At 36.5% G+C, this 89,332-nt stretch carries 70 protein-coding genes, 2 rRNA genes and 1 pseudogene; 47 read left to right on the forward strand and 26 right to left on the reverse strand.

Annotation, left to right across the window (positions count from 1 at the left end):
* Positions 1–253 precede the first annotated feature (253 nt).
* Positions 254–1,081, reverse strand: coding sequence for a histidinol-phosphatase (locus tag ACNSTQ_RS15520; RefSeq protein WP_418200730.1), 828 nt, complete (start codon positions 1,079–1,081; stop codon positions 254–256).
* Positions 1,082–1,166: 85 nt separating this feature from the next.
* Positions 1,167–2,702 (reverse strand): glycine betaine uptake BCCT transporter, encoded by a 1,536-nt coding sequence (locus ACNSTQ_RS15525; RefSeq protein WP_418200731.1) that lies wholly within the window; start codon positions 2,700–2,702, stop codon positions 1,167–1,169.
* Between the two features lie 362 nt (positions 2,703–3,064).
* Here ACNSTQ_RS15525 and ACNSTQ_RS15530 point away from each other — a divergent pair, with 362 nt between their 5' ends.
* From ACNSTQ_RS15530 to ACNSTQ_RS15545, 4 genes are all read left to right on the forward strand, one after another.
* Positions 3,065–4,003 carry a manganese-dependent inorganic pyrophosphatase gene (locus tag ACNSTQ_RS15530; protein WP_418200732.1) on the forward strand — a complete coding sequence of 313 codons (939 nt, stop codon included), beginning with the start codon at positions 3,065–3,067 and terminating at the stop codon, positions 4,001–4,003.
* 548 nt (positions 4,004–4,551) lie between these two features.
* Positions 4,552–5,187 carry a hypothetical protein gene (locus tag ACNSTQ_RS15535; RefSeq protein WP_418200733.1) on the forward strand — a complete coding sequence of 212 codons (636 nt, stop codon included), beginning with the start codon at positions 4,552–4,554 and terminating at the stop codon, positions 5,185–5,187.
* 174 nt (positions 5,188–5,361) lie between these two features.
* Positions 5,362–6,528, forward strand: coding sequence for an iron-containing alcohol dehydrogenase (locus ACNSTQ_RS15540; protein WP_418200734.1), 1,167 nt, complete (start codon positions 5,362–5,364; stop codon positions 6,526–6,528).
* 110 nt (positions 6,529–6,638) lie between these two features.
* The gene (locus ACNSTQ_RS15545) at positions 6,639–7,040 is read left to right on the forward strand and encodes an acyl-CoA thioesterase (protein WP_418200735.1); all 402 of its coding nucleotides are present in this window, start codon (positions 6,639–6,641) and stop codon (positions 7,038–7,040) included.
* A 266-nt stretch (positions 7,041–7,306) separates the two neighbouring features.
* Here ACNSTQ_RS15545 and ACNSTQ_RS15550 read toward each other — a convergent pair whose 3' ends face one another.
* Complete coding sequence (locus ACNSTQ_RS15550) at positions 7,307–8,332, reverse strand: AimR family lysis-lysogeny pheromone receptor (RefSeq protein ID WP_418200736.1); 1,026 nt, start codon at positions 8,330–8,332, stop codon at positions 7,307–7,309.
* Between the two features lie 457 nt (positions 8,333–8,789).
* Between ACNSTQ_RS15550 and ACNSTQ_RS15555 the strand changes: the two genes are divergently transcribed.
* On the forward strand, positions 8,790–9,392 hold the full coding sequence (locus ACNSTQ_RS15555; protein WP_418200737.1) for a hypothetical protein: 603 nt from the start codon (positions 8,790–8,792) through the stop codon (positions 9,390–9,392).
* 114 nt (positions 9,393–9,506) lie between these two features.
* On the opposite strand, the gene ACNSTQ_RS15560 is transcribed toward ACNSTQ_RS15555, so the two are convergent.
* The 3 genes from ACNSTQ_RS15560 to ACNSTQ_RS15570 form a co-directional block, all read right to left on the reverse strand.
* The gene (locus ACNSTQ_RS15560) at positions 9,507–9,947 is read right to left on the reverse strand and encodes a cupredoxin domain-containing protein (protein ID WP_418200738.1); all 441 of its coding nucleotides are present in this window, start codon (positions 9,945–9,947) and stop codon (positions 9,507–9,509) included.
* 180 nt (positions 9,948–10,127) lie between these two features.
* On the reverse strand, positions 10,128–11,318 hold the full coding sequence (locus tag ACNSTQ_RS15565; RefSeq protein ID WP_418200739.1) for a DUF2515 domain-containing protein: 1,191 nt from the start codon (positions 11,316–11,318) through the stop codon (positions 10,128–10,130).
* A 68-nt stretch (positions 11,319–11,386) separates the two neighbouring features.
* Positions 11,387–12,349: a multidrug resistance efflux transporter family protein gene (locus ACNSTQ_RS15570; RefSeq protein ID WP_418200740.1), complete on the reverse strand. Its 963-nt coding sequence runs from the start codon at positions 12,347–12,349 to the stop codon at positions 11,387–11,389.
* A 142-nt stretch (positions 12,350–12,491) separates the two neighbouring features.
* On the opposite strand from ACNSTQ_RS15570, the gene ACNSTQ_RS15575 reads away from it, so the two are divergent.
* The 6 genes from ACNSTQ_RS15575 (at position 12,492) to ACNSTQ_RS15600 (ending at position 19,377) form a co-directional block, all read left to right on the forward strand.
* Complete coding sequence (locus tag ACNSTQ_RS15575) at positions 12,492–13,556, forward strand: M42 family metallopeptidase (RefSeq protein ID WP_418200741.1); 1,065 nt, start codon at positions 12,492–12,494, stop codon at positions 13,554–13,556.
* A gap of 180 nt (positions 13,557–13,736) precedes the next feature.
* Positions 13,737–14,576, forward strand: a complete 840-nt coding sequence (locus ACNSTQ_RS15580) for a DUF2935 domain-containing protein (protein ID WP_418200742.1) — start codon at positions 13,737–13,739, stop codon at positions 14,574–14,576.
* 257 nt (positions 14,577–14,833) lie between these two features.
* The gene (locus ACNSTQ_RS15585) at positions 14,834–16,360 is read left to right on the forward strand and encodes a spore germination protein (RefSeq protein ID WP_418200743.1); all 1,527 of its coding nucleotides are present in this window, start codon (positions 14,834–14,836) and stop codon (positions 16,358–16,360) included.
* 1 nt (position 16,361) lies between these two features.
* Positions 16,362–17,459 (forward strand): GerAB/ArcD/ProY family transporter, encoded by a 1,098-nt coding sequence (locus ACNSTQ_RS15590; RefSeq protein WP_418200744.1) that lies wholly within the window; start codon positions 16,362–16,364, stop codon positions 17,457–17,459.
* Positions 17,452–18,690 (forward strand): Ger(x)C family spore germination protein, encoded by a 1,239-nt coding sequence (locus ACNSTQ_RS15595; RefSeq protein WP_418200745.1) that lies wholly within the window; start codon positions 17,452–17,454, stop codon positions 18,688–18,690. Before ACNSTQ_RS15590 ends, ACNSTQ_RS15595 begins: the two co-directional genes overlap by 8 nt.
* A 375-nt stretch (positions 18,691–19,065) precedes the next feature.
* The gene (locus ACNSTQ_RS15600; protein WP_418200746.1) at positions 19,066–19,377 is read left to right on the forward strand and encodes a DUF5634 family protein; all 312 of its coding nucleotides are present in this window, start codon (positions 19,066–19,068) and stop codon (positions 19,375–19,377) included.
* A 120-nt stretch (positions 19,378–19,497) separates the two neighbouring features.
* On the opposite strand, the gene ACNSTQ_RS15605 is transcribed toward ACNSTQ_RS15600, so the two are convergent.
* Entirely contained in the window at positions 19,498–20,013 is a 516-nt protein-coding gene (locus tag ACNSTQ_RS15605; protein ID WP_418200747.1) for a DUF3231 family protein, read from the reverse strand.
* A gap of 328 nt (positions 20,014–20,341) precedes the next feature.
* On the opposite strand from ACNSTQ_RS15605, the gene ACNSTQ_RS15610 reads away from it, so the two are divergent.
* From ACNSTQ_RS15610 to ACNSTQ_RS15630, 5 genes are all read left to right on the forward strand, one after another.
* Entirely contained in the window at positions 20,342–21,127 is a 786-nt protein-coding gene (locus ACNSTQ_RS15610; RefSeq protein WP_418200748.1) for a Cof-type HAD-IIB family hydrolase, read from the forward strand.
* 177 nt (positions 21,128–21,304) lie between these two features.
* A complete protein-coding gene (locus ACNSTQ_RS15615) occupies positions 21,305–22,810 on the forward strand; it encodes a spore germination protein (protein ID WP_418200749.1) in 1,506 nt (501 codons plus the stop codon).
* A gap of 4 nt (positions 22,811–22,814) precedes the next feature.
* Positions 22,815–23,912 (forward strand): GerAB/ArcD/ProY family transporter, encoded by a 1,098-nt coding sequence (locus tag ACNSTQ_RS15620; protein WP_418200750.1) that lies wholly within the window; start codon positions 22,815–22,817, stop codon positions 23,910–23,912.
* Positions 23,909–25,033, forward strand: a complete 1,125-nt coding sequence (locus ACNSTQ_RS15625; protein ID WP_418200751.1) for a Ger(x)C family spore germination protein — start codon at positions 23,909–23,911, stop codon at positions 25,031–25,033. Before ACNSTQ_RS15620 ends, ACNSTQ_RS15625 begins: the two co-directional genes overlap by 4 nt.
* 114 nt (positions 25,034–25,147) lie before the next feature.
* Positions 25,148–25,291 carry a lmo0937 family membrane protein gene (locus ACNSTQ_RS15630; protein WP_418200752.1) on the forward strand — a complete coding sequence of 48 codons (144 nt, stop codon included), beginning with the start codon at positions 25,148–25,150 and terminating at the stop codon, positions 25,289–25,291.
* 72 nt (positions 25,292–25,363) lie between these two features.
* Here the strand turns inward: ACNSTQ_RS15630 and ACNSTQ_RS15635 are convergent, their stop codons facing one another.
* Positions 25,364–27,142: a methyl-accepting chemotaxis protein gene (locus tag ACNSTQ_RS15635; RefSeq protein WP_418200753.1), complete on the reverse strand. Its 1,779-nt coding sequence runs from the start codon at positions 27,140–27,142 to the stop codon at positions 25,364–25,366.
* Between the two features lie 319 nt (positions 27,143–27,461).
* Here ACNSTQ_RS15635 and ACNSTQ_RS15640 point away from each other — a divergent pair, with 319 nt between their 5' ends.
* The 4 genes from ACNSTQ_RS15640 (at position 27,462) to ACNSTQ_RS15655 (ending at position 31,502) form a co-directional block, all read left to right on the forward strand.
* Positions 27,462–28,550, forward strand: coding sequence for a D-alanine--D-alanine ligase family protein (locus tag ACNSTQ_RS15640; protein ID WP_418200754.1), 1,089 nt, complete (start codon positions 27,462–27,464; stop codon positions 28,548–28,550).
* A gap of 550 nt (positions 28,551–29,100) precedes the next feature.
* Positions 29,101–29,313, forward strand: a complete 213-nt coding sequence (locus ACNSTQ_RS15645; RefSeq protein ID WP_418200755.1) for a hypothetical protein — start codon at positions 29,101–29,103, stop codon at positions 29,311–29,313.
* Between the two features lie 79 nt (positions 29,314–29,392).
* Positions 29,393–30,418 carry a potassium channel family protein gene (locus ACNSTQ_RS15650; RefSeq protein ID WP_418200756.1) on the forward strand — a complete coding sequence of 342 codons (1,026 nt, stop codon included), beginning with the start codon at positions 29,393–29,395 and terminating at the stop codon, positions 30,416–30,418.
* Positions 30,419–30,584: 166 nt separating this feature from the next.
* On the forward strand, positions 30,585–31,502 hold the full coding sequence (locus ACNSTQ_RS15655) for a proline dehydrogenase family protein (protein WP_418200757.1): 918 nt from the start codon (positions 30,585–30,587) through the stop codon (positions 31,500–31,502).
* Between the two features lie 250 nt (positions 31,503–31,752).
* Here the strand turns inward: ACNSTQ_RS15655 and ACNSTQ_RS15660 are convergent, their stop codons facing one another.
* On the reverse strand, positions 31,753–33,168 hold the full coding sequence (locus ACNSTQ_RS15660) for a sigma-54 interaction domain-containing protein (RefSeq protein WP_418200758.1): 1,416 nt from the start codon (positions 33,166–33,168) through the stop codon (positions 31,753–31,755).
* A 225-nt stretch (positions 33,169–33,393) separates the two neighbouring features.
* On the opposite strand from ACNSTQ_RS15660, the gene ACNSTQ_RS15665 reads away from it, so the two are divergent.
* Both ACNSTQ_RS15665 and iadA read left to right on the forward strand, forming a co-directional pair.
* Entirely contained in the window at positions 33,394–34,590 is a 1,197-nt protein-coding gene (locus ACNSTQ_RS15665) for an ornithine--oxo-acid transaminase (protein ID WP_418200759.1), read from the forward strand.
* A 262-nt stretch (positions 34,591–34,852) separates the two neighbouring features.
* Positions 34,853–36,022: a beta-aspartyl-peptidase gene (gene iadA / locus ACNSTQ_RS15670; RefSeq protein WP_418200760.1), complete on the forward strand. Its 1,170-nt coding sequence runs from the start codon at positions 34,853–34,855 to the stop codon at positions 36,020–36,022.
* 98 nt (positions 36,023–36,120) lie between these two features.
* On the opposite strand, the gene ACNSTQ_RS15675 is transcribed toward iadA, so the two are convergent.
* The gene (locus ACNSTQ_RS15675) at positions 36,121–37,524 is read right to left on the reverse strand and encodes an LVIVD repeat-containing protein (protein ID WP_418200761.1); all 1,404 of its coding nucleotides are present in this window, start codon (positions 37,522–37,524) and stop codon (positions 36,121–36,123) included.
* A 441-nt stretch (positions 37,525–37,965) separates the two neighbouring features.
* Here ACNSTQ_RS15675 and ACNSTQ_RS15680 point away from each other — a divergent pair, with 441 nt between their 5' ends.
* The 4 genes from ACNSTQ_RS15680 to ACNSTQ_RS15695 all read left to right on the forward strand — a co-directional run bounded on the left by ACNSTQ_RS15680 (position 37,966) and on the right by ACNSTQ_RS15695 (position 42,457).
* The gene (locus ACNSTQ_RS15680) at positions 37,966–39,213 is read left to right on the forward strand and encodes a PucR family transcriptional regulator (protein WP_418200762.1); all 1,248 of its coding nucleotides are present in this window, start codon (positions 37,966–37,968) and stop codon (positions 39,211–39,213) included.
* Positions 39,214–39,327: 114 nt separating this feature from the next.
* Entirely contained in the window at positions 39,328–40,455 is a 1,128-nt protein-coding gene (gene ald, locus ACNSTQ_RS15685; protein WP_418200763.1) for an alanine dehydrogenase, read from the forward strand.
* A 323-nt stretch (positions 40,456–40,778) separates the two neighbouring features.
* Complete coding sequence (locus ACNSTQ_RS15690; protein WP_418200764.1) at positions 40,779–41,597, forward strand: HAD hydrolase-like protein; 819 nt, start codon at positions 40,779–40,781, stop codon at positions 41,595–41,597.
* A 119-nt stretch (positions 41,598–41,716) separates the two neighbouring features.
* Positions 41,717–42,457, forward strand: a complete 741-nt coding sequence (locus ACNSTQ_RS15695; RefSeq protein ID WP_418200765.1) for a glycerophosphodiester phosphodiesterase family protein — start codon at positions 41,717–41,719, stop codon at positions 42,455–42,457.
* Between the two features lie 47 nt (positions 42,458–42,504).
* Here ACNSTQ_RS15695 and ACNSTQ_RS15700 read toward each other — a convergent pair whose 3' ends face one another.
* The 6 genes from ACNSTQ_RS15700 to glgB all read right to left on the reverse strand — a co-directional run bounded on the left by ACNSTQ_RS15700 (position 42,505) and on the right by glgB (position 52,355).
* Positions 42,505–43,437, reverse strand: a complete 933-nt coding sequence (locus tag ACNSTQ_RS15700; RefSeq protein ID WP_418200766.1) for a LysM peptidoglycan-binding domain-containing protein — start codon at positions 43,435–43,437, stop codon at positions 42,505–42,507.
* Positions 43,438–43,846: 409 nt separating this feature from the next.
* Positions 43,847–46,276: a glycogen/starch/alpha-glucan phosphorylase gene (locus ACNSTQ_RS15705; protein ID WP_418200767.1), complete on the reverse strand. Its 2,430-nt coding sequence runs from the start codon at positions 46,274–46,276 to the stop codon at positions 43,847–43,849.
* Between the two features lie 12 nt (positions 46,277–46,288).
* Positions 46,289–47,713: a glycogen synthase GlgA gene (gene glgA, locus ACNSTQ_RS15710; RefSeq protein WP_418200768.1), complete on the reverse strand. Its 1,425-nt coding sequence runs from the start codon at positions 47,711–47,713 to the stop codon at positions 46,289–46,291.
* A 413-nt stretch (positions 47,714–48,126) separates the two neighbouring features.
* Positions 48,127–49,233, reverse strand: a complete 1,107-nt coding sequence (gene glgD, locus ACNSTQ_RS15715; RefSeq protein WP_418200769.1) for a glucose-1-phosphate adenylyltransferase subunit GlgD — start codon at positions 49,231–49,233, stop codon at positions 48,127–48,129.
* A 41-nt stretch (positions 49,234–49,274) separates the two neighbouring features.
* Positions 49,275–50,432 (reverse strand): glucose-1-phosphate adenylyltransferase, encoded by a 1,158-nt coding sequence (locus ACNSTQ_RS15720; protein WP_418200770.1) that lies wholly within the window; start codon positions 50,430–50,432, stop codon positions 49,275–49,277.
* A 9-nt stretch (positions 50,433–50,441) separates the two neighbouring features.
* A complete protein-coding gene (gene glgB, locus ACNSTQ_RS15725) occupies positions 50,442–52,355 on the reverse strand; it encodes a 1,4-alpha-glucan branching protein GlgB (RefSeq protein ID WP_418200771.1) in 1,914 nt (637 codons plus the stop codon).
* A gap of 316 nt (positions 52,356–52,671) precedes the next feature.
* Between glgB and ACNSTQ_RS15730 the strand changes: the two genes are divergently transcribed.
* The 15 genes from ACNSTQ_RS15730 (at position 52,672) to fabG (ending at position 71,063) form a co-directional block, all read left to right on the forward strand.
* A complete protein-coding gene (locus ACNSTQ_RS15730; protein ID WP_418200772.1) occupies positions 52,672–53,373 on the forward strand; it encodes a DUF2225 domain-containing protein in 702 nt (233 codons plus the stop codon).
* Between the two features lie 140 nt (positions 53,374–53,513).
* On the forward strand, positions 53,514–53,972 hold the full coding sequence (locus ACNSTQ_RS15735; protein ID WP_418200773.1) for a chemotaxis protein CheX: 459 nt from the start codon (positions 53,514–53,516) through the stop codon (positions 53,970–53,972).
* A gap of 503 nt (positions 53,973–54,475) precedes the next feature.
* Positions 54,476–56,020 carry a GNAT family N-acetyltransferase gene (locus tag ACNSTQ_RS15740; RefSeq protein ID WP_418200774.1) on the forward strand — a complete coding sequence of 515 codons (1,545 nt, stop codon included), beginning with the start codon at positions 54,476–54,478 and terminating at the stop codon, positions 56,018–56,020.
* Positions 56,021–56,296: 276 nt separating this feature from the next.
* Positions 56,297–56,800 (forward strand): FixH family protein, encoded by a 504-nt coding sequence (locus ACNSTQ_RS15745; RefSeq protein WP_418200775.1) that lies wholly within the window; start codon positions 56,297–56,299, stop codon positions 56,798–56,800.
* Positions 56,801–56,866: 66 nt separating this feature from the next.
* Positions 56,867–57,418: a glycerol-3-phosphate responsive antiterminator gene (locus ACNSTQ_RS15750; protein WP_418200776.1), complete on the forward strand. Its 552-nt coding sequence runs from the start codon at positions 56,867–56,869 to the stop codon at positions 57,416–57,418.
* Positions 57,419–57,728: 310 nt separating this feature from the next.
* Positions 57,729–59,474, forward strand: coding sequence for a phospho-sugar mutase (locus ACNSTQ_RS15755; RefSeq protein WP_418200777.1), 1,746 nt, complete (start codon positions 57,729–57,731; stop codon positions 59,472–59,474).
* A 268-nt stretch (positions 59,475–59,742) separates the two neighbouring features.
* The gene (locus ACNSTQ_RS15760) at positions 59,743–60,057 is read left to right on the forward strand and encodes an ArsR/SmtB family transcription factor (RefSeq protein ID WP_418200778.1); all 315 of its coding nucleotides are present in this window, start codon (positions 59,743–59,745) and stop codon (positions 60,055–60,057) included.
* Between the two features lie 84 nt (positions 60,058–60,141).
* The gene (locus tag ACNSTQ_RS15765) at positions 60,142–60,546 is read left to right on the forward strand and encodes an ArsI/CadI family heavy metal resistance metalloenzyme (RefSeq protein WP_418200779.1); all 405 of its coding nucleotides are present in this window, start codon (positions 60,142–60,144) and stop codon (positions 60,544–60,546) included.
* 209 nt (positions 60,547–60,755) lie between these two features.
* The gene (locus ACNSTQ_RS15770) at positions 60,756–62,165 is read left to right on the forward strand and encodes a SpoVR family protein (RefSeq protein WP_418200780.1); all 1,410 of its coding nucleotides are present in this window, start codon (positions 60,756–60,758) and stop codon (positions 62,163–62,165) included.
* Between the two features lie 260 nt (positions 62,166–62,425).
* On the forward strand, positions 62,426–64,465 hold the full coding sequence (locus ACNSTQ_RS15775; protein ID WP_418200781.1) for a methyl-accepting chemotaxis protein: 2,040 nt from the start codon (positions 62,426–62,428) through the stop codon (positions 64,463–64,465).
* A gap of 743 nt (positions 64,466–65,208) precedes the next feature.
* Positions 65,209–66,351: a TRAP transporter substrate-binding protein DctP gene (gene dctP / locus ACNSTQ_RS15780; protein ID WP_418200782.1), complete on the forward strand. Its 1,143-nt coding sequence runs from the start codon at positions 65,209–65,211 to the stop codon at positions 66,349–66,351.
* 184 nt (positions 66,352–66,535) lie between these two features.
* The gene (locus tag ACNSTQ_RS15785) at positions 66,536–67,054 is read left to right on the forward strand and encodes a TRAP transporter small permease subunit (RefSeq protein WP_418200783.1); all 519 of its coding nucleotides are present in this window, start codon (positions 66,536–66,538) and stop codon (positions 67,052–67,054) included.
* Positions 67,044–68,366: a TRAP transporter large permease gene (locus tag ACNSTQ_RS15790; RefSeq protein WP_418200784.1), complete on the forward strand. Its 1,323-nt coding sequence runs from the start codon at positions 67,044–67,046 to the stop codon at positions 68,364–68,366. Before ACNSTQ_RS15785 ends, ACNSTQ_RS15790 begins: the two co-directional genes overlap by 11 nt.
* A 177-nt stretch (positions 68,367–68,543) precedes the next feature.
* A complete protein-coding gene (locus ACNSTQ_RS15795; RefSeq protein ID WP_418200785.1) occupies positions 68,544–70,088 on the forward strand; it encodes a class I adenylate-forming enzyme family protein in 1,545 nt (514 codons plus the stop codon).
* Between the two features lie 234 nt (positions 70,089–70,322).
* Positions 70,323–71,063 (forward strand): 3-oxoacyl-ACP reductase FabG, encoded by a 741-nt coding sequence (fabG, locus tag ACNSTQ_RS15800; protein WP_418200786.1) that lies wholly within the window; start codon positions 70,323–70,325, stop codon positions 71,061–71,063.
* Positions 71,064–71,473: 410 nt separating this feature from the next.
* Here the strand turns inward: fabG and ACNSTQ_RS15805 are convergent, their stop codons facing one another.
* Positions 71,474–72,085, reverse strand: coding sequence for a TetR/AcrR family transcriptional regulator (locus tag ACNSTQ_RS15805; RefSeq protein ID WP_418200787.1), 612 nt, complete (start codon positions 72,083–72,085; stop codon positions 71,474–71,476).
* Positions 72,086–72,367: 282 nt separating this feature from the next.
* Here ACNSTQ_RS15805 and ACNSTQ_RS15810 point away from each other — a divergent pair, with 282 nt between their 5' ends.
* Both ACNSTQ_RS15810 and ACNSTQ_RS15815 read left to right on the forward strand, forming a co-directional pair.
* Positions 72,368–73,825, forward strand: a complete 1,458-nt coding sequence (locus tag ACNSTQ_RS15810) for a PAS domain S-box protein (protein WP_418200788.1) — start codon at positions 72,368–72,370, stop codon at positions 73,823–73,825.
* A 187-nt stretch (positions 73,826–74,012) separates the two neighbouring features.
* Positions 74,013–75,052: pseudogene (locus ACNSTQ_RS15815) on the forward strand (IS3 family transposase).
* Positions 75,053–75,144: 92 nt separating this feature from the next.
* Here ACNSTQ_RS15815 and ACNSTQ_RS15820 read toward each other — a convergent pair.
* From ACNSTQ_RS15820 to ACNSTQ_RS15830, 3 genes are all read right to left on the reverse strand, one after another.
* Complete coding sequence (locus ACNSTQ_RS15820; RefSeq protein WP_418200789.1) at positions 75,145–75,456, reverse strand: TIGR04104 family putative zinc finger protein; 312 nt, start codon at positions 75,454–75,456, stop codon at positions 75,145–75,147.
* A 484-nt stretch (positions 75,457–75,940) separates the two neighbouring features.
* Positions 75,941–76,258 (reverse strand): hypothetical protein, encoded by a 318-nt coding sequence (locus ACNSTQ_RS15825; protein WP_418200790.1) that lies wholly within the window; start codon positions 76,256–76,258, stop codon positions 75,941–75,943.
* Positions 76,259–76,269: 11 nt separating this feature from the next.
* Positions 76,270–77,277 (reverse strand): NADP-dependent oxidoreductase, encoded by a 1,008-nt coding sequence (locus ACNSTQ_RS15830; protein WP_418200791.1) that lies wholly within the window; start codon positions 77,275–77,277, stop codon positions 76,270–76,272.
* 248 nt (positions 77,278–77,525) lie between these two features.
* On the opposite strand from ACNSTQ_RS15830, the gene ACNSTQ_RS15835 reads away from it, so the two are divergent.
* The gene (locus ACNSTQ_RS15835) at positions 77,526–78,455 is read left to right on the forward strand and encodes an alpha/beta hydrolase (RefSeq protein WP_418200792.1); all 930 of its coding nucleotides are present in this window, start codon (positions 77,526–77,528) and stop codon (positions 78,453–78,455) included.
* A gap of 161 nt (positions 78,456–78,616) precedes the next feature.
* Positions 78,617–79,192 carry a GNAT family N-acetyltransferase gene (locus tag ACNSTQ_RS15840; RefSeq protein WP_418200793.1) on the forward strand — a complete coding sequence of 192 codons (576 nt, stop codon included), beginning with the start codon at positions 78,617–78,619 and terminating at the stop codon, positions 79,190–79,192.
* A 76-nt stretch (positions 79,193–79,268) separates the two neighbouring features.
* On the opposite strand, the gene ACNSTQ_RS15845 is transcribed toward ACNSTQ_RS15840, so the two are convergent.
* The 4 genes from ACNSTQ_RS15845 to ACNSTQ_RS15860 all read right to left on the reverse strand — a co-directional run bounded on the left by ACNSTQ_RS15845 (position 79,269) and on the right by ACNSTQ_RS15860 (position 84,191).
* Positions 79,269–80,198 carry a glycerophosphodiester phosphodiesterase gene (locus ACNSTQ_RS15845; RefSeq protein ID WP_418200794.1) on the reverse strand — a complete coding sequence of 310 codons (930 nt, stop codon included), beginning with the start codon at positions 80,196–80,198 and terminating at the stop codon, positions 79,269–79,271.
* Positions 80,199–80,357: 159 nt separating this feature from the next.
* The gene (locus tag ACNSTQ_RS15850; RefSeq protein ID WP_418200795.1) at positions 80,358–80,612 is read right to left on the reverse strand and encodes a hypothetical protein; all 255 of its coding nucleotides are present in this window, start codon (positions 80,610–80,612) and stop codon (positions 80,358–80,360) included.
* 126 nt (positions 80,613–80,738) lie between these two features.
* A complete protein-coding gene (locus tag ACNSTQ_RS15855; RefSeq protein WP_418200796.1) occupies positions 80,739–82,775 on the reverse strand; it encodes a molybdopterin oxidoreductase family protein in 2,037 nt (678 codons plus the stop codon).
* A gap of 510 nt (positions 82,776–83,285) precedes the next feature.
* A complete protein-coding gene (locus ACNSTQ_RS15860) occupies positions 83,286–84,191 on the reverse strand; it encodes a glycerophosphodiester phosphodiesterase (protein WP_418200797.1) in 906 nt (301 codons plus the stop codon).
* 532 nt (positions 84,192–84,723) lie between these two features.
* On the opposite strand from ACNSTQ_RS15860, the gene ACNSTQ_RS15865 reads away from it, so the two are divergent.
* Both ACNSTQ_RS15865 and ACNSTQ_RS15870 read left to right on the forward strand, forming a co-directional pair.
* Positions 84,724–86,214 (forward strand): S8 family serine peptidase, encoded by a 1,491-nt coding sequence (locus ACNSTQ_RS15865; RefSeq protein WP_418200798.1) that lies wholly within the window; start codon positions 84,724–84,726, stop codon positions 86,212–86,214.
* A 261-nt stretch (positions 86,215–86,475) separates the two neighbouring features.
* Positions 86,476–88,320 (forward strand): SLC13 family permease, encoded by a 1,845-nt coding sequence (locus ACNSTQ_RS15870; protein ID WP_418200799.1) that lies wholly within the window; start codon positions 86,476–86,478, stop codon positions 88,318–88,320.
* 423 nt (positions 88,321–88,743) lie between these two features.
* Here ACNSTQ_RS15870 and rrf read toward each other — a convergent pair.
* Positions 88,744–88,859, reverse strand: a 5S ribosomal RNA gene (gene rrf / locus ACNSTQ_RS15875).
* A 300-nt stretch (positions 88,860–89,159) separates the two neighbouring features.
* Positions 89,160–89,332 (reverse strand): 23S ribosomal RNA (locus tag ACNSTQ_RS15880); the annotation flags it as partial.

Here is an 89,332-nt window from a genome sequence, read left to right on the forward strand (position 1 = left end):
TAGATAATTGTGTAATTTCTTTCTCTGTAAATAGCTTTTTACTCATGATTCTCCATCTCCAAGTTATGTCTCAATTTGTAGTTCTTACATTATACAAAAAAGTACCCTACAGAGAGAGCACTTTTTTAAGTGTCTACTCTATAGGGTACATTTTACTTCGTGCATTGGCAGTTTTTTTGTGCACAAATGAAGAGTGCAGTTACTAGTTGATTAATCATTGTTGATTTGGAGGGTCTTTTGTCGTCAAATCTTATTATAAATTTACACGTTGTCGCTCTTTGCCAACATAATAAACCCATTCTTTAAAGCCTATCTCTTTCAAACGCTGCTTTACAAGATTAAACTCATCACCGACGCGATCAGGAGTGTGAGCATCAGAGCCGAAAGTGACTTGAACGTTATAGTATAGTGCGCGTTCTAATATTTCATCAGATGGATACCAGCCACCGGCGTCTTTTGTTTTTCCAGATGTGTTAATTTCAATAGCTAAATCGGAGGCCGCTAAGATCGGCAGTGTTTTTTCGATCGCATCCGTTTCAATCTGTGAAAATTCAGGGTAAAATCCTTTCATTGCGTCAATATGGCCCAGTACTTGAAACATTCCGCTGCGTGCCGATTGCTCAATCAGCCGGTAGTATTCTTCTTTTGTCTGCCTCTTTTGTTCTACCGTAAGCCCTTCAAAGCGTCCTTTTTTAAAGATACTCAAGTTTTCTACAAAATGAACGGAACCGATGATGTAATCAAAAGGATACTTTTGCAGTTCCTTCTTATAGTTCTCCATTTGTCCAGGGAAGAAATCACATTCAATTCCTAGTAACACTTGAATTTTGTCGCTGAACTTTTCTTTTAGGGAAAGTACTTCATTTACATAGTTTGGAAAATCACTTCTAGCCATTGTGATCCCCGGGCTCGGATGATCTTTGCTTTTATGAAAATAGGGAGCGTGGTCAGCAATACCTATTACTTCTAACCCTTTTTCAATAGCTGCTTGTATATACGCCTCAATAGTACCTTCTGCATGACCACATCGTTCATGGTGAGTATGTAAGTCGAATGTTGTTTTTGTATGGTTATTATTCATTAAGTGCACCTCCATATTAATATATAGTAAACAGTATATATTAGAAGAGACTTAAACCCAAAATATGGTTTAAGCCTCTTTTTTATTAGCTTGCTGATTTCTTAGAAAACAGCTTTTCTTTTTTTGTTGGTTTGTTTGATGAATTTTCCTGTAATTCTTGGTTAAGTGCTTTGACTAAACCGTAACACATGACTAAGATGATGAAGGTTAACGGAAGAGCACTTACAATAATGGCGGTTTGTAATCCTGCCAATCCTCCTGAGGCCATAAGCACAAGCGTGGATGCAACTAAAATAATTCCCCAAGTTACTTTCACACGGCTAGAAGGATTTAATTTTCCACCTGTTGTCAGCATACCTAAAACGAAAGTTGCTGAGTCAGCTGATGTAACGAAGAAGGTCGTAATTAATGCCACTGTTAAAATCGAAAGTAAGATTCCAAATGGCAGTTGTTGATACACATAAAATAAAGCTGTTTCAAGACCTTGACCAGAAACATTTAATCCTTGAGTTAATTCTAAATAAATTCCTGTTCCTCCAAATACGGTAAACCATAGAGCACACACGAGTGTTGGAACTAGAAGAACAGCCACTGTAAACTCACGAATAGTACGCCCTTTCGATACACGAGCAATGAACATTCCGACAAAAGGTGTCCAAGAAATCCACCATGCCCAATAGAAAATGGTCCACCCTTGAGTCCAAGCCGCTTCATTGGACTCAAAAGGAGAAATTCGTAAGCCCATTAGCGCTACATTCTGTACATATGTTCCTAAGGTTGTCGTAAACATGTTCAATAAAAACAAAGTAGGACCTAGAATTAACATGGCAACCAATAATAAAGTGGCAATTGTCATATTTGTGTTACTTAAATATTTAATTCCACGTGAAATTCCTGTGTTTGCTGAGATGATGAAAAGAATAGTGATGATCGCCATGATCACCATCTGAACCATAAAGTTGTTAGGAATACCGATTAGATATTCTAATCCAGCATTGATTTGTTGTGAGCCTAATCCAAGTGAGGCTGCTACACCAAATAATGTGGCGAATACGGCTACGACATCAATCGTACGCCCGATCGGACCTTTCACCTTTTCACCAAGCACAGGGTAAAGTGTTGCACTCATTAATCCAGGAGCACCTTTGTTAAACTTCTGATAAGCTAGAGCTAATGCGACAATGGCATAGATAGCCCATGCGTGTAGGCCCCAGTGAAGCCAAGTATAACGCATTCCTAACATGGCAGATTGTTCTGTACTTCCGTCTCCTAGTGGAGGGCTTGCAAAATGAGCAATTGGTTCTGAAACGCCATAGAATAAAAGACCAATTCCCATCCCGGCAGAAAACAACATCGCAAACCAAGTCGGTCGACTATATTCCGGTTTTGCATCTTGCTTTCCAAGCTTAATTTTTCCGTACTTACTAAAGATCATAAAAATAGCAAAGCCGAGGAAAAACGTTGCAACTAACTGATAATACCACCCGAACGACTCGAGTACAAAACTTTGTGCTACTCCCATTGCAGCACTTAATTGATTAGGAATAAGCACACCTATTAAAACAAAAATGGCGGCTATCCCTACAGAAATTTTGAAAATTGACCTATCACTACTATCCAAATTCATACACTTCCTTTACTTCTACGTTGTCTTTTTCAAGCATAAAATCACACATTACTAGTAAACCATATTCTAGTAAATTATTAAAAAAGGATACAGTGGAGTATTTTTAGAAATTGACTTGATAATAAGAGAAGCCTTCGATTATCTTTTAATCATATAGAAATACTGCAAAATAAGACGTAATTCTCCATGATGCTCCAATTACTCGACAATAGGAGAGACGCAGTACTCGGAATCCGTAAAGATTTGAAATTTGTGAGTGAAAGATGCCATGGATATGATAAACTATATTTTGGGTAATCATAAAGATATTAAAGTTGATTTCCATCAATTTCTACTAACGGCTAGGAGGAGTAAAAATGGAGAAAGTATTTGTCTTTGGACATAAGAATCCAGACACTGATTCAATTTGTTCTGCTATTGTTTACGCTAACTTAAAAAATAAACTTGGAATGAACGCCGAGCCTATTCGTTTAGGTCAACTTAATGGGGAAACACAATATGTGTTAGACCATTTTCAAGTAGCGGTCCCTCGTTTAGTGGAAAAAGTTTCAGAAGAAGTAAAAAGTGTTATCTTAGTGGACCATAATGAGCGTCAACAAAGTGCAAATGATATTAATGAAGTTCGCGTGTTAGAAGTCATCGATCATCACCGAATTGCAAACTTTGAAACAAGCGATCCTTTATACTATCGTGCAGAACCAGTTGGTTGTACAACGACTATTTTAAATAAATTACATAAAGAGAATGGTGTAGAAGTAACGAAAGAGATGGCCGGATTAATGCTGTCTGCGATTATTTCAGATACTTTATTATTAAAGTCACCGACATGCACAGATCAAGATGTGGCTGCAGCACGTGAACTAGCGCAAATTGCTGGAGTCGACTTAGAAAGCTACGGCTTAGAAATGTTAAAAGCAGGTGCAGACTTAAGTCAGAAGACAATTGCTGAACTTATTTCTCTTGATGCAAAAGAATTCGACATGGGTAATAAAAAAGTTGAAATCGCTCAAGTTAATGTCGTAGATACAAATGATGTATTAGGACGTCAAGCAGAATTAGAAGTTGCTTTAACAAAAGTTGTTGAAGATAAGGGATTAGACTTATTCCTTTTTGTTGTAACCGACATTCTGAATAACGACTCGGTTGGTGTGGCGATCGGTAAAGCTTCAACTGCTGTTGAAAAAGCATTCGACGTTACCTTATCAAATAACACAGCAACATTAAAAGGTGTTGTATCTCGTAAAAAACAAATCGTTCCAATCTTAACGACAACTTTAAGTGAAGTTGAAGTGTAATTAAAAATCCTATCGATTTTATGGCTGACTCCATCTGTTGAGTCGGCCTTTTACATTTGGCTGGAGAAAGCGTGAACGAAAAGCGGAGAATGATGAGCGGTAGAGGGAAAAATTAGGAGAAAGCGTGAACAGAAAGCGCGGAATGATGTGCGGAAGAGGAAGAAATTAGGAGAAAGCGTGAACGAAAAGCGCGGAATGATGAGCGGAAGAGGGAATAATTAGGAGAAAGCGTGAACAAAAAGCATGGAATGGTGAGTGGAAGAGGGAATAATTAGGAGAAAGCGTGAACAAAAAGCATGGAATCGTGAGCGGTGGAGGGAAAAATTAGGAGGAAGCGTGAACGAAAAGTGTGGAATCGTGAGCGGAAGAGGGAGAAATTAGGAGAAAGGTTGAGCGGAAAGCGTGGAATCGTGAGCAGAAGAGGGAGAAATTAGGAGGAAGCATCAACCCATGGGCTGGATTGGCGCACCGGAAAAACTAGGCGTAGGCAAGCAACCATAGGTCAGATGAAAACACTTGAAAAATAAAAGCCAAAATGAGGTCTATATATGATATTAAAAGTTATTATCGCATTTGTGTTAGGTGTTATTTTAACTGTATTATTAACGGCACTTGGACTACATCCAGTTCTTAGCTATTTTGTCATTATTTTTTTAATCTTATTTATCGTTTTGTACCTTCCGCTTCTTTTGCCTGCCTATGTATCTAGAAATGAGAAAACGATTGAGAAGTATTTATTGAAAAACAAAAACCACCCGCAGCTGTATTTGTTTTATGCCTTGGGTAACCGGATGGATGAGGATGTTGATCAAATCATTTCGAAATTGCTAAAAAAACCTAGTAATAAACATCAAAAGGCTTTATATCAAACGATTCTTCATTTTTATAACAACGATTTTAAAGCAGCCAGTGAAACACTTAATGACATACGACCTGAAAAAATAAAAGAGTACTATAAGATTGGTGCTGAAATCGAATTGGGGAAGTTAAAAGATGCTCAAGCAGCCATTGAGCAGTTACAAGAAGGTTGGGTGAAATACTCATTGCTAGCCGAATTATGCAATAAAAAAGAAGATAGACCTTCTGCGATCCGTTATGCCAATAGGGCACTCAGCAAGGCAAGGGGATTGCAATGGTATTTGCTTTATTGTGAATATAAGCGTGAATATAATATAAATGCTTGAAGTAACTAGACGAAAAAATGAGGCTAATGTTTTAGTCTCATTTTTTTATATTCGCATTCATATTTATATAAATAGTATCTTAAACACATCAAAGAATTTATTTTCGGTATAGAAGGATTTATAGAAAAGAAGGAGAAAGAAACTAATGATACCACTTAAATTAGGAGGAATGAAATGCAGTCGAAGCTAATATTCCCAGAAGTCAGTCATGTCGGACTAGGTGTAATTGATAATCTTAATGATGAGGTAAAAAAATTAGGGGGGAGTAAAATTCTCGTTGTTACTGAGAAGAATTTAGTTGACCTTGGTATTTGTTCTCAGGCTCTCCAATCCCTTGATTCATCTAACGTCATTGAAATCTATACAGATGTTGTTCCAGAGCCGCCACTTCATACGGCTGAAAAATTAGTGAGTTATATAAGAAGAGAGAAATTTGAAATAGTTATTGGTGTAGGTGGTGGAAGTGCCCTGGATTTGGCTAAATTAGGTGCAGTTTTAGCTCAGAATGAAGGGGAAGTAAAGGATTATCTAAATTTAACTGGGACTAAGAAAGTCCAACATAAAGGTTTACCTAAGATAATGATTCCAACGACAGCAGGAACAGGTTCGGAAGTGACAGATATTGCAGTATTATCATTAGAGGGAACAAAAGATGTTGTGACACATCCGTATTTGATTTCAGATGTAGCAATAGTGGACCCGTTATTGACGATGTCGGTACCACCAAAAATTACAGCAGCAACAGGGATTGATGCTTTGACTCATGCAATTGAGGCCTATATTTCTGTTAACGCTAGTGATGTGACTGACGGAATTGCTGAAAAGGCGATTGAACTCATTGGCGCATCACTAGAACGTGCATTCTTAAATGGAAGCGATGAAGAAGCTAGAGAAAAGATGAGTACAGCTAGTTATATGGCAGGACTAGCGTTTTATAATGCAGGCGTTGGAGGAGTTCATGCGCTAGCTTATCCACTAGGGAATCGCTTTAAGCTGCCACATGGCGAATCCAATGCGGTGTTGCTTCCTTACGTTATGAACTATATTCAAGCAGGGTGTGAAGAGAAGTTAGCGAATGTGTATTTAAAATTAAATCAACATTCATCAGTGGATAAAAATGAGGATTTGTCTATGAGTTGTGTACAAATGCTCTTTAATTTAAATAAAAATCTGAAAATTGCTACTAGTCTAAAGGAATACGGAATTGAAGAGAGACATCTTGAAATGTTAACGGACGATGCAATAAGGCAAAAAAGATTACTTGCTAGGAGCCCAGTAAAGTTAGAATGGAAAGATATTTTTTCTATATATTCAGCTGCATACGAAGGAAGATTGTTTTAATCTACGAAGTTAAGGCGGGAAATTAACATTTCACATGATGAGGACTAACTCAACGTATATCAACAATATGCTTGAATAAAACACAATTATAAAAGATAGAGGTGATCGAAATGTTTGAAAAAGTGATTGAACCACGGGTTTCAGAAACAGATGGAGCTGGTCATATTAATAATACAACAATTCCGATTTGGTTTGAGTCGGGGAGAGATGAAATCTTCCGTTTGTTTACACCGGATTTATCCTTTTCAAAATGGCGTTGCGTTATTATCAAGATGAATGTTGAGTATATAAATCAAATCTTTTACGGACGACCTGTAACCGTTCAAACATGGATCTCTAGGATTGGAAACTCTAGTTTTGAAGTATATGAGGAAATCCAACAAGATGGTGAGGTCTGTGCAAAAGGAAACGCAACTTACGTAAATTTTAACTTTGCAACCCAAAAGTCCGAGCCCATACCTGATGATGTAAAGAGAGTGATGTCTGGGCATCTTTATGAGAGCACTGGGTAATATTCCCTATAAATTCGATCAGTAGAACGTATAAAAGTAGTTTAGAAAAATAAAGTGCAAATACTTCGAGTATTTATATAAGATATTAAAAAACAGTGGGGAACCCCACTGTTTTTTAATATAATTCTATACTTTGAATTCTAGGGCTGCTACTAGGATTAGCAGTTTCTTCGACTGGGATTGATCCTACAAAGAATATTGCTGTAACTAACAATAAAATAGATAGTGTTTTTTTCATCAAATATTACTCCTTTCCTTGTATTGAATTATAAACTTAATGCCTCAAGGATAACTTTATTAACACCTAACTTTTTCAATTCAATGATGGGTAAGGTTCTGTAGTAGTAATCCCCAGCTTTTTTAAAATGTGTAACGGACTCTACAAAAAAATCCTCATCCTTTTTAAGTAGACCTTTATAGTAATAATGAAATGCTAATTGAAAATCATTAGAAATCTCCTTTTTTACTTTTTGTAAAGTACTATAGGCTTCTTGAACATGATTTCTTTTTATTAAGTAATAGATATATCCATGAATTTCATCAGCGACATTATAAGGTGAGGTCCTACTAAAGTACTCTGGTTTATTCCAGTAGCAATAAGCAAAATTAAGACTTCTTTGTGATTTAGTTAACTCTGTGTGTTGGTGTAATTTTAGAAAGATTTCCTTAGACTTATTAATATTAGTTGTTGCTAAATCTAAATTGGATAAGATAAAAGAGTTTCCAATATTTCTAAATGCAACTCCTTTAGCCTTTTCAGTAACTGCGTTTTCCAATATAATCTTACCGTAAGCTCTGCACTTCTCTAGTTTATTAAGGTGCAAATATACTGTCTGCATTACTAAACCTAATCTTGTAGAAGTGGACCTTTTAATATAATTTTCTTCTAGCTGTTCAATTTCAGCAGTTACTAATTCACATAAAGTAGATAACATTTCAAAATATTTTAAATCATAGTAATTATAGAGTTGGAGAATCATTCTTAGAACGTTTAGTTCCTTTGAATTACATTTTATGTAAGTTAATTTATTTGTAGCCTCTATCAAACTCAGATGTCCTTTTACTACCTCTCGATCAATTCGGTACACTTCTGCCCAGGATTGACTTTCTTCGTTGCCGCAAGTCGATAATTTTTCAATTAATTGATCTAGTACATTAGTCATACTATTGTTTATTGCGTATTCAAGTGCGGTTCGTGCTAGGTGAGAGTTGGGGTCTAAGCTAAGGATGGCCTGTTCAACCTCATCTGCTGTAGAAAGATATTCTGCGATGTCTTGATTATTTTCAACCATTTCTATCAGCCCTTTTGATCTGTTTTTTTGGAATTATTCCACAAATTCAATATAACACCATGATTTTACAGAAGTCAATAAAGTAGCTGCACTTATTGTTATTTAATTTAGAAAATTATATTTCTACAAATGACACTAACTCTATTAGATTTGTTTTTCTTTGACTGAAAATAAAAAGGTCCTGCATCAAGTGGTTTGAAACGGGATATAAAAATTATATTGAATCTATATAAAAAGATAGAATGGTGAAAATCTTTCGACAAATAAATGAAGAATTTTAGCAAATAAAAACTAATTATAGAATACTATGTTAGAACAATTGTCAGAAGAATAATGGATGTAGGAGACTATGCCAATAATTGTTTAATTGAAGCGTTATACTACGATTTTCTTTTCTTGTGGGCTGTAGTAGATTCCCTTATAGTGGAAAGACAAGCAGATGTAAGGGAGTGATTGGATGTCTAGAAAAACCTTTGGTTACGGTGGCATCGCTGTTGTTTTATTAATTATTATAGGCGCCTTAACGGGACTTACTTTTCATCAAAATAACGATAAGACGGCAGGAGTCGCTGAAGAACAAATAGAAGCTGCTTCAGTTGATGAAGCTGGAGAAGAAGTTAAAAATGAAGAGGGAGTTACGTCTGGGGAAGAAGTCACGAATGAAGAAAATCAACAGATTGCTCATGAGGCGGAGTTGGATCAGTTGAGGCAGGTGGTTGCTGATTCGCACAGTACTTTAAATGTAGCTGTTGGTTGGCAAGGACACCGAAACTTTTCATGGGCGGATCGAACAAAAGAATTGAAAAGTCTTGTAAATGCTAAAAGGCCTTTATTAGAGGGAATTACTGACAATGATATAGAGCAAGATATCCTTAACGTTGTGGCATGTATTGAAAAAGCAATAATAGATCAAGATGTTGAAGGAATTTTATTGGCGCATCGTATCATGCATGATTTAGATTATTATATTAATGGGAATGAAGCAGATGGAATTCTATATCATGTTACACATTATGGAACGGATCAAAATGTAGAGGAATTATACTCTTATATTCATTAGAATAATGTTCTATAGTTTTTTAAAAAGTATTGGCTGACTCGTTAGTGTGATTTTGTTAACTAGAATTCTAGCTGAGTCAGCCTATTAATCTGTTGTTTGTGCCTTTTGCTTTTATTAATCAACTATGAGATAGGCAATCATAGGTCCGTTATGGTCTTTATTTGCGTGGGCAGTACAGATAAGTCGATAAACCCCCTCTTCTGTAAAGTGAAGATCTAAGACTGTTTCCTCTCCTTTTTTTACAGTACCTTTAACGTCAGTTCCCTCAATTATGAAAGGGTGTTCCTTTCCGTTTACTCCGTAAATCGTTAGCTTTACCTTTTTGTCTTTCGGGACGTAGATTGTGCCAGGGTCCCAGCGATACGATTCAATTACCTTTCCATCCTCAGTTTTAGCCTTGATTTCACTAGTCACCATATGAATTTCAAACTCTTCTGCAACAGACTGTGATCCTGCTTCAGTTACTGCTCTAGAGTTGAAAATATACCAACTAAACCCGATAAAGAGCACGGCGATGGCAAGAAAAAACCACTTTTTTTTAATGATGATTAACATACAGATTGCCCCCTTTAAAATGTGTGCTTAATAGACTATATGAATGGGTAAGGGGGAACTTGTCTATTTTTTTACTTTATTAAGGAGTGTTAATGAGAAAATAATATACTGTTGACTTTGAGTAGTCTCAAAATCGAAATACCAGTTCTAACCCAAAGTCAACAGCACTCCTTGAAAGGATTACAATACGGAAGAAGCGACTAACATTTTTTGCAGCTTTAGACAATAGTCGTGAGTGATATCAAAACGAGTGGGTGTGCTAATTGGTGCAAAATAATCTAATGTTTGTGTACTCTCATACCAATCGCTTTGATCTGAAAAGGAGTGTGTTATATTCCCCCATGCTTTGGTTAAAGGCGGGCTGTAGATAATTGGTTCTCTTTGGTTACAAACTAATTGAGTAGCAGGGGGATTAGTTATATCTTCTTTTGAAAAGACATTAGGCCAGAAGTCATTTCTTGAACCTGTGTGGTGAGTTGAATCAGCAAATGACGTAACATCATTCGATAGTTCATCAATCCCAAATAAAATAGAATAAAGACGTTTTCCTATTTCTATTCTCTCGGCAACATTTGAGAAGTCTCGAACAGAAAATCCCGCCAATCTAACCTTATTGTCTTGATAGTGATAAGGAAATAAAACTTGGGTAAATTGTAAAAATTCTTGAGCTTGAAATAGTATCGTGTTTAGTACGTTTTCTTGAAAAAACGGGTTATGAATAACGCGTTTCTCAATGTAATGTTGCTCATTAATAATTAGAGCGATCGTAAGAAACTGAGAGTTTTTTTCAGAATTAAAAAGATTCCAAACCGGTTGCATGAACGCTGAAACGTTGAAGTATGGCAGTAAGTGAAAGAGGTTTTTATTTTGCTGCTTACCTTGTTCATATAATAATAGTTGAGGAAAAGCATCTTGAAAAATGTTAGCATTGGCTTTTTCTAGAAACATAAAAAAATCGTGTTGTTGCTGCTCTGAAAGAATGGAACGTAATAAGTTGCCTTTTAGGTCTGTCATATTCCAGCCGCCATTTCGGGAGACAAGGTGTGCAAGAAAAGCCCAGTGAATTTCAGGGTTTCTTTTATAAAACTGAAGGTAAGCGTCTGTTCGAGTAATGTTATTTTGGTTTAATTGTTTCGTTTTCTTCTTAATGTCATTAATGGTGATCTTTTCATCAGTAGATAGAGAGGTTGTCAGTGGATGAGTGTTAGTTTGTAATTGATGTGATAATTTCTCTAGAAGAGTGTTAGGTATGTGAATTTCTTTCCATTTAATGTTTGCTTTTGCTTCATATTTATATTTTTTTAGTTTATTAGAGGTTAGAGATAACAATTGAAAAGGTATTTCAGCAAGTTTTTTTAAAGATTTTAACATCGCAAAGTCCCCCTCCATAAAGTATATGTATGAAGAGGGGATGCGTTTTTCGTTTTCTTAAGAAATACTTAAACCGCTTTTGGCAGTTGCTTTTTTGTTTTACTTGAAACGAGGCTGTGTACAATCATACCGAACATAATAATAAGTACTCCGGTTAATGCCAATGGGCTTGGGAAAGGAGATGCCAGCCATAAAACGTCACCTACCATGACAAAAATCACTTGGGTGGACTGTGTGGCTTCAACTGCTCCTAGCTTTTCAGGTGAATGTCTAGTGAGGTCTGTCGCAAAAAAGAATAATGAAGTGGCAATGACACCTGAACATACAGCTACAATAAAGGTTTGCTGTACTTGAATAGTACTTGGTGGTCCAACAGAAATGAAGCCATACCCCGCTAATAGCAGCCAGAACGGTGTGCTTGCTATCGTCATTCCGAGTATTCGCTGAAAAGTATCTAATCGCCCGTTGCATACTTCCATCATTTTTCGATTTCCTAATGGATAGGCAAAAGTTGCGATAATGACCGGAATAAACCCTAACAATAAAAGGTCTAAACTTGAATGTTTAAATTGTGTACTTTGAATAAATACAATGCCGATAAAAATAATCGATGAAATGATTAAGGCTCTTTTTGGAATGGTTTGTCTTACTCTTTGCAGTCCGTTAGTAGTTGTAATCATCGTTGAAAATAAAGGAGTAAGGAGTAAACCGGCTATAATTGTGAACTGCCATGTTCCAGCAATCAGCCAACTTGGACCATAGGCTGCAGCAAATGTAATCGGGACATAGAAAAGAACGAATCCTACAAAACTCCATAACAACCATACCCCAATATTCTCTTTCATTACTACTAGTAACGGCTTTAAATTGTTCCTAAAATAAACGATTAGCAAAAAGAAAGGTAACATGAAGAGAAAACGGAGGGAGGCACTCCAAATCCAGGTTCCGCCTGTTAGTTCCATCGAGCGATTTAAAATGAATGTAAAGGCGAAAAAGAAAGAAGAAAGTATCCCGAGTACTATACTTTTCATAAATTCCACCAACCTAATAAAAATAATATAACAAACATACTGTATGTTATATTATACATAATGTTCAGAAAAAAGAAATGGTGAATATGATATAATTTATTAATTCGAGTTCCTAAATAAATGTAAAAAGCGAGGTTTTTTTATGTATGAATTACTAAAAACAATGACTTCATTACACGGTCCATGCGGGTATGAGCAACCGGTTACAAGATGGGTGAAAGATACAGTCGAGGAATTAGTGGACGAGTTGTATGTTGACGGTCTTGGTAATGTCATTGCGCGTAAAAAAGGAACAGCACCTGGTCCTAAAACGATTATTACAGCCCATATGGATGAGATTGGTTTTATCGTGAAAAAAATTGAGGGAAATGGTTTGATTCGTTTTGAAAAGTTAGGAGGTCATGATGATCGCATCCTGCTCGCTCAGAAAGTTCAACTGCGTACAAAAACGGGACTCCTTACTGGTGTTATCGGTACGATCTCTGCTCATTTTGCTAAATTTGATGATGCACAAAAGGTGCGTAACCATAGACAGCTGTACATAGATATCGGTGCTTCATCGAAAGAAGCTGCTGAACAATTAGGAGTAGAGATTGGAAACCCCATTACATGGGCACCGTCTATGGAGTTTTTAGGAAATGAGCAGACGGGAAGAATTGTTGGTAAAGGCTTTGACGACCGAGCAGGTTGTGCCGTAATCATCCAAACGCTCAAAGAACTGCAAGGCACTGATTTTGCTGGTGAAGTTGTCGCTATTTTTACAGTGCAAGAAGAAGTAGGCCTGCGAGGTGCTCAAGTGGCGGCCAGAAACATAGACGCTGATGTGGCGATTGCCATTGATACGACAGCGGTTAGTGATACGCCAGAAGAAACAATGGACCAAACCCTTCATTTAGGTGGAGGAACTGGAGTGAAGGTCATTGATTTTAGCTTAATTGCTCACCCAGTTGTTAAGGAAAAGCTGCTTCATCTTGCGAAAGAAAGAAACATTCAGTTCCAACATGAAGTATTTCCGGGCATTGGAACTGATGGGGGAGCAGTAAGTTTAGCAAATAAAGGAATCCCTACTGGAGTCTTATCGATCCCGTCACGCTATGCTCATTCTCCTGTAGAAGTTATTGATTTAGGTGATTTGGAAGCGACGAAAGAGCTACTGAAAGAATTTATTTTATCATTAAAAGAAGATTCTAGTTTTTCTTTTATTTAAGCATATCTTCCCAACTAAAGTGTCTTTCCCGCGAACAACAATACGGAATATTAATCGTAATGGTATTGTTCTTTTTGGGGAGGGCACTTTTTTGTAAAGTTCTGTTCAATTTCTCCTCATGATTCTCCATACAAAACATATATTTTGGAGAACAGCACATTATGAGGGGGGAATAAAAGTTTGTCAAACCGAGTATTAATTAGTCCGTGGGAAGAGCATCTGTTTTGGTTAGAAATATTACAAGATCATGCCTATTTTGTCAGAGATCACTTATCGCCTAGTGAAACGGAGTGGGTACAAATAGCGCATGAATATATTGGTGTATTTGCTGACGTACTTGATCGATTGAAACAATTAGACCAACGCTTAGCAGCTTCATCACCGGAAATGGTAGAGTTTTCTAAGATGGCTCATAACATTTCAAACCAGTATTATCAGTTTGAAGGTTATATGCAACAGCTACGACTTCAAAATCTAGTAAATCTGAATTTAACACCGACATATTTAAATGGTACATTAAGTGAAAATCGAGAATATTTACGAATCCTTAGTTATTATGTTCAAGGGCAGGATTACCCACCGCTTCCACTAGTTGACCTTCTCGATTTATGGTTAGAAGATCAAGTGGGTCATTTGGTACTCTTGAGGAACGTATTGGATCCAATTGAAGTCGGACTTACGAGTCAAACAGATCTCTACATTACCGTGTTTAGAGGGTTTATCCTGCAAAATTTTCATATTAAAGGGTTTTTAAAGGTGATGCCGCATGGATTACCACGCTTGGATCGATTAGCTCGAGAAGTTGGAGAAGCAACATTAGAAACGAATGAGTTTATAAGACAAGTGGTTGAAATGTATGAAGGAACAGAAGTGTTAACTCGAACAACGTTACGTTTTTTTGAACACCATTTTCCAGAAACTTGTTATTTTATCAAACATTTAAGCAAATTTGCACCGGAATTAACAGAAGAAGCCATGCAATGTTCATTACTAAAGCCGTCTTTTCCCGTAGGGCAATAGGGGAAAAGAATATATATTATGGAGGGTTTTAGTTATTGGGGAAAAAAATTAAATAGCAGACAAATAAGAGGTGATAATCGTATGTGATGTCACCTCTTATTTTTATGGGTACAGCGATATGTTTGCTTTAACATGATAGTTTATGATGGAGTTACTTTAATGAGAAAAAATCATCCTCAGTACAAATCATTCTGTATACATGATTATCCTCCTTTTGGAAATAGTAGTAATACAGCGGTAAATGGGGGTATTTTTTCTTGAAGAGACGAATTAAAAGACGACCACAACAAGAAAAGGACAGAAGCCTTCAAGAGGACAATTACTTTGAGAAGAATGTTACTTTCATTAAAGAGACGTTTTCATACCCAGAAAACACGGATCTTACCTGTAGAAACATCCGGTTAAGTGGCATATATGTAGATGCCACGTTATTTTTGGTTAATGGTATGGTGGATTATGATGCCGTACAGCTTCATATTATTAAACCTTTACAAGAGATGCAGCTCGTCTATGAACCGACAGAAGAGTTGGAACCCTTTTTAATAGAAAATGTGTTATCCGTAAAAGAGGCGAAGGTAATAAAGGATCAAAAAGAGTTTCTTACAGCATTAATCAGTGGACAAACATTGCTGTTTATTAAAGGGATGAACAGCGCGATATCGATTGCGACGACTTCGTTTGAACATCGAGGCATAGAGCATCCTCAAACTGAAAATGTCATTAAAGGGCCTTTGGAATCCTTTACTGAATCGGTTTCTGTTAATCGGTCACTCATTCGAAAACAATTAAAAAATGTAGAATTAGTAACGGAAGAATTAACAGTAGGAAATCATGCGATACAAAGCGTTTCCCTCATGTATATTGGGACTTTAGTAAATGACGAGCTGCTAAAAAATGTCCGTGATCGAATTGAAAACATAGATGTTGATGCAGTACAAGGTTTAGCGATACTTGAACAGCATATTGAAGAAAGACCATACTCGTTAATACCTTCCATCTTATATTCCGAACGTCCGGATAGAGCTTGTGCTTTTTTGAATGAAGGGCATATCGTTTTATTAATGGATAATTCTCCAGCCTGTTTAGTCTTACCGATCACGTTCTGGGGACTTTTTCATACAGCTGAAGACTACTACCACAGATGGGCTTTTGGGAACTTTATTAGACTAATTCGCTTGGTTTCATTATTTATTGCGTTACTTGTGCCTTCACTATATATTGCGATTTCGAATTATCATATTGAGATGTTTCCAACTGACTTATTATTAGCCATTGCAGCGACAAGAGAACGTATGCCTTTTCCAGCCATTGTAGAGGTGATTATGATGGAAATTTCATTTGAATTACTTCGAGAAGCTGGAATTCGAATTCCTACACCGATCGGACCGACAATTGGAATTGTAGGAGCCCTAATCTTAGGACAAGCTGCAGTAGAAGCAGGTATCATTAGCCCTATTCTCGTGATAGTCGTTGCGATAACTGGCTTAGCTTCGTTTGCTATACCAGACATAAGTATGAACTTTACTATAAGAATTACACGTTTTATCGTACTATTTTTTGCTGCGACCATGGGATTTTTCGGAATAGGTATCTTTCTCGTATTTGCCATTGCTTATGCGAATAATGCAAAATCATTTGGAGTTCCATTTTTCTCACCACTAGCACCGCATACTCGTTCTTCTAAAGATATGATCGTAAGGCCCCCGGTGTGGAAACAATGGTTACGTCCATTCTATGTGTTTCCAAAAGAGAAAGTTAGAGGTACTGAGCAGAGGGGGAAATAGTATGCTTCAACCAGCAGATGGGAAGGTAGGGACAAGAGAGCTTTTTGCTATATTTTTAATTTCAATAGGGATCAAATTGTCAGATGGTACTCCTATGCTCCTACTTGAGGCGGGAAAAAACGCGTCTTGGGTTTTACCTCTAGTAGCTGGAGGTATCATACTGGTACCGACTTTCCTCATTTTGTCGCTCTTAAAAAAATATAAAAGCAAAAACTTGGTTGATATTGTTTTTATCGTTACTGGAAAGTATATAGGATTTATTATTTGTCTGGTCATACTTTTTGCGATCATTTTTGCAAATGCACTAAATCAGCGGACCACAGTTAACATTATTAGTACAATGTTTTTCCCAACCACTCCCATTTTTATCATTTTTCTTTTGTTAATAGGTAGTAGTTTCGCCGTTGCGAGGGTTGGGTTAGAAGCTGTAGGAAGGACAGCTTGGATTGTTCTTCCCTATATTAAGATCGTTTTATTTCTGTTATTTTTGCTCATTATTAATGAAATTCATTTTGATTTTTTATTTCCTATAGCAGGGCCAGGATTGGACGTTTTATTAAAGGAGTCCTTTTCTTATCATACGATTTTTTTTGAATTTATTTTAATTGCATTATTTTTCCCGTGGGTTAGAGACCATAAAAGTTATAAGACAGCAACATTGTTAGCAATTGGTTTTATCGTTTTGGAAATGACGATCACTATGGCCTATTTTGTCATGATGTTTGATTACCCACAGGTCGCACATATTGCATATCCGTTTCAACAGCTAACGAAGATGCTTGAGGTAGGAACGATTGTCACGAGCTATGAGGGTTTTTTCTTAGCATTCTGGATTATGGCTGCAGTGGTAAGGTTTTCAATCTACTTGTTACTTTCTGCATTTATCGTAACATCAATGTTTCAGTTAAAAGATTATAAGCCAATCTTACTACCACTAGCCTGTCTTACTTTATTAGTTGGATTAATTCCAGAAAATCAAACCGAAACCACTTTTTGGATGAGAGATGTGTTTTTACTTCAACTAAGTTGGTATTTTGTAACGATGCTTCCGGTGTTGATATGGATAGCAAATAAAGTAAAGGAACGATTCAATGGTTAAGCGATGGCTACTACTTATAATATTAGTATCGACCATTATGATAGCAGGGTGTTGGGATCGAAATGATTTAGAAGAGTTAGCTTATATTATCGCAATCGGTATAGATAAAAGTGAAAGTCACGGGATGATGAAAATAACCTATCAAATTGCAAATCCCGAAGCTAGTGGGATGGCTAATGGAGCTACAGCTGAAGAAGCCTCTGATATTATTACCGTAGATGCTCCAGATTTTATCTCTGCTCGTGATCTGCTTGTTTCTTTTGTTTCAAGGGAAGCAAATTTTACGCATATGAAGGTACTAGTCGTTAGTGAAGAGATAGCTAGGGGAGAAGAGCTTGTTGATTATATTAAACCTGCTGTCAGAGATCGTGAATTCGATCGGAAAATAACGTTTATTGTTTGTCGGGAAAAAGCTGCTGATTATATTCGTAGTAATGATCCAACATTAGAAACGAGGCCACATAAATTTTTTGAGCTTATGACCGATCGCTGGGAAGAAACAGGATTGATTCCAGATTCGACGTTAAATGAATATTTACATAGGCTTGAGGAAGATGCTGGACTCTTTTTAGCAACATATAGTACCGCGGAGAAAGTGGACCCCAAAAAAAATGGGATGGAAGATGAGTACACAGCTGGACAGGTCGAGAAGGAGGGAGGAAACCCTGTTCAAACGATCGGTTCGGCTGTTATAAAAGAAGGAAAAATGATCGGAACATTGACGGGTGAAGAAACTAGAATTGCAATCGTATTGCGACCTTATATTGAAGTAGGTACAATGGTCGTCACTTATGAAGATCCACTCGCCAAAGGAAAACATATTACCGCGAGAGTTTATAACGAAGAGCGAACAAAGGTCAGCATAAATACCAATCAAGAGTATCCGGTTGTAAATGTGGAAGTACCAATTGTATTAGAAATTCTTACGATCACTAGTCATATTGATTACATTCAAGATTTGGAAAAACAAGATTTACTTAAGCGGCACATTGAGGGAAAATATCTTGAAGTAGCAGGAAAATTTATCAAAAAAACACAGCAACAATTTAAAGCGGATCCATTTCGTTGGTCGCTTATTGCAAGAAAAAACTTTCTGACATTACAAGAGTACTGGGATTATGACTGGATGAATACCTACCCAAATGCTGAAATAAATCTAGATGTTAACGTTGAAATTAGAGAATACGGGAAACAACTTAGACCGCCTAATATTGAATTGATTAAGGATTGAGAATATGGAATGGATTATGGTACCAATTTCATTGTTTTGTGTTTATTATACAATCATGTATGCTCGTTCTCTTTTTCACGATAAAGAACAGCGTGGATTTGTTGTATTTCTTATTTTCCTATGTATTCCGTTAGTGGTCTTACCTTTTTGGCTGATTATGAGGGTATAGCACTAAAATTGGGTAGTACATAAATATATTATTAAAGGGAGAGCTTGGAAACTGCAGGTGAAAATTAATTTCACGCGCTTTTCTGATACTGAAAGGTTTCAGTACAGCCCAAACTCAACAATAATCTTTAAAAGCGCTAAATGGATAAACAAGCAGCTATTAATCCATATTATGAATAATAAGTTTGATGAAAAAGGAGAAAACATATGGAGTATTTATCGAGGGAAGCTATACTAAATGAAATGAACGAAACTTTAAGACCAATTATGGATAAGTATAATGTGGAAGATATAGGTATTTTCGAAGAGCAAGGCGAAGGAAATCATTATTATATTGGATACACAGTTAGAAAAAATGGTGAAGTGTTTATGACACACACGCCATATGTAATAAATGAAGACAGGCTGTTAAGACCAGAAAAACAAGAATGGGTTATTGAAACAGATGATGGTGATAGGAGAGGTTTTTCGTCACTAGAAGAAGTGTTTGCAGAAATGGATAAAGGGTTTGAACAATAGGAGTATGGTATAAGGAGCTCTTCATTAGAATTACGTTCTCGTTACTGGAAAGAAAAATATAGAAAAAATAAGAATGATCTCTCGTACCCAAGTAGGTATAAGAGATCATTCATTCACTCTTTAGACAAGTTCAGGTACTTTTGTGTGTAACGGGGGAACAATGAGCCAACCTTTTTCCTTTTGCATTCTTAGAATGCGAAGGCCGTATTGTGCTTTTTCAACATGAAACTTACCTGCCATTATAGCGATGTCTTCGCGAGTACTTTGCCCCATGATTTTACTTAGGGCTACAAGTCCTGTTGCAATGTTCATGCTGATGGCATTTGCGATTTCTGCATCATTAAATCTCGCTCCAGCAGGTATATCTTCAATATTTGCTTTTGCACGTTCAGGAGGTGCTGGAGGTATAGCAATGCCATTATCTTTTAAAATCGTTTCAATTTCTTGTGCTTGTGGCTTCATTGCACTGTTTATTTTGTCTTCAATAAATTTCCTAAGGTCGTCATCTCCCGTATGATTAAACAGTGTCTGATATTCAGCAATGTGTGCATTTACTCCCGATAAATAAGCCCATAAGCTAGAAATTTCCCCGTAGTGTAAAGGTTCATCTTTTTGATTTCCACCTAAAATACCCATATAAATCTCCTCCTTCAATCTTGGTACATAGCTATTATGATCCTATTTTCGTTCAAGCATGAAAGGGAAAAAATAAGTGGTATGGTTAAAAAATAAGTAGTTCCGATTTGGTGGAGCAGCAGATGCCAAGTCCTTCAAAGCCGCTGAAGGACAAACCAAGGAAGAATTCAAAGCGAAGTGTCCTTCATAAAGCCGAAGAAAGTAAAAATATGTAATTTACAATACGTCCTAACTTTTTACAATCATTAACATTAATCACATCGTGCATTTACATTCAACTGGTATATTGTCCATAAGTACATTAATTAGCATAATAAAGGAGTTTAATATGCCAGATGTAAAAGCAATTGTTCTCGATCTTGATGGCACTTTACTCGATAAAAGCGGCGTGGTGTCTAGAAGGAATAAAGATTATTTATTAGAACAAAAAGAACAAGGTGTAAAAATTATTCTTGCTACTGGACGTCCCATTAATATGACTGTGGCTATTCACGAACAGCTTCAACTGAACACTCCAATGATTTGCCTAAATGGTGCAGTCGTGTATGATCGTGAAATTCAACAAGTTGTTAATGATGAACCAATGGGTAATCACTTAGTTGATGAAGTCTATGATAAGGTAACCGATCATGCAGAACTTATTATTAGTCATACATCAAAATACAATTATCAAGTACACAGCAAACAAGGGAACTCTCTCTTTGATATGTGGGGATTAGCTAATGAAGATGTTTGTAAAGACGAGCCTATTTTAAAGATAATGGTCGATTTCGAAAGTCCAAGGATTGCCCGTGATCTAGCTTCCCAAATCAACCCACAGTTACAAATCATTAACTGGGGTGATAGTGTTGAAATCACAAAAAAGCCCGTAACCAAGTGGCATAGCTTAAAAAGGATTTTAGATGAATATGGAATTGACCCTAAAGAAACGGCTGCCTTTGGCGATGGCCCTAATGATGTCGAAATGCTTAGAAATGTCGGCATTGGAGTAGCCATGGGAAATGGGTTAATCGAGGTTAAGAGAGCAACAAAGTTTGTGACGACCAGCCATGAAGAAGATGGTGTAACTGAGTTTTTATATCACTATCAAAATAAAAGCCATTTAACTATTTGAAAATGTAGACAAGAGCATCCACTATGGGGCTCTTGTCTGTTTTTCTAGGCTTGTATGAATTATGCAAATAATGAGATATATTTCTATTTCCGAAAGATTTTTCTTTTTTTGTACATAATGAGTATTCACTGTGGGGAAAAATAACAAAGACCTCAAGTACAAAGGAGTTTGTCGCGAGTGTTTTGGAAATGGTATTTGAACAAAGTGAAGAAATCAGTTGGACCACAACCTCATGATACAATTGCAGCAAACCCTAATACAAAACAAGTGATAACGAAGGATGCAATTTCTCACAGCTTACAAGATATAGATGACTTGGTCATGAAAGACATCAAAGTTGGCGACCAAACAGCGATTCTGATCTATCTTGCTTCGATCGTCGATACAACATTACTGCATCAAGTTGTTTTTAATCCAATCGATGAAAAACAGTCGGGTCAGGTAAATGAGATATTTAAAGACTTTGAAACCTTTGAACATGATGAACTTTCGAATCTATTACATCATATTTTAAGCGGCTTTACGGTTCTGTTATTTGAACGAGATAACCTGGCTATAGGGATCGATACTTTTAATGTTCCCGAACGTTCCATTACAGCACCAGAAAATGAAACGACGGTATTGGGACCTCAAGATTCGTTTGTGGAAAGTTTGCAAACGAATTTATCTTTAATCAAACGAAGAATTCGTTCACCGTATTTAAAATCGAAGTCGATGTTATTAGGTACAGAGACGAAGAATACTGTGACCGTTATATATTTAGAAAATATTGCGAATGAAGAAAATGTGCAACGTGTTTTATCACGTTTACAAAATATCGAGTACCATGGTTTTATTGGGATGCCTGTTCTCAAGCAAGCACTAGAAGATAAGCCGTTCTCTCCCTTTCCGCAATTCGGAATGACGATTCGTACGGATAATGTTGTCAATGAATTGTTGAATGGAAAAGTTATTGTAATGATGAATGGTAGTCCTGAAGCAGCGATACTGCCAGCTACATTTTTGGAGTTGTTTATAACCCCAGAAGACTATTATAACCGCTGGACAACAGCTACTTTATTACGATCTTTAAGGTTAGCAGGATTTTTTATTTCAGTATTATTAACATCATCTTATGTATCGGTTCTCACCTTTCATCCAGAAATGCTTCCACAGCAATTACTAACCTTATTAGCGGAATCACGATCACAAGTTCCGTTTCCGCCAGTTATTGAAGTACTCGTCATTGAACTTGTTATTGAAGTTCTTCGTGAAGCTGGTGCCCGAATGCCGACCAAGATTGGACAAACGATAGGTATCGTTGGAGGGATAGTAATTGGAACAGCAGCAGTTGAAGCTGGATTGGCAAGTAATATTTTAATCGTACTAGTTGCTATTACTGCTTTATTATCATTTATTCCACCGAATTTCATGATGAGTAACGCCATTCGATTTATTCGTTACTTATTTATTTTTGCTGCGGGTGCTCTTGGCATGTTTGGTCAAATGCTTACGTTAGCTTGGTTGTTCAATCATATATCTAATCTAACTTCTCTTGGTTCACCTTTTATTACACCTATCATTCCTAGAAAATGGTCTGATTTATTTAACAGCATTCTACGTGCACCTGGAAACTTTTTTATGCAGAGACCTGGAATCTCTAGGGCGAAAAAGGATCTTGTTCGTCCATTAGATGAGGAGTAGACGTATGGATACTGGTAAGTTTAAAAAATTAAATGCCTATCATGTCGTATTTCTAACTCAAAATACGATGGTCGGAATTTCATTATTCTCATTGCCGAATGATATGAGTCAAGCAGGGTATAATTTGTGGCTAGTCCCCATTTTACTTGGAGTGCTTGCTAATCTTACGCTCATCCCTATTATTTATTTGTGTAAACAATATCCAACCGACTCATTATTTAAAATGAATGAAAAACTGCTTGGTCATATAATCGGGAAAGTACTGAACTTCTTTTTGTTATTGTATGCGTTAGTTGCCTTGACGTCTGTAAGTCAAAGATATTTAAGGGTGGTTCAAACGGTAACCTTGCCTGAATATACAATGACCTGGATCGGGATCGTATTCTTTATTGTTTTAATATGCATTGTGAATGGTGGTATTAAATCAATAGCTCGTTTTTGTATGTTTGCGTTTTTTTTCACGGCATGGCTGATCTATTATCTTAAATGGGCATATCAATCTGGAAATTGGATCCATGCCATACCGACCTTTGAAGTCAGTGTGTCTGCATGGTTACAGGCACTGCATAGCGGGGCATCTGCTATGTTTGGCTTCGGACTGATTTTATTTTATTATCCATATATCATGAACCAAAAAAAAGCTTTTTTACATGCTTCCATTGGTATTTGGTTAGCGGTACTTTTTTATGTTGCTGTTTCTTTAGCGAGTGTCGTTTATTTTTCACCATGGCAATTGGATAATTTATTATTTCCCGTTCTCAATTTATTTCAAGCGGTTCAATTAGCATTTATTGAACGAATTGAAACGTTCGGGACAGCTATTTGGGTGTTCTTAGCATTATCGACAGCGTCTGCCTACCTTTGGGTTGCAAAAAAAGGAATGGATGCCTTATTTTCAAAACATAAAAACCGAACATGGCATTTGTATGGATGTGCCGTGATTGGTTTATTCTTATTCCTTGGTCCAATTTCATTTCATTTACAAACGTTAATTTACGACCAATGGGCTGTTTTCTATGGTTATGGAATTCATTTGCTCCCCATACTTTTGCTCATCGTTCAATTCTTTAAGCGTAATAAGGAGAAAGGGGTGTCGGTATGAAACTCTTTTTTTCCAGTATGTTGTTTGTCTTCGTTTTAGCAGGAGTATTAGTTGGTTGTGATGATCCAAACGTTCAACGGCCAGTTATTGAGGATCTCGGGATGATTGGTGTTATGGGGTTTGATTATGTTGATGATGAAAGGATTAAGGTTAATATCTCCCTTCCTCAACCTCAACATGATGCTGAAGAACAAGTTCAAAGCTTCTCAACGGTTGTACGGATGCCGCATCAATCGGTTATGGACATCTCCACTTTAACAGAAAAGGTGCTGTCTCCTCTTCAATTACGTGTTCTTTTATTTAGCGAGGAGTATGCAACAAAAGTAGGGTTATGGAAAGTACTTGAAAACTTATATCGTGATCCGCAAGTGGGGACTAATATTTTTATTGCAGTCGTTAAAGGGACGACTGAAGAGGTGATTAAGCGAGATTATAAGGACAAACCCGAAATCAACGTCTATTTAAATGAATTATTAAAACCAAGAGTAATGACTGCATTTAGTCCGTTTACAACTATTCATTACTTTATCAATAAAAGTACCGATGAAGTATCCGACCCTTCGACACCTTACCTTGAAATTGTAAATGAAAATTCGTTGAAAATTACGAATGTCGCTCTTTTTAGTGGAGATAAAATGGTAGGGATGCTAGATGCGGAAGAATCTAAATTAGTACAAGCGATGAAGAAAAGAAAAAACTTGCCTGATATATCCGTTATGATTCCTGGACCAAACGGTGATGATGAACGAGAGATGGCAATTTTAAAATTTGTGTCCACGAAGTTTAGTGCAGAAGCAAATGGTGATTTAGAAAACCCTGAGTTGTTTCTCCATTTTTATGTTCGAGGAAGTATTGTTGATTATGACGGGGCAAGCGATTTAGCCAGTTTAGAAGAAAGAAAAGAGGTTGAAGAGAAGATTAGTAAGGGATTAGAAGAGCGGGTAATGAAGACGGTTCGTCAGTTTCAAGAGTTAGGTGTCGATCCTGGGGGATTTGGCGAATACTTTCGTGTGAAAGCTCCAAGAGAATGGAGTAAGGAAAATTGGAACGAGGTTTTGAAACAGACCAAAGTTACGGCTCATGTTGAAGTAAGGATTATTTCAACAGGGACGATTAGATAATGTTGTTATAGACTACCTTAATCATCTAAGTAAAAAGTTCCGATTTTGTGAGACTAAGATTAACTTTTTAACAATCGGGTATCTGATTAACACAAATTCTTATGAGGTGATGATATGTTTTGGACGTTAATCGGTATACTCGTATTATTATGGTTACTAGGTTTTTCTTTTGAAATAGCAGGCGGGATTATTCATTTGCTTATTGTCATAGCATTAATTTTAGTCATTTTCAACTTGTTGACAGGAAGGCGAACCTAAAGAGGCTGACGTTTTTGTCAGCCTCTTTAATCCGATTTATGTCACATAAACCTGTCCCTACTTTAAAGTAAGTTACATTTTAAATTGGTCTACAATATTTTGTAATTCTTTTGCTAGTTCATTTAGGTGTGTCATAGAAGCTGTAACTTCCTCCATTGAAGCAAGTTGTTCTTCGGACGCAGAAGCTATTGTTTGATAATCTGATGTTAAATCAGCTGTTGATTGAAGAACATTTTCTGATTGATTTAATAGCTGTTTAGAAGCACTTGAAACTTCACTTGATAGTGTAGATACTTGCTGAATTTGTTCTGATAATCCTTGGTTATTTTGAACAATTCCATAGAAGGATGTTCCAGCTTTGTGTATTAAATTTCTTCCTTCATTCACTTCATTGATAACTTTATTCATAGATTGTGCAGATTCACTTGCTCCATCTTGCATTTGGTTGATGATTGAGATGACTTGATTAGCAGCTTGAGCAGATTGTTCAGCAAGTTTTCGAACTTCTTCCGCTACGACTGCAAACCCTTTACCAGCTTCACCAGCTCTTGAAGCTTCTATCGCTGCATTTAAGGCTAATAAGTTGGTCTGGCTAGAAATTCCCGTTATGATATTAATAATGCTACTTACTTCTTGTGCATGTTTATTTAATTGTTCGATATCATTTGAAGATGTCTCGACGACTCGATTTACTTCATTCATCTGTTGAATAGATTGTTCGATCAGGTTTTCTCCTGAAGAAGCTTCGTTAAGTGCATTGGTTGAAAGTTCAATAACTGATGAGAATACATGATCCATTTCACTGACGTTCTGAGACATTTTTTTCAATGAATCAATAGTGTCTAGTGTCATCTGATTGTTGTCATCAGCAGTCACCGCTACTTTTTGTATAGCTTCTGTAATTTGATTGGTTGCAGTTGCTGTTTGCTCAGCACTTGCTGTGACTTGTTCTGAGAAGGACGCTACTTTCTCACTATTCTCTCTCACATTAAATACAATCCCTTTTAAATTTTGGACCATGTGATCAATAGATCTTGATAACGAACTAACCTCATCTTTTCCATTATGGGTAACTGTTTCTACATTTAAATTGCCGTGGCTAAGTTCTGTAGCAACGTCGTTTGATTTTTTAATGAGCAGAATTATTTTTCTAATAAAAATAAAGGTAATTGTCGCTCCTAAAGTTGTAGAAAGAAGAACGATGAAAACGATAATATATTTCAAGGCTTCTAGAGACTCGTAAAATTCTTCAGTATATGCTCCTATTCCAATCATCCAGTCCCAAGGTTCAAAATAAACTAAATACGCTATTTTTTCACGAGCAATATTTTCGTTTGGGTTTAGCCAATCATATTTATAAAAACGATCATTTTCATTTTCAAGTTTTGATGTTTTGACTAAGTTTTGTATTAAATAATCTCCCTGTGCATCTTGAAGGTTTGTTAAGTCAGTACCTTCAAGTCCGTTAGGGTGAATTTGTGCGATATGCTGACTATCATATCCAAAGATATAGCCATCCGTTTTGTATACAAATGGTGATTGCGTATAGTCTCTTATTTTTTCCTCAACGTTTGAAAAAGGGCCACTAATATGCTGTCGAGCTATATTTTGAGCATCTTCCATAGATAAATTTTCTTGATTCACTTGATCATTTAGTAATTGGATAGAGTCTAATGCAGCTTCAGTAATATCATGAAGGTGCAGTTTTCCCCCCTCGATTAGTTCTTGTTTGGCATAAAAGTAACTAGTGATACCGATTGTGCTACTCACTAGCAGTAGGGAAGCTATAACTAATACTAAAAATTTAAACGTAAGCCCTTGTGAAAAATTGGAATTCGAGTTGTGCTTCATCTTGTTGTGCTCCTTTTCTATGTAGGTACGAATTGTAGTGGTTTGCAGTTCCTTTTAACTACAAACTACCTAATCATATATTACTATATTTTTTCTTTGGAAGTTACAAAAAAAATATCAGATGACCTGATAATAAGCTCTGTGTGTGAAGATTTAGTTAATAAAAGGTTTATACCGAGTAAAAAACAAAAAAATGTCAATCTTTTTATTTATGAAAAACGTGTTTTTTCGCAAATTTTCATATTGCTTCAGGGCACCTATCTAAGTATAATTTTCTTGTTTATATAACTTTAATTTATATTGGAATGGGGAGTAGGAAGTGACGACGTTAAGAATTTTATTCGTCTATAATTGGGTACCTGATGAGGAAAGAACAGAGGCATTTCGAGAATGTGCCTCTACTAAAACAGTACAACGGTTAACAACAGTTTTTCAATCTTATCAAATGGAAGTAATTCCTCTTAATCTATTTAGTAAGGAACAATTAGCAGAGGCGATTCAGGTGAATAACCCTGACTTAGCTTTTGTAATTGCAGAAGGTTTTCTAGATGAACCAGAAACCTTGTATGATGGATCAGGTGCTTTAAGTATAAGAGCGGTACTTGAAGGATTAGGTGTACCGTACTCACATTCCGATGTCCAAGCGATGGAAGCTTGCCGTAATAAGGATATTACGTATGAAAAGCTAGGGCAAAAAGAGATTTCCATTCCTCGTTTCTTCGTTTTTAGTGATGTTCAAGAAGATAACGATAATATCGATCGAGTTGAATACGTCGTAGGATATCCAATGTTCCTTAAGCCATGCGGTGGTGGTTGCAGTATTGGGATTGATGAGAGATCAATCGTTAGAAATCGCAGCGACTTATTATTGAAATTACAGCAATTGCGGGAAAAGATTGGTGATCAACCGATCCTTGCTGAAACGTACTTACCGGGCAGAGAATACACGGTTGGTGTGATCGGTAACGGTGTACCGAACGTTCTTCCAGTCATTGCATTTCCTGAAGCGTTTAATGTTCGTAGTCAAGAAGTGAAAATGGTGGAGCATCAGTCCCGCAGTGAATTTGAGATTATTCTTGCTGCGTCACCAGTAGGTGCTAAAATAAAAGATACGGCTATGCAAGTATTTCAAGCACTTGGAGCACGTGATTTAATTCGTCTAGATTTACGAGAAGGTGAAGATGGGCGAGTATATGTTATAGATGTGAATGGAACTCCTTCGTTGTCATTAACAGGGTCACTTGCATTTATGGCCGAAAATAGCCAGGTTGATTACTCAGAGTTTATTGCGTACTTCTTATACGTCACGCTGACAAGGTATGGTTTACCGATAAATGAACAGTTAATTGAAAATGCTATGAGAGTAAATGCGTATTTACAAGGTATTTTTGAAAATCAAATAGCGTAAAGTAGTGCAATATTATGGCTGATCCTCGGATAAGAGCTTAAGCTATTGGAATAAAATATTATATAACGTACAAAATAGAGGTTTAAATCAATGATGATTTAAACCTCTATTTTTATGGTTTAGAAGCATTTGGTTTAATTGAGATTTAAAGTCGACTGCTGCAAAAGGTGGAAGCGGACTCCAGGGGCCCTTATTTGTGTCAATAACAATGTTTTCTAAGGTTTAAGGCACTCAGAGGCCCTTATTGCTTGAAAAAACAGAGGGTTTCACAAGATTTGATGAATATAAGGGCCTCCCAGTGCTCTAATAGTGGTAAAAGTATGAATTTTAATTAAATAAAGGCCTGTGAGTTCCCTAAAAATATAACACTATATAACCGATAAACACGAAAGTACATATTTCCTGTGTTTTTTAGGGACTATAATAATGAAGGTGTTACCTGCAAGTCCGTTTCAAGGTAATGGTTATACATAAGAAGATGTATAGAACTTCTTTTTATTCGAGATTTGCTAAACCTATGTAAAAAATCAAGCTATGTGAGGTGCTCCAAATGAAGAAAAAGAATATGGCTGAAAATAAACCAACATTAACGAATACCCCTGAAAGAGAAGAATATACGATCCGTTCCGATGTGAGTAGCTATGCACCACAAAACTCAAATCCATACTATGCCGGAGATTCAGTAAACGAACATAAAGAACAAGAAGAAGCCAATCAAGGCATAGCAGGAGAAGAAATTAAACAACAAAACGAAAACCTGTAAAAACATCGGTGCCAGGCACCTTTAGTACTGTGCTATGTTAAAGGTGCCTGGCACCGATAGATAGATAGGAGTGGGAGGCGTGTTATTTATCTTCGACTTAATGAAAATAGTTGTAAAGATCAAGAACGTGACATTAGTTCTAGGTACTATTATTTTCATTGTTCTTAGCTCCTTTATTGTTCATTATTTAGAACCTGAGACTTTTCCAACTTTATTTATAGGTTTTTGGTATGTTATGACAACGATAACAACGACAGGATATGGTGATTTTGTTCCGCAAACAGTAGCAGGGAAATGGTTTGCTCTTTTTCTATACCTATTTGGAATAACTTTAATTGGTGTATTTATCGGAAAAATGGTTGAAGGAATCGGCGTGTACCGCAAGCTTAAGGAGGAAGGGAAATTGCGCTTTAAAGGAAGTGGCCATTATGTCATCATTGGTTGGTCTCAAAAAGCCAAAAAAACAATTGATGAACTTCTACTAGCAAAAGAAGATGCAAATATCCTTATTATTGACCTTCATCATGTGACGCCCTATGACAAAGATTACATCCATTTTATCCATGGTGATGCGACGGATCCTGATACACTTGAAAAGGCCAATATTACTAACGCAGATTCTGTATTAATCTTTGCTCCCGATACCATTAATGACCCGCTGTCAATTGATGGAAGATCCCTTTTGATTGCTTCATCAATAGAGCACTTAGCCAGTAAAAAGAAAAAGGACATTTATACCATTGTCGAAATTGTCAGGGAAAATCATATCCCAACATTTAAACATGCCTGTGTAGATGAATTTGTGTTATCTAGTGAGGCTTTTTCTGATTTAATGGCAAAGTCGGCATTGCATAAAGGATCAACGAAAGTATTTATGCAATTGTTAAGCCGCGAATACGGGGATAATGTGTGGGAAATTGAAAAAAAACCAAATTGGAAAACGTACAATGATGCATTTGAATCCTTGAAAAATATAGGTGCTAATTTACTGTCTGAAAGTAATGATTTTAGCATTATTCGCCGCCTTCAAGATGAAGTTCCAGACAACGCCAAACTATATGTTATATGTGATGAACCCACGTATCAAAAAATTAAATTAATGTGATGACCGCAGAGACATTCTCTCATGTAGGAAAATGCTTGATGATAAAAAGAGACCCCTTTCTAAGTCGTTCAAATACATAATGATGCTGTATGTGAAATATGAATGAATATATATTGCATACAACACTCTAAAATGTATTGGACAACAGAAGTAAGGGGTTTTGCAGATGATGCATGTAATACTTAGAAACTTCTTTTTGTTCCTTTCTAAAAATCAACTATTAAATCGCGGTGCCAGAAGATGGGGGTTAAAATTAGGCGCTTCTCAAGTTGTAGCGGGTGAAACAATTTCTAAAGCAATGAAGGCTGTGCGTGAACTAAATGAAAAGGGGTTAGTTTGTACCGTGGATCATTTAGGTGAATTTGTAAAAACGAAAGAGGAGGCTGCTGCATCCACTGATTATTGTATTCGAACGTTAAATGCGATTGCTAAAACGGGTGTAAACTGTAATCTCTCTCTTAAACTAACACAACTCGGCTTAGATGTTGAACCACAATTCTGTTATGAAAATATGAAAACCATTTTATCCTATGCAAAAAAGCATCATATTTTTGTTCGAATTGATATGGAAGATTATTCGCACTGTCAACAAACGATAGATATTCTTGAAGAATTAAGAAAAGAATATGATGGTTTAATAGGAACAGCCATTCAAGCCTATTTGTATCGAGCGTTAGATGATGTGAAGAAATTACAGGGAGTAAATCTTCGACTCGTAAAAGGTGCCTATAGAGAATTACCTGAAGTTGCTTTTCAGAAAAAAGATGAAATTGACTCCAATTATTTAAAGATCATCAAACAGCATTTACGAAGCGGAAGTTATACAGCGGTCGCAACTCATGATCACGAGATTATTCAGAAAGTAAAAGATTTTTGTAACCAAGAGAATATTCCGAAGACCCAGTTTGAATTTCAAATGCTTTTTGGATTTCGAACAGACCTACAAGAACAGATTGCAAAAGAAGGGTATACGATGAGAATTTATGTACCCTACGGGAAAGATTGGTACGGCTATTTTATGAGAAGATTAGCGGAGCGCCCGCAAAATGTTTCATTTGCATTGAGGGGCTTGTTTTCGAAGTAACGTTAGAAAATATTAACTAGTAATATAAGTATCTTTTCTAGTAACTGATTAGAGTTGGGGTTTAAACAATTACTCCGTTTGATGTATCCTAGATGACATTATCAGGAGAAGCCAAAAATGAGGAATGATGAGCGGTAGAGGGAAAAGCCTTGGCTCTTAAAACAAATCAACTAAACTCTTTAGCCGCATAAAAAGAGGAGACAGTTCGTGAAAATCTATACTCCTCTTTTTAATGTTCCAGTCACTTACGCTATCCTTGTTTATTTTTAAACTTTCGAATGCGGTATTGCAAGTTTTGGCGGCTGAGTCCTAATGCTTCGGCCGTTCTAGAAATATTACCATTATGTGCTGATAATGCAGATTTGACGTATTGTTCTTCTATTTTTTCTAAATAGGTTTTTAGGGGTAGACCTACATTCGGTTGAATATCACTTTCTTTTCGTGTTTCGACTTTAACTTGTATCTGCTGTTGTGAAAGAAATCGCTGTTGGAATATCCTAGGTAGATATGTCATTGTAATTTCTTCTTCATCTATCATTAAATTCATTGCAGCTTCAACCATATGTTCTAATTCCCTGACATTTCCTGGCCAATCGTAGTGATATAAATGTTGGAGTGTGTCATTTGCAACCCCTTTAACATTCATCTGGAATTTGTAATTATAAAGGTCAATAAAGTGTTTCATTAACGGTTCGATATCTTCTAATCTTTCGCGCAACGGTGGGATAAATAATGAAACGACACTTAGACGGTAATAGAGATCTTTACGTAAACGGCCTTCTGCAATCGCGTTAATTGGATCTTCATTAATGGTTGAAATAATTCGAACATCAATTTTACGGTCTTTCGTATCACCGACTCTTCGGATGGTTTTCTCTTGAATCGCTCTTAGTAATTTGGCTTGAAGATTAGGGTTTAAAGAATTAATCTCATCAAGTAATAACGTCCCGCCTTGTGCTTGTTCAAATAAACCTGGATGATCCGTTGCACCGGTAAAAGAACCTCGCTTTGTCCCAAACAAAAGCCCCTCAATTAGATTATCAGGCAGTGCAGCACAGTTTTGAGAAATGAAAGGTTGATCTGCACGCTCGCTCCCATTATGAATGCTTTGAGCAAATATTTCCTTTCCTGTACCTGTTTCACCAGTAATCAGAACCGAGGAAGGCGTGCGTGTAACCCTTTTCGCATCTTCAATAACTTCCTTAATCGCTGGACTTGTACCAATAATGCTATCAAAAGAATATCGTGTATTTTGGTTTCGTCTGTTTTGGCGAAACAGTTTCTCCATCTTTGTTACGTCTTTTGCAATTTCAAAAGCACCTTCAAGTCTATCGTTGTAAAGAAAAGGATACGTATGATTAATTGTGATAATTTCCTCGCCTTTATTATTGAAATACTGTTGCTTTACATTTTTAGTTGTTTGATTTTTTTCTAAAGCTTGAAGTAGTGTACTCGTCTGTTCATTCGGGAATTGAAAAACGTCTCGAATGTTTTTGCCAGTCACATCTTGAGCATTCATCGACTCAATAGCTGACATTTTATGATTATATAAAATTGTTTCCCCATTTTTATTGACGACATGAATACCAACATCTAATTCTTGAATGACAGTGGTCAGTATTTTTATTAACTTATCATGATCGATGTTAGAACTATTCTGCTCCATAATTCACCATCCTCTCATCCTATGTAAAAGTATAGAAGATTCATTATTTACAAGCAAATATTTTTTGCATGAAAAACAATTTAACGGAATGATGTGCAAAAAAAATGTTTTATACGATTTGAAAAAGGAAAACTAGCTCTATTAAGCGACTCTAAGTACTTTAAAGTTGGCACAACTTTTGCAATAAGTAAAAGTAGAAAAGATCAAGGACTGGAGGAATTGAAAATGACTAGAACAACTGAAATTATTGAAAAGACGGAGAAATATGGTGCCAAAAATTATCATCCGCTTCCGATTGTCATCGCCAAAGGTGAGGGTGTGTGGGTTGAAGACCCTGAAGGAACTCGCTTCATGGATATGTTAAGTGCGTACTCTGCATTAAACCAAGGGCATCGCCACCCGAAAATTATACAAGCATTAAAAGACCAAGCAGACCGAATTACGCTTACGTCACGTGCTTTTCACAATGATAAATTAGGCGATTTTTATGAAAAAGTAACTGCACTAACACGAAAAGACATGGTTTTACCGATGAATACAGGTGCAGAGGCGGTAGAAACAGCTGTAAAAGCGGCAAGACGTTGGGCATACGATGTCAAAGGTGTGGAAGACAATCAAGCGGAAATTATCGTTTGTGAAGAAAATTTTCATGGCCGTACGATGACCGCAGTATCGATGTCTTCTAGTGAGGAATATAAACGAGGTTTTGGCCCAATGCTTCCTGGAATAAAAGTAGTCCCTTACGGTGATTTAGAGGCCTTAAAAAATGCCATTTCAAAGAATACAGCGGCATTTATTGTTGAACCAATTCAAGGTGAAGCAGGGATTAATATTCCACCTGAAGGATTTTTATTAAAAGCTTATGAACTTTGTAAACAAAAAAACGTATTATTTATCGCTGATGAAATACAAACAGGGTTAGGAAGAACGGGCAAATGGTTTGCGTGTGACTGGGAGAAGGTTGACCCAGACATGTTTATATTAGGAAAGGCGCTGGGTGGTGGAGTTATGCCGATTTCGGCTGTTGCGGGTGATGAGAACGTACTAGGAGTATTCAATCCAGGTTCACACGGTTCAACATTTGGTGGAAATCCACTTGCATGTGCTACTGCAGTTGCATCTTTAGAAGTACTTGAAGAAGAAAACTTAGTTGAAAAGTCAGCAAATTTAGGTGCATATCTACTAAGTGAACTAAAAAAAATTGACCATCCTCATATTCATGAGGTGAGAGGAAGGGGATTATTTATTGGAATTGAATTAACGGTCCCTGCCAGACCTTATTGTGAAAAACTCAAAGAACTAGGACTGCTTTGCAAGGAAACCCATGAAAATGTCATCCGTTTCGCACCACCACTTGTGATTACTCAAGAAGAATTAGATTGGGCACTTGAGCGGGTCCGCGCTGTTTTTAAAGCATCATAAACAAAATAAAATTAGATAATGAAAAGCCGGCTAAAGGAAAAGTACTTTTGGAGTGGTAATGGTTAAATGTTTAATCATACTTCAAATCCTGACTTCAGCCGGCTTTTTGACTTCCTAATTTATAAAAGGGAAGTTAAGGTTGCTTTATAAGTAGGTGCAAAACATACATAACCTAATTAAATCTTTGTAAAATAAAGAATAATATTGCAAAATAGAATTTATATACATAAATTTATACTCCAATAACGAAAGGGTGGTACGGATGATTAAGCTCATAAAAAATGGAACGGTGTATAGTCCTGAGTTTCAAGGAAAAAAAGATATTTTAATTGTGGATCGCCGAATAGGAGCAATGGATGACCACATCAATGTAGAAGGGCTTCCTAATGTAGAGGTACTGGACGCAGAAGGAAAACTTGTTGTTCCAGGGTTTATTGATAACCATGTTCATATTATGGGAGGAGGCGGCGAAGGAAGTTATCGGACACGAACGCCGGAGCTTCAACTCTCAGATGCGATAAGAGGTGGAATTACGACTTTAGTGGGTGTCATTGGGACAGACGGAACAACACGAACGATGGCAAGTCTTGTGGCCAAAGCAAAAGGTTTAAAAGAAGAAGGGGTGTCCTGTTTTATTCAGACAGGCTCTTACCAAGTCCCTGTTAAAACATTAACTGGCAGTGTTGAAGATGACATTATTTTAATAGAAGAAATCATCGGTGCTGGAGAAATTGCAATCGCTGATCACCGCTCTTCGCAACCTACATATGAGGAGTTAGCTAAGATAGCTTCTCAAGCGCGAGTCGCAGGAATGCTGTCTGGGAAAGCAGGAATTGTAAATGTCCATATTGGTGATAGCACTTCAAGGCTTTCTTTAATTGAAGAAGTTGTAGAAAAGACAGATATTCCAATCCGACAGTTTTTACCGACTCACATTAACCGGAATCGGAAGTTATTTGAGGCGGGAATTAACTATGCTAAAAACGGCGGGTATGTCGATTTCACAACGTCGAGTATTGAGAAAAAAGTGACGAAAGGTCAAGTGAAATGCAGTGAAGGTCTAAAAGAAATGCTGGATGCTGGAGTGCCGCTTGAACATATTACTTTTACTTCTGACGGACAAGCTAGTTTACCAGAGTTTGATGAAAACGGAGTGTTTATCGGATTACAAGTCGGTAGAGTGACGTCATTATACAAAGAGGTCAAAGATGCAATTATTGACGAAAAAATAGAGGTGGAAAAAGCGATAAAGGTCATCACTTCGAATCCTGCTGATATATTAAAGTTTACTACGAAGGGTTATATTGAAGCAGGAAGGGATGCCGATCTCGTTTTCCTCGATCAAGAAACGTATGACATAGAGTCCGTTATTGCTTTAGGGCAAAAGATGATGTGGGAAGGCGATGTCCTTGTGAAAGGGACATTTGAATAAGTCTCAAGTAATAAGAACCGGTAATTTAAATCTTGTTAGTACAGACAAAACGGAGTGCACTGGCACTCCGTTTCGTTTGTAGTTTCGTAGTGGGTGATTTAGTTTCTACCATGACTATTGCCATTGTTTTTAAGAAGAACTTTAAGTCCTTGCCCCATGTCAGATGCTAATACATAGTTTCTGTCTACAAATACGCCCCAAACGTTTGAACCTTCTGGTGTGTAGCGAGCAATTTCTACAGGGTTACTAGGATCGGTAATATCAACGGCTAGAACACCACCTGAATAGTAAGATAAGTATAAAGTGTTTCCGTGAACTTTTGGATCATGGACAGTCTTAGCAAACGAAACAACAGGAGCAGAAAAATCATACGTTAAGTCTGTTTTAAATTCACTTAGTAATACTGGATTTGTCTTATCTTTAATATCAAAAATGCGTGTATAACCGTAGGCGCTTTCGTATCTTGCACCGTGTGGATTAGCGATTTCACGAGTTTCAATCAGAACAGTTCCACCTTTAGCAAGTGCTGCAGAGTGAGCTGCACCTTTTTGGTTGTCTGCATATTCTGTTCGTCCAAGGTAAACTGGATTTTCTGGATCTTTAATATTGAAAATCACTGTCCCTAAATCCCACATCGACACATAAGCATGTTGTGCGTTATTGTCGGTAATTACACTATGATTAAATACAGGGCGTGTTTTCCCGTCTGGAGATGCCCAGTGGTAACCGTTGAAATCTTCTGCGACTTCATCTAGCTCTCTTGGATCCCATTGCCATAATAATTCAGGTTCTGCTGGGTTAGTTACATCAATAATTTGAAAGTCTTTCTGTTCTCCGTGAGTGTAATAGTCTGCATATGGATTTGAAGCTAGGACAAGAGCACGATTTCCTTGCGTTGTTAAGTAGAGCTCATGTGTCCCTGTAATTATTCGATCTAATTCATAAAAGCCTAAGCGCTCTGGGTTATAAGGGTCCGTTACATCATAAAGTAACACACCGCCGACACTGTTTGGTCTGTTAGCATTATTTCTAGAGGTTTGCTGTAAACTTACTGCTGCTAAGTCGCCTTTAAAATGTGGAGTATTAACAGATTTAACAATTACTTTTTCTTGCCAAGTATTTGGAATCTCATCTGCAAAAACTGCGACTTCAACTGGATTTGAAGGGTCTTTTAGGTCAAAGACTCTTACGCCACCGTTCGCGCCATTTGCCGTATGGGTGCCAGTATAAGCAAAGCCTTTATGGGCATAGACATCCGCCATATTATTTTGAACTCCATTTTTTACTTCAATTTGTACGGCAGCAGCTTCTCTTAGGAACGAGAGGTTTTTCTCTCCTGTCATGGAATGGGTTAAAGTTTGAATTGCATCATGATCAAATACATAAGCTTCTTTTGAAACGCCTTCTTCCAGCGCATCATGTGCAAATACAACAGGAGAAAATGCTGAGAATGCGAGGACTCCTGCCAGTGTAGTATTAATAAATAATTTCTTTTTGTTCAAACGAACGACCTCCAATTATTTGAATTTTATTACATTTCAGATTATATCTATATTTTATCTTGTTCACTATATTTAACGTTCTTGGTATTTCGACAGTCGAAATTTTATAGTAGATTAGTAGCGGGACGTGGTTATTTAAAGAGGTTTGTTCAATATATTGAATTTATATAAATGCGATAAAAGTATTGTGAGAAAATCTACTTTTTCTCGTGAAAGTTAGTTCAATTATCATGTTAAAAAAAGTAAGTACTATCAATTTAGTGTAAAAGTAGGGTTTTTATAAGATTTTATAAAAAAAGTGAAAAATCAGCTCTATATATAACATTTTTTGAAGGATTTAACTGCAATATATTGCCGCTTTTGAAACGGTTTTTCTAGTTACGAGATCAAAAATTCGGTACAATAAGAGGAGTAGAAGACGGAGAAGCAAGGGGATTAAATATGAGTGATTACAACTCAAAAAAAAATGAATTTAAAGTTGCGTTCAGTAACTTACAGGAAGTCGTTGATAAAATTAGTGAACTGCTTCATTGTCCTGTGACACTTGAAGATGAGACCCATCGGTTAATAACGTACAGTAAACACGATATTCATACAGATCCAGCAAGGCTAGAAACGATCATTAGTCGTCAAGTCCCCTTTAAAGTAACACAACGGTTGTGGAAGCAAGGAATCATTCAGAAATTAAATGAGAGTAATCAACCTTTACGAATAAAAGCAATTGAAGATATCGGCTTAGGAAATCGAGTCGCCATCTCTATTCGACAAAAAGACGATGTTTTAGGATATATTTGGGTTATAGAGATGGAAAATACGATCGATGAAGCTGGGTTTGACCTGCTAACGGTGGCAGCCGAAACTTTGCGAGTGTTTTTAATTAAACATCGCTTACAACAACGGAAGGAAACAGAGGGACAGCAACGTTTCTTTTGGAGGTTACTAAATAACAGTTACCCAAAAAGAGAGGACATTATCGAAGGATTTAATAAACTGCAAGTAGATATCCCAGACCGCTTTGCTATTGCCAGCTTCCGATTTTCAACTAGGATTACTTCTAGACAAGAACAGCAATTTATTACGTATCTCCATGCCAATCAGGATTTGGAATTGGTATTTTATTATATTGACCAATATGATTTTACACTTTTCCTCTCACCTAAACATCGACAGATTACGTTACAAAAGCTACCTATTATAATAGAAGATATTGTTACTTCTTTTAGTGGAAAAGAAAAAGGCCCCATTCAAGTAATAGGTGGGTGCAGTCAGTTATATACAAAAATAGAGCGAATCGATAAAGCCTACCGTGAAGCACTTACTGTCATAGATTTGAAAGAAACATATGCAGGTGAGTTAACATCGACTTATGGTTATTGGGAATTGGGTGTTTTTAAATACCTGGATATTATGATTGAGAGAAAAGCAGAAGACAGTATTGATTGTTTTCCGATTTCGTTCTTAACTGAGTATGATGAAAAAAATCAAACGAATTTATTGGAAACATTAGAAGTGTTTTTGAATATGGATGGGAATGTAAATGAAGCGTCTAAAGAACTGCATGTACACCCCAATACGTTAAACTATCGAATGAAAAGAATTGTGGAGTTAACAGGAATAAAACTGAAAGATCCTAAATTAAAGCTGGATTTATACTTAGAGTTTAAAATAAGAAGGTGGATGGGCAAGTAACTTTGTAAAAATACACAAAGACACTTGCTCTTTTTTTAGGAGTTTAACAAAGCCGGAAATCTTTATAATCTATATACTGTAATTAAAGTAATTAGTTTATAGGAGGCATGTCCAATGATTATCGGCGTTCCTACAGAGATCAAAAATAATGAAAACCGCGTTGCACTTACGCCAGCAGGTGTTGTGGCCCTAACTAACGCAGGTCATCAAGTATTAATTCAAGACCAAGCGGGAGTTGGCAGCGGATTTACAAACGAAGATTATACAGCAGCAGGCGCGCAAATTATTGCTTCTGCCAAAGAGGTCTGGAACCAAGCTGAAATGGTTATGAAAGTGAAGGAACCCCTTCCATCAGAGTACGAATACTTCCGTAAAGGATTAATTTTATTCACATACTTGCATTTAGCTGCAGAACCAAGTCTAGCTCAAGCATTAGTTGAAAAAGAAGTTACAGCTATTGCTTACGAAACAGTTGAAGTGAACCGTACTCTTCCATTACTGACTCCAATGAGTGAAGTAGCGGGACGTATGGCTGCGCAAATTGGTGCTCAATTCCTTGAAAAACCTAAAGGTGGAAAAGGGATTTTACTATCAGGTATTCCTGGTGTGAAAAGAGGAAAAGTTACCATCATTGGCGGCGGTGTTGTTGGTACAAATGCTGCGAAAATTGCAATCGGTTTAGGTGCAGAAGTAACAATGATCGACTTAAGCCCTGAGCGTTTACGTCAACTAGATGATATTTTTGGAAACTCTATTCAAACATTAATTTCGAATCCATTAAATATAGCTGAAGCAGTAAAAGAAAGTGATCTCGTTATTGGAGCTGTTCTTATTCCAGGAGCTAAGGCACCAAAGCTTGTCACTGAAGAAATGATCCAATCGATGACAACAGGTTCGGTTGTTGTTGATGTTGCGATCGACCAAGGTGGTATTATCGAAACGGTTGACCAAATTACAACTCACGATAATCCAACGTATGTTAAGCATGGTGTTGTTCATTATGCAGTTGCTAATATGCCAGGTGCTGTTCCGCGTACATCTACGATCGGATTAACGAATGTTACAGTTCCTTATGCATTACAAATTGCTAATAAAGGTGTACAAAAAGCGATCACTGATAACACAGCATTAAAATTAGGTGTTAATGCTGCAAATGGTGCAATCACATATGAAGCAGTAGCTAAAGCTTTAGATATGTCGTATGTATCAGTAGAACAAGCAATAACTGGAGTTACTGCATAATTCAAACGTTTTCCCCAAAAATGTTTAATTATATATAGAAAAAGAGGAAAAGCCATATTGGTTTTTCCTCTTTTTATTTTAGCGCTGTTAAATCAACGGAGATCAACAGTATAATTTAACAGCGTTATTATAAAACGGTCCAATAGTAACAAAGTTTATGACATCAGCCTTTTACAATATTAAGCTTATGTAATTTACAAATCTAAAGCAATATTCATGTTAAATTAATATGCTCTTAATATATATTTGTTATCTTTTACTAATATACACTGAGCATTAAACATGTTTGAAAAGAATGTAAATGAACACTCCGGGAGGCACCGATGAAAGATTACAAAATATTTTTCTTTCATTTAGATAGTTTGATAGTAACAAATCATGTAACATTTCCATACACAAACGAAGTCATCCACTTATTGAAGAAACAAAGTAAAAAAGTATATTTTTTAACGAACCAACTAGACCGCGTCACATCCATAAAAAAACAATTGGAATCATTCGGTTTAAAAGTGGCTCTAAATCAAATCATTACTCCGATGCACGCTATACAAGATTACTTTAGTGATAGAATTAAAATGGTCAGTTTGTTTATTGTAGGTTCCGATATCATAAAAGAAGAAATGCGTAAAAAAGGAAGTCATATTTTAGCTTCTTCGACCGAGAAAACAAAGGGAGAGGTTTATGTTATTCTTTCGTTGACAAATACTTTAGAAATAGAAGAATTACAAGATGCGTTTTCTCTTTTACAACGAGGAGCGAAGCTGATTATGTTAAATCCTAATTTAAATGGCCCTATCCTAAATGAAATTTTATTAGAATCAGGGTCAATAGGAAGAGTCTTTACGAGTGAGCAACCGATTAGTAGATTGAACATAAATGTAATGGGGAAACGATCGATTTGGATGCAACAAGTGTTATTAAAGTTGCTTCATCATCAATACGGTCAAGCTGTAATGGTTAGTCATTCATTTACTAGTCATGTGGCGATAGGTCAAGCTCTAGGAATCGATACAGTTTTACTCACAGGTGACCAAACGCAAGAAGAAGTATTAAACGTAAAGCAAAAACCAACCTATACGTTTTCAAGCTTGGAAGAATTTTATGACGAACTAAAAGGTAAGGAATTGGTAGAGGATCAATAAATTTTGAAGTTTGAAAGAGGAATAAAGTGGTTATTTACGAATAGCTATAACAAATATAAGACAGATGTACAAGATAAAGTTTACTAGTGGCTGCAGTATTAATGAAAGAAGGGGTAAGAATGAAAAAGGTACAAACGGAAGTTTTTGCACACCGGGGATTGTCTGGTCTTTATCCTGAAAACACGATGGTTGCTTTCAAAGCAGCGGCAAAGTTGCCTATTGATGGGATTGAATTAGATGTACAATTAACGAAAGATAATGTGCCTGTCATTATTCATGATGTGACGTTGGAGCGAACAACAGAAGGACAAGGGATGGTACGTGATCATACACTAGAACAATTGATGACATACAGTGCTGGAGCTTGGTACAGTGAACAATTTCGTCAGGAGAAAATTCCAACTTTAGAGGAAGTATTAATCTGGGCAAAGAATTATGCTTTCAAGCTTAATTTAGAGTTAAAGTGTCCATCTTGGGAACGGAAAGAAATGTGGGGAGCTGTTAAGAGTTTAATCCATCGCCATGGTATGAGTGATCGCATTCTGATTTCTTCTTTTGATCATGTGTTAATTGCCAGTATAGAAAAAGAGGAAACACCAGTAGAGACGGCGGTTATTGTTGTTGCTGGATTGTTCCAACCGCTGTCTTATATCCAATCAACAGGTACAAGAGGATTTCATTACTTTTTTCCAATGATGCTAGATGGTGAGATAAAGCCCCTGATGGAAGCAGGCATTTCAGTGAGGTCTTATACGATTAATGATAAACAAATGATGAAACAAGCCTTTCAAAGTCGAGTGACTGGAATATTTACAGACTATCCACATGTTGCTCTTCAAATTAGAGAAGAAATACAATAATCACGAGGGCTAAACCATACTTTGATATTGGTTTAGCCTTTATAATTTTAATGTTCTATTGATACAAGGTGAGGACGGTTAGTGTTGATATAAACCAGGTCGACTTTTTTATCAATTAACTTATCAAAGTTACTGGCTGTTCCGTATGGTATTTGTAGAACTTTATGCTCTTCTCCAATAAGTACCTCAATTGAGATGTTATCAACAATTCCTACGACAGTAGCCGAGCTCTTTTTGATGTTATTTTTTTGGATCATCAGCTTTTGATCAATTAGGATAATATCACTTTTGAGTCCATTATCACGCTTAATGGCTTCTACAGATATATTAAAGCGTTGCGCGATGCCCCATAATGTGTCGCCAGCTACTGCTTTGTAAACGGCAGTTGTTGTATAAGATTCTCGTGAATGATTGGATTTAGGGTGGCTGTTGTTGTTTTCATTAGTGTTTTTTGCTGCTATTGGTATAACGAGCAGTTGATCAACTCTAATAAGGTCAGATGTTAAATGGTTTGCTAATTTAATGTCTTTAATTGAAACTTGATACCTTTTAGCAATTGAAAAAAGATTGTCCCCTCGTTTCACTTTATAATTTATATTTTCAATGGATACTTTTAGCTTCGAGTTTTCAATTTGAGAGGGAATATCAGTGTCGTTATGACTCGAGTCTATTGGCAGGTATAAAAGTTGTCCCGTTCGAAGTAAATCTGACGTAAGATCATTTGCTGACATAATGTCTTGAACGGTAACCCGATGCTTCTTAGCGAGTGAATAGAGAGTATCACCATATTGCACTTTATATTCAGCGCTGCATGCGAGCGCTTTTCCTGTGGCGCTATTAAGGTTGATCAAAGCACTTGTTACGAGAGCTCCTGCTAAAGCATAACGTATGACTTTACCTCTTCTAACTTTACATGTTTTTTTCTTCTCGTCTAAAATTCTTTGCTGTCGAGTTTTAGTAATCACTATGTAATCAGACAATGTAAATCTCTCCTCATAACCAAAACTATGTGTCAAATTCCGCAATTTTTCATTAGCCTTGTATATTATTCGACAATTTTTCATATTTGGGAATATGCTTTTGCGAAAAGGGTAGAAAAGTAATGTCATAAATCTTTCAGAGCAGGGAATAGGAAGGAGTTCCTGAATACACAATGGGGGATATTCTACTGTAAATATAAAATTGGCTTTATGTCTAAAGACACATTTGTCAATAAGTAAAATTTGGAATGTTGTAGAAGTTATACTTTTTTCACCTATTTTTTCGAGTACAATACAAAAAAACTCCTCGTAATGGGAGCCCGTTTTGGTCTATTCCCATAGAGGAGTTTTTTATTAATGAAGAGCTTTTCTTAATATAAATTATTTATAGTTTAACAGATTACTGCGTTTAAACGTGCACCGGGCTCAGGCGCCAAATCTCACTAGCATATTCCGATATTGTCCGGTCACTAGAAAATTTACCGGAGTGAGCGATATTCGTAATACTTTTCTTTAACCAATTGTTTGGATCGCGGTAATTTTGATCGACCATTTCTTGAGCTTCAATATAGCTGTCAAAGTCTTTTAATACAAAAAACTCATCATTGTTAGATAAAATATTATAGTAGATATCTTTAAACTCATATTCATCCTTATTAAAGAAGCCGTTAACTAGTTGATCAAGAATGGTCCGGATCCGATGGTCTGAGTTATAAATATGTCTTGCATTATATCCGCCAAACTGATAATAGTTTAAGACTTCTTGTGCAGTTAAGCCGAAAATAAAGATATTCTCGTCACCGACCATCTCTTTAATTTCTACGTTGGCACCATCTAATGTCCCGAGCGTTAAGGCGCCATTCATCATTAATTTCATATTACCTGTGCCAGAAGCTTCTTTACTTGCTGTCGAAATCTGTTGGCTAACGTCTGCGGCAGGAATGATTTTTTCGGCGAGAGATACACTGTAATTCTCGAGAAAGACGACCATTAATTTATTGTTTACGAGTGGATCGTTATTAATCAAGTTCGCTGCTGTGACAATAAGGTTAATGACTTCTTTTGCAAAATAATAGCTAGGTGCTGCTTTGGCACCAAAGATAAATGTACGCGGTGTAATATCAAGGTTTGGGTTGTCGCGAAGCACATTATATAAGTGAATAATATGGAAAATATTCATCAGTTGGCGCTTGTAACCATGAAGTCGTTTAATTTGGACATCAAATATAGAATGTTCGTCGACAGTAATATCGCACCGGTCTTTAATTAATTTTGCTAGTTTCCTTTTATTATCTTGTTTAACGTTTCTCACTTTCTCCTGAAATGCTGGATCAGAAGCATATTTTAATAAACTAATAAGTTCTTTCGGCTGGTTAATCCATCTTTTTCCGATTGTATCTGTAATGAGATCAGCTAACTTCGGATTCGCATTCATTAACCAACGTCTATGAGTAATTCCATTGGTCTTATTGTTAAATTTACTAGTATAAACGGTGTAGAAATCTTTCATTTCCTTTTCTTTTAAAATATCGGTATGAATTTTAGCAACACCGTTTACGCTATAACTTCCAACAATTGCTAGATGCGCCATATGTACTTGGTCATAAGCGATGATGGCCATTTGTGGAATTTTTTCACGCAGTTCAGGGAAATCAAACCATAGCATCTGACAAAACCGTTCATTGATTTCTTCGATAATCATATAAATACGCGGAATGAGTTGCTGCACTAAAGAAACGGGCCATTTTTCCAGTGCTTCACTTAACGTCGTATGGTTCGTATAAGCTACTGTTTCTGTAGTGATCTTCCAAGCTTCATCCCAACCGAAGCCTTCTTCATCCATTAATATTCTCATTAATTCAGGAATAACTAAGCTTGGATGGGTATCATTAATTTGCATTGTAATTTTGTCGGGTAGTTTTCTTAAGTCATTATTATACTTTTCTTTAAACATTTTAATGATGCTTTGGACTCCCGCTGAAACGAGAAAATATTGTTGCTTTAGACGAAGTAGTTTCCCTTCAAAGTAGGAATCATCAGGGTATAGAAACTCGGAAATGGTTTCGATAGAACGTTTATATTCTAGGTATTTGTAATAGTCGTTTCGATTAGAAGAATGGAAGTTAAAGTCGTTTGTAGTAGATTCAGCACTCCAAAGGCGTAATGTATTAACCGTATGATTATCATAGCCGGCAATAGGTACATCATAAGGAACAGCCATAACGGTTTCATAATCAGTATGGTGGAACATTAAATGCCCATCGATAACTTCAGAATGGACATTACCTCCGAAACGAACCCCAATCGCTTTGTCAGATCGACGGACTTCCCACACGTAGTCTTCTTCTAACCAATAGTCAGGAAGTTCCACTTGATGACCATCAATTAGTTTTTGTTGGAATAATCCATACTTATAACGAATCCCGCAGCCATGACCAGGGAGTTCTAATGACGCGAGAGAATCTAAAAAACAAGCAGCGAGCCGGCCTAGTCCACCGTTACCAAGACCTGCATCATGCTCTTGTTCAAAAATTTCTTCGGGATCGATTCCAAGTTCTAATAATGCATCTTGCACAGTTGTTAGTGTGCCTGTATTCAATAGATTACTTTCCAATAATCGACCTAGTAAAAATTCCATAGAAAAATAATAAACTTGTTTTTCTTCATTTTTTAAGTAACGTTTATTCGTTTCAACCCAGCTTTTATTCATTTTCTCTTTTACAAGCGTTCCAATCGTTTGATAGATTTCAATTGGTGAGGCCTCTTCTGCACCTTTACCGAACTTTCTTTCTAGACTTTCAATTAAAGCAACCTTAAATGACTCTTTACTTGAAAACATAATCCCCACTCCTTAAACCTCTAAGGTTTTTATATACAAATCTGTATAACGTTTGGCCGAGTGTTCCCATGAGTAATTGGATTGATAAACATTCTCTAAGATCTTGGACCAGTGTTCTTTATCTTTATAAAAACGAAGGGCCCGTTTGATCGTATATAACATGTCATGTGCATTGTAATTGGTAAAACTAAAGCCATTGCCACTATATGAAAATTCATCATAAGGCTCGATCGTGTCCTTAAGGCCGCCTGTTTCTCTAACAATCGGTACACTTTCATATCGTAAGGCGATAAGTTGGCCGATTCCACAAGGTTCAAAGCGAGAAGGCATTAAAAATAAATCAGAAGCTGCATACATTTTTCTAGCTAACGGTTCACTAAATGTCACACTTGTTGAGACTTTATCTGGAAAACGAAGAGCCGCATCTTTGAACGCATACTCAAATTCGGCATCACCAGTACCTAAAATAACGAGTTGAATATCTAACGAAAGTAATTCCTCTAATACATGGCGAATAAGTGGAAACCCTTTTTGCTCGACAAATCGACTAACGATAGCAATCATAGGGACATCTTCCACTTTAGGAAGCCCTAATTCTTCTTGAAGGAGGCGTTTATTTACCATTTTCTCGATCGGTGAATGACTATAATTTTTGTGAATATAAGGATCTGTTTCAGGGTTATATTCTTCGTAATCGACTCCATTCACAATTCCGTGTAAATCATCTTTCCGATGAATGAGCATTCCTTCTAAATTCTCCCCGAAGTATGGATATTGGATTTCTTTAGAATACGTTTCACTTACTGTCGTTAGTACGTCTGAGTGAAAAAGGGCCGCTTTCATGAAGTTAATACACCCGTTGTATTCTAAACCAAAATAATGTTCATCTGTAAAGTTAAGAAGATCATGAAAAATGGTTGCAGGATAAATTCCCTGGTACATCAGATTATGAATCGTAAAAACTGTTTTTAATTCACGATAAAACGGTTGGTATGTATACATCGTTTTAAGGTAGGCAGGAATTAACCCAGTCTGCCAATCATGGCAATGTAAAACGTCTGGTTTTTCATCTAAATAAGGTAGGGAGTCTATAACGGCATGATTAAAGAAGGCGAAACGTTCGCCATCATCATAATGTCCGTACAATCCTTTTCTATTAAAGTAGTATTCATTATCGATAAAGTAATACGTGATGCCGTTATGAACGAATTGAAGCAGCCCGCAATACTGTTTTCTCCATCCGACATGAACCGTTAATGTTTTAATAAGTGTCATTTGGTCTCTATATTCGTCCGGAATGTCACTGTAATTGGGTAACATAATGGATACATTAACACCAGTTTTTTTTAAGGAGGAAGGTAGAGAGCCAATCACATCGGCTAATCCACCTGTCTTAATAAATGGTGTACATTCTGATGCAATGAAGAGTACGTTCAATTTTTCCATCTCCTTATGATGATGTTTAATAAGTCCGGTTCGCCTATTAAACGTAGTTATATGAAGTTTTTTCTCTAATTGGCTCTTTCTAAAAGAATGTTGTTCTTAGCTATTGAACCGTAACCAAGCGAAAGCTTGGTTCTTCACGCCTTAGCGTTCAAAAAACGGTCCAATAGCAATAAGTTTATGAAAACAGCCTTCTAATAATATATAAGAGGATGTTCAAAAAGTCCGGGAAAAATATCTGGCGAATTTCTTCGTTGGTTTGCTGCTGCGTTCCTCACGTATTAATAGCATACGCTGCGGTACTCGCAACTGCACCGCCTCAAACTTCTTGGATCTTTTTGTCCTCCTTTTTGAACACACACTATAAGGTGTAGTATAATTTTAATTATGAATTATGGATGCTTTGGTTAGATGACTTTACGCTTTGCCACAACATAGGGTTGTTCGCTGCAACCGACAAGTGTTCGCTCAGGTGATAACACCACATCTTTATCTAGTATGACATTCTCAAGTCTGCCGTGTTCTTTAATATCACAACGCTGCATAACGATTGAGTTTTTAATAACTGTTCCTTTTTCTACATGAACTCCCCGGAATAGGATGCTATTTTCAACCGTTCCTTCGATCACGCAACCATTTGCGATTAACGAGTTTTTAACAGAAGAACCTTTTAAGTATTTGGCAGGAGGTTCATCTTTTACTTTTGTATAAATAAGGTTCTCATTAAAGAATAAGTTTCTATACACTTTAGGGTCAAGCAAAGACATACTATGTTTATAGTAACTTTCAAGCGAATTAATTACCGCTAAGTAGCCATGGTAAGAGTATCCCATAACTTTCAGTTGATCTAAGTTTTGAATAATGCCATCTTTAAAAAAGTTATCCATTCGCCTTGCGATACAATGGTCAACAATATCCATGAGCAATTTCTTGTGAATAATTATCATATCTAAAGAAACAAAATGGTTGAAATGGTCGTTAGTGATCGCAGTAATTCTTCCGGTTTCATCCATTTCTACTTTATGACATTGCTTATGTTCCTCTTCAAGATTTGGTACAGGTTTATAGATCACTGTTACATCGGCACCTGTTTCTAAATGATATTTAAATGCATGGTTATAATCAATATTACATACATTTTGACTGCCTGTAATTAATACATATTGAGAAATTCCTCTGTCAAAGAAATCACGATTATTATGAAAGTGCTGAAGATCTCCTTGAGATATGTCAGAAGGATCATTCCAATCAGGCGGGAGAATAAACAAGCCTCCACGCTTCCGGTCTAAGTCCCAAGCGGCGCCTGTACCAAGGTGATCCATCAGCGAGCGATATTTTCTTCTTGTAAAGACAGCCGTATCACTGATTTTAGCATTGGTCATGTTAGATAAGACAAAATCAATCAGTCGGTATCTTCCCCCAAAAGGAACCGCAGCTCCGCAACGAAAATAGGTTAACTCATTTAATAAATCCAATTCACTATCTAAGTTAATAACACCCATCATAGTATCCATTTCATATTCCCCTCTCTACTAAGACCCTCTCCTAAGATCTTTTATCCATTTACAACTGCAATATCTGAAAGAACGGTGTCTTTATCTATTACTACAATATCTTTTGGCGTACTTGGCTTAATGACAACATTATCTGGAATAATTGTTCCGTCATTTATAATCGCTCTTTCTATTGTTACATTCTTACCAACCGTCACATTTGGCATAATGACAGAGTCTTTAATTTGACTGTTTTCTTGAATTTCTACTCCATAAAAAAGTATAGAACGATAGACATTGCCATAAATTAAGCAGCCTTCGTTAATCATAGAACACTCAATAGATGCTGTAGGAGCAATATATTGAGGAGGTTGGTTAGGATTAACAGAGTAGATTTTCCAATTCGGATCACTTAACTGCAAAGAAGGAGAATCTCTCAATAAATCCATGTTGGCTTCCCAGAAACTTTTAACAGTACCGACATCTTTCCAATAGCCTCTAAACGGGAAGGCAACCATGTTTTTACCATCTTCGAGCATCTTTGGAATGATATCTTTTCCAAAATCGTTGCTCGAATAAGGGGAAGTTGAATCTTCTAATAGATAAGATTTTAGAACCTTCCAATTGAAGATATAAATTCCCATAGAGGCCAAGTTGTTTTTTGGATTTTCGGGTTTTTCTTGAAATTCATTAATGACATAGTTGTCACCTGTATTCATAATTCCAAAACGGCTTGCTTCATCCCAAGGAACTTCAATAACCGATATAGTAGCGTCTGCATTGTTCTTTTTATGGAAGTCTAGCATAGCAGCATAGTTCATTTTATAAATGTGATCACCCGAGATGATCAGTACATATTCAGGGTCGTATTGTTCAATAAAATTAATATTTTGATAGATAGCATCTGCTGTTCCTTTATACCAAGAGCCGCCTGTTTTTTCGATGAAAGGTGGCAGAGCACTTAATCCGCCGTTGCGGCGATCTAAATCCCACGGGCTTCCAATTCCAAGATGGGTATTTAATACCAATGGCTCATATTGAGTAAGAACACCAACCGTATCTATTCCCGAATTTGTGCAATTACTAAGTGTAAAATCGATAATTCGATATTTTCCACCGAAGTATACAGCTGGTTTAGCAATTTTTTTTGTCAGAAGACCTAATCTTTTGCCTTCACCACCTGCTAATAACATCCCCACACATTCTTTCTTTTGTTTCATATTATCGCCTCACTCTCTTTCTATTTCACTACCCGTTAATTTCAAAACTAGCATCGCTAATGGAGGAACTTTGATCGTTAACCGGTAAGGTTGGTTATGCCAAGTTACTTTTTCGCTTATTAATGGTTTGTCTAGAGTTTGGTTAGAGCCGCCAAATTCTTGTCTATCACTATTAAATGCTTCAATATAAGTCCCCATAAAAGGAACTCCGATATGATAGTCGTAACGAACGATAGGAGTAAAATTGCAAACAACGATAACAAAATCTTTAGAGTCCTTACTTTTTCTAATAAAACTAACAATACTTTGCTCATAGTCATGTGGGTCAATCCATTCAAAGCCATCATTGTGATGATCTAATTCCCATAATGACTTTTCATATTTATAAAAGGTGTTAAGAGATTTCATGTAGTGAGAAAATTCTTTGTGTGAAGGATATTCTAGTAGTTCCCAATCTAAGTCTTCAAGGTCTTTCCATTCATCAAACTGACCGAATTCACTACCCATAAATAACAACTTCTTACCTGGGTGAGTCATCGTATAGCCAAGGAATGCACGTAAATTGGCGAACTTTTGCCAATAATCACCTGGCATTTTATTTAGTAATGACTTTTTACCGTGAACAACTTCATCATGTGATAAGGGAAGGATAAAATTTTCTTTGAAAGCATAAAAAAAGGAAAAGGTAAGTAACTGGTGGTGCCATTTACGATGAATAGGTTCCATTTCCATATAACGGAGCATGTCATTCATCCAGCCCATATTCCACTTATAATTAAAACCAAGTCCACCGACGTATGCCGGCGCACTGACTAACGGCCAAGAGGAGGACTCTTCTGCCATCATGTAAGTGTTAGGGAAAACCTCGAATACGGCCTCATTTAGTTTACGAAGAAATTGAATGGCTTCGATATTCTCTTCTCCACCATATTGATTTAAAATTTTTTCTTCATCTTCTCTGCCGAAATTTAAGTACAGCATACTAGAAACAGCATCTACTCGAATTCCGTCAATATGGAACATATCAAGCCAGTAAAATGCATTTGAAATTAAAAAACTATTCACTTCAGAACGACCAAAATCAAAGGACAAAGTTCCCCAGCCCTTTTTCTCAGCTTTGCGTTCATCAGCGTATTCATATAATGGTTCACCATCGAATAACCGAAGACCATGTTCATCTTTACAAAAATGACTGGGAACCCAATCTAATAACACACCAATTCCGTTTTGATGGCATTGGTCGACGAAGTACATTAAATCTTCGGGTGTCCCAAATCGACTAGTTACTGAAAAGTACCCAGTTGACTGGTACCCCCAAGACCGATCGTAAGGGTGTTCGGTAATAGGGAGGATTTCAATATGGGTATACCCCATCTCTTTTACATAATCAATTAATTCTGTAGCTAATTCTCGATATGTATAAAATTCACCATTGTCTTTCCGTTTCCAGGAACCAAGGTGAACTTCATAGATGAGCAACGGTTCATTTAATAGATTTCTTGTTTTTTTTGCTTTTTGCCAATTCTCATCTCCCCATTTGTAGTTATTTAAATCAGTTACAATGGAAGCAGTTTGTGGACGAAGTTCGGAGTAGAAGGCGTATGGATCCGATTTTAAGAAAACTCCCCCATGCTTGGAGTGGATTTCATACTTGTAGATAATTCCTTCTTCTAAATTTGGAATAAAGCACCACCAAATGCCTGACTCATTTATTTTATGCATAGAGTGGTTTGTTCCATTCCAATTATTAAAATCTCCTACAACACGAATGGCTTCTGCATTAGGGGCCCAAACTGCAAAACGTACCCCACTTGTTCCCTCCTTGTCGCTGCAAAGATGAGCTCCAAGAGTTTTGTAGCTATAAAAAAGGTTGCCTTGATGAAATAAATAAAGATCATATTCACTAAGCTTTTCTGTTTGCAAAAGGAACCTACAACCTTTCTAAATTAAAGTCTTAGGTTAAGCTTTCTACATTTTGGTTAGAAACCCTTTTGAATTTACAGAAAGAAAACAAAATTAATGTTACAAAATCTAACAAAAAACTAGTAGTGATGAAGAGTTAATCATCATAAAAGAAGAGAATAATACTAAATATCGTCTGAAAATGAGGGATTTTGTCGCAAAGAGTAGAAAATATAGTACAATTGAATTACTTATACAGATTTTTTAATAGGTATAAAGTATATTAATGTTATATTTTAATAATATTGTAGTGTTTAATTTTAAGCGGGTGATGATAGTGAATCAGCAAATTGAGCCTTTATATGACAAAGAGATAACGTGTTTAGTATGTGGAGAAAGATATACTACAAAACGAATTCGTACTAGGTTTATAAGGACAGAAAATATAGAAAGTGACTTTTTTACAGTGTATAAGGATGATAGCTGTAACCCTTATATGTACGAGGTACATGTCTGTCCAAACTGCGGCTATGCAGCGACGGATCAATTTTCAAACCACTTCCCACCAGAAGTGAAAAATAGAATTGAAAAAGAAATATCATCACGATGGAAGCCGAGAGATTTTGGAAAGGAACGAACAGTTGTTGATGCTATTACAGCTTATAAATTAGCTGTACTTTCCGCGACAAAAAAAAAGGAAAAGCATATTGTCTTAGCCGGAATTTATATGAGATTAGGTTGGTTGTATAGAATGATAGGAGAAGAGAAGCAAGAACAACGTTTTTTACGATTAGCACTTAAAGAATATGAAGAGTCATTCGAACAATCTGATTTTATCGGGACACAGTTAACGGAAATAAGAGTTATTTATTTGTTAGGAGAATTAAATCGTAGAATAGGTTCAGAAACAGAAGCGATTAAATATTTTTCTAGAGTAATACAACATCGACAGCGTGATACTGATGCAAAAGTAACAGAAACGGCAAGAGAACAATGGTATTTAATTAGAAACCAGGAGGAAAGTTTTGGGATTAAATAAAATTTTCTAAAAAAATGCCATATAAACGGTGGTATATGATAAAATTGACATGTGAATAAAGTTATAGTTAATTCCGGGTGTTATACAGATATCATATCAACTAAGTATTAAATATTTACGATTAGTAAGTGGAGGCTATTATGAATGTAAATCACGTAAATGCAATTTGTCGTGCAACGCAAACTATCTTACAAAGTCACTTTGGCATAGAAGTTACACCGTTAAAACCGTCAGCTGGAAAAGGTCCAGTACCTTCTAATCATGTTTCTGTCATCTTAGGTGTCAGTGGTCAGCTGAATGGGCAAATTATTTGTTCATTTTCTGAGAGCACAGCGAAAGGAATTGTCGGTGTGATGATGGGCGGGATCGAAGTTGAGACATTAGATGATATAGGTTGGAGCGCTGTGCAAGAGTTTGGAAATTGGGTAGCAGGAACAACAGCAACGGAATTGTCTAAAGAAGAATGTATTATTGACGTCACGCCTCCTATCGTAAATGAAGGTGCTTCAAAATACCATTCGAATAAAACGTTTATTAGCATTCCATTAGATAGTCAAATCGGAATGATTGAGGTACATATTTCTGTATCAGATCAATAAAAGGTTTTTATCGAAGCGACAGACACAAAGCCAATATTGAAAAACACAAGCAGCAGAAAAGTTTTTTCGGTTGCTTGTGTTTTTATTTTGCTTTATTTGCTTGTATGGACTAGTCGATATGCTTATTTTTGGTGGAATGGTGTGCGGTGGAGGAAGAAATTAGGAGGGAGTGCTAACGAAAAGTGCGTGAACGTGTGCGGTGTAGGGAGAAACTAGGAGAAAGCATTAACCAAAAGTGAGGAATGGTATGCGCTAGAGGGAAAACCTAGGAGAAAGCATTAACTAAAAGGGTGGAGTGGTTCACGCAGGAGGAAAAACCAAGAGGAACGATAATCAATCCCATAATTGGTGTTCGAAGAAGATGAAACCTTACGTACATTTAAGGAAAAAATGATTTTGTTTACTTGTTCATATTATAGGGGATAGGTTGTTATGGTTGTTGAAAGAGCCTGGTTAAGGGTACACTTCTTAATATAGCAGTTTAGGAAAAAGGAGTTGAAGGTATGACAAAAATAGATGTATCAAAGTTTGAGAAAAAGATAGAAATTAGAAACATCATGAGAAAAGATTTTGATGAGATTATGGCTCTGCAAAAACTTTGTTTTCCTAATATGGAACCGTGGGAAATTGAACATTTAGAAAGCCATATTCGTGTTTTTCCTGAAGGTCAGTTTGTTGTAGAGTATGACGGGAAAATTATAGGATCATGTTCAAGTTTAGTCATCAATTTTGATGAATATGATGACCAGCATACGTGGGATGAAATTACGGATAAAGGATATATCACGAACCATAATCCGGATGGATATAATTTATACGGTATTGAGGTTATGGTGCACCCAGATTATCGAAGAATGAAAATTGGAAAACGACTGTATGAGGCAAGAAAAGAATTAGCGAGAAGTCTTAATTTAAAAAGTATGATTATTGGCGGGAGAATTCCTAACTATTATAAACATGCAACGAAATATACACCTCGTGAGTATGTTGAACAAGTGATGCTACATAATATTTATGATCCAGTTCTAACTTTCCAAGTGATGAATGGATTTACACTTAAACGAATTAATCCGAATTATTTAGAAGATGATAAGGCGTCCATGAGATATGCGACGTTAATGGAATGGAACAACATCGATTTTCAACCGAAAAGTAAAAGGCATTTTAGAACGTCGTTCCCTGTCCGGATAACGACCATCCAGTACATGATGAAAAGAATTGACTCATTTGAAGAGTTTGCTACCCAATGTGAATATTACACTGATGTAGCTGCAGGGTATGGATCTGACTTTGCCGTGTTTCCTGAAATTTTCACCACCCAACTCTTGTCATTCTTACCGGAAAAAAGTCCAAGTCAAGCGATCAGACGCTTAACTGAATACACAGAAGACTATATTAAATTGTTTACCAGTTTAGCTGTAAAGTACAATGTTAATATCATTGGTGGTTCTCACTTTGTAGAGGAAGAAAATAAAATATATAATATTGCCTACTTGTTTAGAAGAGATGGAACGATTGAAAAGCAATATAAAATTCATATTACTCCAAATGAACGTAAATGGTGGGGAATTAGTCCAGGGGATGAAATTAAAGTCTTTGATACCGATTGTGGGAAAATAGCCATTCAAATATGTTATGACGTAGAGTTCCCTGAGCTCGGACGAATCGCTGTAGATAAAGGAGCCAATATTATCTTTACGCCATTCTGTACAGATGAACGCCAAGGCTATTTGAGAGTTCGTTATTGTGCGCAAGCACGCGCGATTGAAAATGAAGTTTATACCGTTATTTCGGGTACAGTTGGAAACCTTCCACAAGTTGAAAATATGGATATCCAATATGCTCAATCAGGAATTTTTACTCCTTCTGACTTTGAATTCCCGCGCGATGCAATCGTTGGTGAATGTCACCCTAATATAGACACGGTTGTTGTTGGTGATGTTGATCTTGAAATATTGCGTCGTCATAGACGGAGCGGAAGTGTAAATCAATTACGTGATCGAAGAAAAGATCTTTATGAGATTAATTACAAGCTAGAAGGAAAATAGTATGTTCTGATTACGAAAGAGAGACCGCTCGAATGGATCAAAAAAGATCGTTTCGAACGGTCTTTTTTGATGCCTTTGTTGCTTTTGCATCTACTAATTTTCACAAGACCAAGAAGCTAGGCGTGAAGAGTCAAATAACCGCTTGATATACGGCAAAAATCATAAGCAACAATCTTTGAGAAAAGATCCAAATGAGTATAAACAAAATGTTTCATCCGTATGAGTTTAATTCATTCTTTCGTTGGAAAAGCTGTGATGAGAGAAAGGATGAGCAATTTGAATTTAGAAAAAGTAGTTGTAAAACGATCAGTGATGACCATCTTTATTGCTATATCTTTTTTAATTATTACGGGATTACTAAGCTATGCTCTTTTATTTCGTGAGAATCTCGTTACGGATTGGTACATGGAAGTTGTCGGAAGTGATAATGTCATTTCAGCAGGGACCACTAATGATCTTCATATTTTCCTGTACGATGAAGAAGGAAATCCAATAAAGAATGCGAATGTTAAGGTAATATTAGACATGCCGGAAATGGTTCACTATATAAAGAAGCCGATGCATCATGTAGAAAATGGCTTGTATGAAGTAGAAATCCTATTGTCCATGGGTGGAACATGGATTGGTTGGTTAGAGGCAAAGCGCGGTAGTGAAACATACATCAACCAGTTTTTACTTCGGTCTGATGGTAATGTGATGTCTAATGATTTTCGTGATCCAAAAGACCACTTTCATCTAGAACAACCACTTCCTCCTACTATTCAACAACAGTTAGATTAACTGTTCATACGTTATTGACAAGTAGAACATCTACTGTTTAAATGACGTAGTAAAGGAGAGTGACGTGTGGTGGAGAGTTTTAACGGACAAAAAATATTACCTGCTGCAAGAGATATTAAACAATTAGAGAAATTGTTAGATAGTCAGTTCACATATATTATCTTATTAAATAGTCATATTGGTCAGTTAAAGAGTCTAACCCGGTTGGCAAAGAGTAAAAATAAACAATTACTTTTGCATGCGGATTTAGTACAAGGGCTTAAAAATGATGAATACGCTGCGCAATTTTTATGTCAGGATATTCGGCCAGCCGGCTTAATTTCTACGAGGAAAAGTGTAGTGCTAACAGCGAAAAAAAGTGGCTTAATTGCGATTCAACGATTATTTTTACTAGACAGTATTGCACTTGAAACGAGTTATAAATTATTAGAAGTAACTAAACCTGATTTTATTGAGGTCCTTCCAGGTGTAATGCCTCATATTATAACTGAAGTTTTTGATGAAACAAAAATACCGATAATTGCAGGTGGACTTATCCGAAATAAAGAAGAAGTTGATCATGCAATTAAGGCTGGTGCGGTGGCAGTGACTACTTCGAGAGGTTTTTTGTGGGAATGATAAGTTTATTATCATTGGTACATATTACATATAAAAAGCAGTAAAGAAAAGGCAGAATTTGTTTTCTGGCTTTTTTGTGTGCGACTGGAGTATAGAATATTGTTTTTGAAACCTTCATCTCATCGGTAAATCAAACGATCAATGAAGTATCTCTACTACTTATCTTATATTTGTAAAATATAGGGAGTTTATATCTTATATTTTCACATAAAATTAGCAAAGTGTCAGCAGGAATGGTAAAGTATTTAGGGAAATAAATAAGAGTTTACTATTAATGATGTAAGGTCATGTAGAGGACAAGGAGGAGACTATGGTCTGGAAACAAGCTTATAGTAGATGGGTAGGTTTTGGTGGCTTAGAAACAGATTTAAAAGAAGCATTAGAGGCTTTAAAGAATGATGACGTTCGCTTGGAAGATTGCTTTTATAAAGGACTAGAGTTTGGTACAGGGGGAATGCGAGGAGAAATTGGCCCTGGACCCAACCGGATGAATACATATACAATTCGTAAAGCCTCGGAAGGTTTTGCTCGATATATTTCGGAGTTTGGAGAAGAAGCGAAAAAGCAAGGTGTTGTTATAGCATATGACTGCAGACACAAATCACCTGAATTTGCTAAAGAAGCAGCGTTAACACTTGGAAAGCACGGGATTCAGACTTATTTATTCCGTGATTTACGTCCTACTCCAGAATTATCTTTTGCAGTTCGTTCTTTAAAGGCATTTGGTGGAATTGTGATAACTGCGAGTCATAATCCGCCAGAATATAATGGATACAAAGTTTATGGTCCGGATGGGTGTCAACTTCCACCAGGCCCTGCGAATACTCTCATTGAAAAGGTTAATGAGGTTGAAGATGAATTGTTAATCGAAGTAGCAGATGAAAACGAGTTAAAAGCAGCTCAACTCTTAAAAGTGATTGGTGAAGAAATCGACTTAGCTTATAATGACGAGCTTCAAACGATTATTGTTAATCCTGAGATGGTCGTTGAAAAAGGAAGTGATGTAAACATTGTGTTTACACCATTGCACGGAACAGCAAATATTCCAGTTCGTCGTGTCCTTGAAACGTCTGGTTTTAAAAATGTAGTCGTTGTAAAAGAACAGGAACTGCCAGACCCGAATTTTTCAACAGTTAAATCACCAAATCCAGAGGAACATGCAGCTTTTGAATATGCGATTAAATATGGTAATGAACACGATGCTGATGTCCTAATTGCAACTGACCCTGATGCTGACCGAGTAGGGATTGCGGCAAGAAATGAACAAGGAGAATATGTTGTACTGACAGGAAATCAAACGGGTGCGTTAATGCTTGAATATATCCTTTCGCAAAGAAAAGCACAAGGAAAACTCCCTAAAAATGGGGTAGTTCTAAAAACAATTGTTACTTCTGAATTAGGTAGAGTGATTGCAGAAGAATATGGGCTTGAAGCAGTCGATACACTGACAGGGTTTAAATTTATCGGTGAAAAAATGAAGGAATATGAAGAAACTGGGTCTAAAACCTTCTTATTTGGCTACGAAGAGAGTTACGGTTATTTGGTTGGAGATTTTGTTCGTGATAAAGACGCCGTTCAAGCTTGTTTGTTAGCAGCAGAAATGGCAACCTACTACAAGTCTCGTGGAATGAGCTTGTATGATGGATTAATGGAAGTATTTTCTAAGTACGGTTTTTATCAAGAAGGCTTAGAATCACTAACACTCAAAGGAAAAGCGGGAGTGGAGCAAATCCAGTCAATCCTCGCTCATTTTAGAGCAAATCCGCTTCATAAAATTGGCGGTATGAAGGTTATTGTTGCTGAAGATTATCATACACAGGAACGTTCTTTCCTAGTAGAAAATCGCAGGGAAGCATTAACACTGCCAGTTTCAAATGTTTTAAAATATACACTAGAAGACGGTTCTTGGATTTGTATGCGACCATCAGGTACAGAACCAAAAATTAAGTTCTACATTAGTGTCAAAAGACCAACCCTTGCTGAAAGCCAAACTTGGTTATCAGAACTAAAGCAAGAGTTAATGAGTACTATTCATGGTCTTTTGAAGCAAGCTTAATATATGAGGGTGGATAATCATTAGTCCACCCTCCTTCTTTTTTAATGGCTCTTTTCTAAAAGATTGTTGCTTTTAGCTATTGGACCGTAACCAAGCGAAAGCTTGGTTCTTCACGCTTTAGCGTGAAGCTTTTGAATATAGCTGTCATTGCAGATTGAAAATAATGTCGAAAACTTATATCAAAAAAAATTGATTAAATAGTTGTCAAAAGAAGAAGACCGGTATACAATATGATTAACAAGATGACAATATTTGGTGGTGAAAATGTATGAAAGAAATTCCACTAATAGACGTTAACTTAGATAAAACGTTTGAGGAATATGAAAGTAAGTTTAAAGCGTTGGCTGATAAAAAACGGCTTGAAATTATGTATGAGTTGACGCAACGGGGAAAAGTTTGTGTATGTGACTTATGTGAGATCTTTCAGATGCCTCAATCCAAAATCTCTTATCATTTAAAAATTCTTTTAAGTGCTGGTTTAATAAAGAAAGAAACAAAAGGTACTTGGAGTTATTATATGTTAAATGATGAACAGGTGAACCATCTTCTATCCGAACAATTATGTTGTTTGTTCCGAGGCTGATTATTTTCAATCAGTCTTGGTTAGTTATAAATCAATTTTTTTTGATTAAAATATCAATATTATTTGATTAAAGGGGAGCTTAGAATGAACATTCACGTTGGGTTAAACGTAACAAATTTAAGCAGGTCCGTTGATTTTTACTCAAAGCTTTTTGGAGCAAAGCCAATTAAAGTAAAAGAGAATTATGCAAAGTATTTGATCCCTGATTTATCATTAAACTTTACGTTAAATGTACAGGCGACTGTAGAGGGAAACCAAATAAATCATTTTGGTATTCAAGTAGATCAGCAAGAAGATATTGAAAGGCATAGAGATCGTATGACTGCTCAAGGAAATGAAACGAGAGAGGAAATTAACACGGTTTGTTGTTATGCAAGACAAGATAAATTTTGGATTTCTGACCCAGACGGAAATGAGTGGGAGTTCTTTTACACATGGGAAGATACAGAGCAAGAAAATAATAACTCTAGTACATGTTGCGCATCTTAGTGAATAACAGACAGTAATTTAAAATTAAAAGAACCAAAAGAGCAATAACCTAATTATGGTTGTTGCTCTTTGTGCTACATACACTACATTAAAGACGTAAAGTGTTTAAAAATTTAAAGTATTAAAGATACCAGGTACCATAAAAGGGGCATCATTTGGCTGTTTTTTTCATAAATTGTTATAACCGGAAGACTAGAGGAGGGTCGTCTATGTTACCGCATGAACAAAAACAGTTGGAATATGCAATTGAGGAAATTACCGAAATTGCTCAAGGGTTTGGCTTAGATTTTTTTCCAATGCGATACGAAGTTTGTCCTGCAGATATTATTTATACGTTTGGTGCCTACGGGATGCCGACGAGATTTTCCCACTGGAGTTTCGGAAAACAATTTCACAAAATGAAGCTGCAATATGATTTGGGCTTAAGTAAGATTTATGAATTGGTTATTAATTCAGACCCTTGTTATGCCTTTTTACTCGACTCCAACTCACTTGTGCAAAATAAGCTGATCGTTGCCCACGTTTTGGCACATTGTGATTTCTTTAAGAACAATGTTCGCTTCTCCAACACGAGACGAGATATGGTAGAAAGTATGAGTGCGACGGCTGAAAGAATTTATCGTTATGAAATGATTCATGGCAGGGAAGAAGTTGAGAAATTTCTCGATGCCATATTATCGATTCAAGAACATATTGATCCAAGTATTTTACGCTCTAAATTAGCTTGGTCGATGGAAGAAGAGGAAGAAGAAACACCGAAGTCAACTTCACCATATGATGATTTATGGGACTTGGGAAGTAATAAACCAGCTGAACCGAAAAAGAAAAAGAGGAAAAAATTCCCACCAAAACCAGAAAAAGATTTATTGTTATTTATTGAAGAGTACAGCCGTGAGCTTGAGCCGTGGCAAAGAGATATCCTTACAATGATGCGTGAAGAAATGCTTTATTTCTGGCCTCAGCTAGAAACAAAAATTATGAATGAAGGCTGGGCTTCGTATTGGCATATTCGAATTATGCGCGAACTCTCACTAACAACCGATGAAGCAATCGAATATGCGAAGCTAAACTCCGGTGTGGTTCAACCATCTAAGACGAGCATCAATCCATATTACCTTGGTCTTAAAATTTTTGAAGATATTGAAGAGCGATATAACAATCCAACGAAAGAAATGAAAGAACGACAAGGTGTTAAACCTGGCAGCGGAAGAGAGAAAATCTATGAAGTAAGAGAAATTGAATCTGATATTTCATTTATTCGTAATTACTTGACGAAAGATCTTGTAAATCGCGAAGATTTATTCCTATTCCAAAAGCAAGGATCAGACTATAAAATTGTCGATAAAGAGTGGGAGAATATTCGTGATCAACTCGTTCAATCCCGTGTAAATGGAGGGTTCCCGTATTTAACAGTTACAGATGGTGACTATTTAAAAAATGGGGAATTGTATGTTACTCATCATTACGAAGGAACGGAATTAGACGTAGGGTATTTAGAAAAGGTCTTGCCTTATATCCACCAATTATGGGGCCGTTCCACTCATATGGAAACCGTGATTAATGAAAAGAAAATCGTTTTTACGTACGATGGGAAGAAAATGCATCGAAAATATTTATAAAAAAAAAGCTGTCTCAGCAGGGTGTTTCTAGCTCTATTGAGACGCTTTTTTTATTTTTGCCTCTTTCTGAAAGACTGTTTATCTTGTTTTTTTAGGTTGGAAGTCTATAGTCGTGAGTAATAAGTCACTACAAAAATTAAAAAAAGTAATAAATACATGTTTTAAAGCATTTTGTTTGGGTATAGGTACTTTATCATGGTAAAATATTCACGGTTTACTATGGGGGAATTTCAAAAAAAAAAATATTTGGGGGAGTTAAGGTGAAAAAGAAAATATTAATAGCCTTTTTACTGATCAGTTTAGTACCAATGTTAATTTTATTTAGCTTGAGCGTTACTACGTCTTCTTCTGCTTTAGAAGAATCAACACTAAATCATTTAACATCAATTAGAGAAGTAAAAAAGGGAATGATTGAAGATTATTTTGATGAAAAAGAAGGAGATGTCGCGCTTTTAGCTAGAAATAGGATTACTTATCTAACGATGGGAAATCAAACAACTGATGAAGGAAGCAATAATAACAGAACTATAGAGAGAACGGCAGAAGAGTATTTTGAAGAATTTATTCGTACATATAATTATTACGACTTATTTTTAATCGATAGAGAAGGAAATATTATTTATACCGTAGAGAAAGAAGATGACTACGGTACGAACTTAATAACGGGTCCCTATAATAATACTGGACTAGCTAATGTATATCAAAATGCTGATGAAGGCTTTGCAATTGCTGATTATGAACACTATGAACCATCGGATGCACCAGCTGCATTTATCGCCCATCCTGTTCGTAATAGTAATGGAGAACATCTTGGGGTCGTTGCCTTACAACTATCAGATGCCGATATTAGTCGGATGATGCAAAGCAGTGAGGGGTTAGGAGAAACAGGAGAAGCTTATCTTGTTGGTCATGACTTTTTAATGAGGTCTAACTCTCGCTTTATTGAAGAATCAACCATAGGTGTCATGGAAGTTAAAACAGTGGCGACTGAGAAAGCACTTCAAGGTGAGACAGCTGTAGAGATTATTGAAGATTATCGCGGCAATGAAGTGCTTAGTGCTTTTACACCATTAAATATTAACGGACTGGATTGGATAATAGTCGCTGAAATGGATTCAGGAGAAGCGCTTAGTTCTGTTCAATCGCTGCTATGGAAAATGGTACTAGCTCTAATTGCTGTTACTGTGATTGTTATTATATTTGCAATTATATTTGCTTCCAAGTTAACTAAACCATTACTCTTATTAAAGTCAGAGTTAGATAATTTATCGCAAAGCGGTGGAGATTTAACAAAGAAAATTCAGGTAAATAGTAATGATGAAGTTGGAGATTTAGCGGATTCGACCAATGTATTTATTGAAAATATCAAAAATATTGTTACAAGTGTTAAAGCTAATGCAGATAAAGCGGCATTAACTTCTCAGCAATTATCAGTAAGTGCGGAACAAACGGAGCAAACCTCTAATCAGATTGCTGTTACAATTGGTGAAATTGCAGATGGAGTGACGACACAAGCTGATTTTTCAAGTCAAATTCTTACTAAAATGCAAAAGTCATCGGAAGAAGTTGTGCACGGTAGAGAAGAAGCGGTCCGTATGTTTGAACAAGCTAAAGAAACAACGAACTATTCCTATAATGGTGAGCAGTCCATAAAAGAGGCAATTGAGCAACTTGCAAAGATGTCTCTATCTGTAAAAAAGGCGGCTGATTCTGTAGAACAATTAGGAAAAAGATCAGGCGAAATTGGTGAAATTACAAGCATTATTACTGGGATTTCAGAACAAACGAACTTATTAGCTTTAAATGCTTCTATTGAAGCAGCAAGAGCAGGTGAACATGGAAGAGGCTTTGCTGTTGTTGCCGATGAAATAAGAAAATTAGCAGAACAATCGAATGCTAATGCAAACCAAATTGCAAACCTAATTAAATCAATTCAATATGAAACGAATGAAACGGTTGAACTTATGGGCGAAAATTCCAAGTTAGTTCAAACTCAAGTCGAGCAAATAAAGCTTGGCGGTGAAGCATTAACGAAAATAGTCGAACAAGTAGAAGTCACAGAACGAGGCGCTAATGAAGTTAGAGACTATTTTACAAAAATAGAGGAAAATATAAAAGAGGTATTAGAGTCTATTGAACAAATATCTAGTATCACAGAACAATCGGCTGCAGCAGCCCAAGAAGTAGCAGCAGCGACAGAAGAACAGGCAGCAACTGTCGAAGAGGTAAATGTAAGTTCAGGTGAACTAGCTCATGTTGCTGAAACATTACAAAAGGATGTTTCCAAGTTTATCGTGTAATGAACAGTTTAGCAAAACAACATATTATTGCATGATGATGATCAAGCGTTACTTCTAATGTAACCACACCTTAATAATAAGGTGTGGTTATTCTATTATTTTACGAAGATGTATATGATTTTACTCTGATTAAAATGTCAGTAAATATATAAATGGTAAACATTATATATCTACTTTTATATATCTAATAATTTTTTCATTTTTCAAATAAATAGTTTGACAATTTTGTATATTATAAATATAATCATTTTAGAAACTAAAGTCGGTGACTTCGGTTTGTTATTTTAATTAATGTCTGCTTATTAGCTCATTTCTTATAATGTGACTAATTTAGGCTAGCTATGTTTTTTGAAAAAATGTCACAGACTCTTTGGCTAGGCTCTTTTCTAAAAGAATGTTGCTATTAGCTATTGGACCGTAACCAAGCCAAAGCTTGGTTCTTCACGCTTTAGCGTGAAGCTTTTGAATATAAATCAGCCAGATGGATAAATGAATTTTTAGGGCTGATTTATATTCAAAAAACGGTCCAATAGCAACAAAGTTTACGAAAACAGCCTTTGGCTAAGTAAAGCAGTCTATGAAAAAAAGCGATTTTCATTTATTCAACTCAGAAAATGTAAGCGGTTACCATGCCTTACCTACATGTTAATATTGTTTTTTATTAATTGCTGGGGGTGATGATGAAGTTAACTTTTTAGGGGTGCAAGCTTTAAAGCAATAAAAAAATGAAAGGGGTTAATCAGATGAAAAGAAATAGGAATTCACTTTTATTTTTACTTATTTTAACAGTTATGATCATGAGTGCTTGTATGAACCAAGAAGCAGGTAGCAGCCAAAATAATAATAACAATAACGATAATTCTTCAACGAATACAGCTAGTGGAGAAACTTTTAATTGGCGTATGGTAACGCCTTGGGGTGGAGGCTCATTACACATTGGGCAAGATGAAAGATTTGCTGAACTTGTTAAAGAACTTAGTAACGGTCGATTAAATATTACTGTTCATCAAGTTGGGGAACTTACTGAAGCTGCTGGTGTTCTTGAGGCTGTGCGTGATGGTGTTGTAGAAATGGGTACGGATACACCGCTTTATTGGTCAAATATTAATCCTGCCTTTGATCTATTAAGTTCACAAGTCGTCGGGTTAAGTAATATTGATTATTTATTGTGGATGTATGCTGCTGATGGTTTAGAGATGTACAACAAAATTTATGGACAACATAATATGGTTTATTTTCCACATACAGTTCATAGCATGGAGTCAGGAATTCGTTCTACCAAACCAATTGAGAGTTTAGATGATTTGCAAGGATTGAATATTCGTTTTGTAGGGCTTATGCAATCTCGTATCATTAACAAATTTGGTGCAAATCCAGTAAGTATTCCTACTGTAGAAATCTACGAAGGATTACAGCGTGGTGTTATTGATGCTGCCGAATTTGCTACACCGTGGGCTGATCAAATTATGGGTCTTGATGAAGTAACGGATTACTGGGCTGTACCAGGCTGGCATCAAACGTCTTGTGTGTTCGGTGCAATGATCAATCAAAATGCTTGGGATTCTCTTCCTGAAGACTTACAAGAAATTGTTGCGATTGCAGCAAAAACGGCAATGCTGGAAAACACAACAAAAGCGATGTATAACGATGCTGTAGCCGCAAGTGAAATGGTCGAAAAAGGTATTACAATCAATCAAATGTCTGATGAAGATATCAAACGAATTGAAGAAGCTGCAAAGGAAGTGCGTGAAGAAATTGCGAGTGAAAACGAAGATTTTGCCATGGTATTAAATAGTCAAAAAGCGTATTTAGAAACATATGGAATGTATAGAGAGCTACAAGGTAAATGGGGCTTTGGAGATAATTATCCTTCCTTGCTAGATTGATATGCAGAGGTTGTCCAAAATAACATGGTGTTGTGAATTCTGAAAAATAGAAGGATAGACACTATAGAATTTGAAGATGTCTAGCTCTAGCACCGCTAACCGGGCGTTTGCGCTTTTCTTTCATACTTTGGGCAACCTCTTATTAAATTATAAAACATAAAATTTACCTTTTAGGAGAGTCTTAATGAAACTATTGAGAGGAATTATAAAGAGCATTGATACGCTGAATAATTTTATAGGTAAGATTGGTGCCTGGTCTGTCATTTTGCTTACATTTCTAGTGGTCTATGAAGTTATAAGTCGCCGCTTTCTAGGTGCACCGACGATTTGGACCTATGAAACAATAACAATGATTTACGGCTTTCATTTCATGATTGTTGCTGCTTATGCTCTTGTGCATAAAAGTATGGTATCTGTAGACATTCTCTACGAAAAACTAACCCTTAAAAAACAAGCAATTTTAGATATTGTAACGTATTGTATTTTATTCTTCCCTTTTGTTATCAGTATTTTCTATATAAGTATTGGCTATGCTCATTATTCTTGGAGTACGAAAGAGGTTTCGACCTCATTATTTGCACCACCGTTATATCCAATAAAAACGATCATTCCAATAGCATTTGGTTTACTTATGCTGCAAGGAATTTCAGAGGTTTTAAAACGAGTTTATATATTAATAAAGGGGGAGCGTTATGAGTCCTGAACTATTTATTCTATTAATATTTATCGCTCTCCTAATTGGTTTGGCAACGGGGCATCCACTAGCTTTTGTTTTAGGTGGAGTAGGATTTCTTTTCGGTTATATTGGCTGGGGACCACAAGTAATTAATATATTTGTTAGTCGAACTTTTGGTGTAATGAATAATTATACGCTAGTAGCCATACCGCTTTTCACCCTAATGGCTAATTTGTTAGCACGTTCTCAAATTGCTGATGGATTATTTGAATCCCTGCGTTATTTGCTGGGCCGATTGCGTGGTGGTATTGCTTTAGCAATCATTGTTGTTTCAACTGTATTTGCTGCGACTACAGGAGTAGTTGGGGCTTCTGTCGTTACGATGGGGCTTTTAGGAATTCCTGTATTGCTGAAATATGGATACAACAAAGAGCTATCAACAGGTGTTGTGGCAGCTGGTGGAACATTAGGTATCTTAATCCCACCGAGTATCATGTTAGTCATCATGGGAGCCCAATCACAAGTTTCTGTTGGTGATCTGTTTAAAGCGACACTAATTCCGGGACTTTTATTAGCAGCATCGTATTGTGTCTATGTTCTATTTATTTGCTGGAAAAATCCGGATTACGGCCCCGCTTTATCTGCTGAGGAAGCGGCTGCAATGCCAATCAGGAAGAGAATTACGGGAGCGCTAGTTAACTTAATTCCACCCATGATACTAGTCATGGCAGTCCTAGGTTCAATCTTTTCTGGGGTTGCAACACCGACGGAAGCTTCCGGTGTAGGAGCCTTTGTAGCATTATTAATGACTTTTGCCTACCGTAAATTCAGTATGAAGATGTTAAGCGAATCTGTGTATGATACAGCGAAAACAACAGCAATGGTTATGATTATATTAGTTGGTGCAACCGCATTTTCCTCAATGTTTATGACACTTGGTGGGGATCAGGCTATTCAGAATTTTGTTCAGTCATTAGGGTTAAACAAGTGGGGAGTATTCATCATTATGATGGCTGTTACGTTTTTACTTGGGATGTTTATTGATTGGATTGGGATCGTTATGATTGTATTTCCTATTTTCTTACCGCTTATTCAATTATATGATTTTGAGATGCTTTGGGTTGTTACATGTATTGCACTTATGTTGCAAACATCATTTTTAACACCGCCGTTTGGTTATTCATTATTTTATGTCAAAGGTATTGTACCTGATGGAATATCATTAGGAACGATTTACCGAGGAGTCATTCCTTTTGTAATCATCATTGTAGTTGTTATTGTATTAGTTGCTATTTTCCCAGAGTTAGTTCTTTGGTTGCCCTCAATTTTAAAAACATAGAACCATTCTTTGCTCCTTTTTTAAGGAGCTACTCTTTACTACTTTTACAGACTGTAGTCTTCGAAAAGGGTTCATGAATAGGTGAATATTAACTTAAGTGCTGTTAATGATTATTAGTTATTAGGAAAAAATGATAGACAAATAGTTTGGTTGAGAATAACATGGAGGGATTTAAAGATGGATAAAATTAGCGTTGACTTTATGAATGTCGGATTTATGTTGAAAAGAAATGCACGTCACTATCCAAATAAACTTGCGGTTGTCGTCGGAGATCTGCGACTCACATATAAAGAGTTTAATGATAGAGTAAACCAAACAGCGAATTCTCTTAGTCAGCTAGGGGTCAATAAAGGAGATAAAGTAGCGATGTTGCTTTCAAACAGCATTGAAATGTTAGAGCTGTTTTGGGCTACTGCAAAAATTGGTGCAGTGATAGTACCGTTAAATCCAATGGTAAAAGGTAAAGATAACGTGTTTATTATTAATGATTGCAGCCCTAATTTAATGGTTGTCGGTGAAAATTATTGGGGTGAAATTGAAAGTATTAAGCAGGAGATTAAATGTACGAATACGTATGTTGTTGTTGGGGAAAGAAAAACACCAGGAGTATACAATTACACTGCTGAAAGAGAGAGCGCTTTAACAACCGAACCTATAACAGAAATAGATGAAAATGATGAGTGTAATATTATGTACTCATCAGGTACAACCGGCCTGCCGAAAGGGATCGTCCATACGCATAAAACAAGAAACATGTATGCTTTTCTTTGGTCTGTTGAATATGGTGTTTCGTTTGAAAGTAAAGTACTAGCAGCTGGAAGCTTAGTATTTAATGGTTCATTAGCTTTTATGTACCCTACTATTTGTGCGGGCGCTACTTATGTACTTATGCCAAAATTTAATACAGAAACAGCGTTACAACTAATTGAAAATGAACAAATAACTCATACGATGTTTGTTCCGACCCAGATTATATCATTACTAGACTCACCGGGATTTGATAATGAAAGGCTCAATTCATTAAAAGTATTACTAACGTTAGGAGCACCGTTACCAACTACAAGGAAAAAGGAAGTTTGCGAGAAGTTACCTGGACGTTTATATGAACTGTATGGGTTGACAGAAGGTTTCTTAACAACCCTTCGCCCTGCCGATGTGCTAAGAAAAATCGGATCTGTTGGACCACCAATGATTTTCAATGAATTTAAAATCATTGATGAGGATGGAGAAGAAGTAGCTATAGGAGAAGTGGGTGAAATCATCGGGCGTGGACCGACAATTATGTCTGAATATTACAATAACCAAGAAGTTACGAGAAGTTCCGTTGTGGATGATAATTGGATTAAAACAGGGGATCTAGGCTATTGTGATGACGAAGGGTTTATTTATCTAGTGGATCGGAAAAAAGATATGATCATTTCTGGCGGTGTTAATATTTATCCTCGAGATATAGAGGAAGTTATTAGTAGTCATGCTGAGGTTGCAGAATGTGCCGTATTTGGCATTCCACATGAAAAGTGGGGAGAAACACCAGTAGCTCAAGTCATTCTAAAACCTGGGGCATCGATTACGGAAGAAGCACTTTTATTATGGGTCAATGAAAGAGTGTCAGCACGTTATCAAAAGCTAAGTCAATTATTGATTGTTAATGAGTTTCCTAGAAATGCATCAGGTAAAATTTTAAAGAGAAAAATGAAAGAGGTATTTTCACTAACCAATTAAAGAGCGATGTTATATGTATGAATATGGTAACGTTCGTGAGGCAATGGCTACCTGTGCTGTTCAAAACCATAATCATGCTCTATTAAATCCAGATGGTGATCGCAAGTTACAACAAGAGTAGAAGGATATAGTAAAGATAAGGAAATCAAGATTGGGATGGAAGTAGAATTAAAAACAAAAGATGAGAATGGGAAACCAATTTATCAATTGATTAATGCATAGGAGATGGAGTTTATGAGATTACTAGATAAAGTATCAATCATAACAGGAGCAGGAACTGGTATTGGGCAAGCAACGGCAATTAAATTTGCTCAAGAAGGTGCTAAAGTTATAGTCGTTGATATGAATGAAGAGAATATGGAAGAAACAGTTGCAAAAGTTACCGAGCTTGGTGGAGAAGCTCTAGCGTTTCAGGTTGACGTTACGAACAAACAACAAATCACTGAAATGGTCGATGAAGTGATGAAAAGATATACTCGTATAGATACTTTAGTAAATAATGCAGGTATTATTGATGATGCTCAACTATACAAAATGACCGATGAACAATTTGATAAAGTAATAGATGTCAATTTAAAAGGAACGTACAATATGACTCGAGCGATTGTAGATATTATGAAAAACCAAAACTCAGGTGTTATTTTAAATGCGTCATCGGTCGTTGGAGTTTACGGCAATTTTGGCCAGACGAATTATGCAGCAACTAAATTTGGTGTAATTGGGATGACAAAAACGTGGGCAAAAGAACTGGGTAGAGATGGAATCCGTTCGAATGCGGTTTGTCCTGGGTTCATTGCTACTTCTATTCTAGCACCTATGCCTGACAAGGTAATCCAAGCAATGGAAGCAAAAGTTCCTCTTGGTCGACTAGGAAAGCCGGAAGAACTTGCCAATGTCTATGCGTTTTTAGCATCGGATGAAGCAAGTTATGTGAATGGAGCTGTTATTGAAGTTAGTGGTGGAGTTGTAGTTTAACTCAAATGATACTTAGGGGCTCAATGTGTTTAATAGAATTATCATGGATTGAAAATTAGATCATTAACCAATTGTAAACGTTTTTTGCGGACTTCACAGGACCTTATTTTCTAAAAATCTATCCTTTTATCGGTTTTTGGGAACTGAGGGGACCTTATTTCTATTATTTTTTATGAAAAAGACTGTTTTAGTAGTCAATAAGGGCCTCTGAGGTCCATTAAACAATAAAAAACACTGTTTTGGAGAACATAAGGACCCCTGAAGTACACTAAAATTGTCCAACATGATTTTCAGTTATTCAATACAACCAAAGGTGCGAATCCTAGTGATTGGCACCTTTGGTTGTTATATTAATGATTTACCTCAGTTAGTAAATTCATTATTCTCCTAGGATAGTTTTTATCGGCCATTCATTTTTTAGCTGAGTTCTGTTTTATTCCTTCTATAATAAGCTCGAGAAATGTTGTACCTTCTTCTACGAGGTTAAAGTTATCATATAATCCCCAATCATAAAGTGTCCCCCGCGTACATCTTGTTACATAATTGGTTAATCGTTCCGCGCTCATATCTCTTCTGAATTCACCCGTTTCTTGTCCAGCTTCTATAAAGGTTTTTACAATTCTGTAATAAGGTCTTGCGGTACTAACGAGGAAATCTGCTTGATTAGGATGAAGGGCATTAATGTAAATGGTTCGAATTACTTCTTTGCCAAGTTGTTCTTCAAGAAAGTGTAACTGCGCATGTATAAGTTTTTTTATTTTAGCTTCTTCTGTTTGTTCATTTTCTAGCTCCTTAAGGAAATTGATATAGAAGTCATCGATTTCTTTAAATTTCTCCAAAAATATTTCATACTTTGAGTTAAAATGGTTATAAAAAGCCCCTTTTGAAGTGCCAGATTCCTTTGCAATGTCATCAATAGTTACATCGTTATATCCATTTTTGGAGAATAGATCAAGGGCTGTATTTAAAATTTTCTTTTTCGTTTCAAGAGCTTTTAACTTTCTAGGGGTTAGTTTAGTCATGAGAATCTCCTCTATTTATATATTGGGCTCTTTACACTTTGCTTTAAAAACCAACATTAACAGAGCCAAAAGGTAGCCTAGTAAAAATCATTTTACAAACTAGAGTCTAAGACTTTAGTTCTTCAATTTTTAATAAATTATACACTATTACCGTTTCAAATTGAATTAAACGAGAAATATATTGTGACTTATTGATTAAATCTTACAAAAATTATCAATTTAAGATAAAATATAAGTAACATCTATACTAGTTATAATAATTTTTTTACGGAGGATACTAATGTGTTTAAACTTTCGAATAGTCAAGTAGAACAGGCATTGTATCAAAATGCCTTTGAGTATGCCTCTAATGGTAAAGCAATTGTTACGTTAGATGGAAAGTTTTATTTAGTTAATAGTACGTTATGTACTATTTTAGGTTACTCCAAACCTGAACTACAACAGTTAAGTTTGTCAAAAATATCTCATCTTGAAGATATTTCGAAGACTAATTATTTATTTACAGAGCAACCACCTAATATAGAAGATAAAATAATTATTGATCAACGATTTATCCATAAAAACGGGAAAGAACTTTGGGTTGCCCTACATTTTTCATTGCTTAAAATAACTGAAGGAAGTAAACAGACATCTCATTATCTTGTAGATATATATGATATTAGTAAACAGATCGAAAAAGAGAAAGAGATCAAAAAACTTAACCAAATTCATCAATTGATTTTAGATTCTATTTCTGATGGAATTTATGGTATTGATTTAGATGCTAATGTTATCTTTTGGAATAAAGCTGCCGAAGAAATGGTAGGTTATGGTGAAAATGATTTAAGTAATCAAAATTTGCATGATCTTATACACCATACAAATAAACATGGAAATAAAGTTTCTGTAGCAAGCTGTCCTGTTTTTAAGGCACTAAAAGATGGTGAGAGTATTCATATCACTGATGATCTATTTTGGAGAAAAGATGGGACGAGTTTTGACGTAGAATATACGACGAATCCAATCTTAGAAAATAGTGATTATATAGGTTCCGTTATCACATTCAGAGATATTACGGAAGTTAAGAAAACAAAGGAAATTCTGCAAAAATCTGAAAAGCTCTCATTAGTTGGCCAGATGGCAGCAGGGATTGCCCATGAAATACGAAACCCTTTAACTTCATTAAAAGGCTTCTTGCAACTTATACAGTCAGGTGAATCTGACAAACAGTTATATTACAAAATAATGAATGAAGAATTTAATCGCATCGAACTGATTCTTAATGAGTTATTATTGTTAGCCAAACCAAATGCAACAACATTATGTGAAAAGAATATTGTAGGAGTCTTAGATCAAGTGGTAGCTATTCTACAACCACAATGTAATATCCAAAATGTACAAATTAACTGTATTTATCAAACAGAAGAAATTTTAGTCTATTGTGATGATAATCAGTTAAAACAAGTATTTATCAATCTGATTAAAAATTCGATTGATGCGATGCCGACCGGCGGTGAAATTTCACTGGAGGTCGAAAGTGAAAGTGAACAAGTTACTATTCGTGTTAAAGACCAAGGTGTTGGTATACCAGAAGAAAAGCTAACTTCTATCGGGCGACCGTTTTTCTCCACAAAAGAAAATGGAACTGGATTAGGACTTATGATTTCATTTGGAATCATAGAAAATCATAACGGAAAAGTTACTGTTACTAGTAAAGAAAATCAAGGTACGACGTTTACTATTACGCTACCTTTATTATAAGTGCGTGTTCAAAAAGGAGGACAATTTGAACCTCCTCTATAAGTTATGAATTTCAAAAAAGGCAGCACTTTACTATGTATAAAATGTACCCTATAGAGTAGACACTAAAAAAAGTCTACCTGTAGGGTACTTTTTTGTATAATTAAGAAATACGACAGAGAAAAAACATGGAGACGGAGAAAACAAAATGAGTAAAAAGATTTTTACAGTGAAAGAAATTAAGCTACTATCAGCTAATAAATATGTTAAATCAGTTAGTACAAAAGGAATTACTTATACTGATGAATTTAAGCATCTTTTCATTAATGAAAATAAAAAGGGAAAGTTCCCAAGAGAGATATTTGAGGAATGTGGGTTTGATATAGATATCATTGGGATGAAACGTGTTGAATCTTCAGGCAAAAGGTGGAGAGCTGCCTATCGAGAAAGTGGAGTTCTAGGGTTAAATGATACTAGGAGGGATAGTTTAGGTAGACCTAGAAAAAAGGAACTTACATTAGAAGAAAAAAATGCTCGTTTAGAAGCACAAATTAACTTTCTAAAGGCTGAGAATGAACTATTAAAAAAGATTCGTTTTTTAGAAAGGGGGATGAAGAAGTAGTAATTCCCCCCTTTCAGAAATACATCCTTATTCATTCAGTTATTGAAAAATATCAACTAAAAAGTATGGTGAGCTACCTGTGTGAACTAGCTGTCATTTCACGAAGTGGTTATTATAATTACTTCTCAGAGAAATCACAGGAACAGAGAAGGCAAAAAGATAAAAAGGATGAAAAAGCGAAAGAGACCATCTTTAAAGCATTTAAATTTAAGAATCGTAAGAAAGGGGCACGCCAAATTAAAATGACCTTGGCGGGTCAATTTAATGTTGTCTATAATTTGAAACGTATACGACGAATCATGAAAAAATACGGTATTATTTGCCCTATTAGAAAGGCAAACCCCTATAGGCGAATGATGAAAGCAACACAAGAACATCGAGTTGCCCCTAACCTAGTAAATCGACAATTTAAGCAGGGGGTACCTGGAAAAGTTCTTCTAACAGATATTACTTATTTTTTTGGTCATTTCAAGGATGAGGCATACATAAAGCATTGTACAACCTTGGATGAATTAAAGCTTGAAATTAAACAATACATGACGTACTACAATCACTATAGATACCAATGGAATTTAAAAAAGATGACCCCTGTTCAATACAGGAATCATCTTCTTAAAACTGCCTAGACTTTTTAAAAATGTCCTTTACAAAGGGTACACTTTAGTATCTTGGATCGTTTTTTTGTTTTTAATTTTTATATTACATTTATCTAAACTTTCTACATCTGTTGATTTTCAGCCGGTTCGCATCTCGCAATAAAAGGTGAAGCAAATAAAGTAACCCCGAGCAGAATTGCACCTACAACAAACGTTTGAGGTCCTGATAATCCAATTGCTGTGGATAATAATAATACAAAAAATACGATTGGAAATGTAACTAACATAGCAATAATTAGTTTTGACATCTGTTGCACTAAATGGACTTTGCCACAATTACTACAAGTAATCGGACTGTACCCTTTTAATAGTGATTTTGTAATTTCTTTTCTCGTAATTTCGTGCCCACAACTTTCACATTTTTGTTGAGCCATTGTTAAGCCTCCTTACACAAGCTATTCTCTATGAAATACGTATAATAACTACTCATAGTTTACCATTAAAAGCAAAACTTTATAACTAAGAAGCAAACTTGCTTAATCACAAACGAAAAAGTGAGTCTATTTGCTTTCCTATATTGTACTATATTTTAAAGATACATATAGTGACAATATAAGTAAAACTATGAATTGCAATATAGACGAACAACTGACCTACTGCAAACATATAAAAACCACTTGCGTAACGACAAAAGAATAGTCATTTTACAAGTGGTTAACATTTTACCCTTACTTTTCAAAAGTTAAATCATAAGATCACTTATGTTATTTTCCTTTTCCATAGCTAAACTTGAAGACCTGAGCGCGCATCCATTTGGATCCCTAAGAAAAATAAAACTTCTGTCTCGTTAAGCTCTAAATAAAATAGTAAGAGAGTAGAGTTAAAGAAAACCCTACTCTCTTATATTTCAAATTTTTATTAGACCTTTGAAGTGGAAGAATTATTACTAACTAGTTGAACAGCTTGCTGATATTCTTCTTTCATTTCACGAACAACTTCTGCAATCGGTTGAACGTTCTTAATGGCTCCAACCCCTTGTCCAGCTGACCATACATCCTTCCATGCTTTTGCTTCGTTTTCATGATGATCAGCGTGAGCTACATCTATTTTATCTGGTCTTTTTAAATTATCTAAATCAAGACCTGCTTTTTGTAAACAAGGAATAAGGAAGTTTGCATTAACTCCGCTAATTGCATCGGTATAAAGAATATCATCTACATCAGAGTCTACTAACATTTCCTTTAGGCCTAACTAATTTTAACGAGTTGCTTACCGAGGTTATCACCTCTAAATAATCCTAGAAATGCATCTGGTGCATTCTCTAAACCTTCAACGATATTTTCTTTATATTTAATTTTGCCTTCACTTAACCATTTCGCTAAATCACTAACGCCTTCTCTATATTGATCTGCATAGTCTGAAACGATAAATCCTTTTAGCAGAACACTTCGCTTTAAGAAATTCCCTAAGAAACGCGGACCCATTTCAATTTGTGTATCATTGTAATGTGCAATTTGACCACAAAGTGCGATACGAGCGTGAAAATTTAATAGTGAGAATACAGCATCTGAGATTTCCCCGCCTACGTTATCAAAGTACACATCAATTCCATTCGGGCATGCTTCTTTTAATGCTTTGCGAATGTTATCTGTCGTTTTATAGTTAATAGTCGCATCAAAACCTAGTTCCTCTGTTAAATACGCATTTTTTTCATCAGAACCAGCAATACCAACAACACGACACCCTTTGATCTTAGCAATTTGACCTACGATCATACCAACGGCACCAGCTGCACCTGAAACGACAACGGTTTCCCCTTCTTTAGGTTGACCAATATTAAGTAATCCAAAATACGCTGTTAAACCTGGCATTCCAGTTACGTAAAGAGCAGTCGTAATTGGTGCTCGATTAGGGTCTATTTTTCGAATTTCATTTCCATCAATAGCCGTATAGTCTGCCCAATCCAGAAGCCCAGTTACCGTATCACCTGGATTAAATTTAGGATGCTTCGACTCAATAACAGTACCAACTACTCCACCTTGCAGAGGTTTGTTTAGCTCAAAAGGTGCTGTATATGATTTTGCATCACTCATCTTTCCTCGCATATATGGATCTACCGATAAATATTGAGCCTTTACGAGAACTTCATTCGGTTCTAATGAAGGAATTTCAGTTTCTACAAAACTATAAGTTGAGTTATCTGGTAATCCATTTGGTCGTTGCGCTAGTAAAATTTGTCTATTTTTACTTACCACGTTCTCACCTCTTTTTTGAAATAATAATACATAGTTTTTACCTATCCTTTTACTATTCTATATTTCTTTGAAAAATCCTTTAAAATATCATTATTTTTTTAGAATTTTCCAATAAAATATGGTTCAATAGAGGTATCAAGAATTATTCGAGAAGAATATTTCCTATATCTCTTTCAATAATGCTAGAAATACTTAAGTTTACATACTCTTTAGAAGTGGTTACAAACATTAGATTGGGGGAATTTAAGATGACATTAGATCCGCAAGCCAAATTCTTTTTAGACCAACTGGCTGCTGCAAAAACTCCACCTGTAAATGAACTTTCCGTGAAAGATAATCGCGTAAATGCACAAAAATTTAAATTTTTAGGTGGTATGCCTGAACAAGTCTCTAGAGTAGAAAATACTACTGTTACTGTTGACGGTGAGGAAATTAACATTCGTATTTATACACCTGAAGGCGAAGGTCCATTCCCTGTCTTCATTTATTTTCATGGTGGCGGATGGGTTATTGGCGATTTAGAAGTCGTTGATCCACCACTTCGAGCTGTGACAAACCGCGCGCAAGCCATTGTCGTTTCTGTTGATTATCGGCTCGCCCCTGAACATCGCTTTCCTATAGCAACTGAAGATTGTTATGCGGCTACTAAATGGGTAGCTGAAAATATTACCCGTTATAACGGTGACCCAAGTCGGATTGCTGTTGGTGGGGATAGTGCAGGTGGAAATTTAGCTGCTGTCGTAACATTAATGGCAAAAGAGCGTGGTGGCCCGTCTATCTCTTATCAGGTACTCATTTATCCAGCTACTGACTTTGCTAATGATACATCATCCCACCGTGAAAATGGGGAAGGATACTTTTTAACCAAAGGGGCAATAGACTGGTTCGGCGCTCAATATATAACGGAGAGTGAAAAGAAATTACCTTACGCTTCTCCGCTTCTAGCAAAAGATTTAACTGGCTTACCTCCTGCTTTAGTGATTACAGCACAGTATGACCCGCTAAGAGATGAAGGTGAAGCCTATGCTAACCGACTTAAAGAGTCCGGCATTCAAGTTGAAGTCACAAGGTATCGTGGGATGATCCACGGTTTCTTCTGGATGGCAGGCATTATAGATCAAGGAAAACATGCGATTGATCAGATTGGTAGTGCTTTAAAGAAAGCTCTTTCTTCTTGATATCGTAAGAACTAGTTAACTTTCTTAGATTATCAGATGTTACGCCAAGCAATTTCTCTTCAGAAATATTCCATTATTGTTTTTCTAAAATACATTAGTTTTATTCCGAATATATATTATTGTATATATAACTTTAAAAAATCATAGAATTGAGGGGTAAAATGACCGAACGTACTTTAAGTGAGATCCCGACGCTAGAAACGGAAAACTACTTCCTTCGAGGAATGACTAATGAAGACGTTACTGACTTATTTGCATTTATGAGTAACTCCGAAACGATGAAGTTTATAACGCCACACCCCGTAAAATCAGAACAAGAGCTCCAGGCAACCATTGAAACAAGCCTTGAGAATTTTAGAGAAGAAAAAGAAATTCCTTGGGTAATCATTCACAAACAAAGTGATGAAATCGTTGGAATGTTTCGCTTTCATAAGTTAAACTTGTGGCATAAGAAAACGGAGATGGGTGTTGTTATTCGGAGAGACTTCCAAAGGCGCGGTGTGATGTCAGAAATACTAGCAAGTGTGCTCCCATATGGCTTCAATACAATAGGATTAAACCGCATCGTTGGGGACATCTTTGCCAAAAATAAAGGCTCTGAAAAATTACTAATGAATTATGGATTTAAAAGAGAAGGTACATTAAGACAAACCGATTTCGACGGGACTCAATACCATGACACGGTCGTATTCTCTTTGTTAAAGTCTGAATTCACTTCAAGACAAACGTCTGTTTAATGTACATAATAAAAAGTGGTACCTGGCACCCATAATACCTGGTGCCAGGTACTTTTTACACATTTCACATATGCGATTATTGGTTTTCTAACAGATTTAATAATAAATCAGGTCGATCTGTGATAATACCATCTGCCCCTTGATCTAGCAGCAGTTTCATCGTTTCTTCATCATTGATTGTCCAGTAATGAACTTCCATTCCTTTTCGATGCGCTGCTTTAATCAATCTGGAGCTCGTTAAGTCAAAGATGCTTTCTTCTGTTGGAATTTGTACGGCATCTACATTCGGTCTATAGAGTCCGTTCAAAAACAACTTATTAAAAACTACAAAGTTAGTAATCTCTTCTCGGCCTCCACTTATTGCTACTCTTCCATCTGCCAACTCATCGAACGCTTCAATAATCGAGTGATCAAATGAGGCAATTAATACACGTTCCTCAAGCTCATACCGTTGAAGAAGTTCCCATAACAATTCGCTCATTACCTGATGAGTACTTGGTGGATTTGTTGCTTTCAATTCGATAACCATCTTCATTTCAGAAAAGTTGTCAAAAATTTCTTCTACTGTAGGTATCGTTATCCCTTTTCCTCTAAAACTGTATTCACCATCTAGGTCTTGGAAGTAATATCCTGCATCAAGCTGTTGAATTTCTTCTAAAGTGAGTTCAGCCACACTCCCCTCACCATCCGTTGTACGATCAACCGTTGAATCGTGAATAGCAACAAGTTGTTCATCTTTCGTAATATGGACATCGAACTCGATGACGTCCACACCTAATTGCCTAGCCTGTTCAAATGCCACGATTGTATTAGAAGGCGCCAAATGCTCTCCACCTTGATGTGCAATCACCATTGGTCGATCACTTTCGAAAAATGGCTTCGCTGCTCGTTCTTGTACAGGTAAAAAATTAAGAATCATCCACACACCTATGATTACTACAATAATTGTAATCATTACAGATAACCAACGTCGCTTCTTCTGTTGATTTGTTGCTATATTCGCCATTCGTCTCTTCCTCTCATATATAATTACTATTATGAATTCTCCTCTAGTTGTTTCTTCCCCTTTAATTTCTTTATTAAGATAATATTAATTAATTATTCATGTTTAGTTCGCCACATAAAAAAATACGCAGCACGATTTGCGCTACGTAAAAAATCATTATCATTTTACTGTCTTTACAATAAACGAACTGACTTCGTTTTCATCTTCCATCTTTTCTTCACTAAAAATGGTGTTTGTTTGCGGGTCAAAAACGACAGCTTTAAAACATTTTTCTTGCTCATTATAAAAGAGTTCAACTGCATCGCCAAAATCTTCAGGAGGTCTACTAATATTAAAGGTCTCGCTTTCCACCTTACCGCTTTTGACATTGGCAATTTTGTCCTTCATCGCTTCTTTTAGTTCTTCCTTATTCATATAGTTCTCCTTTCCAAAGTACAGCTTTTAATTGTTATTATCAATCTGTAATGCTATTCTATTCAAGCTTTTCAAGAACAGAGTAAAAGAGCATCTACATTAAAGATGCTCTTTCACTCAAAGATTTTATATTTTCTCGATGTCTACGCGTCCAGAGAAAAATGTTGCTCCCCCACCCATGTCTGCTACTCGATCGGGTGCGAGTGAATTAACGAAATATTTTTTTCCAGGCAAGTCAGCCCATAATCCCTGACTAACGACTACACCTGGTAAAACATTTTCTCCAACTGCTGCAATCAGTTCGCATTCGCCGCGATCATTCCAAACTCGAACAGTATCGCCATCTTCAATGGAGCGTTTTTCTGCATCTTTGCTATTCAAATGCAGTCGTGGATATTTTTCTAAGGAAATATGCTTTTCATTGTTGGAAAACGTTGAATTTAAAAAGTTATGATTCGGTGCTGGAATAAATAAAAATGGCAAATCACCATCATTTACAATTGGCGTATACGTTGGCAGTCCTGGATATCCATCTCGTTCCATTTGTTCGGAATACAGTTCAATTTTCCCACTTGGTGTTGGAAGATTATTTAATAAATTAATTCTTCTATCTGCCTTTACATATTGTTTTTCAATAAGTAATTCATAGTTGATGTCCTTTACGTACGGATTATCTACATCGTCAATTGACTGACGAATTAATTGTTCATCTGTATCCTTGAATGCTTCCTCTTGAAAACCAAAAGCCTTAGCGAATAATCGAAACACATCAGGATTTGATTTACTTTCCCCGTACGGTGCGATAACAGGCTGCTGGATTTGCATATAATGGTGCCAATATGACGTATAAAAATCTGTATTCTCAAACGAAGAAGTCGCTGGTAATACAATATCTGCATACATCGCCGTCTCTGTTAAAAACAAGTCATGAACAATTAAAAATAAATCATCTCTTGCCAACCCTTGACGAACTTTATTCCCTTCTGGTGTAACTACTGCAGGATTACTGTTATAAACATACATTGAACGAATTGGTTGGTTCGTCTCCAATAATGCTTGCCCGATCAAGTTCATATTAATAACACGAGCGTTTTTATTCTGTCTTAGTTCAGGGCGTTGGAGAGCTCTAACATTGTGATTTAAAAAGGCACCATTTCCTTTAATTGCACCGCCGCCTCTTATCACCCATTGTCCAGTTAAGGCAGGCAGACACGCGATTGTCCGGACCGCCATTCCGCCGTTATCATGATGCTGTAATCCGTTTCCGATCCGTATAAACGAAGGTGACGCGTGACCATACATTCGTGCAAGTTTATATATATCCTCAACAGGAACTCCCGTAATATTGGATACCGTGTTGGGATCGTACTGTTCTACGTGATTTCCTAATTCTTTGTATCCTACTGTATACTGTTTTAAAAAATCATGATCGGTCATGTTCTCAGCAAACAAAATGTGCATAATTCCAAGCGCCAGTGCCCCGTCGGTACCAGGTAAAATGGGAATGAACCAGTCTGCTAAGCGCCCTGTTTGATTTTTATGCACATCTATTACGAAGATTTTCGCTCCATTTTTTCTTGCCTTCTGTGCGAGTGCCACTTGATGCATATTCGTACTAACAGCATTGACACCCCAGAAAATAAATAATTTCGTATCGATCGTCTCCTCAGGATCAGTCCCGAAGCTACCACCCATTGTATAACTATACCCTTTGGAACCAGCTGCCGAACAAATCGTTTGATCCTGAATACTTACACCTAATCGATTGAAAAAGCGGCGGTCCATTCCTTCCGCACTAATTCTTCCCATGTTTCCATAAAACCCATAAGGAAGAATGCTTTCAGGGCCTTCACTATCAATCAGATGAGTCCAGCGATCCTTAATTGCTTTAATTGCCTCTTCCCAGCTAATTCGTTCAAACTTCCCTTCCCCTTTACGACCTACTCGCTTTAGAGGATACTCTAATCGTTTCGGGTCATAAATTCGGTCGGTCATATGACGAACTTTGTTACAAATGTTTCCTTGTGTCACTGGATGATCGGGATCACCAGCAACTTTAATAATTTTTCCGTCTTTTTTATGCAGCAGAAGACCACATTGATCAGGACAGTCAAGTGGACATACTGCTGGAAAAACACCATTTTGCTCTTTTGTGTAGGCCATATAAATATCCCTTTCATCTCATTAATCTATTTTTTATACCTAGTTTTATAAGAAAATCATATTCAAGTAAAATAAAGACATAATAGTAGAGTACCATTTTTTTTTCACTATCGCATCTAATTCATATGGAAATAGTTTAGATTATCGAAATAAAATTTTTTGTCTATAGATATGGTATATAATTTTCCTTCTAGCTCTATACCAAATTTAGGATATAATTGAAATGTAATTTTCATGATTATAAGTTCAATGTTTGGACAAATGAGAAGTTTCAATCGGCATATACGGATGTACTAACAGACGATTTTAATCAATTAATTATCGATCATCTAGTTTCATTTTATATGATCACGAAAAACCGCAAAAAAAGACAAATGAGTCTCCTTAATTATAATAGAAAGCCAGTCCACCATAAGTATGGGTGAACTGGCTTATTTCGTTTTCTACCATTATCCTGTTTTTCGACTAGTATTCTGATTCACTTTTACTTCTTCTATTCGAGAAAGGACGTTATTTCTTTCTTTTAAAATCTTTAATGACTTGATCAAACAGGTCTGGATAATCTGTAAAAATCCCCGTCACTCCCCAGTCTAATGCTTTCCTCATATTTTCTTCTGTGTTCACAGTGTACGGGTGAATGTGTAAACCATTATTTCTAACGCGCTCAACATAATCTTGGTTAATATGATTTAAGTTTGGTCCCACCCCAATCGCATATTGTTTAATACTATCTAACTGCGCCTCCGCATCCTCTCCAAGTAAAGGTCTAGAAATAAGTTGAACAAGCGGAATATTTGGGTTCATTTCATTGATCATTAATAAGCTGTCTGGATGAAAGGATTGAATAATGACTTTGCTTGAACGACCATTTACACCTGTTAATTTGTAGGCATCCATTAACTCTAGTAACGTTTCTTCCATTCCAGGATATAGAGCTGGTGATTTTGTCTCAATATAATAATTTGTGCTCCTGCCGAACCGCTGAAAAATCTCTTCTAACGTCGGCACCTCAAGTCCAACATATTCTTCCTTGGCCTTCCCTGGGTTTCTAGTATTAAACCACGAACCGGCATCTAGAGATTTAATTTCTTCAATTGTTAAATCTTTTACCGCCCCTGTTCCATTGGTCGTCCGATTAACCGTTGTGTCATGCATGGCAATTAAAGTACCGTCTTTCGTCATTTGCAGATCAATTTCAATGTAATCTGCTTTCATTTTTAAACCGAGTTCGTATGCAAGCATCGTATGTTCAGGAGCATGTCCAGATGCTCCACGATGAGCAACGTTTACAATTTTTTGTTCTGGAGCTGGAAAACTTGACTGACTTGCCGCTAACGACTGACTAGGTCCAAATAACTGTGTGACCAAACCTAAACCTACAACTAACATTGCTGACCTTTTCAACCACTTTTTCATTTAAATCTCTCCCTTCATATTTACAAATTTACTATAAGAGAGAAGTATTAAGATAAATCCCTATTTCTGTAAAGATTAGTGAGAAGTAGTCAAATGAGAACATAGACTTAATCTACTATAATTAATTCTCCTTAGTATATACACTTTATTTGGATACTAGTCTGTATAAACGCGATATAAACACTCCTTTAATATCACGACTTAGGTATAGAATTTAAAGGCGCTCTACTCCTAGAATTCAAAATCTAATAATATTCTGTTATATTTTTTACGAAAATTAAGCTAATTTTACGAATTATTCAATTATATATAAAAAGATTTACCTATTAATAACATTTTTTCAATAAAAGATATAGGAACGTCTATCTAATTAATTATTCTGAAAATTGGGTCTTACGCTATTCGAAATACCTTTTTAGTTACTCTATCATTGACACATAGATGAGAAAAAGGAGGTAAGAATTAAATTTTATTTAGAAAAACGTAATAGAACAAATCTTTTATTAAAAAAAACGTAACAGGAAGGAGTTTTATGATGCATAACACACTCAAGAAATCTATTATCGGTTTCCTTACTCTTGTACTAGTCCTCTCTTCATTTAGCTTTAGTGCATTAGCAAATGGAAAAACTGAGGTTAATTCAAGTTCGGAACGTTTACTAGTCGTGTTCAAATCTGAAAATCTACCAAATAACGTAGAACAAATCATTTCAAATGCTGGTGGAGAAGTTACATATGAGGTTCCTCAAATTGGAGTTATTGAGGTTACAACAAATACACCTGCTACTTTCCTAAAAGAGATGATGAACAATCGTCATGTATTATCAATCGGTCCTTCTCAAGAAGTAACGCTTGATTTACCTGAATTTGAGGTTGTTAGTGAAGAAGCTGTTTCTACTGATCTTCCAATTAAAAACATTTGGGATTCTGGCTATCAGTGGGATATCGAGCAAGTAACGAATAACGGTGCTACCCATGATATGTACAGAGATGCTAGAAAAGATGTAGTCGTTGCTGTTATTGATAGTGGATTTGACTTTAACCATCCAGATCTAGCACACGTTGTTGACGAGGAGGGCTCAAAAACTTTCGTACCTAGTACTACTGACTCTTGGGATTTTAACAGTCACGGTACTCACGTAGCTGGAACAATTGGAGCAGACGGTAATATGAAAGGTGTAGCTCCAGGAGTAACATTACGTTCTTATCGCGTGTTTGGTGCAACAGGTGGCGCACAACAAATTTGGATTACTGATGCCATTATTGCAGCTGCTGACGATGGTGCTGATGTAATCAACATGAGCTTAGGTGGTACTCGTTTACTTGGTCAATGGTTCTACACAGATCCCGAGACTGGTGAAAAAATTCGCGGTGGAAACAGTGCTGCAGACTATGTTGCTTATAACCGTGCCATTCGCTATGCGGTAAACCAAGGAGCAACAGTTGTCTCTTCTGCTGGTAACTCTGCTCAAGATTTAAAGAGCCCTGCAAAAGTCGCAGATTGGCAGAATGCTAACCGAAATGACGGTTGGGAAGCGCGTGGTGCTGTATTCTTCGTACCAGCACAAATGCCTGGGGTAATTACAGTTTCCGCTACTGGTGGTGGCTTTGGAACGGAAGATCGTTTAGCTTTCTATTCTAACTATGGAAATGGCGCGATTGACTTAGGTGCACCTGGTGGAGATTTAGGACCTGATAGACTAGGTGGCAGTAAATTCTTAGTATTAAGTGCCGTTCCGACTTACATGGACTTTAACACCGGCCGTGGTCCAGAAGCTAAAGCTTTATTTGGTAACGGCTATGGTTGGAAGGGTGGTACTTCAATGGCTGCTCCTCAAGTTTCAGGTGTAGCAGCAGCGTACATCGCTCAACAGTTAGCAGTAACAGGTAAGAAACCTTCTCCAAACCAAGTACAAACTCGTCTTCAACAAACAGCAGTTGATGCTGGTAAAAGAGGATATGACGAGATTTATGGACATGGTATTGTAAATGCTGAACGTGCTTTATTAAACATTAGAAGATAATTACATTTAGTAAAAGAGGAAGGCGCATATCGTTGCCTTCCTCTTTTTATGGAATCATTAGTTAACTGATTCTTACATGAATACATATTACATGTTTCTATAATTATAATATCTCGTCTAATGTACACAATAATAATGCGAGTTCCATGATAGCTGGATGTAACTTAAATACTTAGCAATTATAAAACTGTTTAAGCTTCTTATTCTTATTAGAAATAGAAGTATATTTCTATTGGATGACACAGTTGAAAGGATACAAATATGATTACAGATATGCAATTGGTATTTCTTATTTTAATTATTACTACCATCTGCTTTCTAATTCCACGTTTTAGAGCAGATTTAGTTGCAATTAGTTCATTATTAGCTTTATTATTAACAGGTTTAATTGATGTGCCTGAAGCATTTGCTGGCTTTTCTAATAGCGTGGTCATCATGGTTGCGGCTTTATTTATTGTTGGCGCAGGTGTCTTTCAAAGTGGACTAGCTCAAAAGGCCGGAGATTTATTAGTAAAAAGTACTGGTAATAGTGAATTAAAACTAACCATTTTTATGCTTGCTTTAGTAGCTGTTTTGAGTGGCTTTATTAGTAATACGGGAACGGTTGCTATTCTCCTTCCTATTGTTGTTAGTTTATGTAGACAAATGCAACTTCACCCTGGAAAGCTTTTAATCCCTTTAGCTTTTGCTAGTAGTATGGGTGGAGCTTTAACGTTAATTGGAACAGCACCAAACTTAATTGCAAGTCAAAGCTTGCATGATGCTGGATATGGCGCACTTTCTTTTTTCTCGTTCACACCAATTGGCTTGATTATGCTTTTAGTAGGTATTTTATATTTATGGTTTATAGGTCGGAGGATGCTCGATAAACCTTTAGAAAATAAAGATGGAACATCAGGGAAGTTTGAAGCCACTGAGCTAATAAATCAATATGGGATTACAAATTCCATTTTTTCTGTAAACGTTTCCGAAGGAAGTAGCATCATAGGTAAAACGATCAAAGATCTTCGCTTACCAAGTACGTATCATATTACTGTTTTAGAATTAATAAAAGTAGGATCCCCTTCCCTATTAAACCTTACGGGGCGTGCACACTCTCAAAGAATAACGGTAGAACCCGGCTATATAGTAGAAGTTGGAGATACTTTTCTTTTATTTGGTGAAGAAGATGCAGTTGTAAAGCTATGTCATGAGACCGGATTGACTTTACATAAAGGAGAGCCCTATCAACTTGAGGAATCTCATTTGGCTGAAGTCATTTTAACGCCTCAATCGAGATTACTCAATCAGGCGATTAAGCAAGTTAATTTTAGAGAAAAGTATGGTTTAACAGTTTTAGCAATGAAGCATCAGTTTAGACCAGCCAAAAAGGCTACAGCTGATGAAAAATTGCTTTATGGAGATTCGATTCTTGTTCATGGAAAGTGGAAAGATATCAATCTTCTTTCCGCTGAAAAGAACGACACCGTTGTATTAAAATCGTCTGCCGAGGATACAGACCCAGTTTATACTACAAAGAAAAGCAGAATTGCAGGTATCATTCTTTTTGTCATGTTACTTGCAATGGTATTTGAATGGGTTCCTGCAGTCGTCGCAATTGTAGTCGCTGCCTTACTTATGGTTTTTACAGGATGTGTGAGACAAACTGATCAGGCGTACCAAGCTATTAACTGGCAAACCGTCATCCTAATTGCCTGTATGCTTCCGATGGCCACGGCATTAGAAAAAACAGGCGGTGTCACCTTTATGTCTGAAGGTCTCATCCAAAGTTTAGGAGAAATTGGACCTATTGCTGTCCTTGCAGGCCTATATGCCATTACTTCAGTGTTTAGTCAATTTATTAGTAACACCGCTACAGCGGTTTTATTATTTCCAGTTGCTATTTTAACTGCGGAACAATTAGGGGTTAGTCCATTTCCTATGGTAATGGCTGTTGCCTTTTCTTCGAGTATGGCATTTGCTACTCCTGTAGCTACGCCTCCTAATGCAATGGTTATGGCAGCTGGTAAGTATACATTTCTAGACTTCGTACGTGTAGGTATTCCATTACAATTCCTCATCGCCTTAATTGCAGTCTTGTTGCTGCCGTTCTTCTTTCCTTTTTAAATAAAAGGCAGAGTATAAAAGGAAGGTCTTCTATTAAAAATAACGTAACGTGACCTTCCTTTAGCACGTGTTAACCACTTTGTACGACCTTCACATCTGTAGCTTATTCATCTGATTTACATACTAAAAAAGCACAACCCGTTTGGATTGTGCTTTGTGCCTAGCGACGTCCCTTTAAACCTTGCTTTCCTACGGGGGTGTGTTCCATGAAGCCTAACCTTCGATGCATCTCGTGATGATTTACGAAAAAAAAGGTTTCCTCTCACAGGAGGACATGTTGTCTCACTTCGAATTTTTCACACGATGTTCCATCGGCCGATTCTTCGAAGGGGTTGCCTCATCGAGCCAAAGCTCTTCACCGCTTCAGCTTACTCATCCGTTTTCCATACTAAAAAAGCACAACCCATTTGGATTGTGCTTTGTGCCTAGCGACGTCCTACTCTCACAGGGGGAAGCCCCCAACTACCATTGGCGCTGAAGAGCTTAACTTCCGTGTTCGGCATGGGAACGGGTGTGACCTCTTCGCTATCGCCACTAGACTTCTAAAATTGTGATATGCTTCGTATGTCTTCGTTGACTGCGCTCACTGCGTTGCTCATGAACTTGTCACCTCGAACTACTTGCTTCTAACAATTTTATAGGATTTTGATAAATCCTTATTTAGTTGAGAGTGGTTCTCTCAAAACTGGATAATGGCTAGATGAATTCAACGCTTTATTATTGTCTAGCTTCAATGCCTAGATTTTTGTGTCGTTTCACTTCTTCAGTTGAAGTTACCACTTCGCCTTCTGAAGCGCAAGCGCCTGCAAATCTGACCAAGGCATTTCCGCCTTTCATATTTGGATAAGTCCTCGACCGATTAGTATCTCTCAGCTCCACGTGTCACCACGCTTCCACCCGAGACCTATCAACCTCATCATCTCTAAGGGGTCTTACTTACTTAACGTAATGGGAAATCTCATCTTGAGGGGGGCTTCACGCTTAGATGCTTTCAGCGCTTATCCCGTCCACA

This window comes from Alkalihalobacterium sp. APHAB7, from assembly GCF_048323755.1.
In the GTDB taxonomy this organism is placed as follows: Bacteria; Bacillota; Bacilli; order Bacillales; family Bacillaceae_F; genus Alkalihalobacterium.

Bases quoted from the DNA above. Each gene is read 5' to 3' on its own strand.
- ACNSTQ_RS15520 (WP_418200730.1), bottom strand. From the start codon at position 1,081: ATGAATAATAACCATACAAAAACAACATTCGACTTACATACTCACCAT.
- ACNSTQ_RS15530 (WP_418200732.1), top strand. From the start codon at position 3,065: ATGGAGAAAGTATTTGTCTTTGGACATAAGAATCCAGACACTGATTCA.
- ACNSTQ_RS15535 (WP_418200733.1), top strand. From the start codon at position 4,552: ATGATATTAAAAGTTATTATCGCATTTGTGTTAGGTGTTATTTTAACT.
- ACNSTQ_RS15540 (WP_418200734.1), top strand. From the start codon at position 5,362: ATGCAGTCGAAGCTAATATTCCCAGAAGTCAGTCATGTCGGACTAGGT.
- ACNSTQ_RS15545 (WP_418200735.1), top strand. From the start codon at position 6,639: ATGTTTGAAAAAGTGATTGAACCACGGGTTTCAGAAACAGATGGAGCT.
- ACNSTQ_RS15550 (WP_418200736.1), bottom strand. From the start codon at position 8,332: ATGGTTGAAAATAATCAAGACATCGCAGAATATCTTTCTACAGCAGAT.
- ACNSTQ_RS15555 (WP_418200737.1), top strand. From the start codon at position 8,790: ATGTCTAGAAAAACCTTTGGTTACGGTGGCATCGCTGTTGTTTTATTA.
- ACNSTQ_RS15560 (WP_418200738.1), bottom strand. From the start codon at position 9,947: ATGTTAATCATCATTAAAAAAAAGTGGTTTTTTCTTGCCATCGCCGTG.
- ACNSTQ_RS15565 (WP_418200739.1), bottom strand. From the start codon at position 11,318: ATGTTAAAATCTTTAAAAAAACTTGCTGAAATACCTTTTCAATTGTTA.
- ACNSTQ_RS15570 (WP_418200740.1), bottom strand. From the start codon at position 12,349: ATGAAAAGTATAGTACTCGGGATACTTTCTTCTTTCTTTTTCGCCTTT.
- ACNSTQ_RS15575 (WP_418200741.1), top strand. From the start codon at position 12,492: ATGTATGAATTACTAAAAACAATGACTTCATTACACGGTCCATGCGGG.
- ACNSTQ_RS15590 (WP_418200744.1), top strand. From the start codon at position 16,362: ATGCTTCAACCAGCAGATGGGAAGGTAGGGACAAGAGAGCTTTTTGCT.
- ACNSTQ_RS15595 (WP_418200745.1), top strand. From the start codon at position 17,452: ATGGTTAAGCGATGGCTACTACTTATAATATTAGTATCGACCATTATG.
- ACNSTQ_RS15600 (WP_418200746.1), top strand. From the start codon at position 19,066: ATGGAGTATTTATCGAGGGAAGCTATACTAAATGAAATGAACGAAACT.
- ACNSTQ_RS15605 (WP_418200747.1), bottom strand. From the start codon at position 20,013: ATGGGTATTTTAGGTGGAAATCAAAAAGATGAACCTTTACACTACGGG.
- ACNSTQ_RS15610 (WP_418200748.1), top strand. From the start codon at position 20,342: ATGCCAGATGTAAAAGCAATTGTTCTCGATCTTGATGGCACTTTACTC.
- ACNSTQ_RS15620 (WP_418200750.1), top strand. From the start codon at position 22,815: ATGGATACTGGTAAGTTTAAAAAATTAAATGCCTATCATGTCGTATTT.
- ACNSTQ_RS15625 (WP_418200751.1), top strand. From the start codon at position 23,909: ATGAAACTCTTTTTTTCCAGTATGTTGTTTGTCTTCGTTTTAGCAGGA.
- ACNSTQ_RS15630 (WP_418200752.1), top strand. From the start codon at position 25,148: ATGTTTTGGACGTTAATCGGTATACTCGTATTATTATGGTTACTAGGT.
- ACNSTQ_RS15635 (WP_418200753.1), bottom strand. From the start codon at position 27,142: ATGAAGCACAACTCGAATTCCAATTTTTCACAAGGGCTTACGTTTAAA.
- ACNSTQ_RS15645 (WP_418200755.1), top strand. From the start codon at position 29,101: ATGAAGAAAAAGAATATGGCTGAAAATAAACCAACATTAACGAATACC.
- ACNSTQ_RS15655 (WP_418200757.1), top strand. From the start codon at position 30,585: ATGATGCATGTAATACTTAGAAACTTCTTTTTGTTCCTTTCTAAAAAT.
- ACNSTQ_RS15660 (WP_418200758.1), bottom strand. From the start codon at position 33,168: ATGGAGCAGAATAGTTCTAACATCGATCATGATAAGTTAATAAAAATA.
- ACNSTQ_RS15665 (WP_418200759.1), top strand. From the start codon at position 33,394: ATGACTAGAACAACTGAAATTATTGAAAAGACGGAGAAATATGGTGCC.
- iadA (WP_418200760.1), top strand. From the start codon at position 34,853: ATGATTAAGCTCATAAAAAATGGAACGGTGTATAGTCCTGAGTTTCAA.
- ACNSTQ_RS15680 (WP_418200762.1), top strand. From the start codon at position 37,966: ATGAGTGATTACAACTCAAAAAAAAATGAATTTAAAGTTGCGTTCAGT.
- ald (WP_418200763.1), top strand. From the start codon at position 39,328: ATGATTATCGGCGTTCCTACAGAGATCAAAAATAATGAAAACCGCGTT.
- ACNSTQ_RS15690 (WP_418200764.1), top strand. From the start codon at position 40,779: ATGAAAGATTACAAAATATTTTTCTTTCATTTAGATAGTTTGATAGTA.
- ACNSTQ_RS15695 (WP_418200765.1), top strand. From the start codon at position 41,717: ATGAAAAAGGTACAAACGGAAGTTTTTGCACACCGGGGATTGTCTGGT.
- ACNSTQ_RS15705 (WP_418200767.1), bottom strand. From the start codon at position 46,276: ATGTTTTCAAGTAAAGAGTCATTTAAGGTTGCTTTAATTGAAAGTCTA.
- glgD (WP_418200769.1), bottom strand. From the start codon at position 49,233: ATGGATACTATGATGGGTGTTATTAACTTAGATAGTGAATTGGATTTA.
- ACNSTQ_RS15720 (WP_418200770.1), bottom strand. From the start codon at position 50,432: ATGAAACAAAAGAAAGAATGTGTGGGGATGTTATTAGCAGGTGGTGAA.
- ACNSTQ_RS15735 (WP_418200773.1), top strand. From the start codon at position 53,514: ATGAATGTAAATCACGTAAATGCAATTTGTCGTGCAACGCAAACTATC.
- ACNSTQ_RS15740 (WP_418200774.1), top strand. From the start codon at position 54,476: ATGACAAAAATAGATGTATCAAAGTTTGAGAAAAAGATAGAAATTAGA.
- ACNSTQ_RS15755 (WP_418200777.1), top strand. From the start codon at position 57,729: ATGGTCTGGAAACAAGCTTATAGTAGATGGGTAGGTTTTGGTGGCTTA.
- ACNSTQ_RS15760 (WP_418200778.1), top strand. From the start codon at position 59,743: ATGAAAGAAATTCCACTAATAGACGTTAACTTAGATAAAACGTTTGAG.
- ACNSTQ_RS15765 (WP_418200779.1), top strand. From the start codon at position 60,142: ATGAACATTCACGTTGGGTTAAACGTAACAAATTTAAGCAGGTCCGTT.
- ACNSTQ_RS15770 (WP_418200780.1), top strand. From the start codon at position 60,756: ATGTTACCGCATGAACAAAAACAGTTGGAATATGCAATTGAGGAAATT.
- dctP (WP_418200782.1), top strand. From the start codon at position 65,209: ATGAAAAGAAATAGGAATTCACTTTTATTTTTACTTATTTTAACAGTT.
- ACNSTQ_RS15785 (WP_418200783.1), top strand. From the start codon at position 66,536: ATGAAACTATTGAGAGGAATTATAAAGAGCATTGATACGCTGAATAAT.
- ACNSTQ_RS15790 (WP_418200784.1), top strand. From the start codon at position 67,044: ATGAGTCCTGAACTATTTATTCTATTAATATTTATCGCTCTCCTAATT.
- ACNSTQ_RS15795 (WP_418200785.1), top strand. From the start codon at position 68,544: ATGGATAAAATTAGCGTTGACTTTATGAATGTCGGATTTATGTTGAAA.
- fabG (WP_418200786.1), top strand. From the start codon at position 70,323: ATGAGATTACTAGATAAAGTATCAATCATAACAGGAGCAGGAACTGGT.
- ACNSTQ_RS15805 (WP_418200787.1), bottom strand. From the start codon at position 72,085: ATGACTAAACTAACCCCTAGAAAGTTAAAAGCTCTTGAAACGAAAAAG.
- ACNSTQ_RS15820 (WP_418200789.1), bottom strand. From the start codon at position 75,456: ATGGCTCAACAAAAATGTGAAAGTTGTGGGCACGAAATTACGAGAAAA.
- ACNSTQ_RS15825 (WP_418200790.1), bottom strand. From the start codon at position 76,258: ATGTTAGTAGACTCTGATGTAGATGATATTCTTTATACCGATGCAATT.
- ACNSTQ_RS15835 (WP_418200792.1), top strand. From the start codon at position 77,526: ATGACATTAGATCCGCAAGCCAAATTCTTTTTAGACCAACTGGCTGCT.
- ACNSTQ_RS15840 (WP_418200793.1), top strand. From the start codon at position 78,617: ATGACCGAACGTACTTTAAGTGAGATCCCGACGCTAGAAACGGAAAAC.
- ACNSTQ_RS15845 (WP_418200794.1), bottom strand. From the start codon at position 80,198: ATGGCGAATATAGCAACAAATCAACAGAAGAAGCGACGTTGGTTATCT.
- ACNSTQ_RS15850 (WP_418200795.1), bottom strand. From the start codon at position 80,612: ATGAATAAGGAAGAACTAAAAGAAGCGATGAAGGACAAAATTGCCAAT.
- ACNSTQ_RS15855 (WP_418200796.1), bottom strand. From the start codon at position 82,775: ATGGCCTACACAAAAGAGCAAAATGGTGTTTTTCCAGCAGTATGTCCA.
- ACNSTQ_RS15860 (WP_418200797.1), bottom strand. From the start codon at position 84,191: ATGAAAAAGTGGTTGAAAAGGTCAGCAATGTTAGTTGTAGGTTTAGGT.
- ACNSTQ_RS15865 (WP_418200798.1), top strand. From the start codon at position 84,724: ATGATGCATAACACACTCAAGAAATCTATTATCGGTTTCCTTACTCTT.
- ACNSTQ_RS15870 (WP_418200799.1), top strand. From the start codon at position 86,476: ATGATTACAGATATGCAATTGGTATTTCTTATTTTAATTATTACTACC.